The 115,343-nt window shown below is 57.0% G+C and carries 93 protein-coding genes and 1 rRNA gene (1 of these 94 running past the window's edge); 43 read left to right on the top strand and 51 right to left on the bottom strand.

Annotation, left to right across the window (positions count from 1 at the left end):
• Window positions 1-2,259 carry the 3' portion of a peptidoglycan glycosyltransferase/peptidoglycan DD-transpeptidase MrcA gene (mrcA, locus tag OTG14_RS21025; RefSeq protein ID WP_267215702.1) on the top strand. Its footprint begins 294 nt before the window's first position, so only the last 2,259 of its 2,553 coding nucleotides appear in the window; the start codon falls outside the window, past its left edge; the stop codon is at window positions 2,257-2,259.
• Between the two features lie 79 nt (window positions 2,260-2,338).
• Here the strand turns inward: mrcA and nudE are convergent, their stop codons facing one another.
• Window positions 2,339-2,899, bottom strand: coding sequence for an ADP compounds hydrolase NudE (gene nudE / locus OTG14_RS21020; RefSeq protein ID WP_023333707.1), 561 nt, complete (start codon window positions 2,897-2,899; stop codon window positions 2,339-2,341).
• Window positions 2,900-3,220: 321 nt separating this feature from the next.
• Between nudE and OTG14_RS21015 the strand changes: the two genes are divergently transcribed.
• The 5 genes from OTG14_RS21015 to pckA all read left to right on the top strand — a co-directional run bounded on the left by OTG14_RS21015 (window position 3,221) and on the right by pckA (window position 9,387).
• Window positions 3,221-5,356, top strand: coding sequence for an intracellular growth attenuator family protein (locus OTG14_RS21015; RefSeq protein WP_024907914.1), 2,136 nt, complete (start codon window positions 3,221-3,223; stop codon window positions 5,354-5,356).
• Between the two features lie 67 nt (window positions 5,357-5,423).
• A complete protein-coding gene (gene yrfG, locus OTG14_RS21010) occupies window positions 5,424-6,107 on the top strand; it encodes a GMP/IMP nucleotidase (RefSeq protein ID WP_024907913.1) in 684 nt (227 codons plus the stop codon).
• Window positions 6,104-6,505, top strand: a complete 402-nt coding sequence (gene hslR, locus OTG14_RS21005) for a ribosome-associated heat shock protein Hsp15 (protein ID WP_023333710.1) — start codon at window positions 6,104-6,106, stop codon at window positions 6,503-6,505. The genes yrfG and hslR overlap by 4 nt, the downstream gene beginning before the upstream one ends.
• Window positions 6,506-6,522: 17 nt before the next feature.
• Entirely contained in the window at window positions 6,523-7,407 is an 885-nt protein-coding gene (gene hslO, locus OTG14_RS21000; protein ID WP_161495995.1) for an Hsp33 family molecular chaperone HslO, read from the top strand.
• A 360-nt stretch (window positions 7,408-7,767) separates the two neighbouring features.
• Window positions 7,768-9,387, top strand: coding sequence for a phosphoenolpyruvate carboxykinase (ATP) (gene pckA / locus OTG14_RS20995; RefSeq protein ID WP_047652888.1), 1,620 nt, complete (start codon window positions 7,768-7,770; stop codon window positions 9,385-9,387).
• Window positions 9,388-9,513: 126 nt separating this feature from the next.
• On the opposite strand, the gene envZ is transcribed toward pckA, so the two are convergent.
• On the bottom strand, window positions 9,514-10,860 hold the full coding sequence (gene envZ, locus OTG14_RS20990; protein WP_008503047.1) for a two-component system sensor histidine kinase EnvZ: 1,347 nt from the start codon (window positions 10,858-10,860) through the stop codon (window positions 9,514-9,516).
• Window positions 10,857-11,576, bottom strand: a complete 720-nt coding sequence (gene ompR, locus OTG14_RS20985; RefSeq protein ID WP_001157751.1) for an osmolarity response regulator transcription factor OmpR — start codon at window positions 11,574-11,576, stop codon at window positions 10,857-10,859. Before ompR ends, envZ begins: the two co-directional genes overlap by 4 nt.
• Window positions 11,577-11,804: 228 nt before the next feature.
• Between ompR and greB the strand changes: the two genes are divergently transcribed.
• The 5 genes from greB (at window position 11,805) to feoC (ending at window position 17,805) form a co-directional block, all read left to right on the top strand.
• Window positions 11,805-12,278: a transcription elongation factor GreB gene (greB, locus tag OTG14_RS20980; RefSeq protein WP_014885539.1), complete on the top strand. Its 474-nt coding sequence runs from the start codon at window positions 11,805-11,807 to the stop codon at window positions 12,276-12,278.
• Between the two features lie 86 nt (window positions 12,279-12,364).
• Window positions 12,365-14,695 carry a Tex family protein gene (locus tag OTG14_RS20975; RefSeq protein WP_024907909.1) on the top strand — a complete coding sequence of 777 codons (2,331 nt, stop codon included), beginning with the start codon at window positions 12,365-12,367 and terminating at the stop codon, window positions 14,693-14,695.
• A 284-nt stretch (window positions 14,696-14,979) separates the two neighbouring features.
• Complete coding sequence (gene feoA / locus OTG14_RS20970; RefSeq protein ID WP_008503050.1) at window positions 14,980-15,207, top strand: ferrous iron transporter A; 228 nt, start codon at window positions 14,980-14,982, stop codon at window positions 15,205-15,207.
• Window positions 15,208-15,237: 30 nt separating this feature from the next.
• Window positions 15,238-17,556: a Fe(2+) transporter permease subunit FeoB gene (gene feoB / locus OTG14_RS20965; protein WP_267215701.1), complete on the top strand. Its 2,319-nt coding sequence runs from the start codon at window positions 15,238-15,240 to the stop codon at window positions 17,554-17,556.
• Between the two features lie 12 nt (window positions 17,557-17,568).
• Window positions 17,569-17,805: a [Fe-S]-dependent transcriptional repressor FeoC gene (gene feoC, locus OTG14_RS20960; protein WP_024907906.1), complete on the top strand. Its 237-nt coding sequence runs from the start codon at window positions 17,569-17,571 to the stop codon at window positions 17,803-17,805.
• A 33-nt stretch (window positions 17,806-17,838) separates the two neighbouring features.
• Here feoC and OTG14_RS20955 read toward each other — a convergent pair whose 3' ends face one another.
• Window positions 17,839-18,108, bottom strand: a complete 270-nt coding sequence (locus OTG14_RS20955; RefSeq protein ID WP_024907905.1) for a YdgH/BhsA/McbA-like domain containing protein — start codon at window positions 18,106-18,108, stop codon at window positions 17,839-17,841.
• Window positions 18,109-18,219: 111 nt separating this feature from the next.
• Window positions 18,220-18,993, bottom strand: coding sequence for a pimeloyl-ACP methyl ester esterase BioH (gene bioH / locus OTG14_RS20950; protein WP_267215700.1), 774 nt, complete (start codon window positions 18,991-18,993; stop codon window positions 18,220-18,222).
• A 36-nt stretch (window positions 18,994-19,029) separates the two neighbouring features.
• Between bioH and gntX the strand changes: the two genes are divergently transcribed.
• The 3 genes from gntX (at window position 19,030) to gntT (ending at window position 21,982) form a co-directional block, all read left to right on the top strand.
• The gene (gntX, locus tag OTG14_RS20945; RefSeq protein WP_024907903.1) at window positions 19,030-19,713 is read left to right on the top strand and encodes a DNA utilization protein GntX; all 684 of its coding nucleotides are present in this window, start codon (window positions 19,030-19,032) and stop codon (window positions 19,711-19,713) included.
• Between the two features lie 61 nt (window positions 19,714-19,774).
• Window positions 19,775-20,350: a Fe-S biogenesis protein NfuA gene (gene nfuA, locus OTG14_RS20940; protein ID WP_008503055.1), complete on the top strand. Its 576-nt coding sequence runs from the start codon at window positions 19,775-19,777 to the stop codon at window positions 20,348-20,350.
• A 315-nt stretch (window positions 20,351-20,665) separates the two neighbouring features.
• Window positions 20,666-21,982, top strand: coding sequence for a gluconate transporter (gene gntT, locus OTG14_RS20935; RefSeq protein WP_024907902.1), 1,317 nt, complete (start codon window positions 20,666-20,668; stop codon window positions 21,980-21,982).
• Window positions 21,983-22,092: 110 nt separating this feature from the next.
• Here the strand turns inward: gntT and malQ are convergent, their stop codons facing one another.
• Both malQ and malP read right to left on the bottom strand, forming a co-directional pair.
• Window positions 22,093-24,171 carry a 4-alpha-glucanotransferase gene (gene malQ / locus OTG14_RS20930; RefSeq protein ID WP_267215699.1) on the bottom strand — a complete coding sequence of 693 codons (2,079 nt, stop codon included), beginning with the start codon at window positions 24,169-24,171 and terminating at the stop codon, window positions 22,093-22,095.
• Window positions 24,172-24,180: 9 nt separating this feature from the next.
• Entirely contained in the window at window positions 24,181-26,574 is a 2,394-nt protein-coding gene (malP, locus tag OTG14_RS20925) for a maltodextrin phosphorylase (RefSeq protein ID WP_267215698.1), read from the bottom strand.
• A 585-nt stretch (window positions 26,575-27,159) separates the two neighbouring features.
• Here malP and malT point away from each other — a divergent pair.
• The gene (gene malT, locus OTG14_RS20920) at window positions 27,160-29,865 is read left to right on the top strand and encodes an HTH-type transcriptional regulator MalT (protein WP_024908893.1); all 2,706 of its coding nucleotides are present in this window, start codon (window positions 27,160-27,162) and stop codon (window positions 29,863-29,865) included.
• Between the two features lie 62 nt (window positions 29,866-29,927).
• On the opposite strand, the gene OTG14_RS20915 is transcribed toward malT, so the two are convergent.
• The 3 genes from OTG14_RS20915 to glpE are packed head-to-tail and all read right to left on the bottom strand — an operon-like array spanning window position 29,928 to window position 31,913.
• A complete protein-coding gene (locus tag OTG14_RS20915; RefSeq protein WP_008503060.1) occupies window positions 29,928-30,686 on the bottom strand; it encodes a DeoR/GlpR family transcriptional regulator in 759 nt (252 codons plus the stop codon).
• Between the two features lie 16 nt (window positions 30,687-30,702).
• The gene (gene glpG, locus OTG14_RS20910) at window positions 30,703-31,533 is read right to left on the bottom strand and encodes a rhomboid family intramembrane serine protease GlpG (protein ID WP_048991798.1); all 831 of its coding nucleotides are present in this window, start codon (window positions 31,531-31,533) and stop codon (window positions 30,703-30,705) included.
• A 47-nt stretch (window positions 31,534-31,580) separates the two neighbouring features.
• Window positions 31,581-31,913 carry a thiosulfate sulfurtransferase GlpE gene (glpE, locus tag OTG14_RS20905; RefSeq protein WP_008503062.1) on the bottom strand — a complete coding sequence of 111 codons (333 nt, stop codon included), beginning with the start codon at window positions 31,911-31,913 and terminating at the stop codon, window positions 31,581-31,583.
• A gap of 188 nt (window positions 31,914-32,101) precedes the next feature.
• Here glpE and glpD point away from each other — a divergent pair, with 188 nt between their 5' ends.
• Entirely contained in the window at window positions 32,102-33,610 is a 1,509-nt protein-coding gene (gene glpD, locus OTG14_RS20900; RefSeq protein WP_032648306.1) for a glycerol-3-phosphate dehydrogenase, read from the top strand.
• 95 nt (window positions 33,611-33,705) lie between these two features.
• Here the strand turns inward: glpD and glgP are convergent, their stop codons facing one another.
• The 6 genes from glgP to asd form a co-directional block, all read right to left on the bottom strand.
• Entirely contained in the window at window positions 33,706-36,153 is a 2,448-nt protein-coding gene (gene glgP, locus OTG14_RS20895) for a glycogen phosphorylase (RefSeq protein ID WP_032648304.1), read from the bottom strand.
• A gap of 18 nt (window positions 36,154-36,171) precedes the next feature.
• Window positions 36,172-37,605 carry a glycogen synthase GlgA gene (gene glgA / locus OTG14_RS20890; RefSeq protein WP_008503065.1) on the bottom strand — a complete coding sequence of 478 codons (1,434 nt, stop codon included), beginning with the start codon at window positions 37,603-37,605 and terminating at the stop codon, window positions 36,172-36,174.
• Entirely contained in the window at window positions 37,605-38,900 is a 1,296-nt protein-coding gene (gene glgC / locus OTG14_RS20885) for a glucose-1-phosphate adenylyltransferase (RefSeq protein WP_008503066.1), read from the bottom strand. The genes glgA and glgC overlap by 1 nt, the downstream gene beginning before the upstream one ends.
• A 17-nt stretch (window positions 38,901-38,917) precedes the next feature.
• Complete coding sequence (glgX, locus tag OTG14_RS20880; RefSeq protein ID WP_267215697.1) at window positions 38,918-40,891, bottom strand: glycogen debranching protein GlgX; 1,974 nt, start codon at window positions 40,889-40,891, stop codon at window positions 38,918-38,920.
• Complete coding sequence (gene glgB / locus OTG14_RS20875) at window positions 40,888-43,074, bottom strand: 1,4-alpha-glucan branching enzyme (protein WP_267215696.1); 2,187 nt, start codon at window positions 43,072-43,074, stop codon at window positions 40,888-40,890. The genes glgX and glgB overlap by 4 nt, the downstream gene beginning before the upstream one ends.
• 249 nt (window positions 43,075-43,323) lie before the next feature.
• Window positions 43,324-44,427 carry an aspartate-semialdehyde dehydrogenase gene (gene asd / locus OTG14_RS20870; protein ID WP_024908885.1) on the bottom strand — a complete coding sequence of 368 codons (1,104 nt, stop codon included), beginning with the start codon at window positions 44,425-44,427 and terminating at the stop codon, window positions 43,324-43,326.
• A gap of 177 nt (window positions 44,428-44,604) precedes the next feature.
• Here asd and yhgN point away from each other — a divergent pair, with 177 nt between their 5' ends.
• The gene (gene yhgN / locus OTG14_RS20865; RefSeq protein WP_003861574.1) at window positions 44,605-45,198 is read left to right on the top strand and encodes an NAAT family transporter YhgN; all 594 of its coding nucleotides are present in this window, start codon (window positions 44,605-44,607) and stop codon (window positions 45,196-45,198) included.
• A gap of 140 nt (window positions 45,199-45,338) precedes the next feature.
• On the opposite strand, the gene tusA is transcribed toward yhgN, so the two are convergent.
• Window positions 45,339-45,581: a sulfurtransferase TusA gene (gene tusA, locus OTG14_RS20860; protein ID WP_008503071.1), complete on the bottom strand. Its 243-nt coding sequence runs from the start codon at window positions 45,579-45,581 to the stop codon at window positions 45,339-45,341.
• Window positions 45,582-45,748: 167 nt separating this feature from the next.
• On the opposite strand from tusA, the gene OTG14_RS20855 reads away from it, so the two are divergent.
• Both OTG14_RS20855 and OTG14_RS20850 read left to right on the top strand, forming a co-directional pair.
• Window positions 45,749-46,414, top strand: a complete 666-nt coding sequence (locus OTG14_RS20855; protein WP_008503072.1) for a 7-cyano-7-deazaguanine/7-aminomethyl-7-deazaguanine transporter — start codon at window positions 45,749-45,751, stop codon at window positions 46,412-46,414.
• A gap of 72 nt (window positions 46,415-46,486) precedes the next feature.
• Window positions 46,487-47,044 (top strand): DcrB family lipoprotein, encoded by a 558-nt coding sequence (locus tag OTG14_RS20850; protein ID WP_008503073.1) that lies wholly within the window; start codon window positions 46,487-46,489, stop codon window positions 47,042-47,044.
• A 4-nt stretch (window positions 47,045-47,048) separates the two neighbouring features.
• Here the strand turns inward: OTG14_RS20850 and OTG14_RS20845 are convergent, their stop codons facing one another.
• The gene (locus tag OTG14_RS20845) at window positions 47,049-48,266 is read right to left on the bottom strand and encodes an MFS transporter (protein WP_063622752.1); all 1,218 of its coding nucleotides are present in this window, start codon (window positions 48,264-48,266) and stop codon (window positions 47,049-47,051) included.
• A gap of 144 nt (window positions 48,267-48,410) precedes the next feature.
• Here OTG14_RS20845 and OTG14_RS20840 point away from each other — a divergent pair, with 144 nt between their 5' ends.
• Entirely contained in the window at window positions 48,411-49,460 is a 1,050-nt protein-coding gene (locus tag OTG14_RS20840; RefSeq protein WP_045909021.1) for an AI-2E family transporter, read from the top strand.
• Window positions 49,461-49,564: 104 nt separating this feature from the next.
• Window positions 49,565-50,185: a 4'-phosphopantetheinyl transferase AcpT gene (acpT, locus tag OTG14_RS20835; RefSeq protein WP_063622753.1), complete on the top strand. Its 621-nt coding sequence runs from the start codon at window positions 49,565-49,567 to the stop codon at window positions 50,183-50,185.
• On the opposite strand, the gene arnF is transcribed toward acpT, so the two are convergent.
• The 8 genes from arnF to OTG14_RS20795 all read right to left on the bottom strand — a co-directional run bounded on the left by arnF (window position 50,118) and on the right by OTG14_RS20795 (window position 58,467).
• Window positions 50,118-50,522, bottom strand: coding sequence for a 4-amino-4-deoxy-L-arabinose-phosphoundecaprenol flippase subunit ArnF (gene arnF / locus OTG14_RS20830; RefSeq protein WP_063622754.1), 405 nt, complete (start codon window positions 50,520-50,522; stop codon window positions 50,118-50,120). The two genes, acpT and arnF, sit on opposite strands and share 68 nt — an antisense overlap.
• Window positions 50,519-50,854 (bottom strand): 4-amino-4-deoxy-L-arabinose-phosphoundecaprenol flippase subunit ArnE, encoded by a 336-nt coding sequence (gene arnE, locus OTG14_RS20825; RefSeq protein WP_045909037.1) that lies wholly within the window; start codon window positions 50,852-50,854, stop codon window positions 50,519-50,521. The genes arnF and arnE overlap by 4 nt, the downstream gene beginning before the upstream one ends.
• Window positions 50,854-52,509 (bottom strand): lipid IV(A) 4-amino-4-deoxy-L-arabinosyltransferase, encoded by a 1,656-nt coding sequence (gene arnT / locus OTG14_RS20820; protein ID WP_069720556.1) that lies wholly within the window; start codon window positions 52,507-52,509, stop codon window positions 50,854-50,856. The genes arnE and arnT overlap by 1 nt, the downstream gene beginning before the upstream one ends.
• The gene (gene arnD / locus OTG14_RS20815) at window positions 52,506-53,408 is read right to left on the bottom strand and encodes a 4-deoxy-4-formamido-L-arabinose-phosphoundecaprenol deformylase (protein ID WP_048226324.1); all 903 of its coding nucleotides are present in this window, start codon (window positions 53,406-53,408) and stop codon (window positions 52,506-52,508) included. Before arnD ends, arnT begins: the two co-directional genes overlap by 4 nt.
• Complete coding sequence (gene arnA, locus OTG14_RS20810; protein ID WP_267215695.1) at window positions 53,405-55,387, bottom strand: bifunctional UDP-4-amino-4-deoxy-L-arabinose formyltransferase/UDP-glucuronic acid oxidase ArnA; 1,983 nt, start codon at window positions 55,385-55,387, stop codon at window positions 53,405-53,407. Before arnA ends, arnD begins: the two co-directional genes overlap by 4 nt.
• A complete protein-coding gene (arnC, locus tag OTG14_RS20805; protein ID WP_267215694.1) occupies window positions 55,384-56,367 on the bottom strand; it encodes an undecaprenyl-phosphate 4-deoxy-4-formamido-L-arabinose transferase in 984 nt (327 codons plus the stop codon). Before arnC ends, arnA begins: the two co-directional genes overlap by 4 nt.
• 1 nt (window position 56,368) lies before the next feature.
• Complete coding sequence (gene arnB / locus OTG14_RS20800) at window positions 56,369-57,508, bottom strand: UDP-4-amino-4-deoxy-L-arabinose aminotransferase (RefSeq protein ID WP_267215693.1); 1,140 nt, start codon at window positions 57,506-57,508, stop codon at window positions 56,369-56,371.
• A 452-nt stretch (window positions 57,509-57,960) separates the two neighbouring features.
• Window positions 57,961-58,467, bottom strand: a complete 507-nt coding sequence (locus OTG14_RS20795; RefSeq protein ID WP_024908855.1) for a phenolic acid decarboxylase — start codon at window positions 58,465-58,467, stop codon at window positions 57,961-57,963.
• A gap of 99 nt (window positions 58,468-58,566) precedes the next feature.
• Between OTG14_RS20795 and OTG14_RS20790 the strand changes: the two genes are divergently transcribed.
• The 3 genes from OTG14_RS20790 (at window position 58,567) to OTG14_RS20775 (ending at window position 61,462) form a co-directional block, all read left to right on the top strand.
• Window positions 58,567-59,448 carry a LysR family transcriptional regulator gene (locus OTG14_RS20790; protein ID WP_267215692.1) on the top strand — a complete coding sequence of 294 codons (882 nt, stop codon included), beginning with the start codon at window positions 58,567-58,569 and terminating at the stop codon, window positions 59,446-59,448.
• Between the two features lie 32 nt (window positions 59,449-59,480).
• On the top strand, window positions 59,481-60,275 hold the full coding sequence (locus OTG14_RS20785; RefSeq protein ID WP_021242161.1) for an SDR family NAD(P)-dependent oxidoreductase: 795 nt from the start codon (window positions 59,481-59,483) through the stop codon (window positions 60,273-60,275).
• 524 nt (window positions 60,276-60,799) lie between these two features.
• Window positions 60,800-61,462, top strand: coding sequence for an HAD family hydrolase (locus tag OTG14_RS20775; RefSeq protein WP_024908852.1), 663 nt, complete (start codon window positions 60,800-60,802; stop codon window positions 61,460-61,462).
• Between the two features lie 66 nt (window positions 61,463-61,528).
• On the opposite strand, the gene OTG14_RS20770 is transcribed toward OTG14_RS20775, so the two are convergent.
• Window positions 61,529-62,554 carry a TerC/Alx family metal homeostasis membrane protein gene (locus tag OTG14_RS20770; RefSeq protein ID WP_023616134.1) on the bottom strand — a complete coding sequence of 342 codons (1,026 nt, stop codon included), beginning with the start codon at window positions 62,552-62,554 and terminating at the stop codon, window positions 61,529-61,531.
• Window positions 62,555-62,720: 166 nt separating this feature from the next.
• Window positions 62,721-63,119: a potassium channel family protein gene (locus OTG14_RS20765; RefSeq protein ID WP_024908850.1), complete on the bottom strand. Its 399-nt coding sequence runs from the start codon at window positions 63,117-63,119 to the stop codon at window positions 62,721-62,723.
• Between the two features lie 314 nt (window positions 63,120-63,433).
• Between OTG14_RS20765 and OTG14_RS20760 the strand changes: the two genes are divergently transcribed.
• On the top strand, window positions 63,434-64,768 hold the full coding sequence (locus OTG14_RS20760; RefSeq protein ID WP_267215691.1) for an MFS transporter: 1,335 nt from the start codon (window positions 63,434-63,436) through the stop codon (window positions 64,766-64,768).
• Between the two features lie 37 nt (window positions 64,769-64,805).
• On the opposite strand, the gene OTG14_RS20755 is transcribed toward OTG14_RS20760, so the two are convergent.
• Window positions 64,806-65,543 carry an IclR family transcriptional regulator gene (locus OTG14_RS20755; protein WP_023326255.1) on the bottom strand — a complete coding sequence of 246 codons (738 nt, stop codon included), beginning with the start codon at window positions 65,541-65,543 and terminating at the stop codon, window positions 64,806-64,808.
• A gap of 169 nt (window positions 65,544-65,712) precedes the next feature.
• Here OTG14_RS20755 and OTG14_RS20750 point away from each other — a divergent pair, with 169 nt between their 5' ends.
• Window positions 65,713-66,405 carry an RraA family protein gene (locus tag OTG14_RS20750; protein WP_248273319.1) on the top strand — a complete coding sequence of 231 codons (693 nt, stop codon included), beginning with the start codon at window positions 65,713-65,715 and terminating at the stop codon, window positions 66,403-66,405.
• A complete protein-coding gene (locus tag OTG14_RS20745) occupies window positions 66,405-67,343 on the top strand; it encodes an NAD(P)-dependent oxidoreductase (protein ID WP_267215720.1) in 939 nt (312 codons plus the stop codon). Before OTG14_RS20750 ends, OTG14_RS20745 begins: the two co-directional genes overlap by 1 nt.
• A gap of 32 nt (window positions 67,344-67,375) precedes the next feature.
• Here the strand turns inward: OTG14_RS20745 and OTG14_RS20740 are convergent, their stop codons facing one another.
• Window positions 67,376-68,572: a BaiN/RdsA family NAD(P)/FAD-dependent oxidoreductase gene (locus tag OTG14_RS20740; protein ID WP_267215690.1), complete on the bottom strand. Its 1,197-nt coding sequence runs from the start codon at window positions 68,570-68,572 to the stop codon at window positions 67,376-67,378.
• A gap of 228 nt (window positions 68,573-68,800) precedes the next feature.
• Between OTG14_RS20740 and pitA the strand changes: the two genes are divergently transcribed.
• The gene (pitA, locus tag OTG14_RS20735; protein WP_008503116.1) at window positions 68,801-70,300 is read left to right on the top strand and encodes an inorganic phosphate transporter PitA; all 1,500 of its coding nucleotides are present in this window, start codon (window positions 68,801-68,803) and stop codon (window positions 70,298-70,300) included.
• Window positions 70,301-70,479: 179 nt separating this feature from the next.
• Complete coding sequence (locus OTG14_RS20730; protein ID WP_024908848.1) at window positions 70,480-70,887, top strand: hypothetical protein; 408 nt, start codon at window positions 70,480-70,482, stop codon at window positions 70,885-70,887.
• 43 nt (window positions 70,888-70,930) lie between these two features.
• On the opposite strand, the gene uspB is transcribed toward OTG14_RS20730, so the two are convergent.
• A complete protein-coding gene (uspB, locus tag OTG14_RS20725; RefSeq protein WP_003861224.1) occupies window positions 70,931-71,266 on the bottom strand; it encodes a universal stress protein UspB in 336 nt (111 codons plus the stop codon).
• A gap of 283 nt (window positions 71,267-71,549) precedes the next feature.
• Between uspB and uspA the strand changes: the two genes are divergently transcribed.
• A complete protein-coding gene (gene uspA, locus OTG14_RS20720; RefSeq protein WP_003861223.1) occupies window positions 71,550-71,987 on the top strand; it encodes a universal stress protein UspA in 438 nt (145 codons plus the stop codon).
• A gap of 97 nt (window positions 71,988-72,084) precedes the next feature.
• Here the strand turns inward: uspA and rsmJ are convergent, their stop codons facing one another.
• Both rsmJ and prlC read right to left on the bottom strand, forming a co-directional pair.
• Window positions 72,085-72,837, bottom strand: coding sequence for a 16S rRNA (guanine(1516)-N(2))-methyltransferase RsmJ (gene rsmJ, locus OTG14_RS20715; RefSeq protein WP_024908847.1), 753 nt, complete (start codon window positions 72,835-72,837; stop codon window positions 72,085-72,087).
• 7 nt (window positions 72,838-72,844) lie between these two features.
• Complete coding sequence (gene prlC / locus OTG14_RS20710) at window positions 72,845-74,887, bottom strand: oligopeptidase A (RefSeq protein WP_267215689.1); 2,043 nt, start codon at window positions 74,885-74,887, stop codon at window positions 72,845-72,847.
• Between the two features lie 207 nt (window positions 74,888-75,094).
• On the opposite strand from prlC, the gene OTG14_RS20705 reads away from it, so the two are divergent.
• The 4 genes from OTG14_RS20705 (at window position 75,095) to OTG14_RS20690 (ending at window position 80,527) form a co-directional block, all read left to right on the top strand.
• On the top strand, window positions 75,095-75,937 hold the full coding sequence (locus tag OTG14_RS20705; RefSeq protein WP_023333753.1) for a 23S rRNA (adenine(2030)-N(6))-methyltransferase RlmJ: 843 nt from the start codon (window positions 75,095-75,097) through the stop codon (window positions 75,935-75,937).
• A 71-nt stretch (window positions 75,938-76,008) separates the two neighbouring features.
• Window positions 76,009-77,361 (top strand): glutathione-disulfide reductase, encoded by a 1,353-nt coding sequence (gorA, locus tag OTG14_RS20700; RefSeq protein WP_024908845.1) that lies wholly within the window; start codon window positions 76,009-76,011, stop codon window positions 77,359-77,361.
• Between the two features lie 135 nt (window positions 77,362-77,496).
• A complete protein-coding gene (locus OTG14_RS20695; RefSeq protein ID WP_175557812.1) occupies window positions 77,497-78,678 on the top strand; it encodes a glycoside hydrolase family 5 protein in 1,182 nt (393 codons plus the stop codon).
• Between the two features lie 199 nt (window positions 78,679-78,877).
• Entirely contained in the window at window positions 78,878-80,527 is a 1,650-nt protein-coding gene (locus tag OTG14_RS20690; RefSeq protein WP_048991530.1) for an alpha,alpha-trehalase, read from the top strand.
• A 66-nt stretch (window positions 80,528-80,593) separates the two neighbouring features.
• On the opposite strand, the gene OTG14_RS20685 is transcribed toward OTG14_RS20690, so the two are convergent.
• Window positions 80,594-82,183, bottom strand: a complete 1,590-nt coding sequence (locus OTG14_RS20685) for an STY4199 family HEPN domain-containing protein (protein ID WP_061716337.1) — start codon at window positions 82,181-82,183, stop codon at window positions 80,594-80,596.
• A 149-nt stretch (window positions 82,184-82,332) separates the two neighbouring features.
• On the opposite strand from OTG14_RS20685, the gene OTG14_RS20680 reads away from it, so the two are divergent.
• Window positions 82,333-82,872, top strand: a complete 540-nt coding sequence (locus tag OTG14_RS20680; RefSeq protein WP_090420520.1) for a GNAT family N-acetyltransferase — start codon at window positions 82,333-82,335, stop codon at window positions 82,870-82,872.
• Between the two features lie 71 nt (window positions 82,873-82,943).
• Complete coding sequence (locus OTG14_RS20675) at window positions 82,944-83,282, top strand: lysozyme (protein WP_048991724.1); 339 nt, start codon at window positions 82,944-82,946, stop codon at window positions 83,280-83,282.
• Here the strand turns inward: OTG14_RS20675 and OTG14_RS20670 are convergent.
• Together OTG14_RS20670 and OTG14_RS20665 are read right to left on the bottom strand one after the other, a co-directional pair.
• The gene (locus OTG14_RS20670) at window positions 83,261-83,860 is read right to left on the bottom strand and encodes a response regulator transcription factor (RefSeq protein WP_208763329.1); all 600 of its coding nucleotides are present in this window, start codon (window positions 83,858-83,860) and stop codon (window positions 83,261-83,263) included. The two genes, OTG14_RS20675 and OTG14_RS20670, sit on opposite strands and share 22 nt — an antisense overlap.
• 156 nt (window positions 83,861-84,016) lie before the next feature.
• Window positions 84,017-84,775 carry an SDR family NAD(P)-dependent oxidoreductase gene (locus OTG14_RS20665; protein ID WP_061716335.1) on the bottom strand — a complete coding sequence of 253 codons (759 nt, stop codon included), beginning with the start codon at window positions 84,773-84,775 and terminating at the stop codon, window positions 84,017-84,019.
• A gap of 119 nt (window positions 84,776-84,894) precedes the next feature.
• Here OTG14_RS20665 and OTG14_RS20660 point away from each other — a divergent pair, with 119 nt between their 5' ends.
• The 3 genes from OTG14_RS20660 (at window position 84,895) to OTG14_RS20650 (ending at window position 88,453) form a co-directional block, all read left to right on the top strand.
• On the top strand, window positions 84,895-85,794 hold the full coding sequence (locus OTG14_RS20660) for a LysR family transcriptional regulator (RefSeq protein ID WP_048991720.1): 900 nt from the start codon (window positions 84,895-84,897) through the stop codon (window positions 85,792-85,794).
• Window positions 85,795-85,844: 50 nt separating this feature from the next.
• Entirely contained in the window at window positions 85,845-86,870 is a 1,026-nt protein-coding gene (gene yhjD, locus OTG14_RS20655; protein WP_032648228.1) for an inner membrane protein YhjD, read from the top strand.
• Between the two features lie 260 nt (window positions 86,871-87,130).
• Window positions 87,131-88,453: an MFS transporter gene (locus OTG14_RS20650; protein WP_024908835.1), complete on the top strand. Its 1,323-nt coding sequence runs from the start codon at window positions 87,131-87,133 to the stop codon at window positions 88,451-88,453.
• A 63-nt stretch (window positions 88,454-88,516) separates the two neighbouring features.
• Here OTG14_RS20650 and OTG14_RS20645 read toward each other — a convergent pair whose 3' ends face one another.
• The gene (locus OTG14_RS20645; protein WP_267215688.1) at window positions 88,517-90,559 is read right to left on the bottom strand and encodes an AsmA family protein; all 2,043 of its coding nucleotides are present in this window, start codon (window positions 90,557-90,559) and stop codon (window positions 88,517-88,519) included.
• A 65-nt stretch (window positions 90,560-90,624) separates the two neighbouring features.
• A complete protein-coding gene (gene pdeH, locus OTG14_RS20640; RefSeq protein WP_024908833.1) occupies window positions 90,625-91,398 on the bottom strand; it encodes a cyclic-guanylate-specific phosphodiesterase in 774 nt (257 codons plus the stop codon).
• Between the two features lie 229 nt (window positions 91,399-91,627).
• On the opposite strand from pdeH, the gene kdgK reads away from it, so the two are divergent.
• Window positions 91,628-92,557, top strand: a complete 930-nt coding sequence (gene kdgK, locus OTG14_RS20635; protein WP_267215687.1) for a 2-dehydro-3-deoxygluconokinase — start codon at window positions 91,628-91,630, stop codon at window positions 92,555-92,557.
• A 61-nt stretch (window positions 92,558-92,618) separates the two neighbouring features.
• Here the strand turns inward: kdgK and OTG14_RS20630 are convergent, their stop codons facing one another.
• The 9 genes from OTG14_RS20630 to bcsR all read right to left on the bottom strand — a co-directional run bounded on the left by OTG14_RS20630 (window position 92,619) and on the right by bcsR (window position 108,484).
• Window positions 92,619-94,112 carry a M16 family metallopeptidase gene (locus OTG14_RS20630; RefSeq protein WP_024908831.1) on the bottom strand — a complete coding sequence of 498 codons (1,494 nt, stop codon included), beginning with the start codon at window positions 94,110-94,112 and terminating at the stop codon, window positions 92,619-92,621.
• A 227-nt stretch (window positions 94,113-94,339) separates the two neighbouring features.
• Window positions 94,340-95,626 (bottom strand): dicarboxylate/amino acid:cation symporter, encoded by a 1,287-nt coding sequence (locus OTG14_RS20625; protein WP_032662127.1) that lies wholly within the window; start codon window positions 95,624-95,626, stop codon window positions 94,340-94,342.
• Window positions 95,627-95,785: 159 nt separating this feature from the next.
• The gene (gene hmsP / locus OTG14_RS20620; RefSeq protein WP_024908830.1) at window positions 95,786-97,792 is read right to left on the bottom strand and encodes a biofilm formation regulator HmsP; all 2,007 of its coding nucleotides are present in this window, start codon (window positions 97,790-97,792) and stop codon (window positions 95,786-95,788) included.
• A 119-nt stretch (window positions 97,793-97,911) separates the two neighbouring features.
• A complete protein-coding gene (gene bcsC, locus OTG14_RS20615; protein ID WP_267215686.1) occupies window positions 97,912-101,394 on the bottom strand; it encodes a cellulose synthase complex outer membrane protein BcsC in 3,483 nt (1,160 codons plus the stop codon).
• Window positions 101,376-102,482, bottom strand: a complete 1,107-nt coding sequence (bcsZ, locus tag OTG14_RS20610) for a cellulose synthase complex periplasmic endoglucanase BcsZ (RefSeq protein ID WP_248166193.1) — start codon at window positions 102,480-102,482, stop codon at window positions 101,376-101,378. Before bcsZ ends, bcsC begins: the two co-directional genes overlap by 19 nt.
• Before the next feature lie 6 nt (window positions 102,483-102,488).
• A complete protein-coding gene (gene bcsB / locus OTG14_RS20605) occupies window positions 102,489-104,909 on the bottom strand; it encodes a cellulose biosynthesis cyclic di-GMP-binding regulatory protein BcsB (protein ID WP_267215685.1) in 2,421 nt (806 codons plus the stop codon).
• Window positions 104,910-104,919: 10 nt separating this feature from the next.
• On the bottom strand, window positions 104,920-107,535 hold the full coding sequence (bcsA, locus tag OTG14_RS20600) for a UDP-forming cellulose synthase catalytic subunit (protein WP_032648216.1): 2,616 nt from the start codon (window positions 107,533-107,535) through the stop codon (window positions 104,920-104,922).
• Window positions 107,532-108,284, bottom strand: a complete 753-nt coding sequence (gene bcsQ / locus OTG14_RS20595) for a cellulose biosynthesis protein BcsQ (RefSeq protein ID WP_267215684.1) — start codon at window positions 108,282-108,284, stop codon at window positions 107,532-107,534. Before bcsQ ends, bcsA begins: the two co-directional genes overlap by 4 nt.
• 11 nt (window positions 108,285-108,295) lie before the next feature.
• Entirely contained in the window at window positions 108,296-108,484 is a 189-nt protein-coding gene (bcsR, locus tag OTG14_RS20590) for a cellulose biosynthesis protein BcsR (RefSeq protein WP_024908824.1), read from the bottom strand.
• A gap of 175 nt (window positions 108,485-108,659) precedes the next feature.
• On the opposite strand from bcsR, the gene bcsE reads away from it, so the two are divergent.
• From bcsE to bcsG, 3 genes are read left to right on the top strand one after another with little or no spacing between them, the layout of a single operon-like run.
• Window positions 108,660-110,222: a cellulose biosynthesis c-di-GMP-binding protein BcsE gene (gene bcsE / locus OTG14_RS20585; protein WP_248273305.1), complete on the top strand. Its 1,563-nt coding sequence runs from the start codon at window positions 108,660-108,662 to the stop codon at window positions 110,220-110,222.
• The gene (gene bcsF / locus OTG14_RS20580; RefSeq protein WP_024908822.1) at window positions 110,216-110,413 is read left to right on the top strand and encodes a cellulose biosynthesis protein BcsF; all 198 of its coding nucleotides are present in this window, start codon (window positions 110,216-110,218) and stop codon (window positions 110,411-110,413) included. The genes bcsE and bcsF overlap by 7 nt, the downstream gene beginning before the upstream one ends.
• A complete protein-coding gene (gene bcsG / locus OTG14_RS20575) occupies window positions 110,406-112,085 on the top strand; it encodes a cellulose biosynthesis protein BcsG (protein WP_267215683.1) in 1,680 nt (559 codons plus the stop codon). The genes bcsF and bcsG overlap by 8 nt, the downstream gene beginning before the upstream one ends.
• A 48-nt stretch (window positions 112,086-112,133) precedes the next feature.
• Here the strand turns inward: bcsG and OTG14_RS20570 are convergent, their stop codons facing one another.
• The 4 genes from OTG14_RS20570 to rrf all read right to left on the bottom strand — a co-directional run.
• Window positions 112,134-113,126: a family 8 glycosyl hydrolase gene (locus tag OTG14_RS20570; protein ID WP_248273347.1), complete on the bottom strand. Its 993-nt coding sequence runs from the start codon at window positions 113,124-113,126 to the stop codon at window positions 112,134-112,136.
• A gap of 16 nt (window positions 113,127-113,142) precedes the next feature.
• Complete coding sequence (gene birA / locus OTG14_RS20565; protein WP_048992968.1) at window positions 113,143-114,105, bottom strand: bifunctional biotin--[acetyl-CoA-carboxylase] ligase/biotin operon repressor BirA; 963 nt, start codon at window positions 114,103-114,105, stop codon at window positions 113,143-113,145.
• Window positions 114,102-115,130, bottom strand: coding sequence for a UDP-N-acetylmuramate dehydrogenase (gene murB, locus OTG14_RS20560; RefSeq protein ID WP_048992969.1), 1,029 nt, complete (start codon window positions 115,128-115,130; stop codon window positions 114,102-114,104). The genes birA and murB overlap by 4 nt, the downstream gene beginning before the upstream one ends.
• Window positions 115,131-115,254: 124 nt before the next feature.
• A 5S ribosomal RNA gene (gene rrf / locus OTG14_RS20555) occupies window positions 115,255-115,343 on the bottom strand; the annotation flags it as partial.

Below are 115,343 nucleotides of genomic sequence, written 5' to 3'. Positions count from 1 at the left end.
GTGGGGATTTTCCGCGCCGCGAGCATTGCGCTGTTCTCTGGTCACGCCTCTCAGGGGGCGAGTACCATTACGCAGCAGCTGGCGCGTAACTTCTTCCTCAGCCCTGAAAAGACGCTGATACGTAAGATCAAAGAGGTGTTCCTTGCTATCCGTATTGAGCAGCTGCTGAGCAAAGACGAAATCCTTGAGCTGTACCTCAACAAAATCTACCTGGGCTACCGCGCTTATGGCGTGGGGGCTGCCGCACAGGTGTACTTCGGTAAGCCTGTTGAGCAACTCACCTTAAGCGAAATGGCAACCATTGCCGGTCTGCCAAAAGCGCCGTCCACGTTTAACCCGCTCTACTCGCTCGATCGCGCCACCGCGCGTCGGAACGTCGTCCTGTCACGTATGCTGAGCGAAGGCTACATCAGCCAGAGCGAGTACGAGCAGGCGCGTAACGATGTCATTGACGCTAACTACCACGCCCCTGAGATCGCCTTCGCCTCCCCTTACCTGACCGAGATGGTTCGCCAGGAGATGGTGAATCGTTATGGCGACAAGGCCTATGAAGATGGCTATCGCGTGTACACCACCGTCACCCGTAAAGTGCAGCAGGCGGCGCAGGAAGCGGTACGCAACAACGTGATGGACTACGATATGCGTCACGGCTATCGCGGCCCGTCAAACGTGCTGTGGAAAGTGGGCGAAAGCGCGTGGGACAGCAAAAAAATCACCAGTACGCTGAAGGCGCTGCCAACCTACGGTCCGCTCCTTCCTGCCGTGGTGACGCAGGCCGATCCTCAGGAGGCCGTTGCGACACTTGCGGACGGTACCTCCGTCTCCCTGCGTATGGACGGTATCCGCTGGGCGCGTCCGTACCGCTCGGATACGCTGCAGGGCGCCACGCCGCGTAAAGTGACCGACGCGGTACAAACCGGGCAGCAAATCTGGGTGCGCAAGGTAGGTGAATCCTGGTGGCTGGCACAGGTGCCGGACGTCAACTCGGCCCTGGTCTCTATCAACCCGCAGAACGGCGCCGTCCTGGCCCTGGTCGGCGGGTTTGATTTCAACCAGAGCAAATTTAACCGCGCCACCCAGGCGCTGCGTCAGGTCGGTTCCAATATCAAACCGTTCCTCTACACGGCAGCGATGGATAAGGGCTTGACCCTCGCCAGCATCCTTAACGACGTGCCAATTTCCCGCTGGGATGCCGGTGCCGGTTCCGACTGGCAGCCGAAGAACTCCCCTGCAGAGTATGCCGGTCCTATTCGTCTTCGTCAGGGCCTGGGACAGTCGAAAAACGTGGTGATGGTACGCGCCATGCGCGCGATGGGCGTCGACTATGCCGCAGAGTATCTGCAGCGCTTCGGCTTCCCGGCGCAGAATATCGTTCGCACCGAGTCGCTGGCGTTGGGCTCAGCCTCCTTTACGCCGCTTCAGGTCGCACGCGGTTACTCGGTGATGGCCAACGGCGGCTTCCTGATTGACCCGTACTTCATCAGCAAGATCGAGAACGACCAGGGCGGCGTGCTGTTTGAAGCGAAGCCGAAAATTGCCTGCCCTGACTGCGATATTCCAGTCATTTATGGCAACACGCCGAAATCCGACGTGCTTGAAAACAAGGACATGGAAGACCCGGCCGTGTCGCAGGAGCAGCAGAACGGCGTTGTGCCGCAGCCGCAGCTGGAACAGGCGAACCAGGCGCTGGTGGCGCAGACCGGTGCGCAGCAGTATGCCCCGCATGTGATCAACACGCCGCTGTCGTTCCTGATCAAAAGCGCGCTGAACACCAACATCTTCGGTGAACCGGGCTGGCAGGGTACCGGCTGGCGTGCAGGACGTGATTTGCAGCGCCATGATATCGGCGGTAAAACGGGGACAACCAACAGCTCGAAAGACGCGTGGTTCTCCGGTTACGGGCCGGGCGTGGTGACATCGGTCTGGATCGGCTTCGACGATCACCGCCGCGACTTAGGTCGTACAACGGCCTCCGGCGCGATTAAGGATCAGATTTCCGGCTACGAAGGCGGAGCGAAGAGCGCGCAGCCGGCCTGGGACGCCTACATGAAGTCCGTTCTCGAAGGCGTGCCGGAGCAGCCGCTGACGCCACCGCCAGGCGTGGTGACGGTCAATATCGACCGCAGTACGGGCCAGCTCGCCAACGGCGGTAACAGTCGCGAAGAGTATTTCATTGAGGGCACCCAGCCAACCGCACAGGCGGTGCATGAGGTGGGCACAGAGATCATTGACAACGGCGAAACGCACGAGCTGTTCTAAACATAAAAATGCCCGGTCAAAACCGGGCAAAGCATCGTAGGCCGGGTAAGGCGAAGCCGCCACCCGGCTTTTTTATGGCCTACAGTCGCCCCTGCCCCTTCAGCCACTCCCGTACCAGGAACAGCGCGCTCACGTTACGAGCCTCGTTAAAGTCAGGGTCTTCCAGCAGATCCATCAGGTGCGCCAGCGGCCAGCGAACCTGCGGCAGCGGCTCCGGCTCATCCCCTTCCAGCGATTCAGGATAGAGATCTTCAGCGACCACAATATTCATTTTGCTGGAAAAATAGGACGGCGCCATGCTCAGTTTTTTCAGGAATGAAAGCTCATTCGCCCCGAAGCCGACCTCTTCTTTCAGCTCGCGGTTGGCCGCTTCAAAGACGGTTTCACCCGGATCGATAAGCCCTTTCGAGAACCCAAGCTCGTAAGATTCCGTGCCCACAGCGTATTCGCGGATCAAAATCAGATGATCGTCGATAATGGGAATAATCATCACCGCTTCGCGCGACGAGGGGCGCATACGTTCATAAACGCGACGCACACCGTTGCTGAACTCCAGGTCCACACTTTCAACATTAAACAGCCGCGATTTGGCGACAGTTTCAACATTCAGAATGGTGGGTTTTTGTAGTGGTTTGCTCATCGTGATGGGTCTTAGCAGTGAGAACTGGGGTTATTGTGCGATACGCCGCACGGTTTCGGCAATGTCAATTGTTCTGTATTTACATTTGTGCAACGTAGCAGGAATCAATCCTCAATTCAAAACAAATGTCAAGAGGTTGAAATGTTTCCAGGAATTTGCTGATATCGCGCCATAACAGGCTTTGCTATCATCACCGGTCACTGGGATGCGCTTCAGAATGCTCAAGTTCGACTCCATACTTGCCGATAGCCAACCACAGACACTCATTCAATGTAAAGGTGCTACTGACTACACCTGTAAGATAAGTAAGATGGGGAAAGCATGAGCACCATTTTGATTGTTCTCGCTGCTATGCTGGCCGGCGCATTGGTTGCAGGGTGGATGTACAGGCGCCGCGTACAGCGCCGTTATCGTCTGCCCTTTTTAAATGCATTTGCGGGCGCGACCACGCGTAAACTCACGCAAGACGAGCGCGATGCAGTTGAAAACTATCTCGAAATCCTGAACCGTTCTCAGCTCACGCCTGGGCCAACGGGAGCTACCGCCGCACCCGTCGCGCTAAAGCTCAATGCGCAAAGTGATACCGTGCTCTGCGTGACGCGCTCCATCACGCGCTATGGCATCACCACTGATGACCCCAACAAATGGCGCTATTACCTGGATTCCGTCGAAGTGCATCTCCCTCCATCCTGGGAGCAATACATTAATGACGAAAACAGCGTTGAGCTGATTCACACCGATTCGTTGCCCCTGGTTATCTCGCTTAACGGCCACACGCTGAATGAATATCTTCAGGAAGCCCCGCGTTTTGCGCTGGAGCGTGCGAGTTCAACGCAGGCTTCCATTCGTGGCGAAGAGACTGAGCAGATCGAACTGCTGAATATTCGCCAGGAGACGCATGAAGAGTACGCCCTGAGCCGCCCGGACGGCATTCGTGAAGCGCTTCTGATCGTCTCCGCCTTCCTGCTCTTTTTTGTCTGCCTGCTGACGCCGGATGTGTTTGTCCCCTGGCTGGCGGGAGGCGCGGTGCTGCTGCTGGCGGCCGGGCTTTGGGGTCTCTTTGCCCCACCGGCCAAAACCTCGTTGCGTGAGATCCACTGCCTGCGCGGTACGCCAAAGCGCTGGGGCCTGTTCGGTGAAAACGATCAGGAACATCTCAATAATATTTCGCTCGGTATTATCGATCTGATCTACCCGCGCCACTGGCAACCGTGGATTGCGCAGGACCTGGGTCAGAAAACGGATATTGATATCTACCTTGACCGACACGTTGTGCGTCAGGGGCGCTTCTTGTCCCTGCATGATGAAGTGAAAAATTTCCCGCTTCAGCACTGGCTTCGCAGCACGGTCATTGCCGGAGGCGCGGCGCTGGTCTTAGTCATGCTTCTGCTTTTCGTGCCGCTGGATATGCCCATCAAATTCACCCTGTCGTGGATCAAAGGGGCGCAAACCATCGAAGCGACCAGCGTCAACAAGCTGGATGAAGCCGGTGTGCGCGTGGGGGACACGCTGCGCCTGAAGGGTACCGGGATGTGTAATATTCACACCCCGGGGGCGTGGAACACCCGCCAGAATTCGCCGTTTATGCCGTTCGACTGCTCGCAAATTATCTGGAACGACGCGCCGCCGCTGCCGCTGCCGGAATCCGAAGTGGTGAATAAAGCCACGGCCCTTACCCAGACGGTGAACCGCCAGCTGCACCCGAAAACGGACGATGACTCGCGCGTCAGTCCCGCGCTGCGCTCGGCCATTCAAAAATCAGGCATGGTTCTGCTGGATGATTTTGGTGACATCGTCCTGAAAACGCAGGATTTATGCTCCTCTCAGGATGAGTGCATACGTCTTAAAAACGCCCTGGTAAACCTGGGTAACAGTAAAGACTGGGACTCGCTGGTGAAACGCGCCGAAGCGGGACGACTGGACGGTGTTAACGTGCTGCTGCGTCCGGTGAGCGCTGAATCGCTGGATAACCTGGTCGCCACCTCCACCTCGCCGTTCATGATGCGCGAGACCACCCGTGCGGCTCAGGCGCTGAACAGCCCGGCACCGGGCGGGTTTGTGATTGTCAGCGATGAAGGCAGCGACCTGGTCGATCAGCCTTACCCGCAGGTTGCGCTTTATGACTACCCGGCGCAGGAGCAGTGGAGCCAATTCCAGCGCCTGGCACAGATGCTGATGCAAACGCCGTTCAGCGCCGAAGGGATTGTCACAAGCCTCTACACCGATGCCAACGGCACTCGCCATATCGGCCTGCACCGGATGCCGGATAGCGCAGGTTTATGGCGTTACGTTGGCACCTCTTTGCTGATGACCGCGATGCTGATTGCCATTTTCTGGAACGGTTTTATGGCCCTGCGCCGCTACCAGCGCTCGCGCACCCGGCTTGCCGACATCCAGCAGTATTATGAAAACTGCCTCAATCCTAAGCTGATCCCCTCGTCTGAGAGCCTGATCTGATAACGTTGTTGCGCGGCAAGATGTGCTACCCTGTCGCGCACGTTTCTTCTGGCTGGAGTTCCCCCTTATGCACCTTGATATCGCCTGGCAGGAGGTTGATACCGTTCTGCTGGATATGGACGGCACGCTGCTCGATCTCGCCTTTGATAACTATTTCTGGCAAACGCTGGTTCCTGAAACCTATGGCGAGCAGCAGGGGATCTCCCCGGCAGAAGCGCAGGCATTCATTCGTTCGCAATATAGCGCGGTCCAACATACGCTAAACTGGTACTGTCTTGACTACTGGAGCGATCGCCTCGGTCTGGATATTTGTGCCATGACCACCGCCCAGGGTCCACGCGCCGTATTGCGCGAGGATACGGTTCCGTTCCTGGATGCGCTGAAAGCAAGCGGCAAGCGCCGTATTTTACTGACCAACGCGCATCCACATAATCTGGCGGTGAAGCTGGAGCATACGGGTCTGGCGTCGCACCTTGATTTATTACTTTCCACCCACACATTTGGTTATCCGAAAGAGGATCAGCGGTTGTGGCATGCGGTGAAGGAAGAGACGGGTTTGCAGCCAGAACGTACGCTGTTCATTGATGACAGCGAGCCCATTCTGGATTCCGCGGCAAAGTTTGGCATCCGCTACTGTTTGGGCGTTACCAATCCTGACTCTGGCCTGGCTGAAAAAAGCTATCTGCGCCACCCTGGACTGAACGACTATCGCCAGATGATCCCCTCACTGACCGTGAAGGAGACGCCATGAAAGAAAAACCCTCTGACGGGGTAAGACTGGATAAATGGCTGTGGGCGGCGCGTTTTTATAAAACGCGCGCCCTTGCCCGCGAGATGGTTGACGGCGGAAAAGTGCATTACAACGGCCAGCGCAGCAAACCGAGCAAGCTGGTTGAGCTGAATGCCACCTTAACGCTGCGTCAGGGCAACGATGAACGTACGGTCGTGATTAAAGCCATTACCGAACAACGTCGACCCGCAACGGAAGCCGTACTGCTTTATGAAGAGACGGCGGAGAGCATTGAAAAGCGCGAGAAGACCGCTCTGGCGCGCAAAATGAACGCGCTGACGATGCCTCACCCGGACCGGCGACCGGATAAAAAAGAGCGCCGCGACCTGATGAAATTTAAACACGGTGAGACTGAATAACCTCACCCGCACGAGAGATGAAAATGGCCCAACACGACCAATTACACCGCTATCTGTTTGAACAATTCGCCGTGCGCGGCGAGCTGGTCACCGTATCTGAAACCTGGAAACAGATTCTGGAAAACCACAACTACCCGCTGCCGGTGAAGACCCTGTTGGGCGAACTGCTGGTTGCCACCAGCCTGCTGACGGCGACGCTTAAGTTTGCCGGTGATATCACCGTGCAGCTGCAGGGTGACGGCCCGATGACGCTGGCGGTCATTAACGGCAATAACCAGCAGCAGATGCGCGGCGTCGCGCGCGTTCAGGGCGACGTGCCTGAAAATGCAGACCTCAAAACGCTGGTGGGTAATGGCTACCTGGTGATCACCATCTCCCCTGAGGAAGGTGAGCGCTATCAGGGCGTGGTGGGTCTGGAAGGCGATACCCTGGCGGCCTGCCTGGAAGATTACTTCATGCGTTCTGAACAGCTGCCGACGCGTCTGTTCATCCGCACCGGTGAAGTGGACGGTCAGCCTGCTGCGGGCGGTATGCTGCTGCAGGTTCTGCCTGCGCAGGACGCACAGACCAATGACTTTGAGCACCTGGCGACGCTGACAGAAACCATCAAAGCGGAAGAGTTGTTCAACCTGTCAGCGACTGACGTGCTGTGGCGTCTGTACCACGAAGAAGAAGTGACCGTTTACGACCCGCAGTCCGTGGAATTTAAGTGCACCTGCTCCCGCGAACGCTGCGCTGGCGCACTGAAAACCCTCCCGGATGAAGAGATCGACAGCATCATGGCGGAAGACGGTGAAATTGATATGCACTGTGACTACTGCGGTACGCACTATGTGTTCAATTCAATGGATATCGCTGAGATCCGCAATAACGCCTCCCCGGCAGATCCACAGGTTCACTAAACCTCTTTCCCCTCACCCTATAACCCTCTCCCCTTTGAGGAGAGGGCTGGGGTGAGGGGTAAAAACTCCGCCCAAGCTGAATCGTTTTCCCTATGTAACTCTTACGTAATTTTCTTACGTGTATGCGATTACATTCACATTCCTTCCGATAAAATCACCAGTCTTTAACCTTTTCGGAACATTTTCCCCACCCAAAAAGCGATTCCTGCGATAATCCGCCTGCGCTGTGACTGGAGTCGCAGCGTTTTCCGTTAGTAAGGGTTTTGTCCAGATGCATGAATCTATGAGCCCCGTCGCGGTAAACAACCCCAGAAAAACCCTACAATTTCAGGCAGTACATATTGGCTAAGGAGCAGTGATATGCGTGTTACTGGTTTAACCCCGCAAGATCTCAAGGCTTATGGTATTCACGACGTCCAGGAAATCGTCTACAACCCCGACTACGATACGCTGTATCAGGAAGAGCTCAATCCAGCACTGGAAGGATACGAGCGTGGTGTGTTGACGAATCTTGGTGCTATCGCCGTCGATACCGGTATCTTTACCGGTCGTTCGCCGAAAGATAAGTATATCGTCCGAGACGAAACCACCCGCGATACGCTGTGGTGGGCTGACAAGGGCAAAGGGAAGAACGACAATAAACCGCTCTCTCCGGAAACCTGGCAGCACCTGAAAGGGCTCGTCACCCAGCAACTTTCCGGCAAGCGTTTGTTTATTGTCGACGCTTTCTGCGGCGCTAACGCCGACACCCGTCTCTCCGTACGTTTTATCACCGAAGTGGCCTGGCAGGCGCATTTCGTGAAAAACATGTTTATTCGTCCAACCGACGAAGAGCTGCAGGACTTCACCCCTGATTTCATCGTGATGAACGGCGCGAAATGCACCAACCCACAGTGGAAAGAGCAGGGTCTGAACTCCGAAAACTTTGTTGCCTTCAACCTGACCGAGCGTATCCAGCTGATCGGCGGTACCTGGTACGGCGGCGAAATGAAGAAAGGGATGTTCTCGGTCATGAACTACCTGCTGCCGCTGCGGGGCATCGCCTCCATGCACTGCTCGGCGAACGTCGGTGAAAAAGGCGACGTGGCGGTCTTCTTCGGCCTGTCCGGCACCGGGAAAACGACTCTGTCCACCGATCCAAAACGTCGTCTGATTGGCGATGACGAACACGGCTGGGATGACGACGGCGTATTCAACTTTGAAGGCGGCTGCTACGCGAAGACTATTCGCCTGTCTGAAGAGGCCGAGCCGGATATCTTCCACGCGATCCGTCGCGATGCGCTGCTGGAAAACGTCACCGTGCGTGCCGACGGCTCCATCGACTTCGACGATGCGTCGAAAACGGAAAACACCCGCGTCTCTTACCCGATCTACCACATCGACAATATCGTGAAGCCGGTGTCAAAAGCGGGTCATGCCACGAAGGTTATTTTCCTGACGGCGGATGCGTTCGGCGTACTGCCTCCGGTGTCTCGCCTGACGGCCAGCCAGACGCAGTACCACTTCCTCTCCGGTTTCACCGCCAAGCTGGCGGGCACCGAGCGCGGCGTGACGGAGCCAACCCCAACCTTCTCCGCCTGCTTCGGCGCGGCCTTCCTGTCGCTGCACCCGACGCAGTACGCTGAAGTGCTGGTGAAACGCATGCAGGCATCCGGCGCGCAGGCATACCTGGTGAACACCGGCTGGAACGGCACCGGCAAACGTATCTCCATCAAAGATACCCGCGCGATTATCGACGCCATTCTGGATGGTTCTCTGGACGACGCCGAAACCTTCACGCTGCCGATGTTTGACCTGGCGATCCCAACGTCGCTGCCGGGTGTGGATACGCATATCCTCGACCCGCGCAATACGTACGGTTCACCAGAGCAGTGGCGTGAGAAAGCGGAATCGCTGGCGAAGCTCTTTATCGAGAACTTCGAGAAGTACACCGATACTCCGGCGGGTGCTGCGCTGGTGAGTGCGGGTCCGAAGCTGTAGCCCTTCCCCCTCTCCCTGTGGGAGAGGGTCGGGGTGAGGGCATCAGGCCGCAGAGACCGTATCTTGTCGGGTGGCGGCTTCGCCTTACCCGACCTACAAAAAAGGGTGGCGAATGCCACCCTTTTTTTAACTCTCTTTCACCTGCCCCCGCGTGACCGGTACCGGCAACCAGGCGCGAATGCTCAACCCACCCCGCTCGCTGGTGCCAATCTCCAGCAACCCGTTATGGTTATCCACAATACGTTGCACAATCGCCAGGCCTAAGCCCGTACCGCTGGTGCTGCGCGCGCTGTCACCGCGCACAAACGGCTGGAACAGATGCTTACGCTGCTCGGGCTTGATGCCCGGACCGTCGTCTTCCACCTGGAACCAGGCGCGGTTGAGCTCAGAGCCGCTGCTGACCTTAATCCAGCCGTTGCCGTAGCGCGCCGCGTTAACCACCATGTTGGCCACCGCGCGCTTAATGGAGAGCGGGTGCATGCGCACCTGGATCTCGCCCGCCTGGAGGTCGGTATCGATCTCGCGCTCGTAGCCGCTTTCCGCCGCCACCACTTCACCCAGCACCGCGTTCAGATCCGCCATCTCCATCGGCATCTCCTGACCGGTGCGCAGGTAGTCGATGAACTGCTCGATGATGGCGTTGCACTCTTCGATATCCTTGTTGATGGACTCGGCAAGATAACCGTCCTCTTCTCCCATCATTTCCGTCGCCAGACGGATACGCGTCAGGGGGGTGCGCAGATCATGGCTGACGCCCGCCATCAGCAGCGTACGGTCATCCGCCAGCTGCTTCACGCCTGCCGCCATATGGTTAAACGCGCGCGTCACCGAGCGGACTTCCGAGGCTCCATACTCGCGTAGCGGAGGAGGAATAATCCCTTTACCGACCTGCAGCGCAGCGTGCTCCAGGTCGACCAGCGGTCGGTTCTGTATACGGATAAATAGCCACGCGCCGCCTATCGCCAGCAGCATAATCGCCAGGGTGTAGCGGAACAGCGGCGAGAAGTCGCCCTGATGGATTTCGGTCAGCGGGACGCGCACCCAGATATTGGGTGACAGCCAGGTTTTCAGCCAGACGACGGGCGAGCTCTTGTTGACCTCAACGCGCACTTCCGTCGGGCCGCCCAGCTGCTGCGCCATCTGCTGGCTGAGGAATTCATAGTGCTGCGCCCAGCGCAGGCCCGCATCTTCCGCCGCTTCATTCGAGTAGAGCGAAATACCCAGTTCACGGTAGATTTCACGGCGAAACGCCGGGGGAACGACGAGCTGCGTGCCGTCCTCCAGCTGCAGTTTATCGGTCATCAGCATACGGACTTCGTAGGCCAGGACCTTATTAAACTGCTGGAGGCTCGGCAGGATCGCAAAGTTCAGCACCACCAGATAGGTCGTCACCAGGCTGACGAACAGCAGGGTGACGATCAGTAACAGGGTGCGGGCAAACGAGCTACGCGGCGAGAAGCGCATTCGCCTCATGCTTTAGAGCCGTCCGGGACGAACACGTAGCCCAGACCCCATACGGTCTGAATATAACGAGGATGCGCCGGATCTTCTTCCACCATGCGGCGCAGGCGGGAGATCTGCACGTCAATAGAGCGTTCCATTGCGGAGTATTCGCGACCGCGCGCCAGGTTCATCAGCTTGTCACGGGAAAGCGGTTCACGCGGGTGGCTGACCAGCGCTTTCAGGACCGCAAACTCGCCGCTGGTGAGCGGCATTGGCTCGTCTTCACGGAACATCTCGCGCGTACCGAGGTTCAGCTTGAACTTGCCGAAGGCGATGACGGCTTCTTCCTGCGACGGCGCGCCAGGCAGTTCGTTCGCCTGACGACGCAGCACGGCGCGAATACGCGCCAGCAGTTCACGCGGGTTAAACGGTTTTGGAATATAGTCGTCGGCGCCGATTTCGAGGCCCACGATACGGTCAACTTCTTCTCCCTTCGCCGTCACCATGATGATCGGCATCGGGTTGCTCTGGCTGCGCAGACGGCGGCAGATAGAAAGCCCGTCTTCGCCAGGCAGCATCAGGTCGAGAACCATCAGATGGAAAGATTCACGGGTCAGCAGACGGTCCATCTGCTCAGCGTTCGCGACGCTACGAACCTGGAAGCCCTGCTCGGTCAGATAACGTTCCAGCAGCGCACGCAGGCGCATGTCGTCATCCACGACCAGAATTTTGTAGTTCTCTTGCATTGTGTGTACTCCCAAAGGTTCGGATAGTCTTTGTAACAGCGTATTCTAAAAAAGTGCACGTATTCGACCAGCTAATTCTGGTATAAATTCTAGTCGAAATTGTTACAAAGCATATTTAACAGCAGCTTATCTGCTCATTTCATCACATAAATCATTATTAATCCTGTCTGTTACACTGTGTGGTACGTATTGTGCGCAAGACAGAAAACCGGCAGCAAAGGCTTTACCATGAAAACGCCCCTGATCACCCGCGAAGGGTATGAGAAGCTCAAAAAAGAGATGGATTACCTCTGGCGCGAAGAGCGTCCTGAGGTGACCAAAAAAGTGACCTGGGCCGCGAGCCTGGGCGATCGCAGCGAAAACGCTGACTACCAGTACAACAAAAAGCGGCTGCGCGAAATTGACCGCCGGGTTCGCTATCTGACGAAGTGCCTCGAGAATCTCAAAATTGTCGATTACTCCCCGCAGCAGGAGGGCAAAGTGTTCTTCGGCGCGTGGGTGGAGATTGAAAACGACGACGGTGACACCCTGCGCTTTCGCATTGTCGGCTACGATGAAATTTTTGGTCGTAAGGATTACATCTCCATCGACTCGCCGATGGCTCGCGCGCTGTTGAAAAAGGAAGTGGGCGATCTGGCCGTCGTGCAGACCCCAGCCGGCGAAGCCAGCTGGTACGTCAATGAGATCGTCTACGTAAAATAGTCCGAGAGCGCCCTCCCCGGCTGGCATTTTGCCGTGTCAGCCCGTATAACTATCCCCTGATTTTTGACCCACAAGATGATAAAGCCATGATGAAAGATTCGCTCTGCCGCATTATTGCGGGTGATATTCAGGCCAGAGCCGAACAGGTAGAAGCTGCCGTTCGCCTGCTTGATGAAGGGAACACCGTGCCATTTATTGCGCGCTATCGTAAGGAAGTCACCGGCGGTCTGGATGACACGCAGCTGCGTAACCTGGAAACCCGTCTCGGTTATCTGCGCGAACTGGAAGAACGTCGTCAGGCGATCCTCAAGTCCATCGGCGAACAGGGCAAGCTGACCAGCGAACTGGAAAGCGCCATCAATGGCACCCTGAGCAAAACCGAACTCGAAGACCTCTATCTGCCGTACAAGCCGAAGCGCCGCACGCGCGGACAGATTGCGATTGAAGCGGGTCTTGAGCCGCTGGCCGACCTGCTGTGGAACGAACCGTCCCACGATCCGGATACCGAAGCGGCGAAATTCATCGACGCCGACAAAGGCGTAGCGGATACCAAGGCCGCCCTCGACGGCGCGCGCTATATTCTGATGGAGCGCTTCGCCGAAGACGCCGCCCTGCTCGCCAAAGTGCGTGATTACCTGTGGAAGAATGCCCACATCGTCTCTACCGTCGTCGCGGGTAAAGAGGAAGAAGGCGCGAAATTCCGCGACTACTTCGATCACCACGAACCGATCTCTACCGCCCCTTCCCACCGCGCGCTGGCGATGTTCCGCGGCCGCAACGAAGGCGTGCTGCAGCTCTCCCTGAACGCCGACCCGCAGTTTGACGAGCCGCCGAAAGAGAGCCACTGCGAGCAGATTATCATCGACCATCTTGGCCTGCGCCTGAACAACGCCCCGGCGGACAGTTGGCGCAAAGGCGTGGTGAGCTGGACCTGGCGCATCAAGGTGCTGATGCACCTCGAAACCGAGCTGATGGGCACCGTGCGCGAGCGTGCCGAAGATGAAGCGATTAACGTCTTCGCCCGTAACCTGCACGACCTGCTGATGGCCGCCCCTGCTGGCCTGCGCGCCACCATGGGTCTCGATCCGGGTCTGCGCACCGGTGTAAAAGTCGCTGTGGTTGACGGCACCGGCAAGCTGGTGGCTACCGATACCATTTATCCGCACACTGGCCAGGCAGCGAAAGCGGCCGTGGTAGTGGCGGCGCTGTGCGAAAAATACAACGTAGAGCTGGTTGCCATCGGCAACGGTACGGCCTCACGTGAGACCGAGCGTTTCTACCTCGACGTGCAGAAGCAGTTCCCGAAAGTGACGGCGCAGAAAGTGATCGTCAGCGAAGCGGGGGCATCCGTCTATTCCGCATCCGAGCTGGCGGCACAGGAGTTCCCGGACCTGGACGTTTCCCTGCGCGGTGCGGTCTCTATCGCTCGCCGCCTGCAGGATCCGCTGGCGGAGCTGGTGAAGATCGACCCGAAATCCATCGGCGTGGGCCAGTATCAGCACGACGTGAGCCAGACGCAGCTGGCGCGCAAGCTGGATGCTGTCGTGGAAGACTGCGTTAACGCCGTCGGCGTTGACCTGAACACCGCCTCCGTTCCGCTGCTGACCCGCGTGGCGGGCTTAACCCGCATGATGGCGCAGAACATCGTCGCCTGGCGTGACGAGAACGGCCAGTTCCAGAACCGTCAGCAGCTGCTGAAGGTGAGCCGTCTGGGGCCAAAAGCCTTTGAGCAGTGCGCGGGCTTCCTCCGCATCAACCACGGCGATAACCCGCTCGATGCCTCCACCGTTCACCCGGAAGCGTACCCTGTGGTGGAGCGTATTCTGGCCGCCACCCAGCAGGCGCTGAAAGATCTCATGGGCGACAGCAGCGCTCTGCGCAATCTGAAAGCCGTTGATTTCACCGATGACAAATTTGGTGTCCCAACCGTTACCGACATTATCAAAGAGCTGGAAAAGCCGGGCCGCGATCCGCGTCCTGAGTTCAAAACGGCGACCTTTGCTGACGGCGTGGAAACCATGAACGACCTGCTGCCCGGCATGGTGCTGGAAGGCGCAGTGACCAACGTCACCAACTTTGGCGCGTTTGTGGATATCGGCGTGCATCAGGACGGTCTGGTCCATATCTCCTCCCTTGCCGACAAGTTCGTTGAAGACCCGCACACCGTGGTCAAAGCGGGCGACATCGTGAAGGTCAAAGTGCTGGAAGTGGACCTGCAGCGCAAGCGTATCGCCCTGACCATGCGTCTGGACGAGCAGCCGGGTGACACCAACGCGCGCCGTGGCGGAAACGGCGGTGGCCGCGAGCAGCAGCGTCCGGCCGCGAAAGCGGCAAAACCGCGCGGACGTGATGCCCAGCCTGCAGGCAACAGCGCGATGATGGATGCGCTGGCGGCAGCGATGGGTAAGAAACGCTAAACCCTCACCCTAACCCTCTCCCCACAGGGGAGAGGGAATAATAATATCGTGCCGTAATATATGAAACCGATTGCACATCCATATTTAAACCACTAATTATCACCCTGTTAACAAATACTCCCCTTTTCGTTTTCCAGGCATTTCAGCAAATATTGAGCAAGGTCAAAAAGGCCGTAAATTAATATCGCAAACAACATTCCGTCACAGTTTAAATATTGCTGATAAAAACTATTCTCATTATCATCCCATAGTAGATAATTTAACCTTTCGTGGAATCAGGCGTTATGCAATTCACTCCAGACAGTGCATGGAAGATTACCGGTTTTACCCGCGAAATTAGCCCGGCCTATCGGCAAAAGCTGCTGTCGCTGGGCATGCTGCCCGGCTCGTCCTTTCAGGTCGTACGCGTGGCGCCGCTAGGTGACCCGGTTCATATCGAAACCCGCCGCGTGAATCTGGTGCTGCGTAAGAAAGACCTCGCGTTAATAGAAGTCGAAGCCTTATCCCGATAACAAGCCAGCGGTTTCAGTGAGTCTAAAAAAATGAAAAAGTTAACTATTGGCTTAATTGGCAATCCTAATTCCGGCAAGACTACGCTTTTTAACCAGCTGACTGGAGCCCGCCAGCGCGTGGGCAACTGGGCGGGCGTGACGGTTGAGCGTAAAGAGGGCCAGTTCACGACAACGGACAACCAGGTAACGCTGGTCGACCTTCCCGGCACCTACTCCTTAACCACCATTTCGTCGCAAACCTCGCTCGATGAGCAGATTGCCTGCCACTATATTCTTGGCGGTGACGCGGACCTGCTGATCAACGTGGTCGACGCCTCCAATCTCGAGCGTAACCTTTATCTGACGCTGCAGCTGCTGGAGCTGGGGATCCCCTGCATCGTGGCGCTCAACATGCTCGACATTGCGGAGAAACAAAAGCTGCGCATCGACGTCGATGCCCTCTCCGCGCGCCTGGGTTGCCCGGTGGTTCCGCTGGTCTCGACGCGCGCGCGCGGTATTGACGCGCTGAAGCTGGCCATCGACCGTCACGCGGGTAATCGCGACATTGAGCTGGTGCATTACGCGCAGCCTCTCCTGCGCGAAGCCAATTTGCTGGCGCAGAAGATGGACAACAGCATGCCTGCGAAACAGCGCCTGTGGCTTGGACTGCAGATGCTGGAAGGGGATATCTACAGCCGCGCTTACGCCGGGCATGCGGCCGATAAGCTGGACGTGACGGTGGCCCGGCTTAGCGACGAGCTGGACGACCCGGCGCTGCACATTGCCGACGCCCGTTACCAGGCCATCGCCTCGATTTGCGACGTTGTCAGTAACGCGCTGACGGCGGAACCTAGCCGCTTTACGGCGGCGGTGGATAAGGTTGTGCTTAACCGCTTCCTAGGTTTGCCGATCTTCCTGCTGGTGATGTACGTGATGTTCCTGCTTGCCATTAACATCGGTGGCGCACTGCAGCCGATTTTTGACGCCGGTTCCGTCGCGGTCTTCGTCCACGGGATCCAGTGGGTGGGTTACACCCTGCACTTCCCGGAATGGCTCACCATCTTCCTCGCGCAGGGGATCGGCGGCGGTATCAACACCGTTCTGCCGCTGGTGCCGCAGATCGGCATGATGTATCTGTTCCTCTCGTTCCTGGAAGATTCCGGCTACATGGCGCGCGCCGCGTTCGTGATGGATCGTCTGATGCAGGCGCTGGGCCTGCCGGGTAAATCCTTCGTCCCGCTGATTGTCGGCTTCGGCTGTAACGTGCCGTCGGTGATGGGCGCACGCACCCTGGATGCGCCGCGTGAACGTCTGATGACCATCATGATGGCGCCGTTTATGTCCTGCGGTGCCCGGCTGGCGATCTTTGCGGTCTTTGCGGCAGCCTTCTTTGGCCAGCAGGGCGCGCTGGCGGTCTTCTCGCTGTATGTGCTGGGCATCGTGATGGCGATCCTCACCGGTCTGATGCTGAAGCACACCATCATGCGCGGTGAAGCGTCACCGTTTGTGATGGAGCTGCCGGTGTACCACGTGCCGCATCTGAAAAGCCTGGCGATCCAGACCTGGCAGCGCCTGAAAGGCTTTGTGCTGCGCGCCGGTAAGGTAATTGTCATTGTCAGCATTTTCCTGAGCGCGCTGAACAGCTTCACCCTCAGCGGGCAGGCGGCAGATAACATCAACGACTCTGCCCTCGCTTCCGTCAGCCGCGTCATCACGCCGGTCTTCAAACCGATTGGCGTGCATGAGGATAACTGGCAGGCAACCGTCGGGCTGTTCACCGGTGCGATGGCGAAAGAGGTGGTTGTCGGCACCCTGAACACGCTTTACACCGCTGAGAACATTCAGGAACAGGAATTTAATCCAGCAGAGTTTCATCTCGGTCATGAGCTGCTGGGTGCCGTAGAGGAAACCTGGCAGAGCCTGAAGGACACCTTCAGCCTGAGCGTGCTGGCGAACCCGATTGAGGCCAGCAAAGGCGACGGCGAAATGGCGACGGGTGCCATGGGCGTGATGGGCGAGAAATTTGGCAGCGCGTCCGCGGCCTACAGCTACCTTATCTTCGTTCTGCTCTACATTCCGTGCATCTCGGTGATGGGGGCGATTGCCCGCGAGTCCAGCCGCGGCTGGATGGGCTTCTCCATCCTGTGGGGGTTAAATATTGCGTACTCGCTGTCGACGCTCTTTTATCAAACCGTTAACTTCAGTCAGCATCCGCGCTACAGCCTGGTCTGCATTCTCGCGGTTGTGCTGTTTAACGTGGTAGTGCTCGGTCTGCTGCGGCGGGCACGCAGCCGCGTCGATATCGACCTGCTGGCAAACCGTAAAACCGCCGCGACCTGCTGCAGCAGCCCGGCGGGCGACTGCCACTAAGGAGTACACCACATGGCATCGTTGATTCAGGTTCGTGACCTGCTGGCGCTACAGGGGCGGATGGAGGCGAAACAGTTGAGCCTCAGCCTGCATACGCCGCAGCCGATGATCGATGCCATGCTGGAAAGACTGGAAGCCATGGGGAAAGCCGTGCGGATTCAGGAAGACGCGGACGGCTGTCTCTCCGGCAGTTGTAAAAGCTGTCCGGAAGGAAAGGCCTGCCTCAGGGAGTGGTGGGCACTGCGCTAGTAAAGCCAGGCATCGCTGCCCGGCTTTATCGTATTACTTGTAGACGTCCGCCGTTGCGCGTACGTTCTTCGTGTCTTTGTTTGCACTGGTTACCACGTAGTACGTCCCACCCAGTTCATCCGCTTTCTTCGACAGCTCTCTGCGAGCATCCATCGGCGCGGTAGTATCAGACGTAGAGATCTCACCAACTTTGGTCAGATTCATGCCGGCAACTTTATCTTTTTCCAGCTCTTTTGCCGCAAAGACGCCAAATGAAAGTGACCCAATAACCAGAGAAGTGACAATACCTGTAACAAGTTTCATAACCTGACTCTCCATAGGATTGTTGTTTTGATTATCGTAAGCAGAACAACCGCAACGACATCTGGAGTATGGTTGCGGTGTGTAACTTTTTCCAGGCTGGATAGAAAATAATCAGTCGAAACGTTGACTTAACGCAATGAGCGCTGAACAAAACTCCGCCGGATGAGAGATGAACGGGGCATGTGCAGCTTTGGCAACGATCTGCGATTCGCTGTTTGGCCACAGTTCATCCAGCAGCGGAGCCACTTTGCGCGGCACAATTCCGTCAAGGTAACCATAAATACGCAGGTGCGGCAGCGTCAGGGCGGCCAGCGGCGCGCGCAGATCAACGGTTTTCAGGAGCTCAAGACCGCCGTTTAGCACCTCAACCTCCGGCATCGGCAGCGACAGCACGGTTTGCTTCAGCGTGCGGGCATCCTTACGGGCGGTTTCAGTTCCCATCGTCTGCAGGGCGAGGAAGCGCTCTACGGTCCGCTGGAAATCTTCGCTCAGCTGCTGCTGGAATCCCGCCAGTACCTCGGGTTTTATCCCCGGCCACGCGTCCTGCGCGCTAAAACAGGGCGACGACGCCACCGTCACCAGCGCTTGTACGCGGTCTGGTCGCGACAGCGCAACCTGGCTCGCCACCAGCCCGCCCAGGCTCCAGCCCAGCCAGACAGCGTTTTGCGGCGCGGCGTCCAGAACCTGCTGCGCCATCTCATCAAGCGACAACGCGCCATATCCGCGGCTGCGGCCAAAGCCGGGTAAATCCACCAGATGCAGTGTGAAATGCGAGGCGAGTTCCTCACGTATGCAATGCCATATCTCCGCATTCAGGCCCCATCCGTGCAGCAGCACAAGATGGCAATTTCCTGTCCCTACAGTCTGCCACCACAGCGTCTTCATCAGTTACTGTTCTCTTTTTTCACATGGAGGTTGCACATGCTAACAGTACCTGGGTTGTGCTGGCTATGCCGAATGCCGCTGGCGCTCAGCGGGTGGGGCGTCTGCTCCGTCTGTACGCGTTCGCTGGAATGGCGTATCGGGATCTGTCCACAATGTGGTTTACCGGCCACAAATTCCTCTTTGCCCTGCGGCCGCTGCCTGAAGAAATCCCCGCCGTGGAGCGCGCTGGTGGCCGTGGATGATTATGTTCCACCGCTGAGCAGGCTGATTCACGCGCTGAAGTTTTCCGGGCAGAGCTCGCTTGCACCGCCCCTTGCCCGCCTGCTATTGCTGGCGGTTTTGCAGGCACGGCGTCATCGCGCACTGCCGAAAATTGACAGGGTGGTGAATGTCCCCTTATACCGACATCGGCACTGGCGGCGCGGCTATAACCAGAGTGACCTGATCTGCCGTCCCCTCGCACGGTGGCTCGGCTGTCGGTATGATGCCAGCGCGCTGACGCGTGTTCATGCCACCGCCATCCAGCATCAGCTCAGCGCGCGGCTTCGCAAAAGAAATCTCAAAAATGCCTTTCGCCTTGAATTACCGGTCGACGGTCTCCATATCGCGATTGTGGATGATGTCGTCACCACGGGCAGTACCGTTGCTGAACTTTCCCGACTGCTTTTGCGAAGCGGCGCCGCGTCGGTTCAGGTATGGTGTCTGTGCCGTACCTTGTAGCCCTTCTTCAATGGGCGTATGATTATACCCAGGTAATTTAGTCAACTATTAGGCCAAAGCTATGATCCGTATTTCCGATTCTGCACAAGCGCACTTTGCCAAACTGCTGGCAAATCAGGAAGAAGGGACGCAGATCCGCGTGTTTGTGATTAATCCAGGCACTCCGAATGCAGAATGTGGTGTTTCTTATTGTCCTCCGGACGCTGTGGAAGCCACCGACACTGCCCTTAAATTTGAACAGCTCACCGCCTATGTTGATGAGCTGAGCGCACCGTATCTTGAAGATGCGGAGATCGACTTCGTCACCGATCAGCTGGGTTCTCAGCTGACCCTGAAAGCGCCGAACGCGAAAATGCGTAAAGTGTCTGACGATGCCCCGCTGATGGAGCGCGTCGAGTATCTGCTGCAATCCCAGATTAACCCGCAGCTGGCAGGCCACGGCGGCCGTGTTTCCCTGATGGAAATCACCGACGAAGGTTTTGCCATTCTGCAGTTTGGCGGCGGTTGTAACGGTTGTTCAATGGTCGATGTCACCCTGAAAGAAGGGATCGAGAAGCAGCTGCTGAACGAGTTCCCGGAACTGAAAGGCGTGCGTGACCTGACCGAACACCAGCGCGGCGAGCACTCCTACTACTGATTCATTGCACGTCTGTTTTGCCCGGTGGCGCTGCGCTTACCGGGCCTACAAAACCCTGCCCCCCTCTTCGTTCCCCTCTATATGTTGACCTGCGTCTCATAATTCACATTTTGCCTGCCAGGGTGATTCTCAATCACGTCATGTTACCCGTATCATTCTCATGGGCACTAAGCACACTCATAACAGCCGACTAAACTTAATGGTTTCCAAGGCATCAGTATTAGTGCCGTTACTTCTCTGTTCCCAGTTGGGACAAACGGAATGTGTCGTTGAAACAATGACGTTACCCATAACAATTCAAAGGCCAGGTAAATCATGCCATTAGTCATCGTTGCTATCGGTGTTGTGTTATTACTGCTCTTGATGATCCGTTTCAAAATGAACGGATTTATCGCTCTGGTTCTGGTGGCACTTGCAGTCGGTCTGATGCAGGGTATGCCGCTGGTTAAAGTTATCAGTTCCATCAAAGCCGGTGTCGGCGGCACGCTCGGCAGCCTGGCGTTGATCATGGGCTTCGGCGCCATGCTCGGTAAAATGCTGGCGGACTGTGGTGGCGCCCAGCGTATTGCTACCACGCTTATCGACAAATTTGGTAAAAAGAATATTCAGTGGGCAGTGGTGTTAACCGGTTTTACCGTCGGTTTCGCGCTGTTCTACGAAGTGGGCTTCGTGCTGATGCTGCCGCTGGTGTTCACCATCGCAGCTGCAGCGAGCATCCCGCTGCTGTATGTTGGTGTGCCGATGGCTGCGGCGCTGTCCGTGACCCACGGCTTCCTGCCGCCGCACCCGGGTCCAACCGCTATCGCGACCATCTTCCACGCGGATATGGGTAAAACCCTGCTGTTCGGTACGATTCTGGCGATCCCGACGGTGATTCTGGCAGGCCCGGTTTATGCCCGCTTCCTGAAGGGCATTGATAAGCCAATCCCGGAAGGTCTGTACAGCGCCAAAACCTTCACCGAAGAAGAGATGCCTGGTTTTGGCGTCAGCGTCTGGACCTCTCTGGTACCGGTGATCCTGATGGCAATGCGTGCCGTGGCAGAGATGATCCTGCCGAAAGGTCATGCGTTCCTGTCCGTTGCGGAATTCCTGGGTGACCCGGTGATGGCAACGCTGATCGCAGTGCTGATCGCGATGTTCACCTTCGGTCTTAATCGCGGCCGTTCAATGGATCAGATCAACGACACGCTGACCTCGTCCATCAAAATCATTGCCATGATGCTCCTGATCATCGGCGGTGGTGGTGCATTCAAGCAGGTTCTGGTCGACAGCGGCGTGGACAAATACATCGCTGCCATGATGCATGAAACCAACGTGTCGCCGCTCCTGATGGCCTGGTCTATTGCCGCGGTTCTGCGTATTGCGCTGGGCTCTGCGACCGTTGCGGCGATTACCGCAGGCGGTATCGTTGCTCCGCTGATTGCCACCACGGGCGTGAGCCCTGAGCTGATGGTTATCGCCGTCGGTTCCGGTAGCGTGATTTTCTCTCACGTTAACGACCCGGGCTTCTGGCTGTTCAAGGAGTACTTCAACCTGACGATCGGTGAAACCATCAAGTCCTGGTCCGCGCTGGAAACCATTATTTCGGTGTGCGGTCTGGTCGGGGTGCTGCTGCTCAATATGGTGGTCTGATGCCATAAGTCGGGTGGCGGCTTCGCCTTACCCGACCTACTCGATACATGTAGGCCCGGTAAGCGCAGCGCCACCGGGCAATAAAAAACCCGCCACTGGCGGGTTTTTTATCACTTCTTACCGGCTGCTTTTCGCCGCTTATCCAAATCCTTAATCAGCCTGTTCACCCCGTCATCGGCAAACATCTTCTCAAGCGTGGTGGACAGCTTGCGACGCCAGTTCTTGTACTGATAGCTGGTGCCCGGAATGTTCACCGGCTCCGCCATATCAATCCAGTCTTCCGGCTGCAGGCCCAGCAGGGCGCTGTTGCTGTCGGCAATATAGCGCTGCAAACCACGGTTGAGGGTCGCGGTCATCGACATCAACGACGCCTTATGCCCGGCGCGTTTCGGCAGACAGCCCTGCTCGTGCAGCGCATCCAGCAGCCCCTGCTTAGAAAGCTCGCGATCCTGATACAGGCCGCGCAGAACCTCTTCATCAGGATACAGTCCCAGCGTTTTGCCGAGCGTCAGATCGCCGCTTTCCCAATAGCCACGAAGCGTAGGAAGGTCATGCGTCGTCGCGACTGCCATTGACTGTTCAGGGTACGCTTTCGGCGCGCGGAAGGTTTTCTCATGGTCGTTTTCAAAATAGAGCACTTTGTAGGAGTAGACGCCGCTGTCGCGGAGCTTGCTGACAATTTCCACCGGCACGGTACCGAGATCTTCACCGATCACCATGCACTGGTGACGCTTACTTTCCAGCGCCAGGATCGACAGCAGATCGTCAACCGGATACTGCACATACGCCCCATGATCCGCCGTTTCACCGTACGGGATCCACCACAGGCGCAGCACGGACATCACGTGGTCAATACGCAGCGCGCCGCAGTTCTGCATGTTCGCGCGCAGCAGGTCGATGAACGGCTCGTAGGCGCGCGCCGCCATGACGTGCGGATCCATCGGCGGTAATCCCCAGTTCTGGCCCAGCGGGCCCAGGATATCCGGTGGCGCCCCCACGGAGGCCTTCAGGCAGTACAGCTCACGGTCGCACCAGGTTTCCGCGCCGCCCTCCGCCACGCCCACGGCCAGGTCACGGTACAGGCCAATCGGCATTTTATAGCCCTGGCTCACCTGCCAGCAGGCGGCAAACTGGCTGTACGCCAGCCACTGCAGCCACAGGTAGAAGTCCACCTCATCGGCATATTTTTTACAGAACGCTTTTACTTCCGGCGTGTCGACGGACTGATACGCTTCAGGCCAGACCGGCCAGCCCCAGCGCATTTCGTCCTCTTTCACCTGATACGCGTGCAGCGCATCAAACGCCGCCTGCCAGTACAGGCTCTCGCCCTCCTGCGTCACAAACTGACGGAACGCGGCCATCTGCTCGTCGTCACGCTGCGAAAAGCCTTTCCACGCCAGGCGCAGCGCGGCCATTTTCAGCGCCGTGACGGTGGAATAGTCCACCCAGTCTGCGTCGCGCGCCTGCTTCAGCGCCTGCTGCGTGGTGCTGAGTTTCCACCACGCCTGCGCCTCTTTGCTGTTTTTGAAGTCATCTAAGGCGTTAACGTCGATATAAATCACGTTCAGCCAGCGACGGGAGGACGGGCTGTACGGGCTGGCGCTCTCCGGGTTGGCGGGATAAAGCGCGTGGATCGGGTTGAGGCCGATGAACGCGCCGCCGCGCTCGCCCACGGATGCCAGCATGTTCTTCAGATCGCCAAAATCACCGATGCCCCAGTTGCTGTCGGAACGCAGGGTGTAGAGCTGCACGCAGGCGCCCCACAGCTTTTTACCTTCAAGCAGCGCCTGCGGCTCGTAGCAGCGTTTTGGCGCGACGATCACCCGGCAGTGGAAACGCAGGTCATCCTGGGTGAGCGTGAGGGTGTGATAGCCCTCCGGCAGCTTTGCCGGAAGGTTTAACGTTTTGCCGCCGGTGGCGTGGCCTTTGTGCTGATGCCCCTCTTCGGTGGTCAGCAGCCAGCTAAACTCGCCGCGCCCCTCCACCGCCAGCGGCATCTTTTTGCCTGCGGTGAATACCTTCACGTTCGGCACCGGCGCAGCCGACGCTTTCGCGTCGGTTTTGTGCATAGCGTCCAGCAAACGTCTTTTGGTGTCGGCGCCAATAGACTGCGGTTTGCCGTGAGCATTAATGTAACTGAGGCTGATCCCCGCCGCCTGCGCGGCGCTGTCCAGACGTTTACTCTCCATCGCGCTTCCTTAGCGTTTTGCCTGCCAGATACGGGCCTGATAATCACGGATTGAACGGTCAGAGCTGAACATACCGCAGCGGGCGGTGTTCAGGATGCACGCCCGGGTCCACGCCTCCTGATCGCGATAGAGCACGTCGACCAGCTTTTGCGCTTCGACATAGGCCGTGAAGTCCGCCATCACCAGATACGGGTCACCGCCGTGTTTGTCCATGCTGTGCAGCATCTGGTCAAACGCGTGCTTGTCGCCGTCGCTGTATTTACCGCTTTCCAGTTCCTTCAGCACCGCGTCCAGCACTTTGTCTTTCTTACGCCATTTCACCGGGTCATAGCCTTTGGCCTTGATGGCTTTCACCTCTTCCACGGTATGGCCGAAGATAAAGATATTCTCTTCCCCCACCTTCTCGGCGATTTCGACGTTGGCCCCGTCGAGCGTACCGACGGTAAGCGCGCCGTTCAGCGCCAGCTTCATGTTGCCGGTACCGGACGCTTCTTTCCCTGCGGTAGAGATCTGCTCGGAGATATCCGCCGCCGGGATCAGCATTTCAGCCGCCGAGACGCAGTAATCCGGCAGGAACACCACCTTCAGCTTGTCGCCCACTTTCGGATCGCTGTTGATCGCCGCCGCCACTTTATTGATGGCGAGGATGATGTTTTTCGCCAGGTAGTAGCCCGGCGCCGCTTTCGCACCGAACAGGAACACGCGCGGCACGCGGTCGGCCTGCGGGTTCTCGCGGATCTCTTTGTATAGCGCCAGAATGTGCAGCAGGTTCAGGTGCTGGCGTTTGTACTCGTGCAGACGTTTGATCTGGATATCGAAAATCGCATTCGGGTTGATCTCAATCCCGGTACGCATTTTCACGAACTCCGCCAGGCGAACCTTGTTCTCCAGCTTGATCGCACGGTACTGCTCGCGGAATTTCGCGTCGTCGGCCTGTTTTTCCAGGTTGATGAGCTGGTCCAGATCGTTGGCCCACTCTTTCTTCAGGGTCTTGTCCAGCAGGCCGGCCAGCAGCGGGTTGCACTGCTTGATCCAGCGACGCGGCGTGATGCCGTTGGTCACGTTGTGGAATTTGGTTGGCCACAGCTGGTGGTATTCAGGGAACAGATCTTTCACCACCAGATCCGAGTGTAGCGCCGCCACGCCGTTCACCGCAAAGCCGCTGACTACGCACATGTTTGCCATGCGCACCTGCTTATCGTGAACCACCGCCAGCTTCGCCCAGACCGCTTTGTTGCCCGGCCAGGTTTTATCCACGAGCTTTTTAAACTGGTCGTTAATCTTGTTGATGATCTGCATGTGGCGCGGCAGCAGCGCTTTCACCAGCTTCTCATCCCAGCACTCGAGCGCTTCCGGCATCAGGGTGTGGTTGGTGTAGGCAAAGGTACGGCTGGTGATGGCCCAGGCGTCATCCCAGCTCAGCTGATGCTCGTCGATCAGCACGCGCAGCAGTTCCGGGATCGCAATCGTCGGGTGCGTGTCGTTGAGCTGAATCACTTCGAAGTCCGGCAGCTGCGCCAGCTTGCGGCCCGCCAGGTGATGGCGACGCAGAATGTCCGCCACGGAGCAGGCGCACTGGAAGTACTGCTGCATCAGGCGCAGCTTTTTACCGGCCAGGTGGTTGTCGTTCGGATAGAGGACTTTGGTCAGCTTCTCGGCGTCGATACCCTGCTGCTCGGCGCGCAGGAAATCGCCGTCGTTGAATTTGGTCAGGTTAAACGGATGGGCGTGCTTCGCCTGCCACAGACGCAGCGGCTGCGCCACACCGTTACGGTAGCCAAGCACCGGCAGATCCCAGGCTTCACCGGTGATGGTGAACGCTGGCTCCCAGAGCCCCTGCTTTGTCACTTTCCCGCCAATGCCAACCTGCACATCCAGCTGCGCGTTGTGGCGGAACCACGGATAGGTATTGCGATGCCAGTCGTCCGGCGCTTCCATCTGATGTCCGTCGGCAAACGACTGACGGAACAGGCCGTACTGGTAGTTCAGGCCGTAGCCAATCGCCGACTGGCCGACGGTCGCCATGGAGTCCAGGAAACAGGCCGCCAGACGTCCCAGGCCGCCGTTGCCCAGCGCCGGGTCAATCTCTTCTTCCAGCAGGTCGGTCAGGTTAATGTCGTGCTCTTTCAGCACATCACCGACTTCCTGATACCAGCCGAGGTTCAACAGGTTGTTGCCCGTCAGACGGCCAATCAGGAACTCCATTGAAATGTAGTTTACATGGCGCTGGCCTTTTACCGGTTTTGCCAGGGGTTGAGCATCCAGCTGCTCTGCGAGCGCACCGCTCACTGCCTGCCACCACTGGTGAGGCGTCATTTCGTTTGCAGCATGAAGGCCAAAACGCTGCCACTGACGCGTCAGGGTAGCCTGGAATTGAGCTTTGTTGAAGGTAGGCTGTGACATAGGGGATCGGCATCCTTTAGAAAGAAAACACAAGTTGGCGCTAGTGTGCCTGGCTCATTTCCCCTCTTCCTCCTCCCGTGGGGGATTAGACAGGGAGGAGTAGCGGGGATGAGCAGAAAAGTGTGATCGAGGCCACTCTCAGAGCATAGTTCGAGTGTGCCCGGAAGATAAAAAAGTAACCGAGGATAATGTCAAAGAAATGAAATGCAGTTTCGGGTGAAATCAAACCCCACCGAAATAATTACTTACGTAGAATAATATTTCTGCAATCGGGTAATCGCTAAGGAGATTATTAATCTCCCTTAACTTTACCAGCAGTATATTAAATTTGACGTCACTATCCCTTTCTGAAACCAGTTTCAGCGCAGCGGTAACCAGTACAGACAAGCCAGCAGTGACGCGGCGTCAAAGACCTTTCCAGAAAGTTCCATCTTCTTCCTGAATGTTTTGTGACAGAGTGCAAATTCACAGCCACCAAATCCAGACATAACTTGCAATAGTTAACTTATTGGCCGACCTTATATCCATTAATTACGAAGCGCAAAAAAAATAAAATCTCTCGTTCCCCACAGTGAAGTGAAACCTATGTTGATTCCGTCTAAATTAAGTCGCCCGGTTCGCCTTGACCATACAGTGGTCCGCGAACGTCTGTTGGCTAAACTTTCCGGCGCGCATAATTTCCGACTGGCGCTGGTTACGAGCCCTGCAGGTTATGGAAAAACAACGCTCATTTCGCAATGGGCCGCAGGTAAGAGCGATCTTGGCTGGTACTCCCTCGATGAGGGCGATAACCAGCAAGAGCGTTTTGCCAGCTATCTGATTGCTGCCATACAGCAAGCCACCCATGGACACTGCGTCGCCAGTGAGATGATGGTGCAAAAGCGCCAGTATGCCAGCTTGTCTTCCCTTTTCTCTCAGCTGTTTATCGAACTGGCCGAATGGCATCGCCCGCTTTACGTGGTGATTGATGATTATCATCTCATCACTAACCCGGTGATTCATGAATCGATGCGTTTCTTCCTGCGCCATCAGCCGGAAAACCTGACTTTAGTCGTGCTGTCACGCAACCTGCCGCAGCTGGGTATTGCCAACCTGCGCGTGCGCGATCAGCTTCTGGAAGTGGGCAGCCAGCAGTTGGCCTTTACCCACCAGGAAGCAAAACAGTTCTTTGACTGCCGCCTGACCTCACCGATTGAGGCCGCCGAAAGCAGCCGTCTGTGTGATGACGTTGCGGGCTGGGCCACGGCGCTGCAGCTTATCGCCCTCTCTGCCCGGCAAAACAACAGTCCGGCGCATCAGTCTGCGCGGCGTCTGGCGGGCATCAACGCCAGCCACCTTTCTGACTACCTGGTGGATGAGGTGCTGGACAGCGTCGATCCCTCGACGCGTAATTTCCTGCTGAAAAGCTCTCTGCTGCGTTCCATGAATGATGCGCTCATCGTGCGGGTGACGGGCTGTGAAAACGGTCAGCTGCAGCTCGAAGAGATTGAACGTCAGGGCCTTTTCCTGACGCGCATGGACGATCCGGGCGAGTGGTTTAGCTATCACCCGCTGTTTGGTAGCTTCCTGCGCCAGCGCTGTCAGTGGGAAATGGCGGTTGAACTCCCGGAGATTCACCGTGCCGCCGCTGAAGGCTGGATGGCACAAGGTTTCCCGAGCGAGGCCATCCACCACGCGCTGGCCGCCGGTGATGCCAGCATGCTGCGCGATATCCTCCTCAACCATGCATGGGGCCTGTTTAACCACAGCGAACTGACGCTGCTGGAAGAGTCCCTCAAAGCCCTGCCGTGGGAAAGCCTGCTGGAGAACCCGCGTCTGGTGCTGCTGCAGGCCTGGCTGATGCAGAGCCAGCATCGTTACAGCGAAGTGAACACCCTGCTGGCGCGCGCCGAGCAGGAGATGGAAAGCGAAATGGATACCACCCTGCACGGCGAGTTCAACGCGCTGCGCGCTCAGGTGGCCATTAACGACGGCGACCCGGACGAAGCTGAACGGCTGGCGATGGTCGCGCTGGATGAACTGCCGCTGGCTAACTTCTACAGCCGCATCGTGGCGACCTCGGTGCACGGCGAAGTGCTGCACTGCAAAGGCGATCTCACGCGTTCACTTTCACTGATGCAGCAAACCGAGCAGATGGCGCGTCGTCATGATGTCTGGCACTACGCGCTGTGGAGCCTGATCCAACAGAGTGAGATTTTATTCGCGCAGGGGTTCCTGCAGGCCGCCTGGGAAAACCAGGAAAAAGCGTTCCAGCTGATTCGTGAACAGCACCTGGAACAGCTGCCGATGCACGAGTTCCTGTTGCGTATTCGCGCTCAGCTGCTGTGGGCATGGTCGCGTCTGGATGAAGCAGAAAGCTGCGCCCGTCAGGGTGTAGACGTGCTCTCCAGCTTCCAGCCGCAGCAGCAGCTGCAGTGCCTGGCGCTGCTGGTGCAGTGCTCGCTGGCGCGCGGCGATCTCGATAACGCCCGCAACCATCTGAACCGCCTGGAGAACCTGCTCGGCAACGGCCAGTATCATAGCGACTGGGTATCGAACGCCGATAAGGTTCGGGTGATTTACTGGCAGATGACCGGCGATAAAAAATCCGCCGCCAACTGGCTGCGTCAGACGCCAAAACCGGAATTTGCCAACAACCACTTCCTGCAGAGCCAGTGGCGCAACATTGCCCGCGCGCAGATCCTGCTCGGTGATTTAGAGCCCGCAGAGATTGTCCTGGAAGAGCTGAACGAGAACGCGCGCAGCCTGCGCCTGATGAGCGACCTGAACCGCAACCTGCTGCTGCAGAACCAGCTCTACTGGCAGGCGGGTCGTAAAAATGATGCCCAGCGCGTGCTGCTGGAGGCGCTGCAGCTGGCTAACCGCACCGGGTTTATCAGCCACTTTGTGATTGAAGGTGAAGTGATGGCGCAGCAGCTGCGTCAGCTTATTCAGCTCAACACGCTGCCGGAGCTGGATCAGCATCGCGCCCAGCGTATTCTGCGCGAGATTAACCAGCATCATCGGCACAAGTTCGCGCACTTCGATGAGAACTTCGTTGAACGTCTGCTGAACCACCCGGAAGTGCCGGAGCTAATTCGCACCAGCCCGCTCACCCAGCGCGAATGGCAGGTTCTGGGGCTGATCTATTCAGGCTACAGCAACGAGCAGATTGCCGGTGAGCTTGCGGTGGCGGCGACCACCATCAAAACGCATATCCGCAACCTGTACCAGAAGCTGGGCGTGGCGCATCGTCAGGATGCGGTACAGCATGCACAGCAGCTGTTGAAGATGATGGGGTACGGAGTTTAGGTTTTTTGCGGCCTGATGCCCTCACCCCGACCCTCTCCCACAGGGAGAGGGAGAACGGCTTTTCAACACAACTCTAACTGCAAATTATTATCTTTAATCACCTGCATCACGCCCGCCGGCGGCATCACGTCGGTGTAGACCGCATCCACCATGCTGATGCTGCCCATGTTCACCATCGCGTTACGGCCAAACTTCGAATGGTCTACCACCAGCATCACGTGGCGCGAGTTTTCAATGATCGCGCGCTTGGTGCGCACCTCGTGGTAATCAAACTCCAGCAGCGAGCCGTCGCTGTCGATGCCGCTGATCCCCAGAATGCCGAAGTCGAGGCGGAACTGAGAGATAAAATCGAGGGTCGCTTCGCCGATAATCCCGCCGTCGCGGCTGCGCAGTTCGCCGCCCGCGAGGATGATGCGGAAATCGTCTTTCTGCATCAGGGTGTTGGCCACGTTCAGGTTGTTGGTGACCACGCGCAGGTTCTCGTGATCCAGCAGCGCATGGGCGACCGCTTCCGGCGTGGTGCCGATATCAATAAACAGCGTTGCCCCGTTCGGGATCTGGCTGGCGACCTTGCGGGCAATACGCTCTTTCTCCGCCGTCTGCGTGGCTTTACGGTCGTGCCAGGAGGTGTTGACCGAACTCGACGGCAGCGCCGCGCCGCCGTGGTGGCGCAGAATACGGTTCTGATCGGCCAGGTCGTTCAGGTCACGACGGATGGTTTGTGGGCTGACGGCAAACTGCTCCACCAGCTCTTCGGTGCTGACGTATCCCTGTTTTTTTACCAGTTCGATAATGGCGTCATGACGTTGTGTTTGTTTCATCAATTATCCCTGAGAATTATGTTCGTTTTCGCGCATGGAGCGTGTCGGCAAAGGCCATCGCCAGCCCCACGGCCAGCCCGGCGACGTGCGCACCGTTGGCGATAGACATACCAAACAGATCAAACCATCCGGCAATTAGCCATATTAACGCAAAGGTTATTAATCCGCGTTGCAGATAGATGCCGCTTTCCGGGTCGCGCTCCCCGCGAAGCCAGACGTAGCCCATCAGGGCATACACAACGCCCGATAGCCCGCCGAACCACGGCCCGCTGAACTTGTGCTGCACGTAGCCGCTCAGCAGGGCGCTGATAAGGGTGATAACGATCAGCTTGCCGCTGCCCAGACGCTTTTCAACGGCACCGCCGAGATACCACCACCAGAGCAGGTTAAAGAGGATATGCATCACCGAGAAGTGCATCAGCGCGTGGCTAAAGTAGCGCCAGACGTCAAACTCAAGTGACGGATCATAGGGCCACGCCAGGGCAATCATCACGCTCTGGTCGCCGACCACGTTCATGATAATGAAGACAATGATGCAGGCCGCCATCAGCAGCAGCGTAAACGGGCCCGCGCGCTCGCGAATGGTGGCGATGAAGGGAAAGCGGCTGTAGTGCAATCCGCTGCCGGTCTGGCCGGACTGCCAGCTTGCCGCCAGATAGCGCGGGTCGCCAGGGTTCTCAAGAAAACGCGCCAGCTCCTCGTTTACCCGCCCGGCCTGGCTCTCATCGGCCAGCCAGACGTCGGTCTGCGTATGTTGCTGAATAGTCAGAATAACGCCCTGCGTCGCCATATAGTCGACAAACGCCTGGGCGACGCGCGGGTTGGTAAAAGAGGTGATCATCAACATGGGCAGCGGTCGCTTATTTCCACACAAAAGGGGACAGTATAGCGGGATCAGCGCTCAAAAGCGTATTCCACTTCCGCCGGGAAATGACGATGCCAGGCATCGAAACCGCCATCGACGCTGTAAACCGCGTCGTAACCCTGCTGAAGCAGGTACTGCGCCGCGCCTTTGCTGCTGTTGCCGTGATAGCACATGACCATCACTGGCGTGTCGAAGTCGTTATCGCGCATAAACGCGCCCAGCGTGTCGTTGGTGAGATGGAACGCGCCCGGCGTATGGCCCATCGCAAAACTCTGCGGATCGCGGATGTCCACCAGCACCGCTTTTCCCTGGTGCATCTTCTGGTGGGCTTCTTCTACGTTAATACATTCAAACTGATCCATGGTGTTCTCTTTACAGTGGTCAACGACAAGATTTTACCCCGTAGTGTACGTCCTGGCGGCGGGTAAACGCCATTATGTTATCCATATCACTCTAAATTGTTTTTTTGATGTTACCAAAAGCGCGTTCCTTTGCTATTATGAGCGATATCGAACATTTCTGAGCTTTAACGAAAGTGCATGAGGGTGTTATGGAAACCAAAGATCTGATTGTGATAGGCGGTGGCATCAACGGTGCCGGTATTGCGGTCGATGCCGCAGGACGCGGTTTATCCGTACTGATGCTGGAAGCTAACGATCTCGCCTGCGCGACGTCGTCCGCCAGCTCCAAACTGATTCACGGTGGCCTGCGCTACCTGGAACACTACGAATTCCGCCTGGTCAGTGAAGCGCTGGCCGAACGTGAAGTGCTGCTGAAAATGGCCCCGCATCTGGCGATTCCGATGCGCTTCCGCCTGCCCCATCGCCCGCATCTGCGTCCGGCATGGATGATCCGAATTGGTCTGTTTATGTACGATCATCTGGGTAAACGCACCAGCCTCCCGGGTTCGAAAGGTTTGCGTTTTGGCTCAGAATCGGTCCTTAAGCCTGAAATCGTGCGCGGATTCGAATATTCCGACTGCTGGGTGGACGATGCGCGCCTGGTGCTGGCGAACGCGCAGATGGTTGAGAAGAAAGGCGGCGAGGTGAAAACCCGCACTCGCGCGACCGCTGCCCGTCGTGAAAACGGCCTGTGGATTGTGGAAGCGGAAGACATCGATACCGGCGAGAAATTCAGCTGGAAAGCGCGCGGCCTGGTGAACGCTACCGGCCCGTGGGTGAAGCAGTTCTTCGACGACGGCATGCATCTGCCTTCCCCGTACGGCATCCGCCTGATCAAGGGCAGCCACATTGTGGTGCCGCGCGTGCATACCCAGAAGCAGGCTTATATTCTGCAGAACGAAGATAAGCGCATCGTGTTTGTGATCCCGTGGATGGACGAGTTCTCGATCATCGGCACCACCGACGTGGAGTACAAAGGCGATCCGAAGAACGTCGAGATCGACGAGAGCGAAGTGAACTACCTGCTCAAAGTGTATAACGCGCACTTTAAGAAACAGCTGTCACGCGATGACGTGGTCTGGACCTACTCCGGCGTACGTCCGCTATGCGATGACGAGTCTGACTCTCCGCAGGCCATCACCCGTGACTATACGCTCGATATTCACGACGTAGACGGTCAGGCGCCGCTGCTGTCCGTGTTTGGCGGCAAGCTGACCACCTACCGCAAGCTGGCCGAGCACGCGCTGGAAAAACTGGCGCCGTACTACAAAGGCATTGGCCCGGCATGGACCAAAGGCGCGGTGCTGCCCGGCGGTGATATCGGCGGTAACCGCGATGATTACGCCGCGAAGCTGCGCCGTCGCTTCCCGTTCATCACCGAAGGGATGGCGCGCCACTATGCCCGCACCTACGGCAGCAATACCGAGCTGTTCCTGGGCGATGCGAAGGACATTGCGGATCTGGGCGAGCATTTCGGCCACGAGCTGTACGAAGCCGAGCTGCGCTACCTGGTTGAGCACGAGTGGGTGCGTCGTCTGGACGATGCTATCTGGCGCCGTACCAAAGAAGGGATGTGGCTCAACGCCGAACAGCAGTCTCGCGTGGCGCAGTGGTTACTGCAAAATGCGGGAAAGCGTGAACTGTCGCTAGCGTCTTAATGCGATCGGTGCGGGCTGATGCCCTCACCCTGACCCTCTCCCACAGGGAGAGGGAACAAACACTAAAAACGGCAACCTCGGTTGCCGTTTTGCTTTTATAACCTCACCGGATCAATATGCCAGATCGTCTCGGCATACTCCTTAATGGTCCTGTCAGACGAGAAATACCCCATATTGGCGATGTTATACATCGCGGCGCTGGTCCACTTCTCCGGCTGGCGATATAGTTCGTCCACCTTGTCCTGACAGTCCACGTAGCTGCGATAATCCGCCAGCACCTGATAGTGATCGCCAAAGTTAATCAGCGAATCCACCAGATCGCGGTAGCGGCTCGGTTCATCCGGGCTAAACACGCCGGTCGCGATCTGCGTCAGCACCTGACGCAACTCTTCATCCCCTTCGTAATATTGACGTGGCGAGTAGCCTTTTCTGCGTAGCGCCTCCACCTCTTCCGTCGTATTACCGAAGATAAAGATATTGTCTTCGCCCACGTGCTCCAGCATCTCGACGTTCGCCCCGTCAAGCGTACCGATGGTCAGCGCGCCGTTAAGGGCAAACTTCATGTTACTGGTGCCGGATGCTTCCGTCCCCGCCGTGGAAATCTGTTCAGAGAGATCCGCCGCCGGGATGATCAGCTGCGCCAGGCTGACGCTGTAGTTCGGAATGAACACCACCTTCAGCTTGTCGCCAATGTCCGGATCTTGGTTAACCACCTTCGCCACGTCGTTGATGAGATGAATAATGTGCTTCGCCATGTAGTAGGCCGACGCCGCCTTACCGGCAAAGATCTTCACGCGCGGCACCCATTCGGCCGTCGGATCGGCCTTAATGCGGTTGTAATGGGTGATCACGTGCAGCACGTTCATCAGCTGACGCTTGTATTCATGGATGCGTTTGATCTGCACGTCGAACAGCGCTTTCGGGTTTGCCACCACGTTGAGGTGCATCGCCAGCCAGACCGCCAGACGCTTTTTGTTCAGCAGCTTGGCTTCGCGCACGGCTTTGTTCACCGTCGGGAAATCAATATGCTGTTCCAGCTCGCTCAGCTGGCTCAAATCGGTACGCCAGGTACGGCCAATATTCTCGTCCAGTACCTCAGAGAGCGGCTGGTTGGCCAGCGCCAGCCAGCGGCGCGGGGTGACGCCGTTGGTCACGTTGCAGAACCGCGTCGGGAAGATCTTCGCAAAGTCCGCAAACAGCGACTGCACCATCAGGTTCGAGTGGAGCTCGGACACCCCGTTGACCTTGTGGCTGATGACAACCGCCAGCCAGGCCATGCGCACGCGACGACCGTTCGACTCATCAATGATGGACGCGCGGCTCAGCAGGCCAGTATCGTTCGGATACTGCTCCTGCAGCGTCTTGAGGAAGTAGTCGTTAATCTCAAAGATAATCTGCAGATGGCGCGGCAGGATTTTGCCGAGCATGTCCACCGGCCACGTTTCCAGCGCTTCGCTCATCAGCGTGTGGTTGGTGTACGAGAACACCTGGCAGGTCACCTCAAAGGCGTCGTCCCAGCTGAATTTATGCTCGTCGATCAGCAGGCGCATCAGCTCCGGAATAGAAAGCACCGGGTGGGTGTCATTAAGGTGGATCGCGGTTTTCTCCGCCAGGTTGGCGTAGGTTTTGTGCAGCTGATGGTGACGGCTAAGGATGTCCTGAATGGTCGCCGAAACAAGGAAGTACTCCTGACGCAGGCGCAGCTCGCGGCCTGAGTAGGTCGAGTCATCCGGGTACAGCACGCGGGACACGTTCTCGGAGTGGTTTTTATCCTCCACCGCCGCGAAGTAGTCACCCTGGTTAAATTTACCGAGGTTAATTTCGCTACTGGCCTGGGCGCTCCACAGCCTCAGCGTGTTGGTGGCGTCGGTGTCGTAGCCGGGGATAATCTGGTCGTAGGCCACGGCCAGGATCTCTTCCGTTTCCACCCAGCGGGATTTTTTCCCTTCCTGCTGAATACGCCCGCCAAAGCGCACCTTGTAGCGCGTGTTGTGGCGCTTGAACTCCCACGGGTTACCGTACTCCAGCCAGTAGTCCGGGGACTCTTTCTGACGCCCGTCGACGATATTCTGCTTGAACATGCCGTAATCGTAGCGAATACCGTACCCGCGGCCCGGCAGCGCCAGCGTCGCCAGCGAGTCGAGGAAGCAGGCGGCGAGACGCCCCAGACCGCCGTTACCGAGGCCCGGGTCGTTCTCTTCGTCGATCAGTTCTTCTAAATCTAACCCCATCTCTTCCAGTGCGGTTTTGACGTCGTCATAAATACCGAGCGACAACAGCGCATTGGACAGCGTGCGGCCAATCAAAAATTCCATCGACAGGTAGTAAACCTGACGCGTCTCCTGAGAGAGCTGGGCGCGGTTTGAGCGCAGCCAGCGTTCCACTAAACGGTCACGCACCGCAAACAGGGTAGCGTTCAGCCACTCGTGCTTGTTGGCAATAACCGGATCTTTCCCGATGGTGAACATCAGCTTGTAGGCGATAGAGTGCTTTAACGCCTCAACGCTGAGCGTGGGTGAAGAGTAGCTAAATGGAGCGTTCATATCAGTAACTTCGCCTCGTTACATCAAGCGTTGATAGAGATCGCGGTATGACTGCGCCGCGACGTGCCAGCTAAAGTCCATGGACATCGCCTGACGTTGTACGTAACGCCACAGCGATGGACGGGACCACAAGACGAAAGCACGCCGAATCGCCCGAAGCAGCGACCAGGCATTACTGTCCTCAAAGACAAACCCGCTGGCGATACCGTCCGCCAGGTTTTCCAGAGAGCTATCGGATACGGTATCCGCCAGTCCGCCCGTGCGGCGTACCAACGGCAGGGTGCCATATTTCAGGCCGTACAGCTGCGTCAGGCCGCAGGGTTCGAAACGGCTTGGCACCAGAATGACGTCCGCGCCGCCCATAATGCGGTGCGAGAATGCCTCGTGGTAGCCAATCTGCACGCCCACCTGACCCGGATGTTCCGCCGCGGCGGCAAGGAAACCTTCCTGCAGCACCGGGTCGCCCGCGCCGAGCAGCGCCAGCTGTCCGCCCTGCTCCAGTAAACCGGGCAGCGCCTCCAGCACCAGATCCAGCCCTTTCTGGCTGGTCAGGCGGCTGACCACCGCGAACAGCGGCACTTTGTCGTTAACCTTCAGGCCCATCGCAATCTGCAGCTGGCGTTTGTTTTCCGCTTTGTCCTCCACGGAATCACGGCCATAACGCGCCGCCAGCAGGAGATCGGTTTCCGGGCTCCAGATCTGTTCGTCCACGCCGTTCAGAATGCCCGACAGGCGGCCTTCGCGATGGCGCTGTTGCAGCAACCCTTCCATACCGTAGCCAAACGCCGGCTGGGTGATCTCACGCGCGTAGGTTGGGCTCACCGCCGTGATGTGATCGGCGTAGTACAGCCCCGCCTTCAGAAACGAGATCTGCCCGTTAAACTCCAGACCGTGCATGTTAAAGAACGACCATGGCAGATCGATGTCATTCATGTGATGGGCGTAGTACATCCCCTGATACGCCAGGTTATGCACGGTAAAGACCGATTTCGCCGGGTGGCCGCGCGCGGCGAGATACGCCGGGGCAAGCCCGGCGTGCCAGTCGTGCGCGTGCACCACATCCGGACGCCAGAACGGATCCAGCCCCGTCGCCATTTCGGCGCCGACCCAGCCGAGCAGCGCAAAGCGCAGCACGTTGTCGGTATAGGCGAACAGGTTCGTATCGTGATACGGGCTGCCCGGGCGATCGTATAAGTGCGGCGCGTCGATCAGGTAAATCCCTACGCCATTGTAATGTCCAAACAGCAGGGTAATGCGTCCGGCAAACGTTTCACGGCGGGTCACCACTTTCGCATCGGGTATACCGCGCCGGATATCCGGAAAGGCGGGCAGCAGGACTCGGGTATCCACGCCTCCGGCGATTTGCGCCGCCGGTAATGCGCCAAGCACATCTGCCAGTCCGCCCGTTTTTAATAACGGGAACATCTCAGAACATACGTGTAAAACCTGCATCATCGCTCCTGTTTGATCTGCAGCTTCCGCAACATTTCCCGTGTGACTAACACGATCCCCTCTTCCGAACGGTAGAAACGACGCGCGTCTTCTTCCGCATTCTCCCCAATAACCATCCCTTCAGGGATGACGCAGGCACGGTCGATCACGCAACGACGCAGACGACACGAGCGCCCTACCCAGACATCCGGCAACAAGACTGCCGAATCGATATTACAGAATGAATTTATCCGCACGCGCGGGAACAGCACCGACTGCACCACGACCGAACCGGAGATAATGCACCCGCCGGACACCAGCGAGTTCAGCGTCATACCGTGGCTGCCGGAGCGGTCCTGGACGAACTTGGCCGGCGGCAGCGACTCCATATGGGTACGAATCGGCCAGTTCTGGTCGTACATATCCAGTTCAGGCGTGACCGAAGCCAGATCGAGGTTCGCTTTCCAGTACGCTTCCAGCGTGCCCACGTCGCGCCAGTAGGGTTCCGCATTCGGGTCGGACTGCACGCAGGACAGCGGGAAAGGATGTGCATACGCCATGCCAGCTTTCGTGATTTTCGGAATGATGTCTTTACCGAAGTCGTGGCTGGAGTTTTCGTCTTTGTCGTCTTCTTCCAGCAGCTCATAAAGATAATCTGCGTCAAAGACATAGATCCCCATGCTGGCGAGTGATTTGGTGTCATCGCCCGGCATGGTTGGCGGGTTCGCCGGTTTTTCAACGAAGTCGATAATTTTGTCGTCCGCATCCACGTGCATGACGCCAAACGCCGTCGCTTCAGCAACGGGCACAGGCAGACACGCCACGGTGCAGCGCGCCCCTTTTTCGACGTGGTCGATCAGCATGTGGGAGTAATCTTGCTTGTAGATGTGGTCCCCGGCGAGGATCACGATGTATTCCGCGTTGTAGCGACGAATGATGTCGAGGTTCTGGGTCACCGCATCCGCTGTCCCGCGATACCAGTTTTCGCCGTGGACGCGTTGCTGCGCAGGAAGGAGATCGACAAACTCGTTCATCTCTTCGCTGAAGAATGACCAGCCGCGCTGGATATGCTGAACCAGCGTGTGCGACTGATACTGCGTAATAACGCCGATGCGGCGAATGCCCGAGTTCAGGCAGTTGGAGAGCGCAAAGTCGATGATACGGAACTTACCACCAAAGTGAACAGCCGGTTTGGCGCGCTTGATGGTCAAATCTTTCAGACGGGTACCACGCCCGCCCGCAAGTATCAGGGCAACCGTTTTTAATGGTAGCTGGCGTGCCAACATTAAGGGATCGTTCTTCTCTAATCTAACCATGACTAACTCCTTTTTTATCATCTTTGGAATACGCACACTCCGTGCGCAGGCCCGTGCCAGACAGCCATTACTACCGGATTATCCGCTCCGGCAAAGGGAGGAACGGCGCGCCATTCCCCTTCAGGTAAAACAATCTCTGCGACGTCATCCGTCGCGTTCAGCGTGACCAGCCATTTATCCGACAGCAGGATTTGCAGGCGTGGTACGCCGTGTTGCCACTCTTGCGCGCTTAACGGTTGCGCGTCTTTATTCAGCCAGCGAACGTTGCCGTCACCCTCTTCCCACCAGCTGTTGGCGGTCAGCGCGGGGATCTGCTGGCGAAGATGGATCAGCGCAGCGGTAAAATGAATCAGCCCGCTGTTGGCTTCACCCCAGTCAAGCCAGGTTAAGGTGTTGTCCTGGCAATAGGCGTTGTTGTTACCGTGCTGGCTATGACCATGCTCGTCGCCTGCCAGCAGCATCGGCGTGCCCTGCGACAGTAAAAGCGTTGTCAGCAGCGCATGAACGCTGGCGCGTCGCCGCTCTATCACATCCAGACTTCCGCCTAACCCTTCTATACCATGATTGAAGCTATGGTTATTGTTAGTGCCATCGCGATTCTCTTCGCCGTTCGCCTCATTGTGTTTCTGATTGAAACAAACGCAGTCCCTGAGCGTAAAACCGTCGTGCGCCGTCAACAGATTGACGGTGGCCGACGGGCGTTTGCCGTCGCGCTTAAAGAGATCGCTCGACGCGGCAAAGCGCCCGGCAAATTCCCCCAGCGACAGGTTCCGCTCCAGCCAGAAGCGGCGCACGGCGTCGCGGTAGTGGTCGTTCCACTCGGCAAACAGCGGCGGGAAATTCCCGACCTGATAACCGCCTTCACCGATGTCCCACGGCTCGGCAATGAGCTTCACCTGCGAGAGCACCGGGCAGTTTTTTATCGCCTCAAACAGCGGCGCCTGCTGGCTGAACGCCGGCGTGCGCCCCATCACCGGCGCCAGGTCGAAACGAAAACCGTCGACGTGGAACGTCTCCACCCAGTATTTCAGGCATTCATATGCAAAATGCGTGACCGCCGGATGGCTGAGATTGAGCGTGTTGCCGCAGCCGGTCCAGTTCTCGTAATCGCCATCCTGCCTGATCGAATAATAGCTACGGTTATCAATTCCGCGCATGGAGAGCGTCGGGCCGTCGAGATCGCTTTCTGCGCTGTGGTTCAGCACCACGTCCAGAATGACCTCAATGCCCGCCGCGTGGAGCGCCTTCACCGCATCGCGGAACTCGTCCCGCGCCTTTTCCGGATGGACGGCATAGCGCGGTTCGAGCGCGAACATCGCCAGCGGGTTGTAGCCCCAGTAGTTGCTTAGCCCCAGCCGCTGCAGACGCGGCTCGCTGGCAAAATGGGCAACAGGGAGCAGTTCCAGGGCGGTGATGCCGAGGTGTTTCAGGTAGGCGATCATGGTGGGATGCCCGAGCGCCTTGTAGGTGCCGCGCATCTCTTTGGGGATCGACGGATGCAGGTAGGTCAGCCCTTTGACGTGGGCTTCATAAATAACCGTATTGCCCCACGGCGTGTGCGGCGGGGCATCGTCTTCCCAGTCATAAAGATCGTTCACCACCACGCTTTTTGGCGCGACGGGCGCGCTGTCGCGGTGGTCAGGCTCGCCGTAGCCCACGTGGAAGAGCGGGTCATCTTTAAATTCGCCGTCCACGCGGTGCGCGCACGGGTCAATCAACAGCTTCGCCGGGTTAAACCAGTGCCCCTGCGCGGGATCCCACGGACCGTGAACGCGAAAGCCGTAGTGCATGCCGGGCCGCCCTCCGGCCAGGTAGCCGTGCCAGGTATCCCCCGTGCGCGCGGGTAAATCGTAACGGTGCTCGTTACCTTCCCCGTCAAACACGCACAGTTCTACCCGCTCGGCGTGAGCGGAAAAGAGGGTGAAATTGACCCCCTTTCCGTCAAAATGCGCCCCGAGCGGTTCGGGTTTACCTGCCGTAAGCTGCGTCATTCGCCCTCCCGCATCAGCCAGATGGTGCCAAGCGGCGGCAGCGTCAGGCTCAGGGAGTTGGGTCGCCCGTGGCTTTCAATGGCGTCGCTCTGTACCAGCCCACCGTTACCGGCGTTGCTGCCGTGGTAGTGCATCGAGTCGGTATTCAGAATTTCACGCCATTTGCCCGGCTGGTTAATGCCGAAGCGGTAGTGTTCACGCGGCACCGGGGTGAAGTTGCTGGCGACGATGATCTCGTTACCCGCCTTGTCACGACGCACAAAGACAAACACCGAGCGCTCATGGTCGTCCACTACCAGCCATTCAAAGCCGTACGGATCGAAGTCGAGCTCGTGCAGCGCTTTGTGGTGGCGATAGGTCAGGTTCAGATCGCGCACCAGACGCTGCACCCCGTGGTGCCAGTTGTCGCCGCCTTCCAGCAGATGCCAGTCGAGGCTGGCGTCGTGGTTCCACTCGCGCCCCTGGGCGAACTCATTGCCCATGAACAGCAGTTTCTTGCCCGGGAAGGCAAACATCCAGCCGTAATAGGCGCGCAGGTTGGCAAACTTCTGCCACGCGTCGCCCGGCATGCGGTCGAGAATCGATTTTTTACCGTGTACCACCTCATCGTGCGACAGCGGCAGCATGAAGTTTTCGGTGTAGTTGTAGAGCATCCCGAACGTCAGCTTATCGTGATGATACTTACGGTGAACCGGATCCAGCTTCATGTAATCGAGCGTGTCGTGCATCCAGCCCAGGTTCCACTTATACCAGAACCCCAGGCCGCCCAATGACGGCGGACGGGAGACGCCCGCAAAGTCGGTGGACTCTTCCGCCATGGTCACGGCACCGTCCACCTGCTCGCCGATAATGCGGTTGGTATTACGCAGGAATTCAATCGCCTCCAGGTTTTCGCGGCCACCAAACTCGTTCGGGATCCACTCCCCCTCTTTGCGGCTGTAGTCGCGGTAGATCATCGACGCCACCGCATCCACGCGCAGGGCATCGATGCCAAACCGCTCGATCCAGTACAGGGCATTCCCGACCAGGTAGTTTGAGACCTCACGGCGACCGTAGTTGTAGATCAGCGTGTTCCAGTCCTGGTGATAGCCTTCGCGCGGATCGCTGTGCTCGTACAGCTTCGTACCGTCAAACTCTGCCAGCGCGAAATCATCCGCCGGGAAATGGCCCGGCACCCAGTCGAGGATGACGTTCAGCCCGGCGGCGTGCGCGGCATCAATGAAATAGCGGAAGTCGTCGCGGGTGCCGAAGCGGCGGGTCGGCGCATACAGCCCGGTGGGCTGATAGCCCCAGCTGCCGTCGAACGGGTGCTCGTTGACCGGCAGCAGCTCCAGGTGGGTAAAGCCCATCCATTTGGCGTACGGGACCAGCTGGTCGGCAAGCTCCCGGTAGCTGAGCCAGAAGTTGTTATCGGTGTGGCGACGCCATGAGCCGAGATGGACTTCATAGACGGAGATCGGCGCATCAAAGCGGTTGGCCTGCTTACGCTCCTCCGTCTGGATAACCTTCTCCGGCAGGCCGCAAATCAGCGATGCGGTATCCGGGCGCATCTGCGCTTCGAAGGCATACGGGTCGGCTTTAATGCGCAGCTTGCCGTGAGCGTCAATCATCTCGAATTTATAAAGCTGCCCGTGGTGCGCCCCGGGGATAAACAGCTCCCAGATGCCGGTTTCCCGACGCAGGCGCATCGGGTGGCGGCGGCCATCCCAGTAGTTGAACTGTCCGACAACGGAGACACGCTGGGCATTGGGCGCCCACACGGAGAACCGCGTGCCGGTAATGCCGTCCATGGTATCGGCATGGGCACCCAGCGTTTCATAAGGGCGAAGATGCGTCCCTTCGGAGAGCAGCCAGGCATCCATCTCTTTAAGCAGAGGGCCAAAGCTGTAGGGATCGTCAATCAGGTTTTGCTGACCGTGCCAGAGAACGGCGAGCTGATAGCGAAAAAGATTTTTACGACGGGGCATCACGCCCGAGAAGAAGCCACGGGAATCGAGGCATTCAAGGTTACCGACCTTGCGGCCGGTTTTGGGTTCAATCACCCAGACTTCTGTGGCATCCGGTAACAGTGCCCGAACTTCCAGACCGGCCTCAGTACGGTGCATCCCAAGCACAGAAAAGGGGTCAGCGAAATGACCCGCAATAAGCGCATTAATCACGTCTCTATCCACACGATCGGACATGGTATTCATCCTGTTTTTTATGTCGTCCTTTTTAAGCGCTCCGGGACGACTTTTAATGTGACCTGAACGGGACAGCACAAAAATGTGCATCCATTCTGCTCCGCTCGAACCTCAGGTAAGAAATGACTCTTCCTTAAAGCATAGCCAACGCTCTAGATGACTCCTGATAAAAAATAAGACATACGCGTGTTACTCCATGTAGTACGCAAAAAAAAGGGGTGAAAATCACCCCTGGTATTTAACAAATTATTACGCCAGCTGGCGCAGCATGCGGCGCAGCGGCTCGGCGGCGCCCCACAGGAGCTGGTCACCGACGGTGAACGCGGAGAGATACTCCGGCCCCATATTCAGCTTACGCAGACGGCCAACCGGCGTGGTCAGCGTGCCGGTCACCGCTGCCGGGGTCAGCTCGCGCATAGTGATATCGCGATCGTTTGGTACCACTTTCGCCCACGGGTTGTGCGCGGCCAGCAGCTCTTCCACGGTCGGAATAGACACATCTTTTTTCAGTTTAATGGTGAAGGCCTGGCTGTGGCAGCGCAGTGCGCCGATACGTACGCACAGACCGTCAACCGGAATGGTGTTCGCGGTATTGAGGATTTTGTTGGTTTCAGCCTGGCCTTTCCACTCTTCGCGGGTCTGGCCGTTATCCAGCTGCTTGTCGATCCACGGGATCAGGCCACCGGCCAGCGGTACGCCAAAGTTATCCACCGGCAGCTCGCCGCTGCGGGTCAGCTGGGTCACTTTACGCTCGATATCCAGAATAGCGGATGCCGGGTTTGCCAGCTCGGTCGCAACGCTCTGGTGCAGTTGGCCCATCTGGGTCAGCAGCTCGCGCATGTGACGCGCACCGCCGCCGGACGCCGCCTGGTAGGTCGCCACGGAGACCCACTCCACCAGATCCTGCGCGAACAGGCCGCCGAGGGACATCAGCATCAGGCTGACGGTGCAGTTACCGCCAACAAACGTTTTCACGCCGTTGTTCAGGCCATCGGTGATCACGCCCTGGTTAACCGGGTCGAGAATGATGATGGCATCGTCTTTCATGCGCAGCGACGAGGCCGCGTCAATCCAGTAGCCCTGCCAGCCGCTTTCACGCAGCTTTGGATAGATTTCGTTGGTATAATCGCCGCCCTGGCAGGTCACAATAATGTCGAGCGCCTTCAGCGCTTCCAGATCGTAAGCATCCTGCAACGTGCCTGTGGTACCACCAAAGGACGGAGCAGCCTGGCCGAGCTGAGAAGTGGAGAAGAAGACCGGGCGGATAGCGTCGAAATCGCGCTCTTCAACCATGCGTTGCATGAGTACAGAGCCGACCATACCGCGCCAGCCGATAAAACCAACGTTTTTCATAGCATTTTTTTCCTGCTGAGGGTGTGTGCTGATTGTGCAAGCCAGTATTGAACTGGGATATGCTTCACATTACAAAATGCTGCCAAAGTCGCAAGCGAAATTAATCGATGATTGCCCGGCAATCAGAAATACAGCTAATTATCATAATAACCTTAGAGAGTTTCAGGGATAATTTACATGAGTGAAATCATTTCCGCCGCGGTTTTATTGATCCTTATTATGGATCCCCTGGGCAACCTGCCCATCTTCATGTCGGTGCTAAAACACACCGAGCCGAAGCGACGCCGGGCGATCATGATCCGCGAGCTGCTCATCGCCCTGCTGGTGATGTTTATCTTCCTGTTTGCGGGTGAAAAAATTCTCGCATTCCTGAACCTGCGTGCCGAAACCGTGTCGATTTCCGGCGGGATTATTCTGTTCCTGATTGCCATTAAGATGATTTTCCCGAGCGCGGAAGGCAGCAGCAGCGGCCTGCCTGCGGGTGAAGAGCCATTTATTGTGCCGCTGGCGATCCCCCTCGTCGCGGGCCCGACCATTCTGGCCACGCTGATGCTGCTGTCGCATCAGTATCCGAATCAGATGAGCCATCTGGTGATTGCCCTGCTGATTGCCTGGGGCGGGACGTTCATTATCCTGCTGCAGTCGTCCCTGTTCCTGCGCCTGCTGGGCGAAAAAGGGGTAAACGCGCTGGAACGCCTGATGGGGCTGATTCTGGTCATGATGGCAACGCAGATGTTCCTGGACGGGATCCGGGCGTGGATGAAGGGCTAGGTAAAAGCAAAATGGCCACTACGTGGCCATTTTTAGTGTTTGCTCCCTCTCCCCGTGGGAGAGGGCCGGGGTGAGGGCATCAGGCCGCAGAGGAAACATATTCGCCGGGTGGCGGCTTCGCCTTACCCGGCCTACAAAACTTAACCCTTACGAATCAAATACCGGTACGGTAGCGCCTCAGTCTGCTGTGCCACCAGCTCATGCTCCATAAAGGTACAAAAACCGGGAATGTCGCGGGTCGTGGCCGGGTCGTCGGCGATGATCAGCAGCGTTTCACCGGTCTGCATGTTGCGCACGGTTTTACGTACCATCATTACCGGTTCCGGGCAGCGAAGGCCCTGGGCATCAAGGGTGTGGTCTGGGCTGGAAAACAGGTCGGTCATGATCTTCTCGGTCAGGTAAAAACGGCTGTAGTTTACGCCCGGTTGCGATCAATGCAAACCAGGTTAACGATTGCGTAAAAACTAACCATTGCAATGTCCTGCCAAAGCAGTATCATGCTGCGGTTTTTATTGGGTTCCCTCACCCCAACGTATAAAAAGGTCACAATATGACGCAGTTTTCTGAATCTCAACGCGTAAAAGCGTTGTTCTGGCTTTCGCTTTTCCATTTGCTGGTGATCACCTCCAGCAACTATCTGGTGCAGCTCCCTATCTCCATCTTTGGTTTTCATACCACATGGGGCGCGTTCAGTTTTCCGTTTATTTTCCTCGCCACCGATCTGACCGTGCGTATCTTTGGCGCACCGCTGGCTCGCCGCATTATTTTTGCGGTCATGCTCCCGGCGCTGTTCATCTCGTACGGGGTTTCGTCTCTGTTTTATATGGGAAGCTGGCAGGGTTTTGAGGCGTTAACCCACTTCAACCTGTTTGTCGCCCGTATCGCCGCAGCAAGCTTTATGGCCTACGCGCTGGGGCAGATCCTCGACGTACACGTGTTTAACCGCCTGCGTCAGAATCATCGCTGGTGGATGGCCCCCACCGCCTCCACGCTGTTCGGTAACGTGAGCGATACGCTGGCCTTCTTCTTCATCGCCTTCTGGCGTAGCCCGGATGCGTTTATGGCCGAACACTGGATGGAAATCGCGCTGGTGGACTACTGCTTTAAGGTGCTCATCAGCATTGTCTTCTTCCTGCCCATGTACGGCGTGCTGCTGAATATGCTGCTGAAAAGGCTGGCAGATAAATCTGAAATCACGGCATTGCAGGCAGGTTAAGGGTTCGCTTTATCAGTTGTGATAAGATGAACGAATGAGCCGTTATGGCCGTTTATCGAAAGGAAGAAGTCAATGCGCAATCTGGTTAAATATGTCGGGATTGGCCTGCTCGTTGTGGGTCTTGCAGCCTGTGATAACAGCGACACGAAAACGCCTGCTCAGGGCGCATCCGCAGAAAGCAATGCGACCGGCCAGCCGGTGAATCTGATGGATGGCAAACTCAGCTTCTCTCTGCCAGCCGATATGACTGACCAGAGCGGCAAGCTGGGCACTCAGGCGAACAACATGCACGTTTACTCCGACGCAACCGGGCAGAAAGCGGTCATTGTGATTGTGGGCGACGACACCAGCGAAGATCTGGCCGTCCTGTCCAAACGTCTTGAAGATCAGCAGCGCGGCCGCGACCCGCAGCTGCAGGTCGTGACCAATAAATCCATCGAGCTGAAAGGCCATAAGCTGCAGCAGCTGGACAGCATCATCTCTGCGAAAGGCCAGACCGCTTACTCCTCTGTCGTGCTGGGCAAGGTCGATAACAAACTCCTGACCCTGCAGATCACCCTGCCAGCGGAAGATCAGCAGAAAGCGCAGACGGCTGCTGAAAACATCATTAACACCATCGTGATCCAGTAACGTTTCACGATGATGACGTGGCCTCCGGTGCCTGCACCGGGGGCCATTTTTTTAGCCGCCACGTCAGAAGCAAGGCCACGATCACCAGACCCGCTGCGGCAAGGTAGATCACCGGCACGCCTGCCCAGGCCATCACCAGCCCCGCCAGCGGGCCGGTAATGCCTAACGACATATCCATAAACACCGTATAGGTCGCCAGCGCGGCGCCCTGATTCTGCGGCGGCACGGCTTTAACCGCCACCACGCCCAGCGCCGGGAAGACCAGTGAAAAACCGGCTCCCGCGAGGAAGACGCCCACTTTCGCGACCCAGGGCACCATCGCTATTCCGGTCAGCAGCAGCCCGACAATTTCTATCGCAAAGCAGATCATCGCCACGTTCAGCCCACCCAGACGGTTGATGCCGTTAGGGAAAAGCAGGCGCGCGCCAACAAACGCACAGCTGAACAGGGTTAACGCAAAGGCCGCGCCGTCCCAGCCTTTGGCGTCATAGAACAGGGTAATGAAGGTCGCGATCACACCGAAGCCGGTGGTCGCCAGCGCCAGCGCCATACCGTACGGCCAGACGCGCCCCAGCACCGCCCGAAACGGCAGCGGCTTGCCCTTGCTGGCCTTCACTTTCGGGCGCGGCAGCGCAAACAGAATCGCCAGCAGCGCGACCGCCATGATGGTGACGGCCAGCCCATACAGCCCGCCAAACGCATAGCAGGCCACGCCGAGCGGCGCACCGAGCGCCATCGCACCGTAGGTGACAATCCCGTTCCAGGAGATCACCCGGCCAATGTGCGGCGCGCCTACCACCCCCACGCCCCACAGCGTCGAGCCGGTTCCCGCCAGGCTTTGCCCGATGCCGAGGATGACGCGGCCCAGGCAGAGGAGCGCCAGACTGACCAGCGGCCAGTGGCTGGCTGAGGCAGCCAGCAGGTAGCTTAGGCCACTGAGGAAGCAGCCGCACAATCCCACCACCACGATGCTTTTTGGACCGAACGTGTCCGCGTAGCGACCGGCATGCGGTCGGCTCAGGAGTGTCGCGAAATACTGCAGGCTAATCACCAGCCCCGCCCAGAAGGCACTGAAGCCCATCACGTCATGGACATAGCCCGGCAGGACCGCCAGCGGCAGGCCGATGGTGAGATAGCTGGCAAAGTTGAAAATAACAACGGAAACGATGCGCAGATTGAGGCGCAGTCCGCTCAGTGCCGTTTCAGCGGCAGGTTCGGGCATGGGGTTCTACCTGGATTTTTTACAACAGTGTTTACTATTACCACGCCCCAATAAGAAAATCAGCACCGACTTTCAGATTAACGGTGCCAGACGAAGCGAAGCCCGGGCACTACACTTACCGGGTCATCATATTAAGGAACACGCATGATCGCTAACCCGTCCGACAAAGCAGGACTCCACATCTTATTAAAGCTCGCCTGTCTGGTGGTTATCCTTGCGGGTATCCATGCTGCTGCTGACATTATTGTCCAGCTCCTGCTGGCGCTCTTTTTTGCCATTGTGCTTAATCCTCTGGTCACCTGGTTTCTTCGCCGGGGCGTCAGCCGTCCGGTCGCCATCACCATTGTCGTCATCGTGATGCTGATTGCCCTGACGGCGCTCTTCGGCGTGCTGGCGGCATCGCTGAGCGAGTTCTCCACCATGCTGCCGCAGTACAACAAAGAGCTGACGCGTAAGATTGTGGCGCTGCAGGAGATGGTACCTTTCCTTAATTTGCATATCTCACCTGAACGGATGCTGCGCAGGATGGATTCCGAGAAGGTCATGACCTACGCCACCACGCTGATGACGGGGCTTTCCGGCGCGATGGCCAGCATTCTGCTGCTGGTCATGACGGTGGTGTTTATGCTGTTTGAAGTCCGCCACGTCCCCTATAAGCTGCGCTTTGCGTTGAATAACCCCCAAATTCATATCGCCGGGTTACACCGGGCGCTGAAGGGGGTCTCAAAATATCTGGCGCTGAAAACGCTGCTGAGCGTCTGGACCGGGGTGATTGTCTGGCTGGGGCTGATGCTGATGGACGTGCAGTTCGCGCTGATGTGGGGCGTACTGGCCTTTCTGCTCAACTACGTGCCCAATATTGGCGCGGTGCTTTCCGCCGTGCCGCCGATGATTCAGGCGTTTCTGTTTAACGGTTTTTACGAATGCATGCTGGTTGGCGCGCTGTTCCTCGTGGTGCATATGGTGCTGGGCAATATTCTCGAGCCGCGCATGATGGGGCACCGGCTGGGCATGTCGACGCTGGTTGTATTTTTATCCTTACTGATTTGGGGATGGCTGCTGGGCCCGGTCGGCATGCTGCTGTCGGTCCCCCTGACCAGCGTGTGTAAGATCTGGATGGAAACCACCAAAGGCGGCAGCAAGCTGGCGATCCTGCTCGGGCCGGGGAGGCCAAAAAGCCGGTTGCCTGGGTAAGCACTCTCGTCTGGTTAGCCATTACCGGGGACAATAGATTATAGTAATGGTTTCGCCGCGAAACTTTGCGACTCTCTCTGTTTTGACTGAAGGCCAGACGTTATATGTACCAGGTTTTTCTGGGAAAAATCTCCTCGCTGAGCACCAATCGCTGGGCTGAAGCACTCTCCCGACACGCGCCCGAAGGCGCCCAGCGTGCGCGCTGGCTGGCGGGTCGCGGGTTGCTTTCGCGTCTGCTGGCCCCGAAGTCACTACCGGAGATTATCCACAACGAACAGGGGAAACCCCTTTTTGCCGGCGACTATCCGCTGTGGTTCAGCCTTAGCCACGCGGATGATGACATTGCGTTAATTATCAGTGACGAAGGTAACGTGGGCTGTTCACTGGAACGTATTCGCCCGCAGGATAACTGGCACACGCTCGCCAATGCCGTCTTCAGCGGTGCCGAGCATGAAGAGCTGGAAAAGGAAACGCCAGAGAGCCAGCTTACGGCGTTCTGGCGCATCTGGACGCGGAAAGAAGCGATCGTTAAACAGAGCGGCGGTCACGCCTGGCAAATGGTTAGCATTGACAGTACCGCCCGCGCATTTCACTCAGTCAGCCACTGCCGGATAGACTCGCTGAGTCTTGCGGTCTGTACCGCGACGCCCTTTGAGCTCAGGGCCGGGTTGATCCATTCTGCTGACGACGTGCTGGCCGAAAAATCGTCAACACACCCAGAATAATAAACCCGACCCCCACCAGCCCGTGCCAGGAGAAACGTTCTTCCCAGCCCGGCAGCAGGATCGCAGCGCCCCACACCAGGATATAGCTAAGACTCAGCAAGGCATACGCTTTGCTGAGCGCCATGCGATACAGCGCCAGATACCAGCAGCCCATCGAGGCCACATACCCCATCAACCCCAGCAGCAGCGCCCCCGTGCCGGATGAGAAGTGCCACAGCGCAGAAATAAGCGCCAGAACATCGCTGACCGGCGGCAATGCCTGCATCGCACTGCGCAGCAACAGCTGCGCGGCGCTGACTAACAGCACGCTGCATAAGGCCCAGAACGCCCCTTTCACAGGCTTCCTCCCAGGATAACAATCCCAATGATGATCAACCCTACCCCCAGCCAGTGATGCGATGCGACGGTTTCACGCCAGAATACCTTCGCCGCCAGCGTCACCCAGACAAAATTGAGGCTCAGCATAGGGTAGGCAATGCCGACAGGCAGGCGCTGCAGCACCACCAGCCAGACCAGCATCCCGCTGCCCAGCGCCAGCAGGGCCAGGCCAAGCCACAGCGCGATATGCACGCCACGCCGCCCGGCTTTCGCCGGACGGGTAGCCTGTTTCTGGCACAGCTGTCCTGCACAGCTGAGCAGGCTTGCCAGTATCAGCCAGATCCAGGTCATCACTTCGGCAGATACTGCAGGTAGGCCAGACGGCCCTGGATATACAGGCTGTCCGGTTCTGGCAGATTAGCCCGCGAAAGGTCATCGCGTTTTGACAGCAGGATAACCAGCGATACGCGTCCCTGCTGACGGTGCTCTGCCAGCCACTGCGCGAAGTCATCTTTACCGACAAAACGATCTTTCACATCAGGATAATCCAGCCCGTAGCGCAGTTCGCCACTCTGACCATACAGCGTGATGTCATTGCGCTTCAGCTCCCACGCCAGGCCAGCGGCCACGCCCACGTTATTGGCCAGCACGTAACGGCTGTCCTGAAGCGGCTCGCGCACGGTGTCGACCAGCGACTGCGGCTGTTTGGAATCCACCACCAGGTTAGGAATGGCGAAACCAATCAGCAGCGCCAGGCCCGCAGGGCAGAACGCCGCCAGCCACCAGCGCTGCTGGCTCTGCCTGAACGTAAACCAGCCTACCGCGGCCCAGATGAGGAACGCGACCACCGCGCAGAACACTTTATACAGTTCGACCGAGGTCCAGACCGGATGCTTAGACAGTCCCCACGGGGAGACCACCAGCGCCGCCACCACGCCGATAACGCCAAACGCCAGGTTAATCCCGCCGTTAATGCGCAACGCTCTGGCGCCTTTCTCCGCCGCGAGGCAGGCATAGCGCGCCATCAGGATCGCCAGCGGGGCAAAACACGGCAGGATGTAGGTCGGCAGCTTGCCTTTGGCGATGCTGAAGAACAGCAGCGGCATCACCACCCATCCCAGCAGATAGAACCCGCCACCCGCATTTTGTCGGTCATTCCAGCCGAGACGAAACGCGCCGGGCAGCAGTGCCAGCCACGGCAGGCTACCCGCAATCAGGAACGGTATGTAGTACCAGAACGGGGCTTTGTGCTGCGCGTCGCTCTGGGCGAAACGCTGAATATGTTCCACCCAAAAGAAGTAACGCCAGAAGTCAGGCTCACGCTGCGCAATGGCCAGCCCCCATGGCAGAACAATCAGCACGCAGCTCAGGATCGCGAGCCAGCCAAATATCAGCACCTCTTTCCAGCGCTTCTGGGCGATCACCCACGGCAGCACGCCAATCACCGGCACCGCCAGTGCCAGGAAGCCTTTGGTCATCACCCCCATCCCGCAGGCCAGCCCAAGCAGCACATAGCCGCCCGCTTTTCCGGCAACGGTTTGGGCCTGTGACGCCAGCCAGAAGCTGCACATCGCCGCCACCAGCCACAGGGTGATGATAGGATCCAGCACCGCATACGTGCCGATGCCATACACCAGGAACAGGGTCAGGAAGATCAGGCCGGAGAAAATGGCTGTCCGCTTATCCCGCCAGAGACGCCAGGCCATCCAGATAACCAGCAGCGCGGCTAAACCGGTGGAGAAGATGGACCCGGCGCGCACGGCGAGGTTCGTGTGCCCGAACAGCATCTGCCCGATGCTGTTGACCCAGTAGCCAGCAATTGGCTTTTCAAAGTAACGCAGCCCCAAGAAATGCGGGACAACCCAGTCTCCGGAGGCCAGCATTTCGCGGCTGATTTCCGCATAGCGCGTTTCATCAGGCTGCCAAAGCAGGCGGATATCGACCGGAATGAGGTAGTAAACGATAAACAGTGCGAGAAGCGCTAAGCCATAACGGGCTGTTTTCATGGGACCGGACTCACGGTTTGTTGATAACCAAGCCAGCCTTCCCGGCCAGCCAGTTCATTACGGACAACTTTTCCCACGGGCAGGGTACTGAGGTCGTCTGGCAGCAGCTCGCTCAACGGGCAGAATTCGATGCCCTCCTGAGCGGCCATCGTCAGCAGTTCGTCGAAATCATGCTGATACGCAATCCCTTCCACTTCGGCATGGATGGTATACACCGGCGTACCGGCGTCACGATGAATGCGGTCCAGAATGTAGCGATTGAACTCATCCGCCTTAACCTCGCGTCCAACCACTTCATCCCAGGTGGGAAGCGTGACCGGAATTTGCACCGTACCGTAGCGATTTTCGCCTAACAGCGGCAAAAAGGGCCCGGTTCCACGGCAATCGCTGTTGTAGCGAAACGCGAAGGCCTCTTTGGCCTTCACGACGCGCTGATCCGCACGCCATCCCGCCACGGCGGAGCAGCGCACGGGCTGACCGATAATGGCCTCCAGCTCCAGCATCCCACGCTCGACCTCACGAGACAGGCGCGGGATATCCCAGACGCCCGCCCAGGCTTGCCAGGCATGGTGATCCCAGGCGTGCAGACCCACCTCATGATGCTGCGCCGCCTCGCGGATTACCGCTTCATTACCCGCGCCGATGCGTCTGCCGGGCCAGGCGGTGCCGGCCAGCAAAATATCCCAGCCGTAGAGGGATGCTGCGCGCGAGCGCAGCATTTTGTACAGAAATGCCGGTTTAACCAGACGCCATAAATGGCGTCCCATGTTGTCAGGCCCCACGCTGAAGAAAATGCTGGAGCGCACACCGTGCTTGCTCAGCAGTTCCAGCAGTTTGGGTACGCCGTCACGCGTTCCCCTGAAGGTGTCGACATCAATGCGTAAACCGACTTTTTTCATGAGACCTGTTCCGACAGCTCCACGGTGCGCAGGAAGAAATCAAGCGTTTCATCAATGGTCTGTTCCATCTTCACGGTCGGCGTCCAGTTCAGGCAGCGCTTCGCATTGCGAATGCTTGGCTTACGGTGCTCAACGTCCTGATACCCTTTTCCGTAGTAGCTGCTGCTTTCCACTTCGCGGAAGCCGGCAAACGGCGGGAATTTATCGCGCAGCGGATGACGCTCAAAGCTGGCCAGCAGCATCTCGGCCAGCTCGCGAATGCTCGCTTCGTTGTCCGGGTTGCCGATGTTGATGATTTCACCGTTGCAGCGGTTATCTTTGTTTTCGATGATGCGGAACAGCGCTTCGATACCGTCGCTGATATCCGTAAAGCAGCGTTTTTGTTTCCCGCCTTCGATAAGCTTAATTGGCGAGCCTTCTACCAGGTTCAGGATCAGCTGGGTGATCGCACGGGAGCTGCCAATACGCGCCGCGTTCAGGTTGTCCAGACGTGGCCCCATCCAGTTGAACGGACGGAACAGGGTAAAGCGCAGGCCCTCTTTCTCACCGTAGGCCCAAATCACGCGGTCCAGCAGCTGTTTGGAGACGGAGTAAATCCAGCGCTGTTTGTTGATCGGCCCGACCACCAGGTTGGAGGTGTCTTCATCGAAGTTCTTATCGGTACACATGCCGTACACTTCAGAGGTGGACGGGAAGATGATGCGCTTGTCGTATTTCACGCAGTCGCGGATGATCTTCAGATTCTCTTCGAAGTCCAGCTCAAACACGCGCAGCGGGTTACGGGTGTACTCGATTGGCGTGGCAATAGCGACCAGCGGCAGCACCACGTCGCATTTTTTAATGTGGTATTCAATCCACTCGGAATGGATGCTGATGTCCCCTTCCACGAAGTGGAAGCGCGGGTTGTCGAGGAAGCGGCTGATCGCATCCGCGCCGATATCCAGACCGTAAATCTCGTAGTTATCGTCCTTAAGCAGACGTTCGGTCAGGTGGTTACCGATAAAACCGTTCACGCCGAGGATCAGCACGCGGGTGCGGCGTTTGATGGCAACAACCGGTGCGCTGGTGATCAGCGCCCCAGCCACCAGGCCCAGCGACTGCGCCAGCTGTGTGCCCTGAACGTACAGGCCATTGTCGGTTTGTCCGGTAACGATCTCCAGTGCCTGCTCGCCGCAGCTCACAATCAGCGGGGAGACGGAGACGACGGTACCCGGTTTTGCCGCTGGAATGTCGTCACGCACGCGGGATTTCCAGACGATGAATTTGCTTACGCCCGCAAAGCTGTAGGCGCCCGGCCACGGATCGGTTACGGCGCGCACCAGGTTGTGCAGCTGGCGGGCCGGTTTGTTCCAGTCCAGACGACCATCTTCCGGCGCGCGGCGACCAAAGCTGCTTGCCTTGCTCTCATCCTGCGCGGTTTCGCTGAAGGTGCCGCTGAGGATGGCGGGAAGCGCGTCACGCAGCAGCGTCTGTGCCGTCGCGTTCAGCTTGTGATGCAGCTGCAGCGCAGTTTCGTCCGCATCAATAGCGACCTTCTGCTGTGCCACGATAGCGCCCGCATCCGCACGGTGCACCATGCGGTGCAGCGTCACGCCCGTTTCCGTTTCACCGTTCACCAGCACCCAGTTCAGCGGGGCGCGGCCACGGTAGGCCGGCAGCAGAGAACCGTGAAGGTTAAAGGCGCCTTTTGCGGCCAGGCCTAAGATCTCGTCGGAGAGCAGGTTGCGATAGTAGAACGAGAAGATCACATCAGGCGCGAGCGCGCGGATGCGATCCACCCACAGCGGGTGATTTACGTCGTCCGGCGCATAAACCGGGATCCCACGCTCGGCGGCGATACGCGCCACGGAGCCGAAAAAGTTATTCTCTCCGGCGGTGTCCGGATGGGTAAAGATTGCCGCAATGTCATAGCCCGCTTCCAGCAGGGCCAGCGTGCCCGTGCACCCCATATCGTGATAGGCAAATACAACAGCTTTCATGGGTGAATTTCCTCTTGAGATGCTTTGTGTTCCTGACGGACAACACGTTGAATAAAGTAGCGCGGACGCGCGCGAACATCGTTATAGATACGGCCAATGTATTCACCGAGAAGGCCCATTCCGACAAACTGGGCGCCGATGAACATAAACAGCACGGCAAAGAGCATGAAGACCCCTTCCGCCGCCCACTGCGGGCCAAAGACCAGTCGCAGTACCACCAGCAGAACGGACAGCGCAAAACCGGCCACGGCGATGATGCTGCCGAACACGCTCAGCAGACGCAGCGGCGTGGTGGTCAGGCAGGTGATGAGGTCATACATCAGGTTGATGAGACGCATAAAGCTGTACTTCGATTCCCCGTGCTCGCGCTCGGCGTGCAGAACCGGGATTTCCGTTGCCTTACGGGCAAAGGTGTTCGCCAGAATCGGAATGAAGGTGCTGCGCTCATGGCAATGCAGCATGGCGTCGACAATATGGCGACGGTAGGCGCGCAGCATGCAGCCGTAGTCACCCATCGCTTTACCGGTGGTGCGCTGGATCAGGCGGTTAATGGTGCGTGACGCCAGCTTACGGAACAGGCTGTCCTGGCGGTTCTGACGTACCGTGCCGACCACGTCATAACCTTCATCGGCTTTGGCAACCAGGCGCGGGATCTCTTCCGGCGGGTTTTGCAGGTCAGCATCCAGGGTGATGATCAGATCGCCCGTGACGTGGCTAAACCCCGCCATAATCGCCGAGTGCTGGCCGTAGTTGCGGTTGAGCAGCACGGCTACGATGTGGCTGCCTTCAACCTGCGCGGCTTCGGTCAGCATCAGTGCGGAATTATCGCTACTGCCGTCATCCACCAACAGAATTTCATAAGCCTTGCCCATCGTGTCACAGGCGGCCGTTGTACGGCGGATCAGCTCGGGCAGGCTCTCCTGCTCGTTATAAACCGGGATGACCACGGAAACTTTTTGTACAGGTGGTGCACTGAACATATCAATGTCCTGCAAGCTGATGGAGTGCGGTAATGACACGGGTTGTGTCGTCATGAGTCATGTCCGGGAAAAGAGGGAGGGAACAAATACGCGCGCTATTCCATTCAGAATTCGGGAGCGATACATCAGGAAAACGCTCGCGGTAGTATTTTTGGGTGTGCGCCGCGCGGAAATGGAGACCGGTACCGATGCCTTTCTCTTTCAGAGCCGCCATCAGGTTGTCGCGGGAAATTCCACAGCGCGCTTCATCAACACGAATAATAAACAGGTGCCAGGCGTGCACGTGCGGCCATGACGGAATGGTGAGCGGCTGGAACGGCGTATCGGCCAGCTCCCGCAGGTAGCGTTCAGCGATTTCCTGGCGGCGTTTATTGGCCTCTTTCAGTTTACCTAACTGCACCAGCGCCAGCGCGGCGTTAATGTCCGCCAGGTTGTATTTATAGCCCGGCGCGATCACTTCCGCCTGCGGCGCACGACCATGCGTCTGGCGGTCATAGGCATCTACGCCCAGGCCGTGGAATTTCAGACTGCGGATCCGCTGTGCGAGCTGGGCATTATCCGTGACGACTAAGCCGCCTTCCGCGCAGGTCATATTTTTAATGGCGTGGAAGGAAAAAATCGCCGTCCCTTTCCAGCCCACGTGACGGTTCTTGTAGTACGTTCCGGCGGCATGGGCCGCATCTTCAATCACCGGAATACCGTGACGTTCACCGATGGCATGGATAGCGTCGATGTCACACGGCGCGCCGGCATAGTGAACGGGAATAATGGCTTTAGTGCGCGGGGTAATGGCGGCTTCAACGGCTTCTGGCGTCACCATTAATGTATCTTTGTCCACATCAATCATGACCGGTGTGGCACCCAGCAACACGATCATATTTAGCGTGGAGACCCAGGTCTGGGAAGGGGTAATGACTTCATCGCCCGGGCCAATATCCAGCGCCATCAGCGTGACGTGCATACCCGCGGTGGCTGAACAGACGGCAATCGCATGCTGATTCCCGGTAAGTTGACAGAATGCCTCTTCAAGCTCCTGATTCTTAGGCCCCGTGGTGATCCAGCCCGACATCAAAACGTCCTGAAGCGCCGCAATTTCCTCAGCGCCCATCGACGGTCGCGAAAAAGGCAGAAAATCACTCATTATTAATTTCCTTGCTGTATTAAAGGCGTCATCTATTACTGCGCTGTCGTAATGGGCAGCTCAATGGGATCATGCAAGATGGTTATTAAATAAAGACCAAATAAAATTAAGTCGCTATAACAGTTATGTCAACAAACCATCAACTGAAGCAAAAGTAGCGCCGTTTTCTTAGGAAAAAATTAAGACAGGCGAAGAGCGGAAGGGAAACAGCACATAGAATAGGATAGAAAATCGTTTTACAACAGCAGGATAGTCATTCTAACTATTTTTTTGTTTTTTTGTGTGTGGACTCACAGCGATTACTCTACTATTTCATTTCGTTTACATTAAAATTATAAGAAAAGTAAATGAATACTCAACCAAAATAAAAATCCCGGAGGTTTGGGTGGGAATTCCGTCATCCTCCGGGAACTTTCTATTAATATCAATTGTCGCGCATTCAACTGTCGCGCTTAGTTAAGATTAGCAGGAAAATCATTCGGCAATTCGCTGGCGGCGCAGGCGATAACGCTTTCATTATTTGCGCCGCAGTCGCGCACAAAGGTGATCGTGGCAAATTCATCAATCACTTCCGTTGGATACGCCGGCCCTGCATCGCGATAGCTATTCATCAGCGGAATATGGTCGTTCTGGAAGCAGACGGTTTTTTCCGGGTTGTTCATGACCCAGCGCGGGAAGAAGATGGTGCCGTGGAACAGTTTGTCGCCCAGGTTCACAATCAGGCTGACGTCGGTGCCTGTTGGCTCGGTCCAGGAAATTTTATAGATGCTCTCCCCTACCCGCACGATGTAAGCCTGCTGATCTTTCACCCAACGGTTTGCCACAAGGCCGCTGTGAATACGGTAATCCAGGGTCGTCTCATTTTTGACGTAAATCTCGTAGTTCCAGCCGTTGTCGTAGGTATAAACAAGGTGTTTGCCAACGAAACCGCTTAAGTCGTGTTTGTCGAAGGTGTTCATAAGATGTCTCCTTTGTTTTGATGAGACGATCGTACCCCTTCAAAAAATGGATGAATAACGCTATGTTTTAATCAAATTCATCCAAATTTTAGATAAATCATGCATAAGACGACGCTGGAACAATGGTCCTTACTGGAACGAGTGGTGGAAGCGGGCAGCTTTGCCAAAGCCGCAGAAGAAACCCACCGCAGCCAGTCTTCGGTGAGCTATAACCTGTCGCTGCTGCAGGAGCGGCTCGGCGTGGCGCTCCTGGTCCCGGAGGGGCGACGGGCGGTGTTAACCCCGGCCGGTGAGCTTCTTCTCAGCCAGGTTAAACCGCTGCTGAAAGCCTTTTCGTATGTTGAGACGCGCGCAGCGACCCTTCGCAACGGGATGCGCACGCGGTTGGATCTGGTGGTGGACTCCATTTTCCCGCGCCGCCGCCTGTTCGCCATTCTGCGCCAGTTCCAGCAGCTGTATCCGCAGACCCAGGTCCGTCTCACCGAAGTGCTGGAAAATACCCGCGCCGACGCCATTAACGACGAAGCCGATGTGATGATCTTAACCCGCCGCCAGGACATTACCGGGCTCGGCGAATGGCTGATGAATATCGACTTTGTTGCCGTGGCCCATCACCAGCATCCCCTCTTTCACCTCGACGCGCCGCTAAATGATGAGATGCTGCGCCCGTGGCCGCTTATCCAGATTGCGGACAGCCAGCCCGCCGCGCGCGCGGCCGGTGAGTCGTGGACCTTCTCCACCATCGATGCCGCCATAGAGGCCGTCCTCTCTCAGGTCGGCTACGGCTGGCTGCCAGAGGAACGCATCCAGACCCAGCTGGATCAAGGCGTCCTGAAACGCCTGCCGCTGAGCCACGGTGCGCGCAGAGCAACGCCGCTTCACCTGATTGTTAAGCGCTCCCTCGCCCCGCTTGACGAGCAGGTGGAGACGCTGCTGCGCCTTTTTAGCCAGGAGCCGTCATCCTCACCTGCTACGCTTTAAGGTCCGAACGTTAAAACGATAAGGAGCTGATGATGAAAATCGACTTTACGGGGAAAGTGGCGCTGGTGACCGCCTCAACCGGCGGGATCGGGTTCGCCATTGCCAGAGGGCTGGCAGAAAGCGGTGCCGAGGTGATCGTCAATGGCCGCAGCACGGAATCGGTGAACAAAGGCATTCAGCAGCTGCAGCAGGTGGTGCCGGGCGTACAGGTGCGCGCCGCGATTGCCGATCTCAGCACGGCGGAAGGGGTCGAGTCGCTGCTGAAGGTGGCGAATAACGTCGATATTCTGGTTAACAACGCCGGGATTTACGGCCCGCAGGATTTCTATGCCACCGACGATGAAACCTGGGAGCGTTACTGGCAGACCAACGTGATGTCCGGCGTGCGTCTGTCCCGCGCCCTGCTGCCGGGCATGGTGCAGAAAGGCTGGGGACGCGTGGTGTTTATCTCCTCCGAGTCGGCCTGCAATATCCCGGCGGATATGATCCACTACGGCGTGACCAAAACGGCACAGCTCTCGCTGGCGCGCGGGCTGGCGAAGTTCGTGGCAGGGAGCGGCGTGACGGTCAACAGCGTACTGCCAGGCCCGACGATGTCGGACGGTTTTGCAGAGATGATGAAAGATGAAATCGAAAAAACCGGCAAATCGCTGGAGCAGCTGGCGAAAGAGTTTGTGATGGCCAACCGCCCCAGCTCGGTGATCCAGCGCGCGGCCACGGTTGAAGAGGTGGCCAATATGGTGATTTATGTCTGTTCGCCACAGGCCTCCGCCACCTCCGGCGCGGCGTTACGCGTCGACGGCGGCGTCGTGGATGACATTATTTAATGTTGTCAGGCATCACTTGCCGCAACACGTCGGGCGGAATGGAGCAATCTGCGCGCCGCAATGCGTGATTCCGCCCCGCGGTTACCGGGTGATTTCCCCTTTCTGGTATGGATCGAGAATACGCGAGCGCAGCGGATCCGTTGCCTGATGCTTCAGGGCAGATTTCGCTGGCGATACTGCCAGTTCATGGTTCATCGATAACATCGACGCGGGAAGTTGAAAACTCATTGCAGAAAACGAAGCAAAACTTAACGTGAGGATTGAAATAAGCGATCTAAGAGTCATATCAAGAAAGAGGTAGTGAGTGAGTTTTTCCTTCCCTGTGGGGGCCAAAGGGTTCCCCTAAATATCGTGCGATGTGGCGATAATATAGACAGATCGTTTTTTCACCAATTCTTATCGAGGCCAAAAATGGACTCACTTTGAGATCGCAAGATCGAGAAAAAATGGTGGTGATGTAAGGACTGTCCTGGTAAAGCAGGTAAACTGATCCACAGAATGTGTATTTCAGCTAAGACGTATTTATGACCAATATGATTGCCGACGAGACGGTGGCGAAATCCAGCGTGCTCTCTGTCTTTGACTTTGATGGGACATTAACGCACCACGACAGCTTTATTCCTTTCCTGCGCTTTGCCTTCGGGAAACGTTACTTCGCGGGTCGTCTGGTGCGTATGGCGCTGCCCACGCTCCACTGCGTGCGTCGTAAGCTGACGCGCGATGAGCTAAAGGAAGTGCTGATCAAAACGTTCCTGACGGGCGTGGATGAACACTGGTTGCGCCAGCAGGCGGAAGCCTTTTGCGAAAAATACTGGAACAAGCTGATGCGTCCCGAAGGGGTTCTGGCGGTGGCGGCTGAGGTGAATTCCGGTGCGGAGGTGACCATCTGTTCCGCCTCTCCGGCGCTGGTGCTTCAGCCGTGGGCTGACAAACTGGGCATTAAGCTGATTGGCACGCAGCTGGAAGTGAAAGATGGCAAGCTGACAGGGCGCATCACGGGCCACAACTGCCGCTGCGCCCAGAAGGTGGCAAGGCTTGAAAAAGTGTATGGCGATCTGAACGCCTATCACCTGCGCGCCTGGGGAGACACCCGCGGCGACCACGAGCTGCTGGCGGCGGCGCAGGATCCGCACTGGCGGCACTTCCACCCGCCGCGCAAGCGCCGGAATTCACCGATTAAGGGTTAGGTGCGCTCTGGTGCCCTCACCCCGGCCCTCTCCCACAGGGAGAGGGAGAGGGAGAAAAGCGGTACATCAGGCCTCACGTTTTCCCGGGAACATCACGCTCGCAATAATCCCCAGCGCCAGCACGCCTAGTACCACAAACAGGCTGGCCGTCGCGCCAATGCTGTAACCATGATGCCAGAAGTGGTCGGTGGCATTTAACCCCAGCTTGAACGCCACGAAGAACAGCAGCAGCACCACGGCTTTCTCGAGGTGTACCAGGTACTGCTTCAGCGCTTCCAGCACGAAGTAGAGCGTACGCAGGCCAAGAATGGCGAACATCATGGCGCTGTAGATAATCAGCGGTTCGCGGCTCACGGCAATAATGGCCGGCACGGAGTCAAACGCGAACATCACGTCAGAGAGCTCAACGACGGCCACGCAAAGCAACAGCGGTGTCGCATAGCGCTTCGCCTTCTTCACGCGGCCGACCATCACGTCCTGGTTTTCCGGCTTCTCCAGCTCCGCATCCACCTCTTTCTGCGTCAGAATAAAGGCATTGCTGCTGATTTTCGGCCAGACCGGATAGAAGCGCTTCACCAGGCGATAGGCGAGATGACCCGAGTAATCTTCCACTTCGTCGCTCTCTTCATTACGTCTGAGCATCATCACCGCCGTCCAGCCAACGACCAGCGCGAAAATCACCTCAACGTACGGCCCCAGGCTTAACAGGCTGGTGCCGATAGCCACGAAAATACCGCGGAAGACAATCGCCCCCAGCACGCCCCAGTAGAGCACGCGGTGACGGTACTTATCCGGCACGCCGAACCAGGCGAAGATCGCCATCATCACAAACAGGTTATCGACGGAGAGCACCTCTTCCAGCGCATAGCCGGTAAGGAACAGGCTCGCCATCTCGGCGCCGTGGTGAACGTACAGGAACCCGGCGAAGGCCATCGCCATCATGACCCAGAAGATGGACCACATTGCGGCGCTTTTCAGCGAGATCGGTTTGTCGTGACGGTGCATAAAGAGGTCGATAAACATCGCCCCAACGGCCATCACCACAAAGACAACAACGGTTTCCGTCGGGAAACCGAGATGAGCAGCAGACATACAAAACCCTTTTGGCAGACAAAACACAGAACCATGCAAACTGGCGTAAACCAGGAACAGAAAAGGGCGGGCCGTTAATCAGCCTCTTCGCCCTCAAAATCGCAGCCATCTGGCCGCGCAAGGAGGAGTACTTTACCTTACCAGACGGGGATCGTGCATCTGCCGTTTAAGCGCTCATGCCGCGCAAACGCTGCAGCACCGCCACCAGAACCGCCACAGACCAGCCTACCATCAACGCGCCCACCAGCCCTTCCACCCCACCGATGAGCCGCCAGTGCTGAGGTAACGTGACGTCGCCGTACCCTACCGTCGCATAGCTCACCAGCGAAAAGTAGAAGCTGGTGTTCCAGTCATTAAACGCGTCGATGACAAAATAAAACGCAGCAAACAGCCCGGCTTCCAGGAGATGGGCGAAGATCATGGAGATCACGATACCGACATTGCGTAAAACAATGCGTACCGCAGAATCGACTTCTAATGTGATGAATTTTAAAACGCCAAACATCCACAGCGAATGAATCACCACGGTTAGGGTAAGTAAAATAATAATACTGAGAAGCTGCATGATGCGTGCTCGACCAAAAGGAATATGGCCCCACTAACGCGGCGGGGCATCTGGTCGAAGCTTAGTTGAACGGAGCCGAAAAGTTGGTGCAATAATTGCGTTGCGTGATTATTTCCCTACCAGCCCGTCCTGTTTGCGGTTGGTCAGCAGCTGTAAGCGATATCCAGAGCGCACTATCTGTGAGTCACCTCTTATTTACACCATTTAAACCTTCCATTAACTGGATAAAAAGAACGCGCCGTCGCTATAGTGGTTTTGTTTAATAAAACTAAGTTGTACCTAATAAAACAAAGAACACACCCTGCGAGGATACAATGACAGAACATTTACGTAACGGCGCGACCGCCACCGAGGATATAGAAAGAGAGACGATGCGGAAGGTGATCTGGCGTATTCTCCCGTTTCTGATTGTCAGTTACCTGGTCTCGATTATCGATCGCGGGAATATCGGCATGGCTTCGCTGCAGATGAATGAGGACCTTGGCCTCAGCAAAGCGGCGTTTGGCTTCGCCAGCAGCCTTTACTTCGTGGCCTATTTTTTGTTTGAGGTACCCAGTAACCTGGCCATGCAGAAAGTCGGCGCCCGGCTGTGGATCCCGCGCATTATGATCAGCTGGGGCATTGTCTCCATGGGCATGGCGCTGGTTCAAAATACCACCTCGCTCTATATCGTCCGCTTTCTTCTCGGTGCCGCAGAGGCGGGCTTCTTCCCGGGCGTTGTGCTGTATCTGACCTGGTGGATCCCTTCCCGCTACCGCGCGCGCATTATTGCGTCCTTTATGGTCGCCATCCCGCTCGCTAACTTCATCGGCTCCCCGCTTTCCGGGTTGATACTGTCGCTCGATGGCTGGCTGGGTCTTCGCGGCTGGCATCTGCTGTTCATTATTGAAGGCTTACCTGCGGTACTGCTGGGTATTGCGGCCTGGTTTATTCTCCGGGATCGCCCTCATCAGGCGAAATGGCTCAGTGATGAACAGAAAAAATGGCTGGGAACCACGCTTGAGACCGAGCGGAGCCAGCAAAAGAACATCGGACACCAGACGACGTGGCAGCTGCTGAAGCATCGCCAAATCTGGCTGATGGCGCTGATTTACGCGGGCGCATCCTCCGCGGGCACTACCATCAGCGTCTGGTCCCCTCAGCTGCTGAAATCCTTCCATCTCGATAATCTTGAGACAGGTCTGTTTAACGCCATCCCTTACGGTCTGGCATCGGTTCTGATGATTGTCTGGGGACGACACTCCGATCGCACCAACGAACGCCGCTGGCATACCGCGCTGACGCTGTTCATGATTGCCGCCGGCGTGTTCGCTGCCTTTGTAAGCGTCTCGCTCTTTGCCACTATCGTGATCCTGAGCATTATCCTGACAGGCGCGTATTCTATGAAAGGGCCTTTCTGGGCGCTGGCATCCGGCTGGATGAGCAGCTCCTCGGCGGCGGCGGGGCTGGCCGCGATTGGCGCCATCGCGAATCTGATTGGCGGGGCGGTCATGGTAAATGCCTACGGCATGATCAGCGAGCGGACGGGCAGCTACACGCTGGCTATGCTTCCGCTGGCCGCGCTGTGCCTGGCCGGGGGTATCGCGGTGCTCATTATGGGACGGCAGGCCCGCAACGCTCAGCTACACGAAAAACAGGTCACGCATTAATGATGACAGAAGCGGGACACGCGTCCCGCTTCTGCGATTAAAGATTTTCTTCCGCCGCGTCGCTCGTTTCACCAAAGAACTGCTGACAGAAGGGCTTACTGGCTCCCATTTTCTGCGACAGACGGCTGGCCGCCGCCTTCATCAAAGGCCCTATCTCCTTCTCACGACGATCTTCCGTCAGCCGTGAGATGGGGCCGGTCAGGGCTAACGCCGCAACCAGCTTGTCGTGAACGCCGAAGACGGGCATCGCAAACGCCGCGGTGTGGGGATCGCGTGCGCCTGACGTGTAGAAAGGGAGTTCAGCGTCTCCCTCTGTCAGGCTCTCATTGAGCCCCCAATGGCGCAATACCTTACTGATGGCCGAATTATCGAGCGGGAACTGGCTGCCGGGAAGATTGCTGTGTCGCAGGCCGTGCGACGCTTCAGCGCGAAACAGGCAAAGGCGCTGCCCGCCCTCCAGCACATACCAGCTGGCACTCTCCTGAGACGCCAGAGAGAGCGCCTGAAGCTCTGGCTGAACCACCCGGGAAAGATGGAAAGATTGTTCATACAGCTTGCCGAGGTAAAGCAGACGTGGGCCAAGCGCATAATTGCCGTCTTCATGCCTGACGACGTAATTCATCCGTTCAAGAGAATTCATCAAGCGGTAAACCGTGGTTTTGTGATAACCCGACAGCTGTGCCAGCGCGGTCAGCGTCAGGCTCTCATCTCCAGGACGGAAGCAATCCAGTAAAGCCAGCGCTTTTTCAACCGCTACAACGCCTTCATTCCCCATCATTATCTCCTTGTTAGCCCGGCAGTGAGTGTACCTCAAATTTTGTGAGTCACTTCGTGTTTACATCACAAACGCCACCTCGGGTCTGGCTAAAAGGAAAGCAACACCGCTATAGTTGTTTTGTACTGTACACCTACATTGTACCAAGTAAAACAATATGGAGGCATTCATGTCCGTTTCTGAAAAAAAACCGATTAATCGCCAGTTCGAACGCGTTTCTGCCGAGGACGTTCACCGGGCTGCCGAGTATCAGGCAGCCATTCTGGCCGACGTGGCCGGTCGCCGCGGTACGCTTCATGGCCGCATCAAACCGCTGGCCCCACACATGTCCGTTGCGGGTCCGGCCATCACCGTGGAAGTCCGTCCGGGTGATAATCTGGCGATTCATGCCGCGATGGCGGTGGCGCAACCCGGCGATGTCCTGGTCGTCGATGGCAAAGGCGACCTGAGCTGCGCGCTGCTGGGCGAAATAATGGCCACTCAGGCTCAGGCGAGCGGCATTGCGGGCATCATTATTGACGGCGCTGTACGTGACGCCGATTCCCTGAGCAAAGGCCACTACCCTGTCTTTTCTGCCGGTCTGAATCCCTGCGGCCCGACAAAGTTAATTTCTGGCCGGGTTAATCATCCCATTTCAGTCGCTGGGGCGACGGTTCAGGCCGGGGATCTGGTTGTCGCGGATATCGACGGCGTGGTCGTCATCCCGCGCGATGAGGTTCAGCAGGTCATCGCGCTGGCAAAAGAAAAGCTGGAGATGGAGACCCGGCGTCTTGCCGCCATCCGTGAAGGTGATTTACGTCCACACTGGCTTGATGACGCGCTTCGTAAGGCAGGCATGTTAGCTGACGGGGAGACGCTGTGATGGGGGGCAAAGACGTAATTCTGGTTACCGGAAGCGACCTGGCGGAGCAGGCCATGGTGATGTTGCAGGGCTTTGAGGTGGTGTTTGCAGGCCGCCAGCCCACAGAAGATGACCTGATCGCGCTGTGTGAACAACACAATCCCGTGGCGATTCTGGTTCGTTATGGCCGGATCACCGCGAAAGTGATGGATGCCGCCCCGGCTCTGCAGGTTATTTCCAAGCACGGAAGCGGGATCGATGTGATAGACCAGACGGCAGCGGCCGGGCGCAATATCGCCGTCCGTGCTGCACCAGGCGCAAACGCAGCGGCAGTGGCTGAACATACCTGGGCGCTGATCCTCGCCTGCGCAAAGTCCGTGGTGCCTCTGGACAAGCGGCTGCGGGACGGGCACTGGGATAAGGCGACGCATAAATCCATTGAGCTGGAGGGATTGACGCTGGGGCTAATCGGATTGGGCGCTATCGGCTCGCGCGTGGCAAATATTGGTCACGCCTTCGGCATGAAGGTGCTGGCTTACGATCCCTATGCTAAGTCCATGCCTGCCCTGTGCGAACGCGCAGAAACGCTGACCGGGCTTCTTTCCCGTTCCGATGTTATCTCTTTGCACTGTCCGCTAACCGATGAGAACCGGGGGATGATCAATAGCCAGACGCTTGCACACTGCAAGCGGAACGCTATTCTGGTCAATACGGCACGCGGTGGACTGATCCACAGTGAATCATTACTGGCGGCGCTCCGGGATGGCACGCTGCACAGCGCAGCGCTGGACAGCTTTCCCCACGAGCCGCTGACGGCGCCGCACCTCTGGCAATCCGTAGAAAACGTGGTCATTTCACCGCATATTGGCGGCGTTACCGCAGCGTCATATATCAGGATGGGGACCGTGGCCGCGAGCAATATTCTGGCCGTGACGGACGTCACCACCGTCAGCCCGTAAAGCCAACCGCGACGAGTGGCAGCGCGTTGATGTCACTTGTCTTCTGCCAGCGCCTGAGCACACGCCCAGGCACTTGCCCATGCCCACTGGAAGTTGTAGCCGCCGAGCCAGCCGGTCACATCCATCACTTCGCCAATAAAATAGAGCCCCGGCACGTTGCGCGCTTCCATGGTGCGGGAAGAGAGCTCATTCGTATCGACCCCGCCCAGGGTCACTTCCGCCGTACGGTAGCCTTCCGTGCCGTTTGGCTGCACGCGCCAGTTTGTCAGGGTCTCTACCAGCACCTCCTGCTCGCGGCTGTTGAGCTGCTTGAGCGACACGTCGGGGATCTGCCCCAGCACCTGCAAACATTCCACCAGACGCTTCGGCAGCTGCATTGCCAGCGTGTTTTTCAGGCTCTGATTCGGGTGCGCGGTACGCTGCTCGTTAAGGAACGCGTCGAGATCGCAGTCCGGGAGCAGGTTAACCGTGACAAACTCCCCCGGCTGCCAGTAGCTGGAGATTTGCAGTACCGCGGGGCCGGAGAGGCCGCGATGGGTAAAGAGCAGATTTTCACGGAACACCGTCCCGTCTTCGGCGGTAATGACGGAGGGAACAGACACGCCAGACAGCGTCTGAAGCTGTTCGAGAAGCGGTTTATGCAGCGTGAACGGCACTAGCCCGGCGCGCGTGGGCAAGACTTTCAGGCCAAACTGTTCGGCAATCTTATAGCCAAACGGGGAAGCGCCCAGACCCGGCATGGACAGGCCGCCGCTGGCGATCACCAGATTATCGGCGCTGACGGTTTCACCGTTGAGCTGTAGCGTATAGCCCTGGTCGTCGCGGGTGACTTCCAGCACCTCGGTACGCAGGCGCATGACGACGCCGCCCTTCTCGCACTCGGCCACCAGCATATCGACAATCTGCTGCGCGGAGTCGTCGCAGAACAGCTGGCCCAGCGTCTTCTCATGCCATGCGATACCGTGCTTACCGACCAGGTCGATAAAATCCCACTGGGTATAACGCGCCAGCGCAGATTTACAAAAATGACGGTTTTGGCTCAAATAGGCCGCGGGTTCAACATACAGGTTAGTAAAGTTGCAGCGCCCGCCGCCGGACATCAGGATCTTACGGCCTGGCTTTTTACCGTTATCCAGCAGCAGCACGCGACGACCCGCCTGTCCGGCCATCGCCGCACAAAACATACCCGCCGCACCGGCGCCAATTACCACGGCATCAAACCTTTCCACGTCAAAACCCTCATTGTTAACTGCCGCGGATTGTAAAGTTTCCTCTGTGGTCACACCAGCGTAAAAAGATATTACAAAGCCATTCCCTTGAAATTTAAAGAATATCCTTTCAGGCACTTTTCTCAAATCAGGTGGTATGTCAAAAAAAGTCTATATTTCACTTTGCCCGTTGCGCATTTGTCCTGGATAATGCGCCGCGTTCATGTCCTCAAAATGGCGTAACGTCCTATGCTACATTTGTTTGCCGGCCTGGATTTACATACCGGGCTTTTACTATTGCTTGCTCTGGTTTTTGTACTGTTTTACGAAGCGATCAACGGCTTCCACGACACTGCAAACGCAGTAGCGACGGTTATCTACACTCGCGCAATGCGATCGCAGCTTGCGGTTGTTATGGCGGCGGTATTTAACTTTTTTGGTGTCCTCCTGGGCGGACTGAGCGTTGCGTATGCGATTGTGCATATGCTGCCAACGGATCTGCTGCTTAACGTAAGTTCTGGCCATGGCCTCGCTATGGTGTTCTCAATGCTGCTTGCTGCAATTATCTGGAACCTCGGTACCTGGTATTTCGGCCTGCCTGCATCCAGTTCTCACACCCTCATCGGCGCGATTATCGGTATCGGGTTAACCAACGCCCTCATGACCGGTACATCGGTTGTTGATGCGTTAAATATCCCGAAAGTACTGGGGATCTTCGCCTCACTCATCGTCTCCCCTATCGTGGGTCTGGTGGTGGCAGGCGGGCTGATCTTCATCCTGCGTCGTTACTGGAGCAATACCAAAAAACGCTCCCGTATTCACCTGACGCCAGCAGAGCGTGAAAAGAAAGACGGCAAGAAAAAGCCGCCATTCTGGACGCGTATCGCCCTGATCATTTCCGCTATCGGCGTGGCTTTCTCACACGGCGCGAACGATGGTCAGAAAGGCATTGGTCTGGTGATGCTGGTACTGATTGGCGTTGCTCCGGCAGGCTTCGTGGTTAACATGAATGCCTCCGGCTACGAAATCACCCGGACCCGTGATGCGGTCAACAACGTTGAAACCTATTTCCAGCAGCACCCTGAGCTGCTGAAAAAAGCGACCGGCGTTGACCAGCTGATTCCGTCTCCGGAAGCCGGGGCCACGACTGCACCAGGTGAGTTCCATTGCCATCCGGCAAACGCGATTAACGCGCTGGAACGTGCCAAAGGCATGCTGGGCAATATCGAAAGTTATGACAAACTGACCGTTGAGCAGCGTGGTCAGCTGCGTCGCATTATGCTGTGCATCTCTGATGTGACGGATAAAGTGGCGAAGCTCCCTGACGTGAATGCTGACGACCAGCGTCTCCTGAAGAAACTGAAAGGCGATATGCTCAACACCATTGAGTACGCGCCAATCTGGATCATCATGGCGGTCGCACTGGCGCTCGGTATCGGTACGATGATTGGCTGGCGCCGTGTGGCGACCACCATCGGCGAGAAGATTGGTAAGAAAGGCATGACCTATGCGCAGGGTATGTCCGCGCAGATGACGGCGGCGGTATCTATCGGTCTGGCGAGCTACACCGGTATGCCGGTATCCACCACCCACGTACTCTCTTCGTCCGTGGCAGGTACCATGATTGTTGACGGTGGCGGCCTGCAGCGCAAAACCGTGACCAACATTCTGATGGCCTGGGTATTCACCCTTCCGGCATCCATCCTGCTGTCTGGCGGGCTGTACTGGATTTCGCTGAAGCTGATTTAATCGGTTGAAGGCGACAAAAAAGCGGGTCAGGAAACTGACCCGCTTTTTTTATGGCTGTTGTGTTACTTAATCCATTGCTGTGATTAGGAAAATCTGAACACTATCTGTTCAGATTTTTACTGCACAAATAACTATTATCCCCGCGAATATTCTCAGTTCCCCCCATGACGGAAAAGACTATGCCATTCAAAACGGCTACTAAATGGATTCATCGCCTTGTTACGGTTTCGCTTCTGGCTCTGGTCATTGGATTTGTGTGGCTAAACCACCAGCCTAATCAGCGAAATAACGATGCACTTCAACGCGTTTATAAATTATCTGACAGCGTCTGGCTCTATATGACCGTGAACAATCAGGGTGGCGCCACCGTACCGACAATCTACCGTTACTATCTCTCGGAAAAGATAACAGGGAAAGACATCGACATTATCCATCAGTTGGCAATGAAGCATCCTGTCATTGAAGGTACGGGTACAATCACTGCGGCCAGCATTGATACAAACGGAGACGTTAATATCGCCTATAGCGGGAAGGTTATTTCGATTGAGAGCGATATCTCCGATCTCCGGTTCACGGTTAAGCCCTGAGCCAGAGGAAAGAAGGCGGGGCTGACCCCGCCTGCTGTGATGCTCAGTGCCAAATCATCAATGCAATCATGCTGACCACGACCAGGCCACACAGGGCGCTGGTTAAAATGAACTGACGACGCAGGCGCTCGCAGCGACGGATAAACTCTTCATCGTGATGATCGCGGTAGCGCTGATAGTAGATATATCCCACCAGACGCATCTGTTTGCTGGGCTGCCCATGCGAGGTGAAGAACCCTCCACCGTCCACATACTGATAAAGCAACGGATCGCAACCACGAAGTACCACTAACAGCGCACGTAACGATGAGAAGTAGCGCGCCATATTCACTATGCAAACTACGCATAACGCCCAAAACAATGCGACGGTGCTAATCATACATCCTCCCCGGCGTCCGCCCACGAAGCAAGGCTTCTGAGCTACCGCACCCCAATGCCCTGACAGACAGTTCAGTGAAAGAATGACCAAAAGTCGATCCGGTTCGCGTTTTAATATCCGAACGGCTCATTTAATAGTGTAGGAGATCCGTTAATTTTTTTGCCACAAGGTTAATCGTTATCAACACCAAAGCTTGAAAAATATGTTTAACTGGGCCGTAATGAAAGCATCAGACGACGGCTTTCCCATTTAGTCATCGATAACTTAAGGAAGGAGTAACACTATGGCTTACAAACACATTCTCATCGCGGTAGACCTCTCCCCGGAGAGCAAAGTGCTGGTTGATAAAGCGGTATCCATGGCACGTCCCTACAACGCGAAAGTTTCGCTGATTCACGTTGATGTGAATTACTCCGACCTCTACACCGGTCTGATCGACGTCAATCTTGGCGATATGCAAAAGCGCATCTCCGAAGAGACACACCACGCCCTGAGCGAACTGTCCACCAACGCAGGCTATCCGATTACCGAAACCCTGAGCGGCAGCGGCGACCTGGGCCAGGTACTGGTTGATGCGATCAAGAAATATGACATGGACCTGGTGGTGTGCGGTCACCATCAGGACTTCTGGAGCAAGCTGATGTCTTCCGCGCGCCAGCTGATTAACACCGTTCATGTGGATATGCTGATTGTTCCACTGCGTGACGAAGAAGACGAGTAAGTGCGTTAAATTCCCCTCACCCTAACCCTCTCCCACAGGGAGAGGGGATAGATCGAGGACGTAGGCCGGGTAAGGCGAAGCCGCCACCCGGCTTTTTTTATTCCGGCGTGCCTGAGTAGATATCAAACCGGTGCCCTTTAGTGGTCACCGCGTTAGTGGTCGCAACGTCCGCCAGCGGCGGCGCATAGTCCGGGCGCTTCACCACCACCCGCTTCGTCGCCAGCTGACGAGCCGGCTCCAGCAGACCATCCGCATCCAAATCAGGCCCCACCAGAGACTGAAACACCCGCATCTCTTTCTTCACCAGCGCGCTTTTCTGCTTGTGCGGGAACATCGGGTCGAGATAGACCACCTGCGGGCGCGGGGTGATATCGGTCAGTGCCGTCAGGCTCGAGGCATGAATCAGCTGCAAACGCTCCTGCAACCACGGGCCGATTTCCGGATCCGCGTAGCCACGGCTCAGACCGTCGTCGAGCAGGGCCGCCACCACCGGGTTACGTTCCAGCATCCGCACCCGACAGCCGACAGACGCCAGCACAAAGGCATCACGCCCCAGCCCCGCCGTGGCATCGACCACGTCCGGGAGGTAGCTTCCTTTAATCCCAACCGCTTTAGCCACCGCTTCGCCGCGACCGCCGCCGAACTTGCGCCGGTGAGCCATCGCCCCGCCGACAAAATCGACAAAAATCCCGCCGAGCTTCGGTTCGTCGCGCTTGCGTAATTCAAGATGTGCTGTGGTCATCACCAGCGCCATCGGGTTTTCATCATCGTGCTCCAGCCCCCAGCGGGCGGCCAGAACAGATAAGGCGCCGTCTCCGGCGCCTGTTTCATCCACTAAGCAGATCTTCACGTAACAATCAGCCTTTGATCCCGTAATGCTCAAGCATCGCATCCAGCTGCGGCTCGCGGCCGCGGAAGCGTTTGAACAGCACCATTGGCTCTTCGGAACCGCCGCGGGTCAGGATGTTGTCGAGGAACGACTGGCCGGTTTCGCGGTTGAAGATCCCCTCTTCTTCGAAGCGAGAGAAGGCATCCGCCGCCAGCACGTCGGCCCACAGGTAGCTGTAGTAACCCGCCGCGTAGCCGCCTGCAAAGATATGGCTGAACGCATGCGGGAAGCGGCCCCAGGTTGGCCCTGGGATCACGGCGACCTGCTTTTTAATCTCGGCCAGGGTTTCCAGGATTTTTGCGCCCTGCTCCGGACTGAACTCGGCGTGCAGGCGGAAGTCGAACAGGCCGAACTCCAGCTGACGCAGGATGAACATCGCCGCCTGGTAGTTCTTCGCCGCCAGCATTTTATCCAGCAGCTCCTTCGGCAGCGGTTCGCCGGTCTCATAGTGACCGGAGATAAACGCCAGCGCGTCCGGCTCCCAGCACCAGTTTTCCATAAACTGGCTCGGCAGCTCGACTGCATCCCACGGCACCCCGCTGATACCGGCCACGCCTGCGGTTTCGATGCGGGTCAGCATATGGTGCAGACCGTGACCGAACTCGTGGAACAGGGTGATCACTTCATCGTGAGTAAAGAGCGCAGGTTTGCCGTTCACCGGACGGTTAAAGTTACAGGTCAGGTAGGCGACCGGCTTCTGCAGAGAACCGTCGGCTTTACGCATCTGGCCCACGCAGTCGTCCATCCACGCCCCGCCGCGCTTGTTCTCACGCGCGTAGAGATCGAGGTAGAAGCTGCCGCGCAGTTCGTTTTTCTCGTCATACAGCTCGAAGAAGCGCACGTCCGGATGCCAGACGTCGATATCGGTACGCTCTTTGGCGGTGATGCCATAGATGCGCTTTACCACTTCAAACAGGCCGTTAACGGCTTTGTTTTCCGGGAAGTACGGGCGCAGCTGCTCGTCGCTGATGCTGTAGAGATGCTGCTTCTGTTTTTCGCTGTAGTAAGCAATATCCCACGGCAGCAGCTCGTCCACGCCAAACTCCGCTTTCGCGAAGGCGCGGAGCTGGGCCAGCTCTTTCTCACCCTGCGGACGGGCGCGTTTCGCCAGATCGGTCAGGAAGTCGAGCACCTGCTGCGGATTTTCCGCCATTTTGGTGGCGAGAGATTTGTCGGCGTAGTTCTCAAAGCCCAGCAGCTGGGCCAGCTCGTGGCGCAGGGCGAGGATTTCCGCCATCACCGGGCTGTTGTCCCATTTACCGGCATTCGGCCCCTGATCGGAGGCGCGGGTGCTGTAGGCGCGGTACATCTCTTCGCGAAGCGCCTGGTTGTCGCAGTAGGTCATCACCGGCAGATAGCTCGGGATATCCAGCGTTAGCAGGAAGCCGTCCTGCTCTTTCGCCTCGGCCTGGGCTTTTGCCGCCGCCAGGGCGCTTTCCGGCATGCCGGAAAGCATAGCTTCGTCGGTAATCAGCTTCGTCCAGCCCATGGTGGCGTCGAGCACGTTGTTGCTGTACTGGTTGCCCAGCTCGGACAGGCGCGCGGCAATTTCACCGTAGCGGGTCTGCTTCTCTTTTGGCAGGCCAATCCCGGACAGCTCAAAATCACGCAGGGCGTTATCGACCGATTTTTTCTGCGCCGTGTTCAGTTCGGCATAATGGTCGCCGTCGCGCAGGTCGCGGTAGGCTTTGTAGAGCCCTTCGTGCTGGCCGACCCAGGTGCTGTACTCAGAGAGCAGCGGCAGGGTCTGTTCGTAGGCTTCGCGCAGCTCCGGGCTGTTTTTTACCGAGTTCAGGTGGCTCACCGGGGAGAAGATACGCCCCAGCACGTCGTCCACTTCGGCCAGCGGCTGACACAGATTTTCCCAGGTGTACGGCGCGCCCTGCGCTACCACGCTTTCTACCGCCGCGCGGCAGTTGTCCAGCGATTGCGTAACGGCTGGAACCACATGCTCAGGGAGGATTTTAGAAAACGGCGGCAACGAAAAAGGCGTCAGTAATGGATTGGTCATAAACGCTGTCCTGTTGAAATAGGTGAATGAAGCGCGCATCCGGCGCTGTGCATATGCGATCTAGAATGGGGTTAAGTGTAGAGGATTTCAATGCCAGACGTGGCGGAAAAGAGCCCGGTGGCGCTGCGCTTACCGGGCCTACGGGTAATCTGCGCCGTTCTGCTGTAAACTGTGGCAAATCGTCAATTCAGCGGAATATCATTACCCATGCTCAGTTATCGCCACAGCTTCCACGCTGGCAACCACGCCGACGTCCTTAAACACACCGTTCAGAGCCTGATCATCGAATCGCTCAAAGAGAAAGAGAAGCCGTTTCTCTATCTGGACACGCACGCGGGCGCTGGCCGTTATCAGCTGAGCGGCGAGCATGCCGAGCGTACCGGTGAATATCTGGAAGGGATCGCCCGCATCTGGCAGCAGGACGACCTGCCTGCCGAGCTGGAGCCGTACATCGGCGTGGTGAATCACTTCAACCGCAACGGCCAGCTGCGCTACTACCCGGGATCACCGCTGATTGCCCGCCAGCTGCTGCGCGAGCAGGACAGCCTCCAGCTGACCGAGCTGCATCCGAGCGACTTCCCGCTGCTGCGTTCTGAATTCCAGAAAGACAGCCGCGCCCGCGTGGAAAAATCCGACGGCTACCAGCAGCTGAAAGCCAAGCTGCCGCCGGTTTCCCGTCGCGGCCTGGTGCTGATCGACCCGCCGTACGAAATCAAAACCGACTATCAGGCGGTGGTGACAGGCATCCATGAAGGCTACAAACGCTTCGCTACCGGGACATACGCCCTGTGGTACCCGGTGGTGCTGCGCGCGCAAATCAAACGCATGATCAAAGACCTGGAAGCGACCGGCATCCGCAAAATCCTGCAGATTGAGCTGGCGGTACGTCCGGACAGCGATCAGCGCGGCATGACCGCCTCCGGGATGATTGTGATCAACCCGCCGTGGAAGCTCGAAGCGCAGATGAACAACGTGCTGCCGTGGCTGCACAAAACGCTGGTGCCAGCGGGTACAGGCCACGCCACCGTCAGTTGGATCGTGCCGGAGTAATCGCAGCCATCGGTGGAAACTATTGATTTCAGGTATACAATCGCGGCAATTCACGATTAAGGACAAAAGCTATGACTAAGCATTATGACTACATCGCAATCGGCGGCGGCAGCGGCGGCATCGCCTCCATCAACCGCGCGGCCATGTACGGCCAGAAGTGCGCGCTGATTGAAGCCAAAGCGCTGGGCGGCACCTGCGTGAACGTGGGTTGTGTACCGAAGAAAGTGATGTGGCATGCGGCGCAGATCCGTGAAGCTATCCATATGTATGGCCCGGACTACGGCTTTGACACCACCATTAATAACTTTGACTGGGACAAGCTGATTGCCAGCCGTACCGCCTACATCGACCGTATTCACACCTCCTACGACAACGTGCTGGGCAAAAATAACGTCGACGTTATCCACGGCTTCGCCCGCTTTGTGGACGCGAAAACGATCGAAGTGAACGGCGAGACGATCACCGCCGATCACATCCTGATCGCCACCGGCGGCCGTCCTAGCCACCCGAACATTCCGGGCGTGGAATACGGCATCGACTCCGACGGTTTCTTCGAGCTGCCTGCCCTGCCTAAGCGCGTTGCCGTTGTTGGTGCGGGTTACATCGCGGTGGAACTGGCCGGGGTGATTAACGGCCTGGGCGCTGAGGCGCACCTGTTCGTGCGCAAACACGCGCCGCTGCGCAGCTTCGATCCGCTGATCGTTGATACGCTGGTTGAAGTGATGAACACCGAAGGTCCAACCCTGCATACCAACGCCGTGCCAAAAGCGGTCGTGAAAAATGCAGACGGCAGCCTGACCCTGGAGCTGGAAGATGGCCGCAGCCAGACCGTCGATTGCCTGATCTGGGCGATTGGCCGTGAACCGGCTAACGATAACTTCAACCTGGGCGTGACCGGCGTGAAAACCGACGAAAAAGGCTATATCGTCGTCGATAAATTCCAGAACACCAGCGTACCGGGCATTTATGCGGTCGGCGATAATACCGGTGCAGTTGAGCTGACCCCGGTGGCCGTTGCGGCGGGTCGTCGTCTTTCCGAGCGCCTGTTTAACAACAAGCCGGACGAGCATCTGGACTACAGCAACATCCCGACCGTGGTCTTCAGCCACCCGCCAATCGGCACCGTCGGCTTAACCGAGCCGCAGGCGCGCGAGCAGTATGGCGACGACCAGGTGAAAGTGTATAAATCGGCGTTTACCGCGATGTATACCGCCGTCACCTCTCACCGTCAGCCGTGCCGCATGAAGCTGGTCTGCGTCGGTCCGGACGAGAAGATTGTCGGTATCCACGGCATCGGCTTCGGCATGGACGAGATCCTGCAGGGCTTTGCTGTGGCGCTGAAGATGGGCGCAACGAAGAAAGACTTTGATAATACCGTGGCAATCCACCCAACGGCGGCGGAAGAATTTGTGACCATGCGTTAAGGGCTTTTCGCAGGAAAGCACGCTATAAAAACTGACCTTCGCGGGTCAGTTTTTTTATATGGCTCGATAATTTAAAGATAAAGCTTCATCATCCCAGCGAATATAAAATCATCATCACGCTAAAAAGGAATTGAGATGAAAGCGCTTATTGGGTTGACCCTACTTCTTTTTTGCTTTGCCGCCGCCTCCTCTGACAAAATCACCTTCTGGGATACCCCTCAGCACGGTGGAAACAGCTTTAACCGCCTGCCGCCCACGCAGGAATACTATGACGCGCTGCGAGGCTATGGCGCGACGTGGGTTCGCCTCTCTTACGACAAATGGAAACCTGCCGGGAGAGATTTTCTTCTCGGCAACGCCGACGGCTATCGTGGGCTCGAGGCCACAGACCTCGCGACGCTCAAAGCCTCCATCAGGAAAGCACACGCGGCCGGGCTACAGGTCGTCATTGCCCCACTCTCTTTGCCCGGCATGCGCTGGGCGCAAAATAACAATAACCAGTTTGATGACCGCATCTGGCAGGACAAAAAATACTGGCAGGAAGCCGCTCAGTTCTGGCGTGATTTGGCCCAGGCCCTGAAGGACGAACCGGGCATTGCGGCCTGGAATCTGGTCAATGAACCCGCGCCTGAAAAAAGAGGCAACATTAGCGAGCAGGCGTCGCCAGAGGCGTTAAAAACCTGGTATCAGCAGCAGCAAAGTACGGCGCGTAACCTCCCCGCTCTCTACAATCAGATTATTGCCGCCATCCGCGAGGTCGATGCCACCACACCGATTATGGTCGATGGAGGCTGGTACGCCTCCGCGCGTGGTTTTTCTGGTTGGCCGTCCGCGCTTGAGGATAAGCGGGTGCTCTACAGCTTCCACATGTACGAGCCCTATGATTTCACCAGCGCGCCAAATGCACGCCGCAAGGTGCCGTTCGACTATCCAGGCATGATCACGTTCGGCGGTAAAAAGGTGAAATGGGACGCTACGGCCATAGAGAAATGGATGAACGCGCCCTTTGACTGGGCGAAGCAGAATGGTATTCCGGCCAACCGGGTTGTCGCGGGAGAGTTTGGCTGCGTTCGCACGCTGCAGGGCTGCCGGCAGTGGCTTAATGATGTTCTGACCGTCCTCGACAAACATCATGCACACTGGGCATTTTATGCGTTTCGTGAAGATGCCTGGGACGCCATGGACTATGAGCTGGGGAAAAAACCGGTGCCGTGGGCCTACTGGAAAGCCATCGAGGATAACGCACCGGATACGATCAAGCGCCATTCTACCGAGGAATTTGAACCGATTGCTAAGCGGCTAAAACAAGGCCTTTGATCCGGGATACTCGCCTCTTGTTCAGTAGCCTCTTTTGAAGAGGCTACTGTTAACAGACATAAATCGTTGCAAAACGAATGCTCCGAAAATAGTGATCTACCGCACATATTCCTCCCCCTCTACCGAAGCGAATGTCTACGCTTATAAGACGCCCGGATAAACCTGTCTTTTGAACACACAACCGGAGGTCCCTATCACCATGTTCAACCAGAAACTACAGGCTACCGAGAACATCGAATTCGAGATTGCAGAAGAGCTGCGCTACGAGACCGATCCCTGCGAGTTGAAACTGGATGAAATGATTGAGGCGGAGCCGGAACCCGAAATGATCGAGGGGTTACCCGCCTCCGATGCGTTGACGCCCGCAGACCGCTATCTTGAACTGTTCGAGCATGTACAGTCGACGCGGCTGTTTGCCGACAGTAAAACCTTCCCCGACTGCGCGCCGAAGATGGATCCGCTGGATATCCTGATCCGCTACCGCAAGGTCAGACGCCACCGGGACTTCGACCTGCGCCAGTTTGTGGAGAACCACTTCTGGATGCCGGAAACGTTCGGCACTGAGTATGTCTCCGACCCGGGCCTCTCCCTGAAGGAGCACATTGATAACCTGTGGCCGGTGCTGACGCGCGAGCCGCAGGATCATATTCCCTGGTCTTCCCTACTAGCGCTGCCGCAGGCCTATATCGTTCCCGGCGGGCGATTCAGCGAGACCTACTACTGGGATTCCTATTTCTCCATGCTGGGGCTGGCGGAGAGCGGTCGTAACGACCTGCTGAAGTGCATGGCGGACAACTTCGCCTGGCTGATTGAACGCTACGGGCATATCCCCAACGGCAACCGTACCTATTATCTCAGCCGCTCCCAGCCGCCGGTCTTTGCCCTGATGGTGGAGCTGTTCGAGGAGGACGGCGTGCGCGGTGCGAAACGCTATCTGGATCACCTCAAAATGGAGTACGCCTTCTGGATGGACGGCGCGGAGTCGCTGCTGCTTAACCAGGCCTACCGCAGCGCCGTACGTATGCCGGACGGTTCACTGCTCAACCGCTACTGGGACGACCGTGATACCCCGCGCGACGAATCGTGGATCGAGGACGTGGAAACTGCCCGCCACTCGGGCCGTCCGCCAAACGAGGTGTATCGCGACCTGCGGGCGGGGGCGGCTTCCGGCTGGGATTATTCGTCCCGCTGGCTGCGCGATCCGTCGCGGCTCGCCAGCATCCGCACGACGCAGTTTATCCCCATCGACCTGAACGCCTTCCTGTTCAAGCTGGAAAGCGCGATTGCCAACATCTCGGCGTCGAAAGGGGACAAAGAGACGGCCGACCTGTTCCGCCAGAAAGCCAGCGATCGCCGCGCGGCGGTGAACCGCTATCTGTGGGACGAGGAGAGCGGCTGTTACCGCGATTATGACTGGCGACGCGAAGAGCTGGCGCTGTTTTCTGCCGCCAGCATCGTGCCGCTGTATGTCGGCATGGCAACCCATGAGCAGGCCGAGCGCCTGTCGGATGCGGTCAAGGCGCGACTGCTCACGCCGGGCGGGATTCTGGCGACCGAGTACGAAACCGGCGAGCAGTGGGATAAACCCAACGGCTGGGCGCCGCTGCAGTGGATGGCGATTCAGGGCTTCAAGCAGTACGGCAACGATTCGCTGGGGGATGAGATCGCCTGGAGCTGGCTGCATACGGTGAACCATTTTTATCAGACGCACCATAAGCTGATTGAGAAGTACCACATCGCCAGCAGCACGCCGCGCGAAGGGGGCGGTGGGGAGTATCCGCTGCAGGATGGTTTCGGCTGGACGAACGGCGTGGTGCGGCGGCTGATTGGGTTGTATGGGGAGCCTTGAGCAGGGTGCGAGGTGCGGTCTGGTGCCCTCACCCCGGCCCTCTCCCACAGGGAGAGGGAGAACAACTTAGCGGATCACCTCATAAATGGCGCTCTGAATAGACTGCCATTTTTTGGTGGTGGCATCCGGCTGTGACTGCGCACGGCGTGTGGCCATGTCGAGATCGTGCTGCTGGCGTTTCACCACGGCAGGCACGGTGCAGAACGCTTTAAGATACTCTTTACGTACCGAGGTCAGAGACTCGCCGTTCGACATCGCGTGGCTGAGCGTGTTGATGAAGCGGCGACACGGCTTCTCCTCCACCATGTTTTGCCGGTAGCGTAACATCAGCTCCAGCACGTCGTCATAGCCTGCCGACATCGCCTCTTCGGTCCAGGACAGCTTCCAGTCCATACCACCCTGCAAAAAGAGCTGGGTCACGCGGGTGTCGTTGCGATTAATGGCCGAGCGGAAATTATTCTCGTCCCAGGTCACCCCCATGCGCGTGAGCGTTTCACGCGAGGAAGGCGTCTCGCGCATTTCCTGTGGTGGTGCCGCTTCAGCCGCGCTGGCGGTCGCAGGCTGCGGTTTGCTGCTGGTCACCAGCCAGAATCCCCCCGCCACGATGGCAATCACCATGACGCCAACCGCCCCCCATAGCGCACCGGAAATGAGCTGCTCACGTTGTTCGGGGGTGCGCGGCGCGCGCTGGGTCGGCTTTTCAATGGTGTCGCGGACTTCAAACAGATCCCCACCGGTGACCCGATCCATTTTCTGCGCCTTTTCCCAGAAGGTATGCAGTTCGCTGGCATCTACCGCCATGAATCCCGCCGGATTGACGCGCGTTCTCCCCTCTTCAAACGCGCGTTGAACGGGCCGCGCGATCTGCGCGTAGTAGTTATCCAGCAGCTGAATTTGCGCCGAGCTCAACGTTTTCTGAACGGTGATGCTGTTGCGAATTTGCCGGATGTCGTCGAGGAAGGTTTGCAGCGTTTTACGCGGTTCAACCAGCAGCGTCAGCATGGACGGATCGCTGAACAGCGAAGCGTAATAGCGGCTGAACTCTTTTTTATCCACCAGCATCTGCGCCAGCTCGCTGAACATCATGCCGCTCAGGACATCGTTGATCTCGCCAAGCTTCAGCCAGCGCCGAACGCGATCGGCGTTAAACAAGGTCTTCAGATGATTGTTCAGCCGTACCTGATCGGGCCAGGCCTGCTGGATGAGCCCTTTAATCATCAGCTCAATCGCCCGCACCTGCTTGTGCGCCTGCTGTTGCTGAAGTTCGCTTCCCGGTGCCAGGTCCGTGCTGTAGGTCAGCAGCGGCTGCTGCAGGCGCAGGTGTTCCAGCGCGGTGACAAACCGCATCGCCGCAATAAGCTGGTTTTCACTCACATCCTGTCCGCTTTCATACTGCGGAACGCGCTGCTGCAGCAGGCGCAGCTGGAGCGTAAATTCCGACATCTCGGCGTCATTCAGGTTGAGTTTTTTCGCAACGGCTCCCCAGCCGCCCAGCGCTAATCGAGCACTGTCGAGCTGTTCCAGAAACCAGCGTGGATCTTTGCCCTCAGAAGCATGTACATTCAGAAGTAGCAAAATTTCCACCGACGCATGGCGAATGACCGCCAGACAGTGTTCGAACTGTTCGCGAATATGATGTGATGTGCTGAGACTCATTGTTTTCCTTAAGCGACAACGAAGACATCCGGAATGGGCACGAGACGCCCTTTTTTTCTTTTTATTTATACGCGATTAACCATACCTGACTTTCTGTTGAAATAAAGTGACAACCCTAAAATCATTTAAAATGTTTCAGGAGAATCTGAATGCCGATTTTAATTACCCCTCGCCTTACCTGTTCACCTCTGCTGGAACAAGACTGGCCCTTTTTTCTGGCATTACAGCAGAATCCCGACGTCATGCGCTTTGTGGCGGAAAACCGCCCCGTTGCGGCGATCCGCGAGGCGTTTGATTCACGCCTGACGCCCTGGTCACCGGGAAGCGCGCACTGGCTCTGTCTCGTCGTGCGTGACGCCGCCTCCCGGGCCCCGCTGGGCGTCACCGGGTATATTCATCGGGAGGAGGACTGTGCCGAAGTGGGCTTCCTTTTCGCACCCGAGGCGCAGGGGAAAGGCTACGGCTTTGAATCCCTGAAAGCGCTTTGTGATTACGCTTTTCATCAGGGCGGTATACGTCGACTCACCGCCACCGTCACCGTGGGAAATGTCGCGTCAAGACGCCTGCTGGAAAAAGCCCGCTTTCGCCTGGAAGGCGAATTACGCGAGAGCTATTATCTTGCGGGGCGCTGGCAAAATGACTGGTTATTTGGTTTATTGCAGCAGGAATACCTGAATAATAATGCCTGATCAACAGCCATTTGGCGGATATTTCTCAGACGTCGTTTCCTCTACAGTATCGATCTTAAGAGGAAATGAATATGAAAGGTCATGCGCTGAAAATATCTTCTGCCGCCATTGCGTTAATAAAAAAACATCAGGGTCTTTCTCTGGAGAAATATCGTGACGAAAACGGATTATGGGTTATCGGCTATGGCCACGTTATCCGCGATAGGGAACATTTTCACGGTCCCATCACGCCTGCCGAGGCAGAAGATTTGCTGCATGACGATATTCAGCTGTGTGAGGCGCTGCTGCGGGAAAGTGTGACACGTCCATTAACCCAACAGCAGCATGATGCGCTGGTTATGATGGTATTCAGCTTCGGAGAGATGCCCTCGCTCCCAAACGCGATTTTTCAGGCCTTCGCACGGGTATAGTACATGGCAGCCTGCGTTCTGTTTTTCACGTCCAGCCGCCGGAAAAGCGCCTCGAGATGCGCTTTTACCGTGGCCGCACTGATGTTGAGATTGCGGCCAATCTCTTTATTTGACTCCCCCGCCGCCAGCAATTCCAACACGTCGCGCTGACGCTCGCTCAGGGATGATAAAGCCTGAGACGACGGCTGCCTGACCCACTCCCCGGGAAAACAGACCATCCCTCTGGACACCGAATCCAGCACAGCGGAAAACCGCTCGGGACTGGCATTTCGGGGAATAATGGCCATGATGTTTCGCTGCCGCAATTGCTCAACCCATCTGGCCTCTTTTTTCGCCAAAACCAGAATCACGCGTATCGCCGGAAAGCGTTGCAGCATCTCTTCCAGCAAAGCGCTCCCCTCGTCCTGCATTAAATTGCCGTCAATCATGGCGATAGCTGACGGTGAAGCGGAAATCTGGGTCCATAAATCGTCTGCCTGACAGGTCCCTGTCATATCTATTTCCGGAATGAGCGTCTGAAGACTGTGTATCGCTCCGTGAATAAAGAGTGACTGCCTGTCAAACATGATTACTCGCATCGTTTTTTATCCCTCTGAGAATAGCGAAGGGGGATTCTACAGAGGGGTTATTTAAGAAAAAACTCAACGAATGGAGACGTTACAAATCCCCCCGAGTTCTTTAAATCTGTCCGTATTTAGACACATTGACCTTAAGGATTTCCTTAAGCGCGTACATCACAGGAACATGCCGCCTGAGACTTCAATACGTTGCGCATTCATCCAGCCCAGTTTGTCGCTGAGCAGTGCCGCAATGGCATCGCCAATATCGTCCGGCAGCCCCACCCGTCCCAGCGCCGTTTGCGAGGCCAGCAGCTGATTCAGCTCCGCGTTGTCGCGCACGCGTCCGCCGCCAAAGTCAGTTTCAATCGCGCCCGGCGCGATGATATTGACGGCGATCCCGCGCGCGCCCAGCTCTTTCGCCTGATAACGCGTCAGCACTTCCATCGCCCCCTTCATGGCCGCGTAGGTCCCTGAGCCCGGCTGGGTAAAGCGGGCCAGCCCGCTGGAGACGTTGAGGATCCGTCCCCCGTCGTTCAGCAACGGCAGCAGGCGCTGGGTCAGGAAGAAAGGTCCTTTGAAATGAACGTTCAGCGCCTCATCAAACTGGGCTTCCGTCGTGTCGGTATAGGGCGCATATAAACCCGTTCCGGCATTGTTCAATAAATAGTCAAAAGTTTCACGCTGCCAGACACGCCTAAGGGTTTCCTGAAGCTGCTGGGCAAAATGATCAAAACCCGTGATATCCCCGACGTTGAGCTGTAATGCCGCTGCGTTAACGCCTTTTTCCTGAATTTCATGCACAACATCCAGCGCTTCCTGCTGGCTACGGTTGTATGTCAGGACGATTCCCGTGCCGTCTGCCGCCAGCTTTAACGCAGCGTTTTTACCCAGACCACGGCTACCACCCGTCACTAATGCGATACGTTCACTCATCATAAACCTCGTTTTGGCTGTTAAGGAGATTGAGAAAGAGCTTATTAGGTGATAGAAAATCAATAAAGATGGGTTAAAACGCTTCACTGTTTCAGCTGTAACAACAATGAGCTTCCGCTATGGATAAAATTCACGCAATGCAGTTATTCGTCCGCGTCGCGGAACTGGAGAGTTTTTCCCGCGCGGCCGAAACATTAACCCTGCCGAAAGGCAGCGTTTCACGACAAATTCAGGCCCTGGAAAACCGGCTTGGCACCCAGCTATTGCACCGCACCACGCGCCGCGTCAGCCTGACGCAGGACGGCATGGTCTATTACGAGCGGGCAAAAGATCTGCTGGCAAACCTTGATGAACTCGACGGTATGTTTCAGCACGATCCCTCCAGCATCAGCGGACGGCTCCGCGTGGATATGCCCGTCGGCGTTGCTCGAAATTTAGTCATCCCCAAACTGCCTGCTTTCCTGCAGCACTATCCGGGCATTGAACTGGAACTCAGCAGCAGCGATCGTCTGGTGGATGTGATCCGTGAGGGGTTTGATTGCGTCGTCCGCGTCGGCACGCTGAAGGATTCAGGGCTGATTGCCCGTCCGCTGGGCAAGCTGTCGGTGATTAACTGCGCCAGTCCGGATTATCTGGCGCGTTTTGGCTACCCGGAAACGCTGGACGATTTAGGCTCACACGCCGTGATCCACTACGCCGCGATGCTGGGAACTCGCCCGCAGGGCTTTGAGTTTTATAACGGCAGTGCGACGCAGTGGGTAAAAACGGGCGGGGTGTTAACCGTCAACAGCACGGAAACTTACCAGGCTGCCTGCCTCGCCGGGCTGGGCATTATTCAGGTTCCGCGGGTTGGGGTGCGCGATTTACTCCGCGCGAAGAAACTGGTTGAGATCCTGCCGCAATACCGGGCCGAACCGATGCCTGTCTCCCTGATTTATCCCCACCGCCGCAACCTCTCCCGCCGGGTCCATCTGTTCATGGAGTGGCTAACCGAACTCACAAAAGCTTACGTGGACTAGTCGCAAGCTATAATTCAGTAACATCCAGCCAAACGAAAAGGAAAAGACGCGTGACGCCGGAAAACAACCCGCAACGACCCACCCAACATTTAGAGTATGAGCCCGTCAAAAAGATGGAAACCGGGCCTGAAGAGGCCAGGTCCCCTGGTACCGCCAGCAAAGCGCTGGGGACCGTCACCGGCATTGTCGCCAGAATTCAGCAGTTTCCCATGATTGCGCATCTGATACGCGCGACCGAACGCTTTAATGATCGCATGGGAAACCAGTTTGGTGCCGCCATCACCTATTTTTCCTTCCTGTCGATGATCCCGATCCTGATGGTGTCGTTTGCGGCGGCAGGTTTTGTGCTCGCGTCGCACCCGACGCTGCTGCAGGATATCTTCAATAAGATCCTGAATAACGTCAGCGACCCGACCCTTGCCAGCACGCTCAAAAGCACCATCAATACCGCCGTTCAGCAGCGTACTACCGTCGGTATCGTCGGTTTGCTGATTGCCCTTTACTCCGGCGTTAACTGGATGGGCAACCTGCGCGAGGCCATTCGCGCCCAGTCGCGCGATGTCTGGGAGCGTAAGCCGCAGGACCAGGAGAAAATTTGGGTTAAGTACCTCCGCGATTTTGTTTCGCTGATTGGCCTGCTTGTCGCGCTCATCGTAACGCTTTCTATTACCTCCGTGGCAGGCTCGGCGCAGCAGATGATCATCTCCGCGCTTTACCTTGATTACATCGAATGGCTGAAGCCCGCCTGGCGCAGCATTGGTCTGGCCATTTCCATCTTTGCCAATTACCTGCTGTTCTTCTGGATCTTCTGGCGTCTGCCCCGCCATCGTCCGCGCAAGAAGGCGCTGATCCGCGGCACGTTGATTGCGGCGATCGGCTTTGAAGCGATCAAAATCGTGATGACCTACACCTTACCGTCACTGGTTAAATCTCCTTCCGGCGCGGCGTTTGGCTCGGTGCTGGGGCTGATGGCGTTCTTCTACTTCTTCGCGCGTTTGACCCTGTTCTGCGCGGCGTGGATTGCCACTGCCGAGTACAAAGACGACCCGCGAATGCCGGGCAAAACGCACCGGTAACCCCACTCTCGGGCTGAAATTTCAGCCCGATTCATCATTTCAGCATATAAATCCAGCCTGTAACTTTTATTTAACCGAAAACCAGTTTTATTGACTGATATTTAAAATCTGTGAAGCATTTCATAGACCTGTTTTGGCTGGCCTGAAAATTATCCGCTTTTTGTTGCTTTTATCACCATCGCGCGGCTTTGTTACAGATTGAAATGTCGCTTTTGCTGTGCGTAATATGGCCTTTCGTTCGACAAAAATAAGAAAATATTATGCAAGCAACCGCCACCACACTCGACTCAGGAACGGAAAACGTTCCGGTAAACTCGCGCAATAAAGTTGTCGTCGCATCGCTGATTGGCACCGCCATTGAGTTCTTCGACTTTTATATTTATGCCACCGCTGCGGTCATCGTCTTCCCGCATATTTTCTTCCCGCAGGGCGATCCGACCGCGGCCACGCTGCAGTCTCTGGCGACCTTTGCTATCGCGTTTGTTGCGCGTCCGATTGGCTCTGCGCTGTTTGGACACTTTGGCGATCGCATTGGCCGCAAAGTCACCCTGGTGGCCTCGCTGCTGACGATGGGCATCTCCACCGTGGCCATCGGCCTGCTGCCTACGTATGAGACCATCGGCATTCTGGCGCCGGTCCTGCTGGCGCTGGCGCGTTTTGGTCAGGGTCTGGGCCTTGGCGGCGAATGGGGCGGCGCGGCGCTGCTGGCCACCGAGAACGCCCCGGCACGCAAGCGCGCGCTGTATGGCTCATTTCCGCAGCTGGGCGCACCGATTGGCTTCTTCTTTGCCAACGGGACGTTCCTGCTGCTCTCCTGGCTGCTGACGGATGAACAGTTCATGAGCTGGGGCTGGCGTATTCCGTTTATCTTCTCAGCCGTGCTGGTGCTGATTGGCCTGTACGTGCGCGTTTCTCTGCATGAGACCCCAGTTTTCGCGAAAGTGGCCGCGGCGAACAAGCAGGTGAAAGTGCCGCTGGGTACGCTGCTGACCAAACACGTCCGCGTGACCGTGCTGGGCACGTTCATCATGCTGGCAACCTATACGCTGTTCTACATCATGACCGTCTACTCCATGACCTTCAGTACCGCCGCCGCACCGGTTGGGCTGGGTCTGCCGCGTAACGAAGTGCTGTGGATGCTGATGATGGCGGTGATCGGGTTTGGCGTGATGGTTCCGATTGCGGGCCTGCTGGCGGATAAGTTCGGTCGCCGTGCGAGCATGATTACCATCACCACGCTGATCATTCTGTTTGCCCTGTTCGTCTTCCCGCCGCTGCTGGGTTCAGGTAGCCCGGCGCTGGTGATGGCCTATCTGCTGATTGGCCTGAGCCTGATGGGGCTGACCTTCGGCCCGATGGGTGCGCTGCTGCCTGAGCTGTTCCCAACGGAAGTGCGCTATACCGGCGCGTCGTTCTCTTACAACGTCTCGTCTATTCTGGGTGCCTCCGTTGCGCCGTATATCGCCACCTGGCTGCAGGCGAACTATGGTCTGTTCTATGTGGGGGTTTATCTGGCGGCAATGGCGGGGCTGACGCTGATTGCGCTGCTGCTGACGCACGAGACGAAGCACCAGGCCCTGTAATTCACTGCGTGCGGCCTGATGCCCTCACCCCGGCCCTCTCCCACAGGGAGAGGGAGAAAGGCGTTATTTCTTCATTTGCGACAAAATGTTCCGACACTGATTCGCCTCGCCTTCTGACGGCGAAATCAAGGCCAGCAGCGCTGCGGCTGGAGTGACCAGCGTCGCAAGCGCCGCAGCTACTGCGCCACGCGCAATCAGCGGTCCGGGCTTCACGCCCGCCTGCGGATTTTTGAAGGTCCCGCGCACGTAAAGCGGCGAGCGCAGGGTGATGATACGAATCCCCTTACTTTCCGGGTCAATAGTCAGATCAAGCTGCTCCGAGGCCATGCTCGCGGTACCGGTCACGTTAATCACCGCGTTTTCCGTGTCAAAGGCAAAAATCTGCGGACGCGCCACGCCGTTAACCAGATCCAGATTGGCCGCCGCGCAGTTCACCCGCACCTCGTCATCACCAAAGATTTGCCCGATGACGTAGTTACCGACGTTCAGCCCCAGGATCTCCATCAGGTTGCGGCTCACCAGCCCGTCGTTCATCAGCAGCTTCAGGTTACCATTGCCGCTGCCCAGCAGCGCCGCAACCGAGTTCCCCACGCCGCGAATATCGGCATCACCGTTCATTTCACCGAGGGTTTTCTGCATCAACTCGACGTTCGGCATCAGCTCTTTCAGCTTCAATCGACGCGCCTGAATCTCCGCCCGTCCCTGCATCGGCTTCTTATCGCCTTCCAGGTGAATGTTCGAGGAGATCGTCCCGCCCGCCATGCCAAACTTCAGCGGCTGCAGACGCAGGTCGGCGCTTTTAAGGAGGATATGGGTCGTAAGATTGCTTATCGGCAGCGTACTGCCATGTTCAATTTTTCCGCCTTTGAAGCGCACATCCGCATCCATCACGTTCCATTTATCCGTCTCAAAACGTTCATAAGGCAGCACTTTGCCGGCAGGCTGAGGATCTTTCTTCACCTCTTTTGACTTCGTACCTTTACCGGAGTCGATACCTATCAACGGGCCTAAGTCGGCCAGACGCAGCTGTCGGGACTCAACATCCCCTTCCAGTTTCGGGCGCGGTTTTCCGGTGGTGTAGGTCAGCGTGCCGTGGATATCGCTGTCGCCGATCCGACCGTTAAAATCACGGTAGTCAAAAACGGACGCTTTTTCGGTATCGATTTTGGCGACCAGATGCCCGTCCGTTTCGAACGGCGGCGTATCCGGCAGCAGCACGCCGGTCAGCTCATACAGCTCGCCCAGCGAATCACCGGCAAATTTAAGCTGAAGATCAACGCCGCCCATGTTCATCGGGTCGTTGACCGTGCCCACGAACGCCACGCGGGTGTTACCGGAACGGAAGTCCGCCTGCACCGGGAACGGCGTGCCTTCGCTCCGTAGCGCCAGCATGCCGCCTATTTTCCCTTTACCGCTGAGCGGCTGGTCGTTATAGCGTCCTTTTGCCGTCAGGCCGAAGACATAGTCGCCCACGCTTGCCGCATCACCTTTCGCTTTCGTCCCGGTGACCTCGCTGAACGGCAGCGGCTTGCCCAGCGGATCGACCAGGATCTCCACATCCGCCTTGCTGACCTTATCGTCGATGGCGATCCGTCCGCGATCGACGAGAATGTTGTCGAGACGGAATGACCAGGAAGAAGGCTGGGCATTCGGATCTTTTTCGCTGTCGCTGGCCAGGCTAAACGTCCAGTTGTTGTTTTTTTCGGAGAGGCGGATCAGGCGCGCATCGGGCTGCTGAAGTTTGATCCACGGCAGATAGACCGTTTTGGTGAAGAGTGCCAGCGGAGCCAGCGTGGCTTCAACCCGCGGCAGGTGGATCATAGTGACGTCCGGGATATCCGGCGGGTTGCCGAGAATGATGTCGTCAGCATGGATATGTGGCCAGGGGATCCAGCTTCGCCAGCCGGGCTCCTCTTTCTGGCGTTCCCATACCACCCCTAAATCACCCCGTATGGCGAAGGGGCGGTTCAGCTCGGTTGAGACTTTCTGGTTGATGGTCGGCTTGAGACGGTTCCAGTCAAACGTCGCAATAATGATGGCGACAACCACGATCAACAACAAGAAAATCCCTGCTGTCCAGGAGATTACCCTGGTTGTTCTTGTCATTTTTATCCCCTTTCCTGATGACCTGTCCTGTAAAACTATAGTCCAGACAAAGGGAAGCGGGTTTATCAGAGGGTCGTTATGACGTTATCGAGGCGATCCATGGGTACCGGGCGAGAGAGATAGTAGCCTTGCGCCGCCGCTGCGGGAGAGTTTTGCACATCGCGCCACTCTTCCAGTGTTTCCACACCTTCAACAATCACGCCCTGGCAATAGCGGTTCATCAGCTGTAATAACAGCGTAAACAGATTCCGCCCTTCCGGGGTCTGACGCAGCATAATGAACAGATCGCGGGCCACTTTAATGTAGTCGTAGCGCACTTCACTCAGGGCGGAGAAGTTCGCCATGCCGGTGCCAAAGTCATCCAGCCACAGCGGGCCGTATTCGCATATCGAAGCAAACGAGGAGTCCTGCGGCAAACGGACATGCTCCACCAGCTCAAAGCGCATCCACGGCAGGGTGGCGATCAGCTCCTGCAATTTCGCGTTCTGGCGCAGCGCCAGCAGGGTTGGGCCATCGACGTTCACCGAGGCGAGGATATCGTGCTGTTCGAAAAAGGCGTGCTTCGTTGCCAGCATGCGAAGCTGCTCTTCCAGCACGTCCAGACGCTGGCGAACGGCAACTTCGGCAAAATAGCGATCCGGCGCGATGCGCTGAGTAGGGTTTGAGGGGTGCGTAACGACGGTCAAAATTTCGATGGCCATCAGTCGACCATCTGTTCGGTAGATCGGCTGATAGGTGTACGCACGCTCACATTGCAGCCAGTAGCGATGCTCCTGCAAGTTCTCAATACTTGCCTCAGGCGTAGTGCTCAGCCGCTGGATAACCTGCTCTGACTTCATTTCAGATGTCCTGTTGTTGGGATAGCCTTTCTGGACTCGTCACAGGATTATCGGCGCGACAATTGAGAACTTTATGTTCAATTCACCCGGAAAATGAAATTAAGATGACAGAAATGCGCGGGAACACGCGCTGGCTCAAAAAAAATAATGGAACGTTGTTTTAATATAGTTGACCGGTTAATTCACTCAGCGCACACTGCTGATAATTCTTCTGTTCAGGTTCACGACTATGTCCAAAAAAATTGCCGTGATTGGCGAATGCATGATTGAGCTGTCACAAAAAGGCGCGGAAGTCAGCCGCGGATTTGGTGGCGATACGTTAAACACGTCCGTTTATATTGCCCGTCAGGTCGCGCCTGAGGCGCTCACCGTGAACTACGTTACCGCCCTGGGTACGGACAGCTTCAGCCAGCAAATGCTGGAGGCCTGGCAGAGTGAACATGTTGAAACGTCGCTGATTCAGCGTATGGAAAACCGCCTCCCGGGGCTTTATTACATCGAAACCGACAGTACAGGCGAACGCACGTTTTATTACTGGCGCAACGAAGCCGCAGCCAAATTCTGGCTGGAGAGCGACGCGGCCGCGGCCATCTGCGAAGAGCTGGCGACATTTGACTATCTCTATCTGAGCGGCATTAGCCTGGCGATTTTAAGCCCCGCCAGCCGAGACAAGCTGCTCTCGCTGCTGCGCGAATGTCGTGCCAACGGCGGTAAGGTTATTTTCGATAACAACTACCGCCCGCGCCTGTGGGCCAGCCGCGAAGAGACGCAGCAGGTCTATCAGCAGATGCTACAGTGCACCGACATCGCCTTCCTGACGCTCGACGATGAAGACGCCCTGTGGGGTGAAAAGCCGGTAGATGACGTAATTGCGCGCACGCAGGCGGCAGGCGTGAGCGAAGTGGTGATTAAGCGCGGTGCGGATTCGTGCCTGGTCGCGGTGGCGGGTGAAGCGCTGGTTGACGTTCCGGCAGTGAAGCTTTCCAAAGAGAAAGTGATTGATACCACGGCGGCGGGTGATTCATTCAGCGCGGGCTATCTGGCGGTACGCCTGACGGGTGGAACGCCGGAAGCGGCGGCACAGCGCGGGCACCTGACGGCCAGCACGGTGATTCAGTATCGCGGGGCGATTATTCCGCGCGAGGCGATGCCTGTTTAAGTAGGGTGCGGGCTGATGCCCGCACCCTAACCCTCTCCCACAGGGAGAGGGAATGTTTGCATTACTGCCCTTGCGGAATATCCGTCGCGTCCGGATGTAAATCATCCGCCGTGGCGGCCTGCGCTGGCTGCGGCGCGGTAGCCATAATGGCATCCCAGGTCGTCTGAAGTTCCTTCATGTCATATTCCGGCTCGCCCTTCGGTTGCAGAAGGATCAACGCCATCTCCTGCGACAGCTGCTGACGGAGGTCCTGATTGAGCATATCGACGGTCAGACCGTTCAGGAAGTCCTGACGAAGCTTCTGATACTGTTCCGGCGCAATGTCCACCACCTGATTCTGCAGGGAACGAATACGCTGGCTGATCAGAATGTCGGTATCGGCACGAGCGTAGGTCGCAAACAGCTTCTGCAGCTCGAGTTTTTTCTGCGCCACGAGAGCATTGAATTCCTCTTCGGAAAGCCCCTCTTTACGCACTTTTGCCAGCTCTTTCGCGACCACACCCAGATTGGCATTTAGCTTATCGCCCGGTGATTCAACGTTGATGGCACATTGCGCACGCTGGAACAGCACGCGGCAGTCAAAGCCAAGACCAATATTCTTCACGTTGTTCTTACTCAGCGTCTGCTGGACGTGCCAGAACAGCGCTTCACGTGCCAGATCGGCACGCCAGTAGCGTAACATCGCCGCAGATTCACGGATGGGCTGCCAGGCGTTATCCCACATGACGGAGAGGCGATCCTGACGCACGGTGTCCGTCATAATGCTGACAGGCTCTGCACGCAGCGGAGAGAGCGTCGGGACAGGGGCTGGCGTTTCACGCTTGCCTTTCAGATCGCCAAACGCTTTGTTGATCTGCTCCACCACCGCGCGGCTGTCCACGTTACCCACCACGATCAGCGTCATCGCGTCCGGGGTGTACCACTTCTGATAGAACGATTTCACCTGTTCGGCGTCCACCGGCTGTTTCAGCGGTTCGGCCGGATCATGTCCCAGTAACGTTGAGCCCTTCAGGCGGTAACGCCACCAGCCCTCTTTGGTATCCCCAGGCCAGGTTGCCACCATGTCGCTGTTACTCAACGCATAGTTGACCGTGTCCGGCGTGATCGCCAGATTGCCAGAGGCATCGGAGAGATACGTAAGCGCTTCTTTAAGCAGGTCGTTACGGTTGTTTGGCAGGCTCAGGTTAAACATGGTGTAGTCATACGAGACAACAGCCGGGGGGAGTGGGCGTTTCGGATCGATGGCCTGCTGCCAGAGTGAACGCACCTGAACCGCTTGCAGGCTGCCGCTCTGCGTGAGCGCCAGCCGGGGAATAAAGTGGCTGAAACCGGTTTGCTGGGTGCTTTCCGTGAGGGAGCCGGTATTTACGGACAGACGGATTTCAATACGATCGCTGGGACGTTGCGGCGTGGCTAAGACCTGCCATTGAAAACCGTTCGCTAATGTCCCTTGTTGCCAGGCCGGGTCTGGCTGGAGCGCATCTGCCTGCACATAACTGGCTGCTGCCATCATCAGCAAACCGCCGGTTAAGAGTCGAATTTTTGTGCCCTGCATGTGAACCCCTGATCAACATTCCTGGTTAAAAAAGAGTGCCTCGCGACGCGCTTCACTCTTAAAGATGACGATGAAAACACGTCGATTAGACCGCGCGTTCGGCAAAACGTCACGGTCCGAAGTGAAATATACCCAAAAAAAATCTTGTCGAATTATGACAGGTATGAACAGTTATTATGCGCAGGAGCCCGCATCCCCACAAGGGAATACGGGCATTTGTGGCAAGTTTAAGAGGATAAGCCAGGATTTTTGCTGTCAGTTGAACGATTATTCAGAGTATCGTCGAGCTTTTTGTGATCCAGCTCTTTCACCCATTTCGCCACCACCACCGTTGCCACGCCGTTACCCACCAGGTTGGTTAACGCACGCGCCTCAGACATGAAGCGGTCAATACCCAGAATCAACGCCAGACCCGCCACCGGCAGGTGACCCACAGCAGAAATGGTGGCTGCCAGCACGATAAAGCCGCTGCCCGTTACGCCTGCCGCACCTTTAGAGGAGAGCAGGAGCACCACCAGCAGGGTAATCTGATGGAAAATATCCATATGGCTGTTGGTCGCCTGAGCGATAAATACGGCCGCCATCGTCAGGTATATCGAGGTACCGTCCAGGTTGAAGGAGTAGCCCGTCGGGATCACCAGCCCGACCACCGATTTACGGCACCCGAGTTTCTCCATCTTGTCGAGCATACGCGGCAGCGCCGATTCTGAAGAGGAGGTCCCCAGAACAATCAGCAGTTCTTCGCGGATGTAACGGATAAATTTGAAGATGTTGAAACCTGTCGCGCGGGCGATGGAGCCCAGCACCACCACCACGAAAAGGATACAGGTAATATAGAAGCAGATAATCAGCTGACCCAACTGCACCAGCGTGCCGACGCCATATTTACCGATGGTGAAGGCCATCGCACCGAAGGCACCGATTGGCGCCAGGCGCATGATCATATTGATGATGCCGAAAATGACCTGCGAGAAGCTTTCGATCACGTTAAAGATAAGCTGGCCTTTGCTGCCCAGACGGTGCAGGGCAAAACCAAACATCACGGCGAACAGCAGAACCTGGAGGATGTTTCCGCTGGCGAACGCGCCAATGACGCTGCCAGGGATGACGTCCAGCAGGAAGGCGACCACGCCCTGATCCTTCGCCTGCTCGGCATACACCGCGACCGCTTTGGCATCCAGCGTTGAGGGGTCTACGTTCATCCCCGCGCCTGGCTGCACCACGTTGACGATGATCAGACCGATAATCAGCGCCAGGGTACTGACCACTTCGAAATAAAGAAGCGCCACTGCACCGGTACGACCGACCGCCTTCATGCTTTCCATGCCAGCGATGCCCGTGACTACCGTACAGAAGATCACCGGCGCGATGACCATTTTGATGAGCTTAACGAACGCGTCGCCAAGCGGTTTCATTTGCGCGCCCAGCTCAGGGTAATAGTGACCCAGCAGAATACCGATGGCGATGGCTGTCAGGACCTGGAAATAAAGACTTTTGAAGAGTGAGGTTTTCATAAGGTGTCCTTGGGAAGAAAAACCACAGGTTTTGTAAGGTTATGGTTAACCTGCGGCTTTAAAATAACACCCACATAACAGGACAGAAATAAACTCAGTTCAAATTTGAAACACAAATGTTAAGAACTTTGAGCTGGCTCGCACAAGCCAGCAACAAAGTTACACTTTTGCGGGGTCGTCAGCACCAGAAAGGTATCGTTGTTCAAAGACATCCGAAGGAACAGCTGGGGCAAAAAGGAAGCCTTGCCCGCTCTCCACACCCGCCTCTGCCAGCCAGGCGCGTTGCGCGTCGGTTTCAATCCCCTCGGCAATAAGGTGCAGATTGAGACTGCGCGCCATCTGGATAATCGCCTGCACCATGCTGCTGTCGTCCGGCAGACCGTCGACAAACGCTTTGTCAATTTTGAGCACATCTACCGGAAGGGTTTTCATGTGCTGAAGCTGGCGCAGCCCGGCGTACCCCATGCCAAAATCGTCCAGCGCAATGCGAATGCCGGCATTACGCAGCGGCTTCAGGATCGCGACCGCCTCATTGGGGTCGTCAATACGTCTGCTCTCCGTCACTTCCAGGGTTAACGTATCTGGCTTGATGCGGTAACGATGGATCAGCTCCAGCATCTCTGAAACCATGGTCGGGTGCATAAGCTGCAGGGCAGACAGGTTAACCGACAGCGGCAGCGTCACGCCGCGCTCCTGCCAGGCCGCAAGCTGACGGCAGGACTCCTCCAGCACCCAGTAGCCGACGGTAACCATCAGGCCGCAGGACTCAATGCGCTCAATCAGCCCTTCCGGCAGTTCCCATGAACCATCCGGCTGCTGCAGACGCAGCAGAGCCTCGGCGCTTTTCACTTCTCCCGTCAGCAAATTCACTTGCGGCTGTAGCCAGAGGGCAAACTGGCGGTTATCCAGCGCGGTCAGGATGTCGCTCTCTTCCGTCAGGCGCTGCTGCGCCTTTTCCATCTGCTCCGGGTCGAAGAACTGGATCTGATTTTTCCCTTTGCGCCGGGCAGTAAACGCCGCCGAGAAGGCGCGACGATAAAGCTGTTCCGCCGTTAAATCACCGTAGTACATGGCTATACCGATGCTGGCGCTCGGGCGAAGCTGGATACCCTGAATGGGCAACCGCTCATTAATGACAGTAAGTACTTGCTGACCTAATGTGATTGCATGCCAGGGCTCTTTTACGCCATTGGCAATCACTACCAGATCGTAACCGCTGACCTGGGTCAGCACCATGCGCGGGGCAAGGACAGATTTGATCTTTTCCACCAGGGTGAGCAGCAGCATTTCGCGCTGGCTCTCCTTGAGCACGCCAGCCGTGTCCTGCAGAGTTTCGCAGGCGATAACCATCAGCGCCGTGGTTTGCTGGCGCTCAACGGTTTGCTCCAGCATTGCCATCAGGAAGGCTTTATTGGGAAGCTCCGACACCGGGAAGCGCGTGGCGCTGCTGTTTAACTCATCCTGCTGACGCTGGATGCGCTGCTGGTTGAGGTTGTAGCTGCGCACCAGCATGCCTATCTCATCGTCATGATGCAGACGCGGTAGCTCAAGCTGATGCCCCATCTGATCCTGCGGCGCAAGCGTATTCAGCTCGCGGGCGATACGGCGCAGCGGATGAACAATCAGCCGGTTAATACACCAGGTGAGCGCCACGCTGAGAATAAGCGTCATAAGTAAGCAAGTGGTCACTAACGTAACCACCCAGCTCATGACGAATTTATACATGCGGTAAGAGTCCGCCTGTAATACCAGGTAGGCCAGCGGCTGCGGATTGGCAGGGCGTTCGAGTGAATAAACGGGCAGCGAAATTTGCACCGGCAGTTCAAACAGGCGCATCACCATCATCGGGACGGGACGCTCCGGGATAAAGCTCATCCGCAGCGCCTGAAACTGGTTAGGCAAGACGACGTCGGCGCGGCTAACGACGCCGGCAGGCTGAATGCGTTTTAAAATGGTTTCCGCTTCGGGAATATCCCCTTTCAGGATCGAGGCGGAGAGGGGGCCGCGCACCGAGCGGGCAATACTTTCTAACTGCGAGGCCGTGTTATAGCGATTCTGCTGTACGGAATGAAACAGCAGAATTACGCAGAAAAGCAGGACAAACAGCATGGTGACGGCAGAAACCATCGCCATCTGTTTGATTGTTAAGGAACGGCTGACACGCAAAATGACTCTCCACAAAACTCGAAGCGCAGGGCGCGCCAGGGTGTAAACCTGGCGCGCCTGAGTATACCCGATTGCCGCGCTATTAAGAGAGACTTACAAATGGATTAAGGAAAATCCGATTACCAGTCCGCGTAAGGGATAAGCGGCTGCGGCGGTAAGTCCATATCGCCCTGCCAGCCTGCAGCAGAGTAGCGCACATAGATCAGCGCGTGGCTTGGGGTATAGTCTTTCGCTTCCTGAATATCCACGCCCATGCCCACAAACCAGTTGGACGTGACCCGCCGCTCGATTATGGCCCGTGCGGTATAACCCGTACCGGAAGAACTGCTGCCGGTTTCCATCGCGCCCCGGTCGGTATAGCGGTCTGGCTCATCGGTCGGGATCAGATTCTGGATCGGGTAGCGCAGCTCGTCTTTGGTTTTGGAGTGGGACCAGGAGACCGAGCCCCCCAGCTCCCAGGACCAGTTTTCCGTGCGCTTACGCCATGTCACCGGCAAGGCGAAGGAGACATACTCCTGCGGGCTGTAATAGCCGCCCTGGCCCAGGGTATAACCGCTCAGGTCTTTGTCGTAGTGCCAGAGCATATTGGAGACGCCGACCGTCAGACGCTCATTGTTTTTATTAATGAGCTTGTAGTAGTAACCCGTCATCCAGCGGACGCGCCAGTTATCCTCCACATTTTTACCCGTCAGCGTTTCCGCGTTCAGGCTTGACCAGACGCCGTTCGCTTCCCCTTTGTCATAGCTCATACTTACGCCGCCACCGGTGGCGCGTACGCCGCCCCAGGTGGTGCCGGTATTGGTATCTTTTTGCCCGCCGAAGGCCAGCAGAGAGCTGGAGATTGGGCGGCGATGGGCGTTAACGGTATAGCCGATGGGCCCCAGATCGCTGCTGTAGCTGATGCCGCCCACCACGTCGACAACGTCAAAGCCCATTGGCGTGGTGCCAATATCCATCGCCCAGGTCTTATTCTGCCAGCCGACGGCGACGCTCGCGCCATTGTCGGACTGATGGGTGTTGCCGCTACACGGCGTTTCGTAGCAGGTTCCCCATTTAGGGTCGTAAGTCCCGTTCTTGCTATCAAATGAACCGGCGTCCATGTTGACCAGATCGCTTCTGAAGAACATGCGCCCATCTGAGAGCGGGGCATCCACCTGTAGCATAGTGGTATGCGCTTTCAGGTCGGAATAACCGCCCGTGCCGCTGGAGCCCCAGTAGTCGTGCTGCAGCGTGACGTTAACATCCTGCTGACGATACAGGTCACCGGCATCGCTGCGCACGCCGCGCTTCAGCCAGTCATCCTTTTCATCGTTACGCGTCAGACGGGTGAAACTGTCGTTGTCAGCCGGACGCGTCGTGGTGATACCTGTCGATACCATCGCATCTTTATAGGTTTCCAGCGCCTGCTGAGGCTGCCCGTTCTGCGCCTGGAAACGCGCGGCATCACGCAGCACCAGCGCGTTTTCCATGGAGCCGGGCTGCGATTTAGCCTGCGGAATGATTTTATTGAAGGTCTGTTCTGCGGCAGCGGAATCACCCAAGCCCGCCTGCGCCATCGCGATCCGGCGCTGCATGTTGAGCGACAGCGGCTGGCCGTTTTGCGCGCCGGGCAGTTTCGCCAGCTCTGCGCGCGCGGCATCTTTGTTACCCTGCGCGCTGTAAATCTCGGTCAGGCCGAGGATCGCGTCTTCGTTCTGCGGTTCACGCTGCAGGACGGCATTGTACGTCGTTTTCGCCGAGTCCAGATCGCCACGCTGCTGTGCCCAGTCCGCCAGCGTGAGGTCGATACGGGTGGAGGTCGGCTGCTGGCGAAGAAGATTCTCTGCGTCCTGCTCTTTGCCGCTGTCGCGCAGACGGTTGGCGGTTTCCAGCACCTGGTTGCTTTGCAGGCGGTCGGCAAGTTCCTGAATATTGCCGTTCCACTGGCTGCGCGGCAGCGTATCCAGATGCGCCAGCGCGGCGCGGTCCTGATCGTTTCCGGAAAGATAGAGCCCGTTGGCGTACACCTGATCCGGATCGGACGGTTTCTGGCTGGCAAGCTGACGCATCAGGGTATCCGCCTGGCTGCGCTGACCCGCGCTGTAGAGATCGCGCGAGAGACGATAAGTTATCCACACGTCGCCGGGAGAGAGCGCCAGACGACGACGCTGGATTTCTGCTGCCTGGGCGTATTTCCCCTGATTTTCCAGCTGTTCGGCCTGGGCAGAGAGCTGTTCGTTGGTCAGGCTACGTTCAATATCGTCTATGCTTCGGCGCTGGCTGGCGGAGAGAGACTGGATAAACTGCGAGGCCTTCTCCGGCGACTGCGCGCGGTAAATATTGGCCAGGCCGCGAACCGCATTGCTGTTGCCGCTGTCCATCCGCAGCGCCTGGCGATAATAACGTTCCGCCGCGTCGTTATCTTTACGTGCCGCGGCGGCGTCGCCCAGCCCCAGCACGGCATAGCTGTCGGTATTGTCGATACCGCGTGCCTGCTGATAGTAACGCTCCGCCTGCGCCGGGTTATTCGCCTTCAGCGCCGCATCGCCCTGCTGGATCAGCAGCCAGTAGCGGTTAACCTTCAGAAGACTGTCCCATTTACCCCGGTTATCGCTCTGGGGATCGAGGGCAATCGCCTTTTCAAACTGTGCCACCGCGCGGGCGCGGTCGCCCTTCTGAGAATACGCCTGTCCAAGGGCCCCCACCGCCTCACTGTCGGCATGGTTGGCGCTGACGGCTTTTTGCAGCTCCGCCACCGCCTTACTCCCCTGCCCGGCATCCACCGCCGCCAGCCCTTCCGCTTTCGCGCGGAACGCCGGATCGGCGAGCTGTTTTTGCTGCGCTTCAAGCTGGGCACGCGCCGCCGCGACGCTATCCCCGTCGCTGAATACGCTCAGGTATTTTTGCAGCGCGCTGACGCTGGCGCTGCTGGCAGGCTGACCTTTGATTTGGTCATACCACATATCAGACGCCTGGTTACGGCCATTGGTGGATTTGGCCATCTCCTGCAATATCGCAAAGCCTTCATCACGGCGTCCGCTCTGGAACAAAAGCTGGGACAGCGTCGCCTGCAGCTGCGTATTTCCGGGGCTGCTGCTGTTTATTTTCTTGAGCTGGTTAATGGCTGCATTTCGGCGAGCAGGGTCTTTCGCCACGACGTTCCAGTATTCCGTGGCCACGTCGCCGCCCGGCGGGTTGCCGTCAAACAGCTTGTCATAGGCGGCAATCGCCTCCTGCGTGTGTCCCGTGGTGGCGAGCAGTCGCGCCTGCTGGAGCTGCTGCCGGCCATCCGGGGTAGAAAGCAGCATCGTGTTGCGTGATGACTGGTACGCACTCGAGCCCGGCGCGATCCCTTTCAGACGATCCAGCTCTTTTTGCGCACCGGCGTTATCGCCCTGGCGCAGCAGGTAGCGAAAGCGTGCGGCAATGACGTCAGGGTTGTTCGGGTCAATCAGCTCTAGACGATAAAGCGACTGACGAACCAAATCCTCACGCTGTGTCGATTCGCCCAGCCGAACCTGTTCCAGCAGCTGTTTCTGCTGCGGAGAGTTGGCGGCTTCAGCCAGCGGCATCAGTGCCAGGCCAAGCGATAAAGTGAGTAGATTTACTGTGAACTTGCGCATTCCTGGCCCCAATCCGGTATTAATTCACCTTTTGCGGTGAAGCGAAAACGATGCTGATCCCATCCTTGCCCAAAGAGAGTCAGCACGTAGCTGTAATAGGCATTGTTATCGGGAAAATGGTCCGCAACGCGCTGGCGCTGAACCGCCTGGGCATCACGCTGTTGTAAAAACGGCAGCATGGCGGCAGAGAACCCGACCGGGCCATTCCCGGTGCGTTTCCCCGTCGCCACATCCACTTTCTCCGGCGGCACACCCCGTTTCATAGTCTTTGCCGCCATCGGCTGGAAGCGCGTCAGCAGCCGGGCTTTCTGAGGATCGTTGTCACTCATCATGCCCACCCAGAGATACACGCGGATGGCGTCGTAGCCGCCCACCAGCGCCTTATCCTGCTGTAACCGCCAGCCTTTGTGTTTCTGATACTGCACCCAGTCCGGCGAAAAGCCTTTCGGCGCACTCTCCTGCAGCAGGCGCAGATTGGTTTCACGAAGCTGGGTCCACGGGGAACCAAAGCGCGTGAAATAACTCGCTAACTGCGGAGGAAGATAACTGGGGTTAAAGCGCCAGACCTGTTCATCGGCAAAACCGACTTTACCGGGAAGCAGCATTGCGCCGAGTCCCGGCACTTTCACCACTTCCTCGCTGACAATGCGTTTCAGCAACGCTTTACCCGTGCGGGTATAGTCCGGATGTTTCCACAGCCGACCCGCTTCGAGCAGTGACCAGGCGATCCAGACATCGGCGTCAGAGGCGGAGTTGGTATCGATCACCGCCCACGTTTCTTTATCCTTCTGACCCCATAGCCAGGCAGGCAGATGGTCGTTGAGATCGCCGCTGGCAAGATTATCGCGCGTCCACGTCAGCAGCTGGTCAAACGCGTTGCGATCGTTCGCCGCCAGGGCAAAGAACAGGGCGTAGCTTTGCCCTTCCGAGGTCGTTATTTTGCGCGTGTCACTGGGATCAATGACACGCCCGCCCTCACTGATGTAGTCCTTTTTAAACTGCTCCCAGGCAGGCCAGGTACAGGCGGCGCGAAGAGGAAGCGCCGCCAGCATCACCGCTGCTAATGCACACCAGCGAAAGGCTTTCATTACATCTTACTCATCCGGGTTCAGACGACGACGGCTGATGATACGCAGCAGACGCCACAGCACCCATGCCAGCAAGACCACGCTGACCGCAGCCAGGATGGCGAGCAGCACCGGATGGTTGGCCAGCGCATACCACAGGCGTTCAAACCACGGCAGATGGCCCACGTAGTACACATCGCCCACGCGCAGGCTATTGACGCCGGACTCACGGATCACCGACACGGAACCAAACATCGCGGCACGTTTACCGCTGTCGTTCATGGCCGTATTGAGGAGTTCATACCCGCGCGGGCTGTCCGCAAGGAGAGCCACCACGCTGCGCTGTTCGTTGTATGGGGACTGGAAGCCCACCACCGCGGCCATCGCCCCCTGAGACGTTACCGTCGTCTGCGCGCTGGCCTGACGGTCGTTCACATCCGGCATAATGCTCGGGAACTCGGTCTGGCGCAGCGGCGTGTTAACCCAGGACTGGGCCGCTTTCACCAGCAGATCGATACGCTTGTCATCCTTTAGCTTATCGGGAATGGTACCGATCACCATGATGTCAGCGTCTTTGTTCTGAATCTGGCTGCCATCGTCCGTCAACGTGACGTTAATCGCCGGTAATCCTGTTTGTCCCCCAACGGTCGCCATGGTGTCCAGCAGAGTCGTGACCTGCCCTTCGTTTGGCGCTTTTGGCATCACCACAATGGACTCAGAGAGATCGGCCATGCGGCTGAACGGGAAGCCCGCGTTAGCAAACGCGCGCAGGTCCGGCATCGCCAGGAAGTGATAGTACTTCGAGAAGTCGATGGTCGACTCATCGCCAATCACCACGTGGTTCTGAACCGGCTGGAAGGTGATGCAGTTTTCCGCCGAGCCGCCAGGCATCGGGTTCATGTACTGGAAGTCAAAGCGCAGCTGGTTTATCGCACCCAGCTTCAGTGCCGGAATGGAAACATCCGTTTTACCGTCCAGCAGCCCCTGCAGCACCGGCAGGCGAAGCATCAGGCGGTTCGTATCCTGCGTGCTTTGCAGGCTGAAGGATTGCAGGAACTGGTTATTCAGGCTGATATCCATGCGCGAGCTGTCTTTGGTGGCTGGCGCGGTATAGCGGTAGTTCAGATTGATATCAATGCCGTTGGTACGCAGCAGGTACAGATCCGGCGGCAGATTCAGCGACAGGCTAATCGGCGCTGGCTCAAGCCCCGTCGCCTGCAGCTGTTCTTCATAGGTTTTCAGCTCGCCAAAGGTTACCGCACGGTCGGTACGCACCCAGTTTGGCGCATCATACGGTTTACGCGCCAGCAGCGGTTTGACGTCATCAACCACCACGCTGTTGCCGCGGAACAGGACGTTGCCCTGGGCAATGGCTTTTGCTGCCTGCACCAGATCTTTATCATCACGACCAAAGACCACCAGCAGCTTCACGTACGGGTTTTCCGGATGGCTTATCATCTCAACGGTCGGCGCTTTGACGTCCGGATGATCGCGCAGGAAGGCCGGGCGTTTCGCGTTGGTCGCAAACACAATGGCATTTCTGTCCGGCAGCTTGTCATACATCGCCGGGAAGCTCTGGCCGCGCCAGCCCGCGCGTGAACCAAACCAGGACGCCACGATGGTGGCCGCCAGCTGCTCGGTCACGTCCGGGGAAGAGGCAAACACCATCGGCAACGTGAGCGGACGGTTATCACGCGGATCGAAGAACGGAACCGGGAAGGCCGAAAGATCGTTTTTCAACGCCAGCGACTGGTAGGTCAGCTGCAGCGAGGAGTTACGCCCGACGTCCATCCACAGCGTGTTGCTGGCCGGGTTTTCGCAGACATCGCGGTAGTGACCGACAAATTCCAGGCGAATACGGTTGAAGTCGGTGATGAACAGCGGGTTAATCGGCACCTGAGCCTGGGTTTTCTTGCCCAGCTGCTCTTTGGTGACCGGCAGAACGTCCATCAGCTCATCATTCAGGTAGACCTTCAGCTGAGACTGGGTCGGCAGCAGCGACGGTGACGGGGTGTACTCAAGGTTCAGCACCGCATTAGAGACGACCTCATCGCTGCGCATGCCAAATTCAATGCCGCCGTTAGGGTTGATACCGCGCAGCACCATGCTGCCCGGAGGCGGCGCAATTTGCGCGAAGGTCAGCTTCACGTCCCGCGACGGCGCATTGTCCGCGACGACGGGCGCATTCGCCCCCCGGACGCCCGGCATCACCTGTCCGATGACCTGACCGTCTGCAGGGAGGGTGTTCCCCTTCGTTGGCTGGTTCGGCATGATGTTTTCTGTTTGACCTGGTGCCGCGGTGACAACCGGATCGGTTGCTTGCGCGACGACAGGTACCGTTGGCGCAGGCGTTGCCGCTGCATTACCAGGAGCGGCGTTAGCCATTGTTGCGGGGAGGACATTCATCCCCATTGCCACTGCACATAACCAGGAAAGTTTTGTTTTCATCGCGTTATCATCATTGTTGAGCCATAACCGGGTCCGCCTGCTTCGCCTCATCCCGCTCAGGACGACGAGGAATGAACGACACGACCCAGGAAACCAGCGAAGTAAGTGACCGGAAAATTAATTTCACCGACGACGGGGCAAATTCTGCAAGGTGACGATAGCCACGGAACCCCAGCTTCAGAATATCCAGCAGGCTTTCCAGTGGTTTATCTTCCGGGAAGCTGTCCTGCCAGAGAGCCCACGTATCCGCGCGGGCAAACGTACATTGCACAAAATCGATATGCTGCTTTTTGGTCAACGGCATGAGCTGCAGACCGACTTCATTGCCCGCCACGCGAACAACCTGCGTCGGGAAGACATACTCCTGCTGACCGCGCTTAAGCAGCAGGTTAACTTTCTGCCCTTCCAGCACCTTCGCCTGGCCGTTGATTTTGATCCCCAGACCGCCGTCAGAGAAGTCGTGCACGGTACAGGAGAAGAGATGGCCATCTTCACGGGCGATCGCCGCAGGCATGCAGATTTCAACGCGATGCGCACGACGAACCTGCTTGCTTTCCACCGACACCGCCACCGCGCCGCCGAGGATAATCAGGTTGTAGAAGACCCAGGCCATACTCACGAAGACGGTCAGGATTTCGTTTTCCGGGCCGTAGAAATAACGCCAGATACCGGCGATGACGCCAACGATATTCAGCAGTACCAGGAAGATATACGGACGGGAGATCACCCAGTCGACGTACTCTTCTTCCACCAGGCCGCCCTTCGCGGTGACGTTGAATTTCCCTTTATGCGGGTTAATCAGCGCCACCATCGTCGGCGGTGCGATGTACCAGGCCAGCACCGTTTCGTAGATTTCACTCCAGAAGGAGTGGCGGTATTTACCCTGTATCTTCGAGTTCGTCAGGCTCGCGTGGATCATGTGCGGCAGAACAAACAGCGCAATCATCAGCGCCGGGGCGTAGATGATATAAGCGTGAAGGAGCAGGAACGCCAGCGGCGCGGTCAGGAAGATCAGCCGCGGAATACCGGATAAGAAGTGGAACATGGCGTTGACATAGCAAAGACGCTGCGCCAGCTTGAGCCCTTTCCCTATCAGTGGGTTATCGAGACGGAAAATTTGCACCATCCCGCGCGCCCAGCGAATACGCTGGCCAATGTGCGCCGACAGTGACTCCGTTGCCAGACCGGCAGCCTGCGGAATGCGCATATAGGCTGAGGTGTAGCCACGACGGTGCAGACGCAGCGAGGTGTGCGCATCTTCGGTGACCGTTTCGACGGCGATGCCACCAATTTCATCCAGCGGTTTACGGCGGATAACCGCACAGGAGCCGCAGAAGAAGGTCGCATCCCACATGTCGTTTCCGTCCTGCACCAGGCCATAGAACAGCGTGCCTTCGTTCGGTGTTTTACGGAAACGGCCAAGGTTACGTTCAAACGGGTCCGGCGAGAAGAAGTGGTGCGGCGTCTGCATCATCGCCAGCTCTTTCTCCTTCAGGAACCAGCCCATAGTCATCTGCAGGAACGAGCGCGTCGGCACGTGGTCGCAGTCAAAGATCGAGACAAACTCCCCGGTGGCATACTTCAACGCGTTGTTGATGTTCCCGGCTTTAGCATGTTCGTGCGTCGGACGGGCGATGTACTCGACGCCGACCTCCTCCGCGAACTGGCGGAACGCCGGACGGTTGCCGTCATCCAGGATCCAGACCTTGAGCTTATCTTTCGGCCAGTCGATGCCCAGCGCGGCATAGATGGTGTTCTTCACCACGCTCAGGTCTTCGTTGTAGGTCGGCACGAAGAGATCGACGGTTGGCCACTGGGTCGTGTCCTTTGGCAGCGGAACCGGCTGGCGGTTGAGCGGCCAAATCACCTGGAAATAGCCCAGCACCAGCACAATCCAGGCGTAGGTTTCAGCAAACAGCAGCACCAGGCCGCACACCAGACTCACCGGGTCGTCCCAGTTCAGCGTCGAGGTATAACGCCACCAGATGTAGCGACAGGAGACGGTCAACGACAACACAATCAGCATCAGCGCCGAGAAGCGGCCCGGAATACGGCGGACCAGCAGCGCCACGCCCCACAGCAGGATCAGGAAGGTGAACTGCGCCAGAGGGTTGAAAGGCTGCGTAATACAGACCAGCGCCAGAATGAGCGAGAACACGACGATCACGCCTAGGATAAAACGCCGCAAGCCCGGGTGGAGATGCCCGAGCTCTTTATGGTTATCCAGATGGCTGGTCTTATCGCTGACGCTGTTGGGCAGTTTATCCAGCCACTGGTGGTAGCGTTCACGTAGCTGCTGCACGCGGGAGAAACTGCGCCAGTGCGGCGTTTTTGTCTCCGCGCGGGATGAGGTCGCCACCAGCCAGATGGCCTGAATGAGATAACGCGCCGGATCCAGTGGACGCGGACGGTCAGGATTAATGTGCGGATACAATTCACTGTGCCGGGCACGTATGCGCTGCCAGCGCGGGTGTTCGAGTGGAATAAACATCCAGGCCAGAATCATCCAGAAACAGCCGAGCGCGGCGCTGAATGCCGACGCGCCGTGACGGCGAAAATGCCGGTAATGTTCGCTCAAACGCGAACTGACCGGTGGGATGAGTAACCAGCTGGCGAGACGACTCATACATCACTCCCTGCATGCTCCGCCCTGTTGGCGAAGTTCAGCAGACACCAGTTAGCCAGCGTCAGGATCTCTTCTGCCGCCAGTGAATCGCTGCGGTATTCGCCGAGCGGTTGCTTAGACGCAAGGCATTCCGCCATGCCCTCATCACGATGGATGACAATGGGAAGCAGGCGGCGCTGGCTCTGCAGCCAGACCTGATACAGATCGTCCTGGATCTGGCTGCCAATGCGCAAATCGTTAATCAGGATATGGCCATTTTGAGGTAGCCCCTGCTGATGCAGGCGGATATGGCAGTTCGCATCGACGTTGACGATCGAGAGCACATGATCGCACTGGGCAATAAGCTGTCTGGTCAGCGTGCCGGCGCCGTGCGGCAGATCCAGCAGGATCCACTTGTAGTGCCCCTTTTCTTTCAGGGCCTGCAGCGCCAGCGTGAACTGCGAAAACAGACGCTGATACGCGGCTTCATTCTCGCGCTCCGTGGTGGTCAGTTGACCAAACGGCAGCAGATCGAGCTGGGAGGTATAGCGCATCCCTGCATCCTGCCAGTCTTTATCGTCGAGCAGCGCCCGGGCCCAGCCCTCTTCGCGAGTAAAGTCGACGTTAAACGACATACGCAGCAAATTATCGGCGCAGGCGTCAATAACCAGCACCGATTCACCTAAAAGCTGTAATGACCACGCCAGCGCCGCGGTAACAGATGTGGTACCCACACCGCCACGGACACCCTGTAATCCGAGTATGGCCATCAATGGCTCCCTTAATGTTGATGGGCGAATTCAGCTAATAACGGCCAGCGTTTAATAGCCGCGGCCAACTGTTCCCGCTGGGAAATATCGGTGTAATCTATTTCAGGTAAAGAAAAGGCCTGCGTCAGCGCCAGAAAATCGTTTTGGAATGTGTAACCCAGGGTCGAATCGACTGGGGTTCCGGGTTCGTTATTATCCATTCTTTTTCCATCCCTTTGAGGAAAATCGCACGCTAAAGAAGTTGCGGGGCTTCCTGCCCTGACAAATTTCATTTACATGCTAAATCTGATGTTCTTTAATTTCAATGTTAGGTTTATTTCTACGCTTTCGCTAGTAAACTGAGATACAGATAAATTAGACGAAAAGAGGGACACCGTGGACTCCATATTTTCTATTGGCATCCAGTCATTATGGGACGAATTGAGCCACATGCCAGTCGGAGGAGTCTGGTGGATTAATACGGACCGAAATGAAGATGCTATCAGTCTGGTAAACCAGACAATTGATGCCCAGGATAAGGATTCCCGCGTGGCCGTCATTAGCATGGGCGAAGATCCGAAGAAAATTATCACGCTGGAAAACGATTGCGGGCCTCAGACGGTGCGATTATTTTCCATGACATCGGATGCCGATAGTCTATACTTTTTGTCCCGCGACGTTCAGTGCACTATTGATCCGGATCACTATTTAGTGATCCTTAAATGCGCAAATAACGTCCTGCAAAATATCCCTTCTGAAAAACTGCTGCCGTGGCTGGAAAAAATCAATAAATGGGCAAAATTTCAAAATTGCACGCTATTGATAGTCAATCCCGGCAGTAATAATGACAAGCTATTCTCACTTTTAATGGGTGAATATCGCTCCCTGTTCGGTCTGGCAAGCGTTCGTGACCAGGCGGGAAGCTATCTCTACGATATTGCATTCTGGTGTAATGAAAAAGGTGTGAGCGCCAGGCAACAACTTACGCTGAAACATATCGAGGGTAAGTGGCACCTGGCGCAGCAGGAAGAAACCGTGGTGCAGCCGCGCAGTGATGAAAAACGCATTCTGAGCCATATCGCGGTTTTAGAGGGGGCGCCCGCCCTGTCGGAAAACTGGTCACTGTTTGAATCTAACGAAGCCCTTTTCCATGAAGCGCGCACAACCCAGGCGGCAACGATTATTTTCTCGCTGATGCAGAATAACCAGATTGAGACGCTGGCGAGGCAAATCCACACCTTACGCCGCCAGCGCGGCAGTGCGTTAAAAATCATCGTACGCGAAAACAATACCAGCCTGCGCGCCACCGATGAGCGTCTGCTTCTGGGTTGCGGCGCCAATATGGTTATCCCCTGGAACGCGCCGCTGTCACGCTGCCTGACGCTTATCGAAAGCGTTCAGGGTCAGCAGTTTAGCCGCCATGTACCGGAAGACATTTCTACGCTGCTCTCCATGACGCAGCCGATGAAGCTGCGCGGTTACCAAAAATGGGATACCTTCTGCGACGCCGTCGGCAACATGATGAGCAATACGCTTCTTCCTGCAGACGGAAAAGGGGTTATGGTTGCCCTGCGCCCTGTTCCGGGTATCCGCGTTGAACAGGCGCTTACCTTATGCCGCCCGAACCGTACAGGGGACATCATGACCATTGGCGACAATCGCCTGGTGCTGTTTTTGTCCTTCTGCCGGGTAAACGATCTCGATACGGCGCTTAACCACATCTTCCCCCTGCCTACCGGGGATATTTTCTCGAACCGTATGATTTGGTTCGAAGATAATACGATCAGCGCGGAGCTGGTGCAGATGCGTGCGCTCCAGCCTGAACAATGGGTTAAACCGCTCGCTATCAAGAGCGATGCTAAACCGATCCTCAATGCCAGACATGATGGACACGTCTGGCGTCGGGTTCCGGAACCCCTTCGCTTATTAACAGACAACGCGGAGAACGCATCATCATGAATATCAGCGATATTATTCAACTGGTTATATTCTGTGCGCTGATCTTTTTCCCGCTTGGCTACTATGCGCGTCATTCCATACGCCGTATCCGTGATACGGCCAGAGTGCTGTTTATAAAACCTCGCTATGTAAAACCAGCCGGAACACTGACACGGGCATCACACGTCAAGGCAGACCGAAAACATGACTAATTCTACCTATACCGCTTCGTCACCCTCGCCGCTCTGGCAATACTGGCGCGGCCTTTCCGGCTGGAACTTCTACTTTCTGGTGAAGTTTGGTCTGCTTTGGGCAGGCTATCTGAATTTCCATCCTCTACTCAACCTCGTGTTTATGGCCTTCCTGCTGATGCCGCTGCCAAATATCAGGCTGCATCGCTTACGTCACTGGGTTGCCATCCCCGTCGGCTTTGCGCTGTTCTGGCATGATACCTGGCTACCGGGGCCGGACAGCATTATGAGCCAGGGGTCCCAGGTGGCGGGCTTTAGCGCCAGCTATGTCCTCGATCTGACCGAGCGGTTTATTAACTGGCAGATGATAGGCGCGGTATTTGTGCTGCTGGTTGCCTGGCTGTTCCTGTCACAGTGGATCCGCGTCACGGTGTTTGTCGTCGCGATTATGATCTGGCTTAACGTGCTGACCCTGGCTGGGCCAAACTTTTCGCTATGGCCTGCCGGTCAACCGACCACCACGGTGACCACCACCGGGGGAAGCGCGGCGGCCACCGTCACCACGGCAGGCGATACGCCAGTGGTGGGTGATATCCCAACCCAGACAGCACCGCCGACCTCAACCAACCTGAACGCCTGGCTCTCCAGTTTCTATACCGCGGAAGACAAGCGACAGACGAAATTCCCGGATGCGCTGCCGGCGGATGCTCAGCCGTTTGAACTGCTGGTGATCAACATCTGCTCTCTCTCCTGGGCCGATGTGGATGCAGCCGGTTTGATGTCTCATCCGCTGTGGTCTCATTTCGACATTCAGTTTAAAGATTTCAACTCTGCCACCTCGTACAGCGGCCCGGCGGCCATCCGCCTCCTGCGTGCAAGCTGCGGTCAGGCATCGCATAAGAATCTGTATCAACCCGCTGGCAACCAGTGTTATCTGTTCGATAACCTCGCCAAGCTGGGCTTTACGCAGCATCTGATGCTGGGACATAACGGCCAGTTCGGTAACTTCCTGAAAGAGGTGCGCGAAGAGGGTGGCATGCAGTCACCGCTGATGGACCAAACCGGTCTTCCTGTCTCTCTGCTGGGCTTCGACGGCTCGCCCGTCTATGACGATACCGCCGTCCTGCAACGCTGGCTGCAGACCATCGAAAAAGACAGTAATCCACGCAGCGCGACGTTCTTTAATACCCTGCCGCTCCATGACGGTAACCATTTCCCGGGCGTGAGCAAAACGGCAGATTATAAAGTGCGTGCGCAGAAGTTCTTCGACGAGCTGGACGCGTTCTTCACGGAGCTGGAAAAATCAGGCCGTAAAGTGATGGTGGTTGTGGTGCCTGAGCACGGTGGTGCGCTGAAAGGTGACAGAATGCAGGTGTCAGGTCTGCGTGATATCCCAAGCCCGTCCATCACCAACGTACCTGCAGGCATTAAATTCTTTGGTATGAAGGCACCGCATCAGGGCGCACCAATAGAGATTACGCAGCCAACCAGCTATCTGGCAATCTCAGAACTGGTTGCCCGCGCCGTTGACGGGAAACTCTTTGTGGAAGATAGCGTGAACTGGGACCAGCTCACCAGCAAACTGCCGCAAACGGCAGAAGTCTCGGAGAACGCCAACGCGGTAGTGATTCAGTATCAGAACAAACCGTACGTTCGCCTGAACGGCGGGGATTGGGTACCGTATCCACAGTAACTGATTTACCCCTCTCCCCATTGGGGAGAGGGGATAGTCGGTGCGTTATTATTGCTCTGAAATCCACACCAGCATTTTCAGACTTGCCGAATAGTAGTCGTCCTTAGACGTGATTTCGGGTTCTCCGGAAGACTGTCCCATCGTTAAATCCCTAACCGCCAGCAGACCACCTTCCATCATGTAGGGCGCATATTCGTTAGTCGTGACGTTAACCCAGGCGGGCGTTTGTTCCCGGGGGAACTGACCGAACCAGGCCTTCCACGGCGTCAGGAGCGGGCTTTGTTTATCAGACCAGGCAACGTACAGCGGAATACGAATCGCGTCATAGCTCATTCGCGGCGGCCAGCCTTTAGCGGGAGCCAGCTTGCCACCTGATGTCAGTGAAACCCAGTCAGTGGGCAAGTTCGCTTTACCCGAGCCCATTTTCCCCAGCAGGCGTTCCCCGTCCTTAATCAAATCGCGCCAGACCGGCAAATGACTGCGTCCGGCGAAGGCCTGCCAGGCCGGAAACACAAAATAGGAAGGATTAAGAACCACTTCACCGTCAAGCTTAAATCCCTGGACGCCGGGCAGCATCACGCGGTAACCCGCATAGCGGATGACGCTATGGGCGACCAGCGCTTTTGTAATAGCATCCGATGCGGCGCTGTAGCGTTTGTCATGCCAGCGGGCATCGGCTTTAAGCAGCGCCCAGGCAATCAGCACATCGCCATCGGCAGCGTTGTTTTTGTCGGCGATCGGGTTGGACTCTGCGGGGTTAAAGCGCCAGTAAAACAGACCGTTCTCTTTGTTCTTCAACTCACGGTTTGTCCATTGCAAGAGCTTATCGAACGTGGCTTTATCGTCGTTGGCCACTGCCATCAGCATGGCAAAGCCCTGACCTTCCGTATGCGACACGCCGCCATTGCCGGTATCGACAATGCGGCCTTCCGGTTTGAAAAAGCGCGCCTTGTAACTCTCCCAGGCCTGACCTGCCTGAGAGAGGGGTGAGAACAGCAGACTCATCATGACGGCCAGCGTCGCGCAGACGGGTTTTCGCATCATTCACTCCATCCGGTTATTCGGCACTTCGCAGGGAAATCTCACCGCCCATCCAGGGTTTGATCACGCCATCCTGCTCCAGAAGCAGCGCACCCTGAGCGTCAATACCGCGGGAAGTCCCGTAGATCTCTTTATCACCGATCAGCAATTTCACCGGGCGGTTGATGAAGTTATCCAACTTTTCCCAACGAGACAGGAACGGTGCCAGCCCTTCCTGCTCAAAAAGCGTGAGCGAGCTGCGCAGCTCTTTAATCATACGTACGGCAAGGGTGTTACGATCGATGACGATCCCCGCCTCCTGGAGGTTAGTCCAGGCCTGGTTCACCACATCATTTTGGACATTGCGCATCACCATATTGAGGCCTGCGCCAATGACGATTTGCGCCGCATCGCCCGTTTTTCCCGTCAGTTCGACCAGAATCCCGGCAAGTTTACGATCGTTGAGGTAGAGGTCATTTGGCCATTTTACGCGCACTTTATCCGCCCCCAGATCGTGCAGCACTTCCGCCATGACGATGCCGATAACCAGACTCAGGCCAATGGCAGCGGCCGGGCCCTGATCGAGTCGCCAGTACATGGACAGATAGAGGTTAGCGCCAAATGGCGAAAACCATTTGCGGCCACGACGGCCACGACCGGCCTGTTGATATTCAGCAACGCAGGCATCACCGGATTTCAGCTCAGGCAGACGATCAAGCAGATACTGGTTCGTCGAATCAATCACCGGCAGCACCGCCACATTGCCGTGTCCAATCTGGCTGCGGATCGCGTCTTCATTCAGCAACTGAATCGGCTCCGGCAGGCTGTAGCCTTTTCCGGGAACCGTAAATACATCAACACCCCAGTCACGGAGCGTCTGGATATGCTTGTTAATGGCGGCGCGGCTCATGCCCAGCTGTTCACCCAGCTGCTCGCCGGAATGGAATTCACCGTCCGCCAGGATACCAATCAGGGTTAACGGGACCGTATTGTCCTTCATGCGATAGTCTCCACAGCGTTGACTTCACCTGTGCGACCAATGAAGCGGACTTCTGGCTCCAGCCAGACGTTAAATTTTTCGCCGACACGCTGGCGAACGTAGTGAGCCAGCTGTACCACATCGTCGCTGGTCGCATCGCGCTGGTTAATCAGCACCAGGGCCTGCTGTTGGTGAACGGCGGCACCGCCTACTGAAGTGCCTTTTAGCTGGCATTGATCGATGAGCCACCCCGCGGCCAGCTTCACGCTGCCATCCGTCTGAGGGTAATGTGGCGCTGCGGGCCATCCTTCAAGAAAGACTTTTGCATTTTCGCTGCTGATAACCGGGTTTTTGAAGAAGCTTCCTGCATTTCCGTTTACTTTTGGATCGGGAAGCTTGGTCATCCGCATATGGCAAACCGAGTCAAAGACGTCGCGAGCGGTAACGGTCGCCGGATCGAGACGCGTTAAATCCCCGTAGGTCAATACGGGCTGCCAGTTCTTCGACAGACGCAAACCCACGGCGACAATCACGTAGCGATCCTGATATTCATGTTTGAAGATACTGTCACGATAGCCAAAACGGCACTGTTCTGCGGTTAAACGCGTCGCCGTTCCGGTCGCCAGCTCGATGCAGTCGACATATTCACAGACGTGTTTCAGTTCGATGCCGTAGGCGCCGATGTTTTGAATAGGTGACGATCCGGCGCAGCCTGGAATAAGCGCAAGGTTTTCCAGACCCGGCATCCCTTTTTCGAGGGTAAATTGCACCAGATGATGCCAGTTTTCTCCGGCACCCACGTGCACGTGCCAGCTATCGGCACGCTCTACCACATCAATTCCCATGATGCGGTTAACGATCACCGTTCCCGCAAAATCATCGAGAAACAGGACATTACTTCCTTCGCCCAGAATCAGTACGGGTTCGTTATTTTCTGTCGCGTTTTGCCATGCATCCAGCAGCTGCTGTGCTGTATCGGCACGTACAATTTGATTGGCATTGCGTTGAATGCCAAAGGTATTCCATGGCTTAAGGGAGTGGTTCATAGACGCTATCCTGATGCAAAAACGCAGGTAGTTTACCGTATAAGCAGGGTGATGGGGGATCAGTTTGTGCAGCGTATAAACGCAAAAAGGCCATCCTTTCGGATGGCCTCTTCACTTGTTTGATGCCTGGCAGTTCCCTACTCTCACATGGGGAGACCCCACACTACCATCGGCGCTACGGCGTTTCACTTCTGAGTTCGGCATGGGGTCAGG

It is taken from the genome of Enterobacter pseudoroggenkampii (assembly GCF_026420145.1).
Classification (GTDB): Bacteria; Pseudomonadota; Gammaproteobacteria; order Enterobacterales; family Enterobacteriaceae; genus Enterobacter; species Enterobacter pseudoroggenkampii.
Note: the sequence above shows the minus strand (reverse complement) of the source record. Positions and strands in the feature narration are given on the sequence as shown.

What these genes read in the sequence shown, in the direction of transcription:
- nudE (WP_023333707.1), bottom strand. Translation starts at nt 2,899, where the DNA reads ATGAGCAAACCACTACAAAAACCCACCATTCTGAATGTTGAAACTGTC.
- OTG14_RS21015 (WP_024907914.1), top strand. Translation starts at nt 3,221, where the DNA reads ATGAGCACCATTTTGATTGTTCTCGCTGCTATGCTGGCCGGCGCATTG.
- yrfG (WP_024907913.1), top strand. Translation starts at nt 5,424, where the DNA reads ATGCACCTTGATATCGCCTGGCAGGAGGTTGATACCGTTCTGCTGGAT.
- hslR (WP_023333710.1), top strand. Translation starts at nt 6,104, where the DNA reads ATGAAAGAAAAACCCTCTGACGGGGTAAGACTGGATAAATGGCTGTGG.
- hslO (WP_161495995.1), top strand. Translation starts at nt 6,523, where the DNA reads ATGAAAATGGCCCAACACGACCAATTACACCGCTATCTGTTTGAACAA.
- pckA (WP_047652888.1), top strand. Translation starts at nt 7,768, where the DNA reads ATGCGTGTTACTGGTTTAACCCCGCAAGATCTCAAGGCTTATGGTATT.
- envZ (WP_008503047.1), bottom strand. Translation starts at nt 10,860, where the DNA reads ATGAGGCGAATGCGCTTCTCGCCGCGTAGCTCGTTTGCCCGCACCCTG.
- ompR (WP_001157751.1), bottom strand. Translation starts at nt 11,576, where the DNA reads ATGCAAGAGAACTACAAAATTCTGGTCGTGGATGACGACATGCGCCTG.
- greB (WP_014885539.1), top strand. Translation starts at nt 11,805, where the DNA reads ATGAAAACGCCCCTGATCACCCGCGAAGGGTATGAGAAGCTCAAAAAA.
- OTG14_RS20975 (WP_024907909.1), top strand. Translation starts at nt 12,365, where the DNA reads ATGATGAAAGATTCGCTCTGCCGCATTATTGCGGGTGATATTCAGGCC.
- feoA (WP_008503050.1), top strand. Translation starts at nt 14,980, where the DNA reads ATGCAATTCACTCCAGACAGTGCATGGAAGATTACCGGTTTTACCCGC.
- feoB (WP_267215701.1), top strand. Translation starts at nt 15,238, where the DNA reads ATGAAAAAGTTAACTATTGGCTTAATTGGCAATCCTAATTCCGGCAAG.
- feoC (WP_024907906.1), top strand. Translation starts at nt 17,569, where the DNA reads ATGGCATCGTTGATTCAGGTTCGTGACCTGCTGGCGCTACAGGGGCGG.
- OTG14_RS20955 (WP_024907905.1), bottom strand. Translation starts at nt 18,108, where the DNA reads ATGAAACTTGTTACAGGTATTGTCACTTCTCTGGTTATTGGGTCACTT.
- bioH (WP_267215700.1), bottom strand. Translation starts at nt 18,993, where the DNA reads ATGAAGACGCTGTGGTGGCAGACTGTAGGGACAGGAAATTGCCATCTT.
- gntX (WP_024907903.1), top strand. Translation starts at nt 19,030, where the DNA reads ATGCTAACAGTACCTGGGTTGTGCTGGCTATGCCGAATGCCGCTGGCG.
- nfuA (WP_008503055.1), top strand. Translation starts at nt 19,775, where the DNA reads ATGATCCGTATTTCCGATTCTGCACAAGCGCACTTTGCCAAACTGCTG.
- gntT (WP_024907902.1), top strand. Translation starts at nt 20,666, where the DNA reads ATGCCATTAGTCATCGTTGCTATCGGTGTTGTGTTATTACTGCTCTTG.
- malQ (WP_267215699.1), bottom strand. Translation starts at nt 24,171, where the DNA reads ATGGAGAGTAAACGTCTGGACAGCGCCGCGCAGGCGGCGGGGATCAGC.
- malP (WP_267215698.1), bottom strand. Translation starts at nt 26,574, where the DNA reads ATGTCACAGCCTACCTTCAACAAAGCTCAATTCCAGGCTACCCTGACG.
- malT (WP_024908893.1), top strand. Translation starts at nt 27,160, where the DNA reads ATGTTGATTCCGTCTAAATTAAGTCGCCCGGTTCGCCTTGACCATACA.
- OTG14_RS20915 (WP_008503060.1), bottom strand. Translation starts at nt 30,686, where the DNA reads ATGAAACAAACACAACGTCATGACGCCATTATCGAACTGGTAAAAAAA.
- glpG (WP_048991798.1), bottom strand. Translation starts at nt 31,533, where the DNA reads ATGTTGATGATCACCTCTTTTACCAACCCGCGCGTCGCCCAGGCGTTT.
- glpE (WP_008503062.1), bottom strand. Translation starts at nt 31,913, where the DNA reads ATGGATCAGTTTGAATGTATTAACGTAGAAGAAGCCCACCAGAAGATG.
- glpD (WP_032648306.1), top strand. Translation starts at nt 32,102, where the DNA reads ATGGAAACCAAAGATCTGATTGTGATAGGCGGTGGCATCAACGGTGCC.
- glgP (WP_032648304.1), bottom strand. Translation starts at nt 36,153, where the DNA reads ATGAACGCTCCATTTAGCTACTCTTCACCCACGCTCAGCGTTGAGGCG.
- glgA (WP_008503065.1), bottom strand. Translation starts at nt 37,605, where the DNA reads ATGCAGGTTTTACACGTATGTTCTGAGATGTTCCCGTTATTAAAAACG.
- glgC (WP_008503066.1), bottom strand. Translation starts at nt 38,900, where the DNA reads ATGGTTAGATTAGAGAAGAACGATCCCTTAATGTTGGCACGCCAGCTA.
- glgX (WP_267215697.1), bottom strand. Translation starts at nt 40,891, where the DNA reads ATGACGCAGCTTACGGCAGGTAAACCCGAACCGCTCGGGGCGCATTTT.
- glgB (WP_267215696.1), bottom strand. Translation starts at nt 43,074, where the DNA reads ATGTCCGATCGTGTGGATAGAGACGTGATTAATGCGCTTATTGCGGGT.
- asd (WP_024908885.1), bottom strand. Translation starts at nt 44,427, where the DNA reads ATGAAAAACGTTGGTTTTATCGGCTGGCGCGGTATGGTCGGCTCTGTA.
- yhgN (WP_003861574.1), top strand. Translation starts at nt 44,605, where the DNA reads ATGAGTGAAATCATTTCCGCCGCGGTTTTATTGATCCTTATTATGGAT.
- tusA (WP_008503071.1), bottom strand. Translation starts at nt 45,581, where the DNA reads ATGACCGACCTGTTTTCCAGCCCAGACCACACCCTTGATGCCCAGGGC.
- OTG14_RS20855 (WP_008503072.1), top strand. Translation starts at nt 45,749, where the DNA reads ATGACGCAGTTTTCTGAATCTCAACGCGTAAAAGCGTTGTTCTGGCTT.
- OTG14_RS20850 (WP_008503073.1), top strand. Translation starts at nt 46,487, where the DNA reads ATGCGCAATCTGGTTAAATATGTCGGGATTGGCCTGCTCGTTGTGGGT.
- OTG14_RS20845 (WP_063622752.1), bottom strand. Translation starts at nt 48,266, where the DNA reads ATGCCCGAACCTGCCGCTGAAACGGCACTGAGCGGACTGCGCCTCAAT.
- OTG14_RS20840 (WP_045909021.1), top strand. Translation starts at nt 48,411, where the DNA reads ATGATCGCTAACCCGTCCGACAAAGCAGGACTCCACATCTTATTAAAG.
- acpT (WP_063622753.1), top strand. Translation starts at nt 49,565, where the DNA reads ATGTACCAGGTTTTTCTGGGAAAAATCTCCTCGCTGAGCACCAATCGC.
- arnE (WP_045909037.1), bottom strand. Translation starts at nt 50,854, where the DNA reads ATGACCTGGATCTGGCTGATACTGGCAAGCCTGCTCAGCTGTGCAGGA.
- arnT (WP_069720556.1), bottom strand. Translation starts at nt 52,509, where the DNA reads ATGAAAACAGCCCGTTATGGCTTAGCGCTTCTCGCACTGTTTATCGTT.
- arnD (WP_048226324.1), bottom strand. Translation starts at nt 53,408, where the DNA reads ATGAAAAAAGTCGGTTTACGCATTGATGTCGACACCTTCAGGGGAACG.
- arnA (WP_267215695.1), bottom strand. Translation starts at nt 55,387, where the DNA reads ATGAAAGCTGTTGTATTTGCCTATCACGATATGGGGTGCACGGGCACG.
- arnC (WP_267215694.1), bottom strand. Translation starts at nt 56,367, where the DNA reads ATGTTCAGTGCACCACCTGTACAAAAAGTTTCCGTGGTCATCCCGGTT.
- arnB (WP_267215693.1), bottom strand. Translation starts at nt 57,508, where the DNA reads ATGAGTGATTTTCTGCCTTTTTCGCGACCGTCGATGGGCGCTGAGGAA.
- OTG14_RS20795 (WP_024908855.1), bottom strand. Translation starts at nt 58,467, where the DNA reads ATGAACACCTTCGACAAACACGACTTAAGCGGTTTCGTTGGCAAACAC.
- OTG14_RS20790 (WP_267215692.1), top strand. Translation starts at nt 58,567, where the DNA reads ATGCATAAGACGACGCTGGAACAATGGTCCTTACTGGAACGAGTGGTG.
- OTG14_RS20785 (WP_021242161.1), top strand. Translation starts at nt 59,481, where the DNA reads ATGAAAATCGACTTTACGGGGAAAGTGGCGCTGGTGACCGCCTCAACC.
- OTG14_RS20775 (WP_024908852.1), top strand. Translation starts at nt 60,800, where the DNA reads ATGACCAATATGATTGCCGACGAGACGGTGGCGAAATCCAGCGTGCTC.
- OTG14_RS20770 (WP_023616134.1), bottom strand. Translation starts at nt 62,554, where the DNA reads ATGTCTGCTGCTCATCTCGGTTTCCCGACGGAAACCGTTGTTGTCTTT.
- OTG14_RS20765 (WP_024908850.1), bottom strand. Translation starts at nt 63,119, where the DNA reads ATGCAGCTTCTCAGTATTATTATTTTACTTACCCTAACCGTGGTGATT.
- OTG14_RS20760 (WP_267215691.1), top strand. Translation starts at nt 63,434, where the DNA reads ATGACAGAACATTTACGTAACGGCGCGACCGCCACCGAGGATATAGAA.
- OTG14_RS20755 (WP_023326255.1), bottom strand. Translation starts at nt 65,543, where the DNA reads ATGGGGAATGAAGGCGTTGTAGCGGTTGAAAAAGCGCTGGCTTTACTG.
- OTG14_RS20750 (WP_248273319.1), top strand. Translation starts at nt 65,713, where the DNA reads ATGTCCGTTTCTGAAAAAAAACCGATTAATCGCCAGTTCGAACGCGTT.
- OTG14_RS20745 (WP_267215720.1), top strand. Translation starts at nt 66,405, where the DNA reads ATGGGGGGCAAAGACGTAATTCTGGTTACCGGAAGCGACCTGGCGGAG.
- pitA (WP_008503116.1), top strand. Translation starts at nt 68,801, where the DNA reads ATGCTACATTTGTTTGCCGGCCTGGATTTACATACCGGGCTTTTACTA.
- OTG14_RS20730 (WP_024908848.1), top strand. Translation starts at nt 70,480, where the DNA reads ATGCCATTCAAAACGGCTACTAAATGGATTCATCGCCTTGTTACGGTT.
- uspB (WP_003861224.1), bottom strand. Translation starts at nt 71,266, where the DNA reads ATGATTAGCACCGTCGCATTGTTTTGGGCGTTATGCGTAGTTTGCATA.
- uspA (WP_003861223.1), top strand. Translation starts at nt 71,550, where the DNA reads ATGGCTTACAAACACATTCTCATCGCGGTAGACCTCTCCCCGGAGAGC.
- prlC (WP_267215689.1), bottom strand. Translation starts at nt 74,887, where the DNA reads ATGACCAATCCATTACTGACGCCTTTTTCGTTGCCGCCGTTTTCTAAA.
- OTG14_RS20705 (WP_023333753.1), top strand. Translation starts at nt 75,095, where the DNA reads ATGCTCAGTTATCGCCACAGCTTCCACGCTGGCAACCACGCCGACGTC.
- gorA (WP_024908845.1), top strand. Translation starts at nt 76,009, where the DNA reads ATGACTAAGCATTATGACTACATCGCAATCGGCGGCGGCAGCGGCGGC.
- OTG14_RS20695 (WP_175557812.1), top strand. Translation starts at nt 77,497, where the DNA reads ATGAAAGCGCTTATTGGGTTGACCCTACTTCTTTTTTGCTTTGCCGCC.
- OTG14_RS20690 (WP_048991530.1), top strand. Translation starts at nt 78,878, where the DNA reads ATGTTCAACCAGAAACTACAGGCTACCGAGAACATCGAATTCGAGATT.
- OTG14_RS20685 (WP_061716337.1), bottom strand. Translation starts at nt 82,183, where the DNA reads ATGAGTCTCAGCACATCACATCATATTCGCGAACAGTTCGAACACTGT.
- OTG14_RS20680 (WP_090420520.1), top strand. Translation starts at nt 82,333, where the DNA reads ATGCCGATTTTAATTACCCCTCGCCTTACCTGTTCACCTCTGCTGGAA.
- OTG14_RS20675 (WP_048991724.1), top strand. Translation starts at nt 82,944, where the DNA reads ATGAAAGGTCATGCGCTGAAAATATCTTCTGCCGCCATTGCGTTAATA.
- OTG14_RS20670 (WP_208763329.1), bottom strand. Translation starts at nt 83,860, where the DNA reads ATGCGAGTAATCATGTTTGACAGGCAGTCACTCTTTATTCACGGAGCG.
- OTG14_RS20665 (WP_061716335.1), bottom strand. Translation starts at nt 84,775, where the DNA reads ATGAGTGAACGTATCGCATTAGTGACGGGTGGTAGCCGTGGTCTGGGT.
- OTG14_RS20660 (WP_048991720.1), top strand. Translation starts at nt 84,895, where the DNA reads ATGGATAAAATTCACGCAATGCAGTTATTCGTCCGCGTCGCGGAACTG.
- OTG14_RS20650 (WP_024908835.1), top strand. Translation starts at nt 87,131, where the DNA reads ATGCAAGCAACCGCCACCACACTCGACTCAGGAACGGAAAACGTTCCG.
- OTG14_RS20645 (WP_267215688.1), bottom strand. Translation starts at nt 90,559, where the DNA reads ATGACAAGAACAACCAGGGTAATCTCCTGGACAGCAGGGATTTTCTTG.
- pdeH (WP_024908833.1), bottom strand. Translation starts at nt 91,398, where the DNA reads ATGAAGTCAGAGCAGGTTATCCAGCGGCTGAGCACTACGCCTGAGGCA.
- kdgK (WP_267215687.1), top strand. Translation starts at nt 91,628, where the DNA reads ATGTCCAAAAAAATTGCCGTGATTGGCGAATGCATGATTGAGCTGTCA.
- OTG14_RS20630 (WP_024908831.1), bottom strand. Translation starts at nt 94,112, where the DNA reads ATGCAGGGCACAAAAATTCGACTCTTAACCGGCGGTTTGCTGATGATG.
- OTG14_RS20625 (WP_032662127.1), bottom strand. Translation starts at nt 95,626, where the DNA reads ATGAAAACCTCACTCTTCAAAAGTCTTTATTTCCAGGTCCTGACAGCC.
- bcsC (WP_267215686.1), bottom strand. Translation starts at nt 101,394, where the DNA reads ATGCGCAAGTTCACAGTAAATCTACTCACTTTATCGCTTGGCCTGGCA.
- bcsZ (WP_248166193.1), bottom strand. Translation starts at nt 102,482, where the DNA reads ATGAAAGCCTTTCGCTGGTGTGCATTAGCAGCGGTGATGCTGGCGGCG.
- bcsB (WP_267215685.1), bottom strand. Translation starts at nt 104,909, where the DNA reads ATGAAAACAAAACTTTCCTGGTTATGTGCAGTGGCAATGGGGATGAAT.
- bcsA (WP_032648216.1), bottom strand. Translation starts at nt 107,535, where the DNA reads ATGAGTCGTCTCGCCAGCTGGTTACTCATCCCACCGGTCAGTTCGCGT.
- bcsQ (WP_267215684.1), bottom strand. Translation starts at nt 108,284, where the DNA reads ATGGCCATACTCGGATTACAGGGTGTCCGTGGCGGTGTGGGTACCACA.
- bcsR (WP_024908824.1), bottom strand. Translation starts at nt 108,484, where the DNA reads ATGGATAATAACGAACCCGGAACCCCAGTCGATTCGACCCTGGGTTAC.
- bcsG (WP_267215683.1), top strand. Translation starts at nt 110,406, where the DNA reads ATGACTAATTCTACCTATACCGCTTCGTCACCCTCGCCGCTCTGGCAA.
- OTG14_RS20570 (WP_248273347.1), bottom strand. Translation starts at nt 113,126, where the DNA reads ATGCGAAAACCCGTCTGCGCGACGCTGGCCGTCATGATGAGTCTGCTG.
- birA (WP_048992968.1), bottom strand. Translation starts at nt 114,105, where the DNA reads ATGAAGGACAATACGGTCCCGTTAACCCTGATTGGTATCCTGGCGGAC.
- murB (WP_048992969.1), bottom strand. Translation starts at nt 115,130, where the DNA reads ATGAACCACTCCCTTAAGCCATGGAATACCTTTGGCATTCAACGCAAT.